The organism is Streptomyces sp. SP18BB07 (genome assembly GCF_036322545.1).
GTDB lineage: Bacteria > Actinomycetota > Actinomycetes > Streptomycetales > Streptomycetaceae > Streptomyces > Streptomyces deccanensis.
In genome coordinates, this window is sequence record NZ_JAQYWT010000319.1 from 226128 (window position 1) to 337414 (window position 111287).

Below are 111287 nucleotides of genomic sequence, written 5' to 3' on the forward strand. Positions count from 1 at the left end.
AGCTTGGCGACGACCTCGGGTCCGTTCGTCCCGTCGACGTCCGCCACGACGACCGTGGCGCCCTGCCGGGCGAACTCGACCGCCGTCCGCTTCCCGATCCCCGACGCGGCACCGGTGACCACGACGACTTTGTCCTCGAACAAGACTCGGTCCCTCCTCACACACTCTTCAACTGGCCGCCGTCGGCCGAGATCTGCTGGCCGGTGATGTAGGACGCCTCGTCGGAGGCCAGGAATCCGATGAGGGCGGCGACCTCGTCGGCCTGCCCCGGCCGGTTCATGGGGACCGCCCGTACGAGACGGTCCTCGACCTCGGGCTCGGGGACACCGCCGTCCCGGCTCAGGTGCCGGACGGCCTGGTCGTAGCGCGGGGTCCGGATGGTGCCGGGGTGCACGCAGTTCACCGTGACGTTGTGCGCGGCGTACTGGTTCGCCAGATATTTCGCGGCGTTCGCCATGGCCGCGTTGACCAGACCGGAGAGGAACATGCCCGGCAGGGGTTCCCTTCCGATGTTTCCGACGACGTTGATGATCCTGCCGAATTCGTTTCTCGTCATCACGGGCGCGACGGATCCGATGAGATCCAGATACGGCACGAGTTTCTGGTGCATCGCGACACATACGTCATCGTTCACCCGCACCCCGTCGAACGGGCCGGGCGCCGGCCCGGGCCCGTTGTTGACCAGGACATCGATCCGGCCGAATCGTTGTTCCACCGTCTCCACGAGTTCGGCACGGAATTCCGGCGAGGTGATGTCACCCGGAACGACATAGGTGTTCGGTTCGACGCCGGATTCCCGCGCCACCTTCTCCAGCGCGTCCCGGCCGCGGGCGGTGAGGACCGTCGCACAGCCCCCGGACAACAGCCGCAGCGCGGTCGCCCGTCCGATACCGCTGCCGGCCCCCAGCACGATCGCTACGCGCGCCACCGATCTCCTCTGCCGTCCGTCTACTTGGGGACCCGGTGGTACCGGGGCGGAATGAAGATGTTCAGGGAGCGCGCCACACTCTCGTGCGGATTCGCGGCACCATGCCCCTCCTGGCTCTCGCAGAAGTAGGTGGCACCGAAGACGAGTTCGTGGGTCGTCTCCTCCACCGTCATGTCGTAGCGGCCTTCCAGGCAGATCCCGATCTGTTCATGGGAGTGCTTGTGGTACGGCATCTCGCCGCCGCCCGGAATGTCGGCGATCATCAACTCGATCCAGTCCTCCAGAAAGAACGTGACGTCCATTCCGACGAACTTGCGTGACTCGATCGGACCGAGGAAGTACTCGCTCGGCGCGGTGTACTTCTCACCCGGTTTGTAGCGTTTGATGTCGAGCGCGACGGTCTCCTCCGACGTCGGGTTCACCGCGGAGTGCTCGACATGGGAAGGAGCGATGTACACGTCCTTCTCGGCCCGCATCAGCCGGGTCACCCCGCCGACCGTCATGGAGAGTTCACCCCGGACGACCATCCCGACCTGCGCCTCCCTGTGGGAGTGCGGTGCCACGACGGCACCGGGCGGGAGGTACGACACCAGGACCTCCGTGTCGCCGCGCCGGTAGGACTCCATCCGGATCCCGTTGTCGTGGAACACCACGGCGGAGTCGGGGAAATAGGGGCGCTCATACACGTGCGTGGTCATCGCGGTCCTTCCTTTTCGATTCTTTTCGAGAAGACGGTCCACGTCATGGGGATCGGTGAGAACCGGTAGACGAACTTGAGATTGTGCTGTCTCGCCGCCTGTTCATTGGTGATGGCGATGTTGTAGAGGCCGTCGGCCACCTGGCCGGCCGCCTGGCTCGTGGAGGTCGTCGTGACCAGCTTCACGGGCCGGTCGAAGTAGTACTCCAGCAGCGGAATGGGGGCCGGATGGGTCACCACGGTGTCGGTGAAGAGCAGTTCCTCGCGAAAGGCGAAGTCGGACCGCGCGGCCAATCCGTATTCCGGTGTACTCCCTCGGAATACGATCGACGGCTCCAGCAGCGGATTCATATAGAAGGCGTTGATACCGGCGTAGGCGTGCGGCACCAGCGCGAGATCTATATGCCCCTCGGTGAGCGCGTCCATACAGTGCTCGAAGGTCTCTTCAAGAACTATTCCGAAGCGTCCTCGGTCACCGAGTAATCGTGTCATCAGCCGGGCCACGTACTCACTGCTGGTCCCCTCGGGACCCAAGGTGCCGAGCTTCAAGGAACGTTGCGATCCGTCCCCCATGAGCGCGATCAGCGCACGTTTCTCGTCACCGGATATACGGAGCGTCTCCATACCTCACCTTCACCAAGAGACAGCACAGGAGAGCACACGCAAGCCTCATGGAAAATTGTTTCCATGAGATTCCGTGCACGCAACAACGAGTCAATCCATCGATTACGCCATCGATCACGCCATCGATTTTCGGCCTGCTCCCACACGCCGCGAGCGAAGTAATTCCGCCACGAATAGACGGTGCCGAAACGGGCGGGACCCCCCAGCTCTCACCGCGGTCCCGCCTGACCTCGGCGGAATCGGACCACGCGAAAGCCGGCGAACGGTCGCAACGGTGGGATCAAGCCAGCGGAGGCTTTCCGTCCCCGTACAGCCAGTCGTCCCAGACCGGCGTCAGATCCGCGCCCGGCGCCGCCTCCTCCGCGAACTCCTCCGCATACGCCGTGAAGTCGGCCGTGTCCGCGTTGCCGTGGCGGTGCGCGGCCGCCCAGCCCCGGATCAGCTCGAAGAAGGCGTCGTCGCCGACGGCCTCGCGGACCTTGTGCAGGACCATGGCGCCGCGTTCGTACACCGGGCTGTCGGAGATCCGGGCGGCGCTCGGCGGGCGCGCGGGCGGGAAGTCCCAGACTGCCTCGTTCGAGGCGGCGTCCGCGAAGTGGTCGCCCTCGTACAGCGCGTCGAAGACCTCCTGGGCGCTGTCGCCCCCGTGGTTCTCCTCCCACAGCCACTCGGCGTACGTCGCGAACCCCTCGTTGAGCCACATGTCCCGCCAGCTCTTCGGGGTGACGGAGTCGCCGTACCACTGGTGGGCCAGTTCATGGACCAGGAGGGAGAGGTCGGGGGCACCGGGGAAGACGGGCCGGTTCTGGGTCTCCAGCGCGTACGCCGAGTCCCCCGGCCTGTCGACGATCGCCCCGGTCGAGGAGAAGGGATACGGACCGAAGTACCTCTCCGCCCATGCGACGACCTCGGGAATCCGTCCGAGCACGGCACGGCCCTCCTCGGCCTGGGAGGGATCGACGGCGACGTACACGGGAAGCCGCCCCGAGCCCTCTCCTTCTCCCCCGCCGGCCGTCGAGCGCCGGATCTCGTAGGTGCCGATCGCCAGCGTGGCCACATAGCTCGCCATCGGTTCGGCGGTGCGCCAGGAGAAGGTCGTACGGCCGTCCTCCGTGGACTCGCGCCGCAACTCCCCGTTGGAGATGGCGTGCAGGCCCTCGGGGACGGTGACCGTGAGGTCGTAGGCGGCCTTGTCGGAGGGGTGGTGGTTGCCGGGGAACCAGGTCATCGAGCCCGCCGGTTCGCCGAGCGCGAGGGCGCCGTCGGCGGTGGGCAGCCAGCCCTCGCGGGAGCCGTCGGGATCGGTGAGCGTCTCCGGGGTGCCGGAGTAGCGCACGGTCGTACGGAACGTCTCCCCCTCGTCGGGTCCGGCGTCCGCGGGGGTGACGGTCAGCTCCTGCCCGGCCCGCTTCCACCGCGCCGTCACACCGTCGACGGCGACGGCCTCGACGTCCAGCCCCTTGAGGTCGAGGTTGAAGGAGGCGAGGTCCCGTGTGGCCCGCGCGGTGATGACGGCGGTGCCGCGCAGCGGGGCGTCCGCCTCGGGGTCGTAGTCGAGGGTGAGGGCGTAGTGGGTGGCGTCGTAGCCGCCGTTGCCGAGCCGGGGGAAGTAGGGGTCCCGGAGACCGGCGGAGCCCCGGGCCGCCCCGGCCTCGCCGCCGCCCCCGGTGCACGAGGTGAGGGTCAGGGCCAGCGCGACGGTGAGCAGGGCGGCGGCCAGGGCAACCGGTGCGGATCGGGACACGTCGGCGATCCTATGAGGACATGACACCATCGCCTACGTGCTCGACATCGGCTACGCCCTCTCCAACCGCTTCCCCGATCCGCCGCAGACGGACTACCGCCGCGCGGACGTGTACGCACTGCGGCACGACCTGTTCTGCGGTGACGTGTACCTCGCCGACACCAAGGCGGACCGGGAACTGTCCACAGCCTGGGGATGGGTGCCGGTGCTGGACTTCGCGTGGGCGCTGTGCGACATCGTGGAACAGCTCGACCAGGACCCGGCCGGGTCCCGAGCCTCCCGGCCCCAGTACGCGGAGCTCGATTTCACCGAGTCCACCGACCGCATGCTCTTCGAGCGCCGCTTCGGATGGGTGGACGTCGAGTCGGACTGGATGCCGGCCGAGGAACCACCGCTGACGTTCTCCCACGCCGAGCTCCGCCGCGAGGCCCGCGACTTCCTCCACGACGTCATCGCCGACCTCTGCGACCTCCACGACCCCCTAGCCGAAAACCCAGCGATCTGGACCCTCCAGTCCCGCTTCCCTCGGGTTCCGTAGGGGCCGCCGTGTTCGTCTGCGGGTGAGTGGGGGCTTCTCGCGCAGTTCCCACCGGACGGACGCCTGGGGGTCAAAGGGGCGCAGCCCCTTGAGGATGGGACGGGTAGGGGCGGCGGGGGCGAAAAAACCCACCCCACCCCCACCTCACCCCTCCACCCGAATCCCCATCTCCCCCGCCAACACCGGCGCCAGATCCATCAACTGCGCCGCACTGATCACCGCCCCCGACAACCGATCCACCCCCCGAGCGATCTCCACGGATGCGGCCTCCCGCAGATCCACATCCACCAACCTCACCCCACTCAGATCCGCCCCCTTCACCGCACACCCCACGAACGCGACCCTCTCCAGCCGCGCACCCCCGAAGTCCGGCTCGACCAGCACACAGTCCTCGAACACGACATCCCTCAGCCGCGCCTCACGCAGATTGAGGAAGTCGATCTTCCCCCCGCGCACGAGCACCCGCTCCAGCACGGCCCCGTGCAACTGCACCCCACCCAGCCGAGCCTCCACCAGCTCGACATCCCGCAACGTCGCCTCGGCGAGATCCGTCCCGACACCCCGCACCCCCGTGAGGACGGAGTCGAGCACCCGGGCCCGGTGCAGCCGTGTCTCGTCCAGCGCGCACCCCGTCAGCGCGCAGTCCATGAACCGGGCACCCCCACCGTCCTGCCCGGCGAAGTCCTCCTCCCGGAACTCCAGCCCGTCGTAGTCCCCGTCGGGCTCCAGCCCCCCGCCCGCGTACGCCTCCAGCACCGGCAACCGCACCTCAGGCCGCCGCGCCGCCTTCACCACCGATCTCGCCCTCACCATCCCCCCATCGTGCACCCCACCACTGACAACGCACCTGAACCGCACAAAGACCCCGCCCGAGCACCGCCCACAGCCCCATGTCACATCCCGGCACCCCCGATCCGTCGTACCCGCGAACAGCCGCGCAACCGCGCAACCGACCGCCGGACACCGACCCGAGGGAGCCCAGTCATGCACGCGACCCGACGACCCCCCACCCACCTCACCGTCATCGGCGGCGGCTTCGCCGGACTCACCGCGGCGATCACCGCAGCCGAGGCGGGCGCGAGGGTCACCGTCCACGAGGCGCACCACACACTCGGCGGCCGGGCCCGCACCGCGGAGGGGCCGTACCGCACGAACGAGGGACCGCACGCGCTCTACAACGGCGGCCCGCACTGGACCTGGCTGGCGCAACGGAACCTGATCGGACCGCTCGCGCCCCTCCCTCCCCTGGAGACCACCCGACTGCGCCTGCACCACAGGGGCGCCCTGCGGCGGACCCCGCCGTTCGCGATGCTCAAGCTCCTCCGCCCGCGCCACACGGGCCGCCCCGCGCCCGTCGACGTCGACTTCCTCACCTGGGCGACCGAGCAGGCCGGCGAGGAGGCCGCACGCGCCGCGGCCAACTACGCGGCGGTGGCGCTGTTCCACCACGACCCGGGCTCCCTGTCCGCCGCGTTCGTCCAGGAACGGCTACGCCGCGCCACGAAGTTGCCCCCGGAGGCGCACTACCCGCGCGGCGGCTGGGCGAGCGTCATCGACCGTATGGCGGCCCGCGCCTGGAACCTCGGCGTCCGTATGGAGACCCTCAGCCGAGTCGACAGCCTCGACGCCCTCACCGGCACCGGCCCCGGACCCCGTACGGGCCCCGGCCCGGTCATCGTCGCCACCTCCCTGGACGCCGCCCGCCGCCTGCTCAAGGACGACTCGCTGACCTGGCCGAGCGGCCGCACCGCCCTCCTCGACCTCGCCGTACGCACCCGCCGCGGCGACGCCTTCGCGGTCTCTGACCTGGACGCGCCCGGCTGGATCGAGCGGTTCACGGCCCAGGACCGCACGCTGGCCCCGGCGGGCGAGCAGTTGATCCAGGGTCAGTTCCCGATCGGCCCGCACGAGTCACGGGCGGATGGCATCGCCCGCGCCGAACACCTGCTCGACCTTGGCTTCCCCGGCTGGCGGGACCGCGTCACCTGGCGGCGCGAGGCGACCGCCAACGGCCGTACGGGCGCCGTCGATCCGGTCGGCACCAGCTGGCGCGACCGCCCGGCCGTGGACCGGGGCGACGGCGTGTACCTCGCGGGCGACCAGGTCGCGGCGCCGGGCGTGCTCTCGGAGGTGTCGTTCAACAGCGCCCTGGCGGCCGTCTCGCTGGCGCTCGGCAGGAGGTCGAAGAACACCCTTGACCTCAAGCATGCTTGAGGTCGGAGGCTGGGGTCCGCCAAGCGAAACCAGGCGCACACGCACCACGCGTGAACGACATCGATCCAGGGGGCCTCCATGCACGCCATCCGTCTGCACGCCTTCGGTCCGGCCGAGAACCTGACGTACGAGAAGGTCGCGGACCCCGAGCCCGGTCCGGGCCAGGTACGTATCGCCGTCGCCTCGGCGGGCGTACACCTGCTCGACGCGGCCCTCCGCGAGGGCGTTCCGGGGCCGGGACCGACTCCGGACCTGCCCACGATCCCCGGCCGCGAGGTCGCCGGGGTCGTCGAGGCGCTCGGGGAGGGCGTCCCGGAGACCTGGCTCGGCCGACGCGTCACGGCCCACCTCGGCTTCGTGCCCGGCGGCTACGCCGAACTGGCCGTCACCGAGGTCGAACGGTTGCACGAAATCCCGGAGAACCTCGACTTCGCGCAGGCGGTCGCGATGATCGGGACGGGCCGTACGGCGATGGGGATCCTCCTCTTCGCCGACCTCGGCCCGGACGACGTGGTCGTGATCCCGGCCGCGGCCGGCGGCATCGGCACGCTCCTCGTGCAGTACTCCAAGAACGCGGGCGCCACGGTGATCGGCCTCGCCGGCGGCCCCGCGAAGACGGCCCGGGTGGCGGCGAACGGCGCCGACCTCGCCGTCGACTACACCGACCCGGCCTGGCCGGAGCAGGTCGCGGCGTACCGGGGGAAGGCCACGATCGTCTTCGACGGGGTCGGCGGCACGGCGGCACGCGAGTCCGTCGCCCTGCTCGCCCCCGGCGGCAGGCACCTGGTCTTCGGCTGGTCGGCGGACGGCATCAAGGACGGCGGCCCCTTTGTCGTGGAGGGCCTCTCGGAGACGGTCCTCGGCGAGGAGATGCGCCGCCGGGCCGGCGGCCCCGACCCCATCCGCACCCTCGAACTCCGCGCCCTCGCCGAAGCCGCCGCGGGCCGCCTCACCCCGGCCGTCCACCGCTTCCCCCTCGCCGAGGCGTCCGCCGCCCACCGCGCCCTGGAAGACCGCGGCACGACCGGCAAGGTGGTGCTGGAGCCGTGACCACCCCCACCACCCGCCCCGGCCGCGACACACCACCGACCACCATTTCCGCGCCGGACACCCCCGGCGCTCCCGACCCCCGCCGCTGGTGGGCCCTCGTCGTCATCGCGCTCGCCCAGCTGATGGTGATCCTCGACGCGACGATCGTGAACATCGCGCTGCCCTCGGCGCAGCGGGACCTGGGGATGTCCGACGGCAGCCGGCAGTGGGTGATCACCTCGTACACCCTCGCCCTCGGCGGACTGCTGCTGCTCGGCGGCCGTGTCTCGGACCTGGTGGGGCGCAAGCGGGCCTTCGTCGTCGGACTGGTCGGCTTCGCCGCGGCCTCGGCGCTCGGCGGCGCGGCCGGCACCTCCGGGACGCTGTTCGCGGCCCGCGCCCTCCAGGGCGCCTTCGCCGCCGTCCTCGCCCCCTCCGCGCTCAGCCTCCTCACCACCACCTTCGCGGACCCGGCGGAACGCGGAAAGGCGTTCGGCATCTACGGGGCCATCGCGGGCGGCGGTTCGGCGATCGGCCTGATCTCCGGCGGGCTGCTCACCGAATACCTGGACTGGCGCTGGTGCCTGTACGTCAACGTGCCCATCGCCGTCGTCGCCCTCGTCGGCGCGACCGTCCTGCTCCGCGACCGCCCGGACCGCACCGGCGCCCGCCTCGACGTACCCGGTGCCCTCCTCGGCTCCGCCGGCCTCGTCGCCCTCGTCCACGGCTTCGGCGAGGCCGAACCGCGCGGCTGGACGGACACCCGCGTCCTGGCCCTCATCGCGGCGGGCGTCGCCCTGCTCACCGGCTTCGTCCTGCGACAGCGGACGGCCCGCCACCCCCTGCTCCCGCTGCACATCGTCCGCGACCGCGACCGGGCGGGCTGCTTCCTCGCGATCTCCCTGGCGACCGTAGGCATGTTCGGGATGTTCCTGTTCATGACCTACTACCTCCAGGTCGTCCTCGCCTACTCCCCCGTGCGCACGGGGCTGGCCTTCCTCCCCCTCACCGCCGCGATCATCACCGGCTCGACCCAGATCTCGGCCCGGCTGATGCAGCGGGTCCCGCCCCGGCGGCTGATGGTCCCGGGCACACTGCTGGCGGCGACCGGCATGCTGATCCTGACCCGGCTCACGGTCGACTCGTCGTACGTCACCGGGATCCTCCCGGCCCTGATCCTGATGGGCCTGGGCATGGGCATGACCTTCATGCCGGTCTTCTCCACCGCCACCGCCGGGGTCGCCCCGCAGGACGCGGGCGTCACCTCCGCGACGGTCAACACCGCCCAGCAGGTGGGCGGTTCGCTCGGCACGGCCCTGCTGAACACCATCGCCACCAGCACCGGCGCGGCCTATCTCACGACCCACGGCCACACCGCGGCCGCCGTCCGCGAAAGCGTCGTCCACGGCTACACCGTCGCACTCTGGTGGGCCGCCGGCATCCTCCTCCTCGCGTCAACCGTCGCCGCCACCATGATCACCGCAAAGGCCCCGAACCACACCGCCGCCTGAGCCCACGACCGATACGACCGATACGACCGACGACAGGTGGCCCCCGCCCATCCCGGCAGGGGCCACCACGGTGTCACCGTCGTCAGTGCCGCCCGGCGACCCGATCGGCGAGCCGCGCCAACCGCGACGACTCCCCCTTGTTCGAGGCCGCCTCGCGCCGGTCCGCGGTGCGGTACGTCGCGTACATCCCCTGCACACCCACCCAACGCAGCGGCTCCGGCTCCCACTTGCGCACCCGGTGGTTCACCCACGGCAGCGAGGTCAGCTCGGTCGCCCCGCCCTGCCCGGAGTCGCGCAGGACGAGGTCGCGCAGGGTGCGGGCGGCGAGGTTGGTCGTGGCCACCCCGGACCCGACGTAACCGCCCGCCCAGCCCAGCCCCGTGGCCCGGTCCAGCGTCACCGTCGCGCACCAGTCGCGCGGCACCCCCAACACCCCCGACCAGGCATGATCGACCCGCACCCCGGTCAGCGAGGGGAAGAACCGCACGAGGATCTCGTACAGCGCCTCGATCGTCGCCGGCTGCGTACGCCCGTCGTTGTCGGTCCGCGACCCGAAGCGGTACGGCACCCCGCGACCGCCGAGCGCGATCCGGTCGTCGGCGGTGCGCTGGGCGTACATATAGGCGTGCGCCATGTCACCGAGCGTCTCGCGGCCCTCCCAGCCGATCGTCGCCCACTGCCCGGCCGTCAGCGGCTCGGTGGCGATCATCGAGGAGTTCATCGGCAGCCAGGTCCGCCGCTGCCCCTTGAGGTTCGCCGTGAACCCCTCGGTGCAGCGCAGCACATAGGGCGCCCGGACAGTCCCGTACGGCGTGACCGCCCGCCCCGCCCCGATCTCGGTGACCGGCGTCAACTCGTGCACGGTCACCCCCAGCCCCTCCACGACCGCCGCCAGCCCGGTCACCAGCTTCACCGGGTTCAGCCGCGCCCCGTGCGGCGTCCACGTCGACCCCACGGCGTCCGCGACCCTGATCCGCTCGGCCGTCTCCCGGGCCCCGTACAGCTCACGGTCGACCTCCCCGTAGGCCGCCTCATGCTCATGAAAGGCCCTGAGCCGCCCCAACTGCGCCGGTGTGTAGGCCACTTCGAGCACGCCGCCCCGGTGGATGTCCGCCTCGACACCCTCCTCCCCCGCCACCCGCACGACCTCGTCGACGGTCTCGTTCATGGCCCGCTGCAACCGCACGGCGGCGTCCCGGCCGTGCAGGCGCGCGTAACGGTCCCGCCCCGCGATCCCGTTGTAGAGCCAGCCGCCGTTGCGCCCCGAGGCCCCATACCCGCAGAACTTCTGCTCCAGGACGGTGATCCGGAGCGAAGGGTCGGCCTTCTTCAGGTAGTAGGCGGTCCACAACCCCGTGTACCCACCGCCCACGATCACCACGTCCACCGACGCGTCCCCGGCCAACGGCTCCCTCGGAACGGGAAGACCGGCCTGCGCGTACCAGAAGGAGACCCCGCCGTTGACGGCACCCGCGATCGCGTCCGAGCTGCTCATGCCCGGACGCTAACCGTTCCCGGGCGCCCTGTCTCCTACGGATTCCGTGGCGAACGGCCCCCGAAGCCCGGAAATCCAAAGGACTCCGGGCGGGCGCGCGCGTAGGGTCGCCCGCATGATCGATGTTCCGGAGGAACTGGCCGAGACTCAGGAAAAGATCAACGGAGAAGCGGGCCGCAGATTCATCGCGGACCTCCCACGCCTGACCGCCGACTTCCTGGACCGCTGGGACCTGCGCCTCGACGGCCGCCCCATGCACGGCATGTGCGCCCTGGTCGTCCCGGTGGTGGGTACGGCCGACGACACCCCGGCGGTCCTCAAGCTCCAGATCCCCGACGCCGAGAGCGAGGGCGAACCGGTGGCCCTGCGCCACTGGAACGGCGACGGGGCGGTACGGCTCCTGGACCACGACCCCACCACGGGCACCATGCTCCTCGAACGCCTCGACCCGGCCCGCATGCTCAGTCACGAGCCGGACACCCACAAGGCCATCCTGGTCATCGCCCGTCTCCTGGCCCACCTCACCGCCACCCCGGCCCCACCGACCGTGCGCCGCCTGTCCGACATCGCGACGGACATGCTGGAGCGCACCCCTGCCGTGCTGGCCCGCATCCCCGACCCGTCCGACCGCCGCCTGCTGACGGACTGCGCGGCGGCACTCCGCGAGGTCGTCACCGACCCCGGCGACCGCCTCCTCCACTGGGACCTGCACTTCGACAACGTCCTGGGCGCCGACCGGTCCCCCTGGCTCGCCATCGACCCCAAACCCCTGGCCGGCGACCCCGCCTTCGACCTCTGGCCGGCCCTCAACAACCGCTTCGACCCGTCCGACATCCACTGGCGCTTCGACGCCATGACCGACGTCCTGGGCCTGAACCGCGAACGGGCGAGGGCCTGGACCCTCGCCCGCCTCCTCCAGAACGCCCTCTGGGAGATCGAGGAACACCGCACCCTGGACCCGGAAGACCTGGAACTCGGCCGCCGACTGCGCTGACCGAGCCCGACCGGGAAAAGATCACCAGGTGTGGGCGACGTCCACCACGACACGGTCCGGCAGCTGGATCACCCGGAACGGCAGCCGGGCGCGGACACCGAGGCCGACCTGGCTCTGCCCCTCGAAGGTGCCGCCGAACTTGGCGTCCCGGAAGGTGCTGTACCCGCCGAGGTTCACCCCGGGCAGGGCCTTACCGTACTCACCGGGATACGTCGGCTCCCCGGCCTCCAGGTCATAACTCCAGGCACCGATCCGGATGTCGAGGACCGCCCCACCGGCCACCGGTATGTACTCGCCCGAGGGGTCCGCCTGGAACCGGTCCACGTACTGCGCGTGATACCCGACCGAGCTGCCCCCACCAGGCACGTCGAACACCATGCGGTCATAGCACTCGTGCCGCCCGGCCCTGATGTCCACCAGGTGGTCGGCCCCCTGCGCGGCACCCCCCTTGGCCCCGCTCCCCCACCCGGTCGGACAGGCCGCCGCCACACGCGAGCGCTCCACCGCACCCGCGGCCCCCGCGGCCGCCCCCAAGCCGGCCCCCGCCAGCACAAGCACCGCCGCCACCACGCCGATTCGCCGCATCACGTCCCCCTACGTCTCTCCACCCCAACACCACTGATGCCGAAGGAGACACCCCACCGCACCGGAAGGTTGCACGACAGAAAGGGACAAACCAGAGAATCCCACCCTCCACTTGAAGAGTCAGTGCGGCCCGGCCGCCGACACGCACAACAGGCCGTCACCCAATACCGCGCAGTCCCGGAGTACACCACACCCCCAGCGCAGGACGGGCTCAACCTCGGGACCGCCAGCAACGAGGAAGTGCGCGCCTACTGCCTCCAGCGCTGGCGCGCGTTCCTGGCCAGAGCAGAGACCACGGAGGCCGCGATAAGCAGTGACCGTCAACTCGAGATCGCTGCCCAGTACGCGATCATCGCGCAAGCCTTCCGCCCGGCCCCTCAGCCGGAGTGATGTCAGCCGCGCGCGGAGGGCCTGCGCAGGCATCCGGGATGACGAACGCCGCTGACCGCCGGAGGAGACCGCCATCGTCATCCGCGACACGCTCGGCCGATGACCCGGTCACTGCCTCCGCTCTCATCGCGGGACCAGTCGCCGCGGCCTTCTCCAACCGGCGCGGCGTCACTCGAGAGATCACCATGCGGTCGTGTGCCGGAGAGCACGAAAAATCCCAGGTCAGAGCGCACCTGACCTGGGATCGAAGCAGAGCCCCCTGTCGGAATCGAACCGACGACCTCGAGATTACAAGTCACGCGCTCTGGCCAACTGAGCTAAGGGGGCATCGCACAGACAACGTCACGCGCGAAAGCGGCTCCACTCTACACAGAGGCCGTTTCCCGAAGCCATGATGTTTTGCCCGCACCTTGATCGTCCACAACCGTGCGTGTCCGACCGTTCACTCGTTCGTTGATCGACCTGACGTGCTGTTCCGAAGATCGGATCGTCGGGGAGAGAGGGGCGACATGAGGCAGCATGCTGAGACGACGAAGCTGAAAGCGGTGAAGGGCGCGGAAGCCGAACGCGTCAAGCGCGACGCCCTCGGTATCGCCGGCCGCCGCAAGCACCACACCCGCAAGGCGACACCGCTCAGGAGCCACACCAAAGAGGCCGACACACACCATCGCGTCTACCGGTTCCGCTTCTATCCGACCATCGAGCAAGCCGAGCAGTTGGGAAGGACCTTCGGCGCCTGCCGCTGGGTCTACAACGAAGGCCTGGCCTTGCGGTCAGAGGCCTGGGAGCAGCATCGAGTGAAGGTCGGGTTCGCAGAATCCTGCCGAGCACTGACCGGCTGGAAGCGGGGCGAGGACACTGCGTGGCTCAAGGAGGTGTCATCGACCGTGCTCCAACAGGCCCTGCGCCACGTCGACCAGGCCTTCACCCGGTTCCTGAACGGCCAGACCAGGTGTCCCGAGCGGAAGAAGAAGGGAAGGTCGCGGGAGTCTGCGATCTACGTACGCACGGGCTTCAAGTGGGTCGAGAACCCGGCTCTGCCCGGAACCGGTCTGATCACGCTTGCCAAACAGTCCGAGCCACTGCGCATCCGCTGGTCACGGGCACTGCCTGTCGGCGTGGTCCCGGTCCGCTTGTCGGTCACACGTGACAAAGCCGGACGGTACTTCGTAGCAGCGCTCGTCGAGGAGCGCATCACACCGCTGGCCGCCGCCTTCCTGCCGGACACCCAGGAGCCGAAGGCCGTGGGGCTGGATCTGGGGCTGGCGTCACTCGTCACTCTCGACGACGGAGCGAAACTGGATCACCCTCGGCTGTTGAAACGGTACGCGGAGAAGCTGGCACGGCTCCAGCGCGAACTGCACAACAAGGTGAGGGGATCGAACAACCGGAACAAGGTCCGACAGAGGATCGCCCGCCTCTACACACTCATCTCTGATGTGCGCAAAGACATGCTGGACCAGTTCACGACCCGCCTCGTGCGCGAGAACCAAGTGCTCGTCGTGGAGGACCTGTCCATCGTGACCCTGCTGCGTCCGGCCCACGGCAAGGGCCGACGGCGAAAAGCGAGGCTGAACGAGGCCATCCTCGACGCCGGGTGGGGTGAGCTGCTGCGGCAACTGCACTACAAGTGCGCGTGGTACGGCCGAACCCTGGTGATCGTCGATCGATTTTTCCCTTCGACTCGACTGTGCTCGGCGTGCCGTACGAAGGGGCCGAAGATGGACCTTTCAGTACGGGAGTGGACCTGCTCCCCTTGCGGGGCGGTCCACGGCCGAGACGTGAATGCCGCCGCGAATCTCCGGGTTGAAGGGATGCGCTTGTACGGGCGGGTGACCGCCGGCTTGCCACCGGGCACGGCGGCGCCGACTGTGATCCGGGCTTCGGGACTGAAAGGTCCTCTACCGACCGCGTGCTAGCGGCCGGCTGCGTTACGGACCGACGGGCCGTCGGCCGGAATGCCTGTGGAGCGCGCGTAGGACCGCCCGGACTCGCCCCGCCTGGGGTGATGCACGCGTGGCAGTGCGCGAAGAAGCAGGAAGCGTCGGAGCAAGGTCAAAAGTGCGGTGCTCTGCCTCCGCCGACAAGAATCACCACGACAGCCTCTCCCCCGTCGAAAATTTCCGCGAAGTTCACAGGCGTCCAGGTACTGACAGACCCGGTGAACGGGAGGTACCGTCCTGACCCAATCCACTCCCGTGGACTACACCACCGCGGCACGGCCGAGGTGGATCACCACCTTTACAACGGATCGTCCGGCACGTTCCTGCCGGTGAAGGGGGCCTACGACCCATGGCCACAGTTACGTTCGACAAGGCGACCCGGATCTACCCGGGTTCCACGAAGCCCGCCGTGGACGGTCTCGAGATCGAGATCGAGGACGGCGAGTTCCTCGTTCTGGTCGGCCCGTCCGGTTGCGGCAAGTCCACCTCGCTCCGCATGCTCGCGGGGCTCGAGGACGTCAACGGCGGCGCCATCCGCATCGGTGACCGCGACGTCACGCACCTGCCGCCGAAGGACCGGGACATCGCCATGGTGTTCCAGAACTACGCGCTCTACCCGCACATGACCGTCGCCGACAACATGGGCTTCGCCCTGAAGATCGCCGGCGTCAACAAGGCGGAGATCCGGCAGAAGGTCGAGGAGGCCGCGAAGATCCTCGACCTCACCGAGTACCTGGACCGCAAGCCGAAGGCCCTCTCCGGTGGTCAGCGCCAGCGTGTCGCCATGGGTCGCGCCATCGTGCGTGAGCCCCAGGTCTTCCTCATGGACGAGCCGCTGTCGAACCTCGACGCCAAGCTCCGCGTCTCCACCCGTACGCAGATCGCGTCCCTGCAGCGCCGCCTCGGCATCACCACCGTCTACGTCACCCACGACCAGGTCGAGGCCATGACGATGGGCGACCGCGTGGCGGTCCTCAAGGACGGTCTGCTCCAGCAGGTCGACACCCCGCGCAACATGTACGACCGCCCGGCCAACCTCTTCGTCGCCGGCTTCATCGGCTCCCCGGCCATGAACCTGGTCGAGGTCCCGATCACCGACGGCGGCGTGAAGTTCGGCAACAGCGTCGTCCCGGTCAACCGCGACGCCCTGAAGGCCGCCTCCGACAAGGGTGACACCACGGTCACCGTCGGTGTCCGTCCCGAGCACTTCGACATCATCGAGCACGACGGTTCCGTCGCCTCCTCCCTGTCGAAGGACACCGACGACGCCCCGGCCGGCCTCGCCGTCTCCGTCAACGTCGTCGAGGAGCTCGGCGCCGACGGTTACGTCTACGGCACCGCCGAGGTCGGCGGCGAGACCAAGGACCTCGTGGTCCGCGTCAACGGCCGCCAGGTCCCGGAGAAGGGCGCGACGCTGCACGTCGTCCCGCGTCCGGGCGAGACCCACGTGTTCTCGACCTCGACGGGTGAGCGCCTCACCGACTGATCCCTCGCGCGGTGGGCGCGACCGTTCGCGAAACCACCGGCCCGGGATAAATCACCCAGGTTGACGAAGAAGGCCCCGCAAACCTCTGCGGGGCCTTTTTCCTTGCCGCCAACTACCCCGGCAAATCGGCTCATTTCGACCAGTGTGCGTCAACCCGCCACCTTCACAACGGCGCTCGGGCATCCCCCATACCGGTGACCCAATGTCGCCCTATCGCTACCCCGCGCTACCCTCACTCGCGTGAAGCACACCCACACCTACACCCAACGGACGCGGCGCGGCCGCGGTCCCGCCCGCCGGATCGGCCGTTCCCTGGCCCTGGTCCTGCCCGTCGTCCTGGTCCTCTCCGGCACCCTCGCGGTCACCAAGGTCCAATGGACCACCACGGACCCCGACCAATCGGTCCTCGCCGCCTCGGACGTGGCCGAGCTGGACTCCACCGAGCGCACCAAGCCCCGCGCCCCGCACGAGGTGCTCCAGGACAAGCTCCTGCTGGAGCTCCAGGACGAGGACCCCGGAGTCGCCCTCACCCACCTCCAGGAAGCGGTGAACGAGCGCCCGTCGTTGGCCAAGCACTGCACCTCCATCGCCCGCGCCCTCGGCCGCGCCGCCGTCCGCGCCTACGGCCCCACCCGGGCCCAGGGCTTCGCCCGCCCCGTCTGCGACACCTCGTACGCGACCGGAGTGGCCGCCCAGTTCGCCTGACCACCCCGGCGACCCACCGGGGCACCCCACCCCGGTGACCCCCTCCCGCGCCGATCACAGGGCCGTGCTCCCGCGAACGGGGCGCCACGTACAGTTCGGGTCATGACCGATCCGAACGCCGCGTCGCGCCCCGTTCAAGCCGTGGTCCTCGCCGGTGGCCAGGGCTCCCGGCTGCGTCCGTACACCGACGACCGGCCCAAGCCCATGGTCGAGATCCCCGGTACGGGCACGCCGATCATCGGCCATCAGCTCGCCTGGCTCGCCGAGGAGGGCGTGACCGACGTCGTCGTCTCCTGCGGCCATCTCGCCGACGTCCTGCAGAAGTGGCTGGACTCCGCCGACCTCCCGGTCCGCGTCACCACGGTCGTCGAGACGGAGCCCCTGGGCCGAGGCGGAGGCCTCAAGTACGCCGCCGCCCACCTGCCGCACCCCGACCGGCCCTGGTACGCCACCAACGGCGACATCTGGACCCGTTTCTCGCTCCGCGACATGGCGGACTTCCACACCGAGCGCGACGCCGTCGCCACCCTCGCCCTGGCCCGTCCGCGCATCCCCTGGGGCGCCGTGAAGACGGACGGCTTCGGCCGCGTCACGGACTTCATCGAGGCCCCGCCCACCACATACGAGATCAACGCGGGCGTCTACGTGTTCTCCCCGGAGTTCACCGACCTCCTCCCGGCCCGCGGCGACCACGAACGCACCACGTTCCCCCGCCTCGCCCGAGAACGCCGCCTGGCGGGCTTCCCCCTCCCCCAGGGCGCCTACTGGCGCGCCATCGACACAGCGAAGGACCTGACAGAGGCAGCAAAGGAACTGGCGGCCCAGAACCGCTAGGGCGCCTTCCGAAGCCACGGCTCTCCCAGGGGCGCGGGGAACTGCGCGAGAAGCCCCACGCACCCGCAGCCGGCGACGAAACACGCTCCCCCGAGCTCTCAGGCGCCTCTCACACACCGATGGGCCCCGCGCAAAACCTCACGCGGGGCCCATCACCACATCCGTACGACCTACCCGAGCAACCCCCCGACCAGCCCGGGCTGCCCACCGGAAGAGCTCCCTCCGGTGGACCCCCCGGAGGACGTCGCCCCACCGGTCGCCCCACTGGAGGCACCCCCACTGGAACTCGGCCCCGCGGTGGTGCTCGGCGCCTGCTCCACCGGCGCCGACTGCGGCGGCGGCGGCGCCTGCCCGGTCGTCCCCTGCGTCTGGCTCGGCTGCCCCCCGGTGACCGCCCCGGTGGACCGCGTGGCCCCCGGCGTGGTGGCCGCCTCCGAAGGCGAAGCCGACGTCGCGCCCGCGGTCGGCGTGTCGGACGCGGACGGGCTGTTCTCGCGCCGCGCGCTCGGCTCACCCGGCAGCGGCGACCCCGGCAGCTCGTTGCGCGGCGCCTCCCCGGGACCGGGAACGACGATCCGGTCGGCGTCCCGCACGGCACCGCCGAGCAGGGACCCGACCAGCAGCGTCAGCCCGACGACGATCGCGGTGACGAGCGCGCCCCGGCGCAGTACGTACCGGCGCAGCTCCCAGATGTCGGCGCGCGGCCCGAGCGTGCGCCAGGCGCCGCCCGCGAGCCGTCCGTCGACGGAGTACACCGGCGCGCCCGCGATGATCAGCGGGGACCAGGCGGCGAGGTAGATGATGTCGGGCGTCTCGTAGACGGGGACGGTCTTCCAGCTGACGGTGACGAGCAGCGCGGCCGACAGCAGCGCCCCGACGCCGGCGGCGACCCGCTGCCACAGTCCGAAGACGGTCAGCACACCGACGATGACCTGGGCGAACGCGATGACGAGCCCTGAACCCACCGGGTGTTCGAGGGCGAACTGCCGCAGCGGCTCGGCGACTTCCCACGGGTGCAGCGTGTTCAGCCACTTCACCATGGAGCCGCGCTTGCCGCCGTCGAAGTAGTGCGGGTCGCAGAGCTTGCCCATGCCGGCGTAGATGGAGATGAAGCCGAGGAAGACCCTGAGCGGCAGCAGCACCACGCCGAGGTTCATGCGGCGGCCGGGGTAATAGGCGTGCCGGACGGGCTCGTTGCCGGTCCGGCGTCCGCCGCGCCCGTCCTCGCCGTCGACCCGGTCGTGGTCGTACCGGTCGTCGTCGTACCGGTCGTCGTCGCACCGGTCGTCGTACCGGTCCGTGAAGTCGTCGTCCCCGTAGGCGCCTTGACCGGGGCCGTGGCTCGCCGGGTCGTAGCGGGGTTCGTCGTAGGCGCTGTCGACCGTGCGCATGGTGGGGAGCAGCCGGGTGCCTTCGCCGGCGTGGTCGCCGTGCGTGCGCTGGCTGCCGACGATGGGCGTCTCCACCGTCTCGACGGTCAAGTCGGCGCCGTAGCGCCCGCTTTCGGAGCGGTAGCGCCCGCCGTCGGTGTCGTAGCCGCCGCCCGTGCCGTCGACGCGGGGGATGACCTGGGTCGAGCCCGTGTCGCCGAGCGGGTCGGGGAGGCCGACGCCCGCGCCGCGCACCGCCTGGAGGAGCCGGTGGGCCCCGGTGTCGTCGGGTGCGGACTTCCCGCTCCAGACGACCGGCGCGCGCCGGCGGCCGGCTGCGGGCGCGCCGGAGCGCCCCGCCGTGCCCACGACGGGGATGCGCGTGGTGTCCTCGGTGGCGCTCAGGTGCCGTGCGATGCGCGGGGACGCCCGCGTGGAGGCGCCCAACTGCACGCGAAAGCTCGCGTGGTTGACGATGACCTGCGCCGGATCGCTCGGCACCTTCACCATGCTCAGCGCGGGAGCGTCGTCGAATCCCGAGTCGAATCCCGACGAACGGTCCCCCGTGGGTGTGCGGGGTGTTCTGGTGTCCACACTCATCTAACCGAGTGACGTGTCGTTAGGACACTGCTTTGACCGCCCCGATCTGTCCGGACCCCGTCAAGGTGATCCAGAACGACCAGAACCCCCGGTCACAGCCCTTCTCAGGCCCTGCGGCGCGCCGCCTCGTACAGCACAACTCCCGCCGCCACACCGGCGTTCAACGACTCCGCGCCACCCGGCATCGGGATCCGCACCCGGAAGTCACAGGTCTCGCCGACGAGGCGGGACAGACCCTTGCCCTCGCTGCCGACCACGATCACGACGGGACCCTCCAGGGCCGCCAACTCGCCCACCTCGGCCTCGCCGTCGGCGGCGAGGCCGACCACGACGACACCGGCCTTCTTGTAGGCCTCCAACGCGCGCGTGAGGTTAGTGGCGCGCGCGACGGGCGTACGGGCGGCCGTGCCGGCGGACGTCTTCCACGCACCGGCGGTCATGCCGGCCGCGCGCCGCTCGGGCACGACGACACCGTGACCGCCGAACGCGGAGACGGACCGGACGACGGCGCCGAGGTTGCGCGGGTCGGTCACCCCGTCGAGGGCGACGATCAGCGGGTCCTCGCCCTCGTCGTACGCGGCGGCCACCAGGTCCTCGGGGTGCGCGTACTCGTACGGCGGGACCTGGAGGACGAGCCCCTGGTGGTTGAGGCCGTTGGTCATGCGGTCCAGCTCGGGGCGGGGCGCCTCCATGAGGTTGATGCCACCGCGCTCGGCCGCGAGCTGCAGCGCCTCGCGCACCCGCTCGTCGTTGTCGATGAACTGCTGGACGTAGAGCGTCGAGGCGGGCACGCCCTCGCGCAGCGCCTCGACGACCGGGTTGCGTCCGACGACCATCTCGGACGTGCCCTTGCCGCCCCGGCCGCGCGGCGCGGGCCGGCGTGCGGCCTGCTTCGCCTTGGCGTTGGCGATGCGGTTCGCCTTGTGCTTCTTGCGCATCTCGGCGGGCGGGGTCGGGCCCTTGCCCTCGAGACCCTTGCGCCGCTGGCCGCCACTGCCGACCTGCGCGCCCTTCTTGCCGGACATGCGGCGGTTGTTAGCGGCCATGACCTACCCGTCTCCTGAGAAGCGTGTGTGCGTACGCGTCGGGCGTACGTCGTCGTGTGTACGTAATGCAGTGTGCCGCCCGGAGGCCCGGGCGGCACAATCGATCAAGCGACCGGACGTCCGGCTCAGCGCGGGCCGAGCGTCCAGCGGGGGCCGTCCGGGCTGTCCTCGATGACCAGACCGGACTGGTTGAGCTGGTCGCGGATGGCGTCGGCGGTGGCCCAGTCCTTGCGGGCGCGCGCTGCCTCCCGCTGCTGGAGGACCAGCCCGACGAGGCTGTCGACGACCCCGTGGAGGTCCTCGCCCCGGTCGGCGCCGTCACCGGCCCAGTGCGCGTCCAGCGGGTCGAGGCCCAGGACCCCGAGCATGGCCCGCACCTCGGCGAGCCGCGCGACGGCCTCTTCCTTGTCGTCGGCGGCCAGCGCGCTGTTGCCCTGCCGGACCGTGGTGTGCACGACGGCGAGCGCCTGCGGCACCCCGAGGTCGTCGTCCATCGCCTCGGCGAACGCCGGCGGCACTTCGGCGGCGGGTTCGACGATTCCGCCGGCCTTCTCGACGACCCGCTGCACGAACCCCTCGATCCGGGCGAACGCCGACTCGGCCTCGCGCAGGGCGTCCTCGCTGTACTCGATCATCGACCGGTAGTGCGGGGTGCCCAGGTAGTACCGCAGGACGATGGGCCGCCAGTGCTTGACCATTTCGGAGACCAGGACGCTGTTCCCCAGCGACTTGGACATCTTCTCGCCGCTCATGGTGACCCAGGCGTTGTGCACCCAGTACGTGGCGAAGTCGTCGCCGAAGGCCTTGGCCTGCGCGATCTCGTTCTCGTGGTGCGGGAAGATCAGGTCGAGGCCGCCGCCGTGGATGTCGAAGGCGCTGCCCAGGTACTTGTGCGCCATGGCCGAGCACTCCAGGTGCCAGCCCGGCCGCCCGCGCCCCCAGGGCGTCTCCCAGGTGGGCTCCCCCGGCTTCGCCGTCTTCCACATGGCGAAGTCCCGCGGGTCGCGCTTGCCGGTCTCGCCCTCGCCGGAGGGCTGGAGCAGGTTGTCCAGCTCCTGGTTGGAGAGCTGTAGATACCCGGGGAAGGACCGCACGTCGAAGTAGACGTTCCCGTCGGCCTCGTACGCGTGTCCGCGCTCGATCAGCCCGCGCATCATCTCGACCATCTCGGTCACGTGCCCGGTGGCACGCGGCTCGTAGGTCGGCGGCAGGCAACCGAGCGCGCGGTAACCGTCGTTGAACGCGCGCTCGTTCTCGTAGCCGATCGACCACCACGGGCGGCCCTGGTCGGCCGACTTCGCGATGATCTTGTCGTCGATGTCCGTGACGTTCCGGACGAACGTCACGTCGTACCCGCGGTACTCGAACCACCGGCGCATGATGTCGAAGTTGAGCCCCGACCGGATGTGCCCGATGTGCGGGGCCGCCTGCACCGTGGCGCCACACAGGTAGATCGAGACACAACCCGGCGTGAGCGGGGCGAAGTCACGGATCTGCCGGGCGCTGGTGTCGTACAGGCGAATAGTCACGCCTCAAGAGTAGTAGCCCGTGGCCGGTGCCCCGCCCCGATCACCCCAAGGGCCACGCTTTCGTGACGTTCGGGAAAACCCACGCCCGGAACCCGCGCCCCGCAAGGGGCGCGGGGAACTGCGCGAGAAGCCCCCACCGCCCCGCACCCGACAACGCACCCAAGGGGGTCGAAGGGGCGCAGCCCCTGGAGGACGGGACGGGTAGGGGCGGCGGGGGCGAACTCCCGAGATCACCCCACCCGCACGACCAACGCGGTGGCGACGGCCATCAACCCCTCACCCCGCCCGGGAAATCCCAGCCCATCCGTCGTAGCCCCAGACACCGACACCGGCGCCCCCACGACCTCGGACAACACCTTCTGCGCCTCGTCCCGCCGCTTCCCGATCTTCGGCCGGTCCCCCACCACCTGCACCGCCACGTTCCCGATGACGAACCCCCCGGCCCGCACGATCCGCGCGGCCTCCGCCAGCAACGTCACCCCCGACGCCCCGGCCCACTCCGGCCGCCCCGTCCCGAAGTGCTGCCCGAGGTCCCCCATCCCGGCCGCGGAGAAGAGCGCGTTGCACGCGGCGTGCGCCACGACGTCCGCGTCGGAGTGCCCGGCGAGCCCCGGCCCCTCCCCCTCCCACTTCAGCCCGGCGCACCACAGCTCCCGCCCCTCCTCGAAGGCGTGGATGTCGGTACCGATCCCGACCTGCGGCAACACCACGGAACCCGGCAGCGAACCCGGCAGCGCCCCCGGCGCCGTCTCAGAACCCATCGTTCAGCCTCCTGCGCGCCAGAACCGCCTCCGCGAGCACCAGGTCCAGCGGCCTGGTCACCTTGAACGCCTCCTCGTGCCCCGGCACGACCACGACCCCGAGCCCGAGCCGCTCCACCATGCTCGCGTCGTCGGTCACCTCCCCGGTGACCGTCTCGTGCGCCCGCACCAACGTCTCCCGGTCGAACCCCTGCGGCGTCTGCACGGCCCGCAGCCGCGCCCGCTCCGGCGTGGCGACGACCGGCTCCGGCGCCCCGGGCGCGCCCGTCGGCTCGACCTCCTTGACCGTGTCGGCGAGCGGCAGCGCCGGCACCACGGCCGGCGCCCCGTCCCGTACGGCCTCGATGACGGCGTCCACCGTGTCGACGGGAACCAGGGGACGGGCCGCGTCGTGGACGAGGACGATGTCGAAGCCGGGCGGCAGCGCGTCGAGCCCGAGCTTCACCGACTCCTGGCGCGACTCACCCCCGGGTACGACGAGGAAGTCCGTGCGCTCGGGCAGCGCGTGCGCGTCGAGGAGGCTCTTGACCTCGGGGGCGCCGTCGGGCGGCGCCACCACGATCACCAGGGACACGGCACGGGACGCGGCCATGGCCCGCACCGCGTGGATCAGCATCGGAGTGCCGTTCAGCGCGCGTAGCGCCTTGGGGGCGCCCGGACCGAGGCGTACGCCCCGGCCGGCGGCCGGGATCACGGCCGCCGTACGGGTCGCCGTACCGGTTCCGGAGGGGGAAGGGCGCGATTCGTCAGACATCGGTTCCTGTCAGGTTTGTGTGCTCGGCCTACGTGGGTATGGCCACAGCGTGCCGGGCGCGACACCTTGACCGGACCCTTCCGTGACATCTGGTCGAGCCAGCTGCCCGGGCCCGGCACGCCAAGTACGAGTACCGCGTACTCATGAGCACCGGGGCACGCCAAGTATCGCCAAGTATCAGGGACCCATTCAGGCGTACGGCATCCGGGTACGAGCATGCCGCAGCGCCCGGCGACATCACCTATGTCATCGGGCACCGCGGCATTTCGATGTGCTGTGCTGCTGCACTGAACGGCTGAGCGGGCTGGCTGCCTGCCACAGGTCAGTTCGAGACGCAGTCAGTTCAGGACGCGAGGACCTCGTCGAGCAGAGCCTCGGCCTTGTCCTCGTTGGTGTTCTCCGCGAGGGCCAGCTCGCTCACCAGAATCTGGCGGGCCTTGGCGAGCATGCGCTTCTCACCGGCGGACAGTCCGCGCTCGCGCTCACGACGCCACAGGTCACGCACGACTTCCGCGACCTTGATGACATCGCCGGAGGCGAGCTTCTCCAGATTTGCCTTGTAGCGACGCGACCAGTTCGTGGGCTCCTCGGCATACGGTGCGCGCAGCACCTCGAAGACCCGGTCCAGGCCGTCCTGCCCGACCACATCACGTACGCCGACGAACTCCGCATTGTCCGCTGGCACACGCACCGTCAGGTCGCCCTGAGCGACCTTGAGCACCAAGTAGGTCTTGTCCACGCCTTTGATCTGGCGAGTTTCGATGGCCTCGATCAGCGCGGCCCCGTGATGGGGATAGACCACGGTGTCGCCAACCTTGAACGTCATGTGACAGGTACCCCTTCCGTGGCTATCCAGGGTAACACGGATTCGGCGGGTTCTGAATGGCGTTTTCGCAGGTCAGGGCATATCTCGGGGCTTGACAACTGCAACAGGAACGTGCTGCGGGGCCCGAACGGAAGAGGGTATTCGCAGGTGGGAGCGGCTCTCCGGGCGGAGTGAAACGCGTACGTTACACGCATCCGGAGGACGCCGGGAGCATCCTAACGTCCCGCTTTGTCCGACTCCAAGTGTGCGACTTCCGCTACTCCGTTCGATGCAAGGAGTCGGGTACGAGACGAATCCGGAATTGATCAAGGAGTTCTGTCCACGGGCCCTGTTCCGCCGTTACCGGATCGTGTTCTTACGCTGTTCCGGCGACGTTCTGGCAGTTGATCGATTTTTCGTGGCGGAGCGCATTCCCCGAAGGAAATCCAGAACCCGACGGCGACGAGATCGACGACGGTTTTGCGAATGCCGACCGGAGGCGGGCGTGACGTGTCCGTCAATTGCTTCCGGTGACATGTCGGGGACTTGGGGAGGGTCGGGTGCGGCGGCGACGGGACGGCTCGGTAACCTAAGGCCGCTACAGACCACGTACCGCCCACGTTCTAGGAGTTGCCGCCGCCGTGAGCAGCAGCCTTCGACGCGGCGCCCTCGCCGCCGCCGCCATCGCGTTCTCGATCGCCTCACTCGCCGCGTGCGCCGCCGGCAACAACGCCCAGACCCTGGAGATCAAGCCGGACAACGCGGCCACCAGCGTCGGCGACATCAAGATCCAGAACGCGATCGTGGTCACCCAGCCCGGCACCGAGACCAAGGGTCCCGCCGTGGTCTCCGCGACGCTGTTCAACGCCGCATCGACCGACCAGACCCTGGACTCCGTCACCGTCGAGGGCGCGGGCACCGTCGAGCTCACCCCCGCCAAGGGCAAGGGCAAGGGCGGCAAGGTCGTCGTCCCGGCCGGCGGCTCCGTCATCCTGGGCGGCGAGGGCAACGCCTCCGCGGTCATGGACGCCACCGACGGGGTCAAGGACGGCAACGCCCAGAAGGTCACTTTCGAGTTCAGCGAGACCGGCGAAGTCACCCTGCGCGCCTTCGTGGTCCCCGCCGAGCACTACTTCGAGAAGTGGGGCCCGACCGACATCCCCGAGGCCCCCGTCGGCAGCGCCTCCCCGTCCGAGGAGACCACCGGCTCCCCGTCTCCGGACGGCACGGGCTCGCCGTCCCCCGACGGGACGGCCGCCGAGGAGGAGGGCACCGCCGCCGGCTCCACGGCGTCGCCGTCCGTCTCGGCCTCCGAGGAGACCACGGGCCACTGAGGCCCGCATCCGTACGCCGAAGGGCGGCACCCCCGGGAGGGGTGCCGCCCTTCGGCGTACGGCGTGCGTGCGGCCGTAGGGCCTACGGCTCGAACTTGTACCCGAGGCCACGGACCGTGACCAGGTAGCGCGGCGCACCCGGGTCCGGCTCGATCTTGGCGCGGAGGCGCTTGACGTGGACGTCGAGGGTCTTGGTGTCACCGACGTAGTCGGCGCCCCAGACGCGGTCGATGAGCTGCATACGGGTCAGGACGCGGCCGGCGTTCCGCAACAGCATTTCGAGCAGGTCGAACTCCTTGAGGGGGAGGTCGACCTTGGAGCCCGAGACAGTGACCACGTGACGGTCGACGTCCATACGGACGGGACCGGCCTCCAGCGCGGCCGGGGTGACCTCCTCGGGCTCGCCGCGGCGGCGCAGTACGGCCCGGATACGGGCGACGAGCTCGCGGGAGGAGAAGGGCTTGGTGACATAGTCGTCGGCTCCTATTTCCAGGCCCACGACCTTGTCGATCTCGCTGTCCTTGGCGGTCACCATGATCACCGGGACATTGGAACGGCCGCGCAGCTGACGGCAGACCTCGGTGCCCGGCAGGCCGGGCAGCATCAGGTCGAGCAGGACGAGGTCGGCTCCGTTGCGCTCGAACTCGTCGAGGCCGTCGGGTCCGGTGGTCGCGATGGCGACCTCGAAGCCCTCTTTGCGGAGCATGTAGGACAGGGCGTCGGAGAAGGACTCCTCGTCCTCGACGACGAGCACTCGGGTCACGGAAGGACCTCCGGGGCGGGAAGCGGGTCGTACGGTCCGTACGGGGATGGGTCGGGGTGAGGCTGTCCGTCCTCGTCGTCGAGGTCCGGGTGCGGGTCCGCGCGGTCGCGGGTCGCGCCCGCCTCCGGCAGCCTGAGGGTGAATGTGGAGCCTTGTCCCTCCGAGCTCCACACCGTGACCTCCCCGCCGTGCGAGGCGGCCACGTGCTTGACGATCGCGAGACCGAGACCCGTACCGCCGGTCTGGCGGGAACGGGCCGGGTCCACGCGGTAGAAGCGCTCGAAGATGCGCTCCTTGTCCTTGTCCGAGATGCCGATGCCCTGGTCGGTCACGGCGATCTCGATATGGTCCCCGCCGGGCGCGGTCACCCGGCGTGCGGCTATGCCGACGCGGGTGCGGGCCGGGGAGTAGTTGACGGCGTTCTCCACGAGGTTGCCCAGGGCGGCGGCCAGCTGACCGCGATTGCCCCAGACACGCAGCTCGGCGGTGCCGCCGGCGGCCATGGTGATCTGTTTGGTCCCGGCCTGGTGGCGGCAGCGGTCGACGGCCTCGGCGACCAGCTCGTCCACCCGAACGGGCTCGGCGTCCTCCAACGGGTCGTCGTTCTGCACCCGGGAGAGGTCGATCAGCTCCTGCACGAGGTTGGTGAGCCGGGTGGCCTCGATCTGCATGCGCCCGGCGAACCGCTCCACCGCCTCGGGGTCGTCCGAGGCGCCCATGACGGCCTCGGAGAGCAGGGAGAGCGCGCCGACAGGCGTCTTCAGCTCATGGCTGACGTTCGCGACGAAGTCCCGCCGCACGGCCTCTATCCGGCGGGCCTCGGTGAGGTCCTCGACCAGGAGCAGCACGAGCCGGGAGCCCAGCGGCGCGACCCGCGCGGAGACCGCGAGCGCCTCGCCGCGTCCGGTGCCGCGCCGGGGCAGGTCCAGCTCGACCTGTCGTATCTCGCCGTCGCGACGGGTGTCGCGGGCCATCTTGAGCATCGGCTCGATGGACAGCTTGCCGCCCCGCACGAGCCCGAGGGCGTACGCGGCGGAGCTGGCCTTGACGACGGCGTCCGCCTCGTCGAGGACGACGGCGGACGAGCGGAGCACGGACAGCACGGTGTCGACGCCGGGCGGGAGCACCGGGTCGGTGTGCAGGGAGGTTCTGGTGGGACGCTTCTGCTCGCGCTCGCTGATACGGAACGCCAGCATGGCGATGACGCCGGTGAGTACTCCGGCGATCGCAGCCGCTGCGGCGACCGCCGCGTTCACGTCCATGCATCCAGGTTAGGCACGAGGTCGGACATCCCCACAGCGATCGGAGGGCGACCTCGAACACTCGTCGCCCAGAGTTCACCTTGGAGCCAGTATTGGTTCATTTGGGGTGGCGGAAACGGACGCGTAAGGGCCGGAACGTGGGAGCGTGGGAATCGTCCGGGGCCCACCGGTCACCGTTCGCCGTCGCCGTTCACGCGGTGGTCGGGGTACGGCCGTCCTGGCCCGGCCTGGCGGAACGGCTTCCGGAACGGCTTTCCTGGTTACCCACGAGCAGAACGTACGTAAGAGAGGGACACCCTGATGCGGGACGCGTACCACGAGGAACTTGACTCGATCGGTGAGGGCCTGGTCGAGATGGCCCGACTGGTGGGGTCGGCGATCGGTCGCGCCACCACGGCGATGCTCGACGCCGACCTGAAGCTGGCCGAGAGCGTGATCGAGGCCGACAAGAAGGTCGACGACCTCCAGCACGACCTGGAGGCCCGCGCGATAGCCCTGCTGGCCCGGCAGCAGCCGGTGGCGACGGACCTCCGTATCGTCGTGACGTCGCTGCGTATGTCGGCCGACCTGGAGCGTTCGGGTGACCTCGCCCAGCACGTGGCCAAGCTGACCCGGCTGCGCTTCCCCCAACACACGGTCCCGCGTGACCTGCACGCCACGATCCTGGAGATGGGCCAGCTCGCGCAGCGCCTGATGGCGAAGGCCGCCGAGGTGATCATCACCAAGGACGTCGACCTGGCACTCCAGCTGGAGAGCGACGACGACGCGATGGACCTGCTCCACCGCACGCTCTTCCAGCACCTGATGGACGACCGCTGGAAGCACGGCATCGAGACCGCCGTCGATGTCACCCTCCTCGGCCGGTACTACGAGCGTTTCGCGGACCACGCGGTGTCGGTCGCGAAGCGGGTGGTGTACCTGGTGACGGGCGAACACGCGGACGAACTCCAGGCGGACATCCAGCCCGTGCAGCCGGTCGCGGGGGTGGAGGGGGCGTAGGCCTCCCGGCGCTCGATGGTCGGACGGGGCGTGTGAACGCCTCCATGCGCCGTTGATGCGCCCGGCTGAACGGGCTTGGAATGGGGCAGTCAACGGGCGAGGGCACCACCTCGCTCTTTGGATTCCGATGCGCTGCCTTTGGATCCCGATGCGCCGCCTTTGGATTCCGATGCGCTGCCTTCCATCCCTTCGCCTTCCATCCCTTCGAGGAGGGACCATGGCCGAATCCCCCGCCAGCCCCAGCACGCCGGACCCGACACAGGTCCGGGACACCCATCAACCCGCCGACCTCAAGACCCTGCCTCTCTTCGGCGCCTGCGGCTGCGGCTCGGGATGCGGGTGCGGGTGCCAGTCCGGCAACCCGTGTCAGTGCGGCTGACACCGACCAGCCGACCTGCCGATCAGCCGCGCCGGCTCTGCTCGTACGCGGGTGAAGGGGCCCGTCACTCGTGACGGGCCCCTTCACTCATGTCCGCGCGGGCTGGCGACTGCGGCTGCGGAGTCGCCAGCCTGCGGAGTCGCCCGTACGGCGGTACGGGCGCAGCATGGGGAGGGGGCCGGTGGCTGAGGAGGTAGGGGACATGACCAAGTTCATGGACGTGCACCACAACATGAAGGGCATCACGGAGGACCAGCTGCGTGCCGCGCACCAGGCCGACCTCGATGTCGAGAAGGACGAGAACGTCCACTTCGAGCGGGCCTGGGCCGACCCCGCGTCCGGCACCGTCTACTGCCTCTCCGAGGCCCCCTCCGCGGACGCGGTCCAGCGCGTCCACGAACGCTCGGGCCACATGGCGGACGAGATACACCCGGTGCCGCTGACGATCTAGCGGTGCACTGCGCCGGCCCCGATCACGTGCGGCGCGGACGGGCCGGCGCGGACGGGCCGGCGCGGACGGGCCCGCGCGACGAGCGTGCGCGGGCTTTCGGTCGGTGCGCTCAGCCGCTTCACCACCTCCGCACGCCCTGTCCGGTGAGGCTAGCCGGATGGAAGCATCCCCTTGCCGCAACCGGCGGGAACAAGGGGGGTTCTGCACATGTCCGTAGTGATGTCGATGCACTGGCCTGAGGTGGCTCCGGAGCAGTACGACACCGTGCGAGACGCGGTCGACTGGGAAGGGGTACCGGCGGCCGGGGCCAGATCCACGTGGCCTGGTTCGACGACCAGGGGCTCCACGTCACGGACGTCTGGGAGTCCCAGCAGGCATTCGAGACGTTCTTCGCGGAGCGCCTGGCCCCCGTGATCGAAAAAGCGGCCCTCCCAGGCACCCCTACCGCGAAGCCGCGGCTAGGGGGCCTACTCCGGCTTCGGACGGCCCAGGGACAGCCCAGGGACGGCCCGGGCTCTCGCTCATCGGCCCTCCTCGGAGGCAGTGTCGCCGGCTGCTGTGGCTCGCCGGCGCGCCCGCATCGCCGATCGCAGAGCTTCGAGTTCGGTTCGGGGGAATGGCCGGCCCCACTGGGCCTCATACGCTTCTTCGCCCTGCTCGTGATCAATTCGGTCGAAGGCCCGGAGGGCAGAGCGTGCGAGCGCCGTGACAGTGTGGCGTCCGCACCAGAGAACAGCCCCTGAGCTGTCCGGAGCTTGGGCGTCGTCTGCCAGGACCAGACGGACATCGACCGTGGACCCGTCTCTGTGGAAGAACCACCGGTACACCTGTGGTTCTCCCTCCAACTCGGCGCGTGCTTCGTCGTCACCGAGGACGAGTCGGGCAACGGCGTGGAGAAACTCCTCGGGCGCGTCTGTGAGGTAAGAAGCGATGGCCTCTGCCTCGCCGTGCTCATCAGCCACCTTGACGACTGCCCAGCCATGACTGCCCAGCGTCCATGTGATCGCTAGAGAGGTCATCTCCCCTCCTCCCACATGACTCTATGGATTCAAGGCCGCCCGACCGAGCCCTCAGCGCGGGAAGGTGCGGCTGTCTGGGGCGGGTTCGGGCGCTGTGTAGGTCGCTAGCATCTTCGCTGTTGCAGGGGGAGTCGTGGCCTCGGTCCGCGAGGGATCACGTCGGATCGTTGTCGACGACACGGCCTACCGCTGGCTGCTGTGAGGCCGGCCGACATACTTCCAGGGCCTGGCCGGGTCGCCGTGCACGTTCGCGGTCGAGCATGCCGAAGGCGCGTTCTGGCATTCGTCCCACTCGCACGCCTGTTCTTGATGACTTGCGAGGGGCTCTGGGAGCCAAGACCGGCTTTCTGATGTACGCCGACGGCGGCGTACCGGGGCTGCTGGGTGAAGCGCCGTCCTCGACGCCACCAAAACGGTGCGACGTGACCGCTGAGGGCTCGTACGCTCCGAACCGGAAAGGGGCGGGGAGAACCATGGCGGACGAGTACTTCTTGCTGGTGTGCGACGACGTTCCCCATGACGTGGTGCTCACCGACCCCGGCGTCCGCGTGATGGACGTCGCCCAGGTCGTGCGTCGGCTGACGGGGCTGAGCCTCTGGCGCAGCAAGATGCTGGCGACGCAGGTTCCGGCCGTCGTTCTCACCTGTGTGCCGGAGGAGGACGCGGCGGCAGCCGTCTCAGCCCTCGACGATGCGGGAGCCCAGGCGGAGGCGAGAGAGCGGCCGGAGCCGTACTTCCCGAAGCGCTGAGCACGGCCCGATCGACCGGCTCACGCCTCGCCAGAGACAGCCCAGCCCCCACCAAAAAGCCCCCGTTCTGCAAGGAACCCGCAGGTCGGGGGCTTTCAGGCGTCTGCTTACTTCTTCTTGCCCTGGTTCTTGACCGCCTCGATGGCGGCTGCGGCCGCGTCGGGGTCGAGGTAGGTGCCGCCGGGGGTGACCGGCTTGAAGTTGGCGTCCAGTTCGTAGGCGAGGGGGATGCCGGTGGGGATGTTGAGGCCGGCGATGTCGGCGTCCGAGATGTCGTCGAGGTGCTTGACGAGGGCGCGGAGAGAGTTGCCGTGGGCGGCGACGAGGACCGTGCGGCCGGCCAGGAGGTCGGGGACGATGCCGTCGTACCAGTACGGCAGCATGCGGTTGACGACGTCCTTGAGGCACTCCGTGCGGGGGCGCAGCTCCGGCGGGATCGTCGCGTAGCGCGCGTCCGCCGCCTGGGAGAACTCCGAGTCGTCCGCGAGCGGGGGCGGCGGGGTGTCGTACGAGCGGCGCCACAGCATGAACTGCTCCTCGCCGAACTCGGCGAGGGTCTGGGCCTTGTCCTTGCCCTGGAGGGCGCCGTAGTGGCGCTCGTTCAGGCGCCAGCTGCGGTGGACCGGGATCCAGTGGCGGTCGGCGGACTCGAGGGCCAGCTGCGCGGTGCGGATGGCGCGTCGCTGGAGGGAGGTGTGCAGCACGTCCGGGAGCAGGCCGGCGTCCTTCAGCAGCTCACCGCCGCGCGTCGCCTCCTTCTCGCCCTTCGGAGTCAGGTTGACGTCCACCCAGCCGGTGAACAGGTTCTTCTCGTTCCACTCGCTCTCGCCGTGGCGGAGGAGGATCAGCTTGTACGGTGCGTCGGCCATGGCCCCGAGCGTAATCGACGGCCGAGAAGCGTCATACGTCCGGCCGACAGGCGGACACCCCCCTGCTCCCTGCCCATGACAGTTGACTGGGGTTGTTAATTGGGTGGCTCGGGTCTCTCCCCCGTTCGTAAGTTGTGTTCGCCGCTTTAGCCGCTTACGCCCGTGGGGGAGCTCCATGCCACTCGTCGCCGCCAGACGTGCCGTCCGCGAAACGGTCTCGGGGCTGCCCCGCGAGTTCTGGTGGCTGTGGACCAGCACGCTGGTGAACCGGCTGGGCGCCTTCGTCGCCACCTTCATGGCGCTGTACCTGACGCTGGACCGCGGGTACTCCGCCTCGTACGCCGGACTCGTCGCCTCGCTGCACGGGCTCGGCGGCGTCGTCTCCTCGCTCGCCGGCGGGGTCATGGCCGACCGGCTCGGGCGGCGGCCCACCCTGCTCGTCGCACAGGTCTCGACAGCGTTGTCGGTCGCGCTGCTCGGCTTCGTACGGGATCCCGTCGCGATCGCCGCCGTCGCCTTCCTCGTCGGCGCCGCCAGCAACGCGTCGCGCCCGGCCGTGCAGGCGATGATGGCGGACATCGTCCGGCCCGAGGACCGCGTCCGCGCGTTCTCCCTCAACTACTGGGCCATCAACCTCGGTTTCGCCATCTCCTCCATGGCCGCCGGGTTCATCGCCGAGGTCAGTTATCGCGCCGGCTTCCTCCTCGAGGCCGGGATGACGCTGACCTGCGCGATCCTCGTCTTCCTGAAGCTGCCGGAGTCACGGCCGGAGAGCGGGACGGCGGTGGGGAAGACCGGCGGCGCCTCGGACGCGGTCGGGCTCGGGACCGTGGTCCGCGACGGGCGGTTCATGGGCGTCGTCGGGCTGTCCTTCCTCGTCGCGCTGATCTTCCAGCAGGGGTCCGTCGGGCTGCCGGTCGCGATGGGCGAGGCCGGCTTCACGCCGGCGGACTACGGTCTCGCCATCGCCGTCAACGGGGTGCTGATCGTCGCCCTCCAGATCCCGGTCACCCGGTTCATCGAGCACCGGGATCCGGGGCGGCTCCTGGTGGTCTCGTCCGTGCTCGCCGGGTACGGCTTCGGCCTCACCGCCTTCGCCGGATCGATCGGGGTCTTCGCCCTCACGGTCTGCGTCTGGACCCTCGCCGAGATCGTCAACGCGCCGACGCAGACCGGCGTCGTCGTCCGCCTCTCCCCCGCCCAGGGGCGCGGCCGTTACCAGGGCATGTACACGATGTCGTGGTCCGTCGCCGCGCTGGTCGCTCCGCTCATGTCCGGCGTCGTCATCGACCGGTGGGGCGCGGAGTGGCTGTGGGGGTGGTGCGCGGTGATCGGGACCGTGGCGGGGGCCGGGTACTGGGCGCTGATGCGCCGGATGCCGGGGGTGGGGGAGGGGCCTGACGGCACGGGGATTGACGGCACGTTGCCTGACGGCGTGGGGGCTGCCGTCGAGAGGGCTGCCGTCGAGGGGGCGGGCAGTGAGGGGGCGCCAACAGCAGTTGGGGAGACGACCGCCGTCGGGGAGCAGGTCCCCGGAGAGCCGGTCCTCGAAAGGCCGGTCCCCGGGAAGCAGGTCAGCGGGGAGGCCGTCGTCGAGCGGCCGGTCGGCGGGCGAGCCGCTGTGGGGGAGGCCGCCGGTTCGGTCTGAGCACGGCGGCAGTGGCCACGGCGGTCTCACGGATGCATCCGTGCCCCCTTCACCACCTTGTCCACCCCGTTGCGCGGGCCGTAGACCGCCAACCCCACCAGGTCCAGCTCGCCCGTCGCGACGGACCGTACGGCTGCCCGGTTGTCGCGGTCGTTGCCGGTGGCGAACAGGTCGGACGTGAAGAGCGCGCGGGGGAGGGCGCGGGACAGCGCCCGCGCGTGCGCCGTCTTCAGGACCTCCTTCGTGGCCTCGAAGACGAGGACCGGCTGCCGGAACATCGGGAGGTAGGCCGTCCCGTCGGCGTCCTCGTACGGCTCGCCGATCACCTCGGGGACCGCCGGGCCGATGCCGCTGACCAGGAAGGACGTGACGTTGAGGCGTTGCCAGGTCGCCAGGTCGTCGCGGAGGAGGACGGCGATCTTGGTGTCGAAGCGGACGGGCGGCGGCACATCCACAGGGGGCTCGCTACGGGTCGCACTACGGGTCTCGCCAGGGGGCATGCCAGAGGTCTCGCCAGGGGTCTCGCTGTTCATGGGACGAGACTGCCGAACGGCGTACGACCCCGTCTTGTACGTTCTTTGCATGCGCCCCCAGCGTGAAGTCTCCGCCTGGCGACCCCGTGTGCCCGGCATCGTCGAGGTGTTCCACGCGCACTACACCGAGTACGCGTACCCGATGCATGTGCACGACGTCTGGACGCTGCTGATCGTCGACGACGGGGCCGTGCGCTACGAGTTGGACCGGCACGAGCACGGCACGCCGGGCGACACGGTCTCGTTGTTGCCGCCGTTCGTGCCGCACAACGGGGAGCCGGTCACGGACGCGGGGTTCCGTAAGCGGGTGCTGTACCTGGACCCGGCTTCGAGCGCGTCGGTGTTGGACGAGAGCCTCATCGGGGCGGCGGTGGACGGGCCCGACCTGCGGGATCCGCTGCTGCGGCGGCGCGTGGCGGAGTTGCACACGGCGCTCGCGCGGCCGGGGGACGAGTTGGAGGCGGAGAGCAGGCTGGCGCTCGTCGGGGAGCGGCTGCGGGGGCATCTGGGGAGGGGTCCGGGGAGGAATCCGCGCAGGCCGGCCGCGGATTCGAGGCTCCGGGGATCTGGTGGTCGTACCGTCGCCCATCGGCTCCGTGAACTCCTCGACGAGCGGGTCGCGGACGGGATCACGTTGGAGGAGGCCGCGGGGACGGTCCAAGCCCACCCCGCGCATCTCGTACGGGCGTTCGGCGCGGCCTTCGGGATCGCGCCGCACCAGTACCTGATGTCCCGTCGGGTGGAGCGGGCCAGGCGGCTGCTGTTGGAGGGCATGCGGCCGAGCGAGGCGGCGGCGGTGGCCGGGTTCTACGACCAGGCGCACCTGACGCGGCACTTCAGGCGGTGGGTGGGGGTCACCCCCGGTCGCTATCGGGGCGGGTCTCCGACGTCACGTCACGCGTCAGGTGGCTGAACGCCTCCAGATTGCGGGTCGGTTCGCCTCGGGAGACGCGCCAGGCGTACTCCCTGCGGATCGCGGAGGCGAAGCCCAGTTCCAGGAGGGTGTTGAAGGCGCCGTCGGCCGCTTCCAGGACCTGGCCGAGGAGGCCGTCGATGCCCTCGGGCGTGACGGCGGAGAGCGGCAGCCGGGCGGTGACGTAGATGTCGCCGAGCGGGTCGACGGCGTAACTCACGCCGTACAGCTTGAGGTTGCGCTCCAGGAGCCAGCGGTGGACGCCCGCCTCGTTCTCGTCGGGGTGGCGGATCACGAAGGCGTTGAGGGAGAGGGAGTGGCGGCCGACGATCAGGGAGACGGTCGTCGAGAGTTTGCGGGTGCCGGGGAGTTTCACGACGTAGGAGCCGGGTCCGGGGCTCTCCCACTCCAGCTCGGCCTCGTTGAGGACCTGCTCGATGATCGACGCTTCGTCAGCCATGGGGCGAGCGTACCCGCCGGTACGAGCGGGTCGACGGGGGAGCCGCGCGGAGCCGTCGCCGAGGGGCCGGGCGAAGCCGTCGCCGAGGGGAAGGCGGGGTTCACCCGTGGTGGGCGCGCACCCGGTGGCGGCGGTGGTCCTGCAGGGCCGCCGTGTACACGTCCGCGGTGGCGGCCGCCGACGCGTCCCAGCCGAAGGACTCGGCGTGGCGGGCGGCGGCCGCGCCCATCCGGGTCTGCAGGTCGGGGGCGTCGGCGAAATCGCGCAGCACGCGCGCGTACGCGACGGGATCGTGGCCCTGGACCAGGAAGCCCGTCTCCGTGTCCCGCACGGCGACCGGCAGGCCGCCGACCGCGGCCGCCAGCACCGGCGTACCGGCGGCCTGCGCCTCGATGGCGACCAGCCCGAAGGACTCGCTGTACGACGGCATGACCAGCACGGACGCCGCCCGGAACCAGTCCGCGAGCTGCTCCTGCCCGACGGGCGGCCGGAACCGTACGACGTCGGCGATGCCGAGCCGCGCGGCCAGCTTCTGCAGGCCCTCCGGCTTGGCGAGCCCGCTGCCGCTCGGTCCGCCGACCACCGGCACGACGATCCTCGACCGCAGCTCGGGGCGCTCGGCGAGGAGGACGGCGACGGCGCGGAGGAGGACGTCGGGGGCCTTCAGGGGCTGGATACGGCCGGCGAAGAGGGGGATCAGGGCGTCCTGGGGAAGACCGAGGCGCGCCCTGGCCGCCGCGCGGCCGTCGGCGGGGCGGAAACGGTCGAGGTTGACGCCCGGGTGGACGACGGCGACCTTGGCCGGGTCGGCCTCGTAGTGGCGTACGAGTTCGTCGGCTTCCTCGGCCGTGTTGGCGATGAGGCGGTCGGCGGCGCGGACGATCTGGGTCTCGCCGATGACGCGGGCGGCGGGCTCGGGGGTGTCGTCGGCGGCGAGCGCGGCGTTCTTGACCTTGGCCATCGTGTGCATGGCGTGCACCAGGGGGACGCCCCAGCGTTCGGCGGCGAGCCAGCCGACCTGGCCGGAGAGCCAGTAGTGCGAGTGGACGAGGTCGTAGTGGCCGGGGCGGTGGCCCGCCCAGGCTTGCGTCACCCCGTGCGTGAAGGCGCAGAGCTGGGCCGGGAGTTCCTCCTTGGCCAGCCCTTCGTAGGGGCCCGCGTCGACGTGCCGGACCAGGACGCCGGGCGCCAGCTCGACCGTGGGGGGCAGGGCGCCGGTCGTGGCCCGGGTGAAGATCTCCACCTCGATGCCCTGTGCGGCCAGCCGCTGCGCCAGCTCCACGATGTAGACGTTCATCCCGCCGGCGTCGCCCGTGCCGGGCTGGTGCAGCGGTGACGTGTGCACCGAGAGCATCGCGACCCGGCGCGGCTTCCGGTGCAGCCGAAGCCGCCCCGCGCCGACCGGGGAGCGTCGCCCGAGCCTGCTGACGTAGTGGCTCACGTGGCGTTCCTCCTCGCTCCGGGCATGCCGTGGGGAGGGCATGGGGTCCCTCTCGGGAGGGGGAACGCCGGAGGAGGCTGTTCCATTTCCTCTTTGCGTAATTATTACTGAGCTTCGCTCAACCGTTCGATGGTTTGGGGAGTGGGCCGAGCTGGGTGGAGTGGGCTGAGCTGGGTTTGGGGGCCGGGCAGCCGTCGAGGGGGCATGCGCCGCGGCCGGGGGGCGGCGAGGGGGGCGGGGGTACGAGGCCGGAGGGCGGCGGTGGGGCCGGAGGTGCGCAACCGGAGGACGGCGGTGGGGGCCGTGCCGGGGCCGGCCGGGGTGAAGGCGGTGGGACGCGAGGCCGGGAGACGGAGGACGGCGGTCAGGCCCGGGGCCGGGAGCGGAGGACTGCGGTCAAGCCCGGGGCCAAGAGCGGAGGACGGCGGTCAGGCCCGGGGCCCGGAGGCAGGAGGACGGCGGTGAGGCCCGGGGCCGGGAGGCAGGAGGACGGCAGTGGGCCCCGGGGCACGGGGCCCAGGCGCGGACATACGCTCACCCCATGGCAAGACCTGTCGGCACCGTGACGCGCGGCACCACCAACCCCAACCGGCTGCGCCGCATGGACCGCTGGATCGCGGCGACGCACGGTGCCGCACTGCGCCGCGCCACCACCCCCCTCGCCGTCGACCTCGGCTACGGCGCCGCCCCCTGGACCGCCGTCGAACTTCTCCACCGCCTCCGTACGGCAGCACCCCGCACCGAGGTCGTCGGCGTCGAGATCGACCCGGCCAGGGTCACCGCGGCGCAGCCCTACGCATGCGAGGGCCTGACCTTCCGGCACGGCGGCTTCGAGGTGCCCGTACCGGGCCGCCCGACCCTCATCCGGGCGGCGAACGTACTCCGCCAGTACGACGAGGACGAGGTCGCCGCCGTCTGGGAACGCCTGTGCGCCCGCCTCGAACCGGCCGCGCCGCCCCCTCCCGGCACACCCCACCCCACCGCGAGCGCCCACTCCCCCACCGCGGGCGCCCACTCCCTTACTGCGGGCCCCCACTCCCCCACCGACCCGTACCCCTCCGGAGGTCTGCTCGTCGAGGGCACCTGCGACGAGATCGGCCGTCGGCACGTCTGGGTGGCCCTCGGCCCGGAGGGCCCCCGCACGGTCACCTTCGCCACCCGGCTCGGCTCGCTGGACCGCCCCTCCGACCTCGCCGAGCGCCTCCCGAAGGCACTCATCCACCGCAACGTCCCCGGCGAACCTGTCCACGCGTTCCTCCGCGATTTCGACCGGGCCTGGGCGGCCGCCGCGCCGTACGCCTCGTACGGCGCCCGGCAGCGGTGGATCCGCACGATCCGCATGCTGAGCGCGGACTGGCCGGTACGGGACGGGGTGTCGCGCTGGCGCCAGGGCGAAGTCACGGTGGCCTGGGAGGCGTTGGCGCCGCCGCAGCTCCGCTAGCCCAAGGCCGGACGACGGCCGGCTTCCCCTCCCCCGGCCCCCGCCCCCCGGCCCCCACTCCACCCGTCCACCACCCACCCACCCCCGCTACGATTACTCAGAGCAACATTTCCGTGACGCACGGGAACGATCCCCTCGGGTCGTTCGTCGGACAGGCGGGGACGATGTCACGCAGGTGGGAGCAGGGGAGGGAGGAAAAGGGGGCGGGGAGAAGTGAGTTCTTGCCCACCTCTGTCGCATTCCGCGACGCCGTGACACGATCACCCGGGCACCGGCAAGTTACTGACGGTTAATCAGTTCTGTTTCCATTGGGGTTGGGGGCAAGAGGTATGCGAGTCGGCAAGCGCAACCTGACCATGGCAGCCGTGGCCGTGGTCTGCGCGATGACCGTCCTGGGCGCACCGGTCACCGCGTACGCGAGCCAGACGAGTCCGACCGAGCCGACCCCGAGTCCGACGCCGACCCCCTCGGCATCAGCCTCGCCCGCCCCCGGCTCGACCCCGGTGACGAACGAGGACTTGGAACGCGTCCGCGCGAAGCTGGAAGGCCTCTACCACGACGCCGCGGTCGCGACGGACGCGTACAACGCGGCTGAGGAAAAGGCCGACAAGCAGTCCGAGGAGCTCGTCGACCTGGCCCACGAGGTCGTCAAGGGCCAGCAGAAGCTGGACAAGTTGCAGGACCTCATCGGCGCCGCGGCCCGCGCCCAGTACCGGGGCAGCGGCCTCCCGCCCGAGGTGCAGCTGTGGCTGACCGAGAACCCCCAGGACTTCCTGGAGGGGGCGGACCGCATCCGCCAGGGCCAGCTCGCCACCAAGGGGCTGCTCGCCGAAATGACCCGCACCCAGCAGGACTTGGAGCAGTACTCCAAGGACGCCTCCGCGCGCTGGGAGAAGCTGGAGACCAACCGCAAGGCCAAGGAGAAGGCCAAGAAGAAGATCAAGAAGCAGATCGCCGCCGCCGAGGAGCTGGAAGCGCAGTTGGAGGACGACGAGCGGGAGCGGCTGTCGCAGTTGGAGGAGGCGGCCGCGCAGAGGTCACAGGCGGCGTGGCTGGACTCCGGCATCCTCGCCGAGATCAACGGCAAGGCGTCGCCGCAGGGCAAGAAGGCCGTCGAGTTCGCCACGAAGCAAATAGGCAAGTGGTACGAATGGGGCGCCGAGGGGCCCGACACCTACGACTGCTCCGGCCTCACCAGCGAGGCGTGGGCCGCCGCCGGGTTGACCATCCCCCGCACCTCCCAGGAGCAGTGGCGGCAGCTCAAGCACATCGACATCCAGGACATGCGCCCCGGCGACCTCATCATCTACAACTCCGACGCCAGCCACGTCGCCATGTACCTGGGCGACGGCTCGATGGTCCACGCCCCCCGCCCGAACCGAAAGGTGACGATCGCGGGCGCGGGCACGATGCAGATCCTGGGCGTCGTACGCCCGGACGCGTGAGCCGGGGGGGGTGAGGCGGGAGCTTGACCCGGGGGCTTGAGGCAGCCGAACGGTGGCGCACCCCAACCCGGCCCGCCCCAGCCCGCCCCGCACCGCCCCCCTCCGTGAGCCACCCCTTCCGTGAGCCCCCGTGCCCCGCCCCCCCCATGCCCCCCGTGAGCCACCCCACGTGACTCGCGACACCTTCCCCTCCGGGCTCAACCTCCGGCGCGTGACATTCGTCATCCCAGGAGAAAGCCCTGCCATGTCCAAGTGCGGTACGTGATGCGGCATATGACGTCGGCCGTTTGCCACCCGGCGCCCCGCCGCCCATTCCGTTGCGGCGGCGCCTGGCGCTAAGGTCCCCGTCGGTGGGTCGAGGTCCCTCGCCCGCCGTGCCCTCGGGGGGAGGGAAGGAACCCAACACGATGCCCGTACCCGTACCGCGGCAGAGAGCGATCCCGGCCGTGGAGAGTGGTCAGGCGCACGCCGTGTCCGCGCCCAGCGGACCGTCCGGAGAGGGGGCTGCCATGAACGCTTCGGCCCTGGCCCCTGCAGACAACTCCACAAACCCGCCCGGCTCCCACGCCCCCGGCCCCGGTGCCACGGGCCCGGCCCCCCAGCCAGGCCCCACCAACCTCACGGTCCTCCTCATCGAGGACGACCCGGCGGGTTCCCTCAACGTGCCCGAACTGCTCGACTCGGCGGGCAAGCCGATCCGCGTCCGCACCGCCCGCAACCTCACCGAGGCCCAGCGGCTGCTGACCGACGACGTCAACTGCATCCTCCTGGACCTGGCACTCCCGGCCCCGGCCCGCCCGACCGACCCGGACACCGAGTCGGCCGACCGCCCCGACGACGAACTCGCCGTCCTCAAGTACGTCCTGGACCTGGCCCCCCGCCACGCGGTCCTGGCCCTCACCGACTCGGGCGACGCCGAGCGCGGCACGGAGGCGGTACGGGTGGGCGCACAGGACTACCTGTTCCGGGACGAAGTGGACAGCCGCCTCCTGAGCCGCGCGATCCGCTACGCGGTGGAGCGCAAGCGGTCCGACACGGCCGAGCGCCGGCTCACCGAGTCCAAACTGCGCGCCCAGGAGAACGCCCGCCTGGAACGGGGCCTGCTGCCGACCCCGCTCCTGGAGGGCTCTTCCCTGCGGTTCGCCGCCCGCTACCGGCCGGGCCGTTCCCGCGCCCTGCTCGGCGGCGACTTCTACGACACCGTCCGCACCCCGGACGGGACCGTGCACGTGATGATCGGCGACGTCTGCGGGCACGGCCCCGACGAGGCGGCGCTCGGCGTGGAGCTGCGCATCGCCTGGCGGGCGCTGACCTTCGCGGGGCTCTGCGGCGACGAACTGCTGTCCACGCTCCAGCGCGTCCTGGAGCACGAGCGCGAGAGCGACGAGATCTTCGCGACGCTCTGTACGGTCGACATCGCCCCCGACGGCCGCCGGGCGGGCCTCTGCCTGGCGGGCCACCCGTCCCCGCTGATCGCCCGCCACGGCCAGGGCGGCCGGCCGACCCCGCCGGCCGAGCTGCTGCCGTACGACAACGGCGGTCCCGCCCTCGGTCTGCTCCCGAACGCCCGCTGGCCGCGCACCCAGATCGAACTGGGCGCCGCGTGGAGTCTGATGCTCTACACCGACGGCCTGATCGAGGGCCGGATCGGCCAGGGCAAGGAGCGGCTGGGTCAGGACGGCATGGTGGAGATGGTCCGCCGCCAGCTCGCCGAGGGTCTGCGCGGCGAGGAGCTGCTGCGCGCCGCGGTGAACGAGGTCCGCGACCTCAACGGCGGCGAACTGACCGACGACGTGGCGGTCCTCCTGCTGGACCGGGAGGCCTGACCTCCGAGGAGGTCACCGACCGCCGTTGTACGGGCCGTACGGGCCGTCGCTGCTGGAGCCTCGGTTGCCGCCCCGGCCACCGCCGCCGGAGATCTGCCGCACCGCGGGACGTACGTCGACGATGTACACGATGCTGGCGATGAGGCCGATGATCGGCAGGAACGACAGGAGCGGGAACAGCAGGCTCACGACGAGCGCGATTCCGAGGATGATCAGCCAGAACACCTTGGTCTGCTTGTCCGTCGCACGGAACGCGTCCTCCCGCCGGAACGCGGCGTCGATCACCGCGAACGCGGCGAGTGCGATCACGACGAGCTGCAACAGCCCCATGAACCCCGCGAAGCCGCTCATCAGCATGGTGCCCACCACCGCCCGTTCCGTTCACGCATCCGAATGCCGACCGTTTCTCCCACGCGGCCACCGTACCCGTAGAACGGGCCGGCCACCCCAAAAGGTGCCCGGCCCGTCGTCGTACCGCGAGGTACTGAGAGGTACTGAGAGGTACCGAGAGGCACCACTCGCGTACCTCTCGCTCTGTCACCGACTCCGTCGTCGGCTATGTCGCCCACTGGGCGGCTCGCCGTGCCGCTTACTTGGCGGGCGGGGTGGTCTTCTTCGCGGCCGTCGTCTTCCGCGCCGGGGCCTTCTTCGGCGCGGGCTTCTTGGCGGCGGCGGGCGCGGGCGCGGCCTGGGCCGGGACCGGCTTCGCGGCCGCCGGCTCGTCCTTGACCTCGACCGGCTGGGACTTCGGCTCGACGGCGATCGCGAGCTCCTCGATCTCCTCCGCGGCCTCGCCACGCCAGGTCCGCACGGCCTGCTCACCGTGCTCGGCGACCCGCTCGTACGTCTCCCGGGCCTTCACCGCGTACTCGGCGGCGACGCCGACGCTGCGCAGCGCGAGGTCCTGAGCGGTCTCGCCGAGCTTCTTCAGGTCGGTGTCGAGGGTGCCGATGATCTCGGTGACCTTGGTCTGGAGGTTCTCCTGGGTCTCCTTGACGCGGGCGGTCGCCTTCTCCTGCACGGCCTTCGGGTCGGTCTGGCGTACGGCGTCGATCTTGGCCGGCGCCTCGGCGCGCAGCTGCTCGACGAGGCCGGGGACCTTCTTCGCCTGCTGGAGGGCGAGGTCGGCGGTGCCGGCGGCGAAGTAGAAGGGGGTCGGGTCGGTGACGGCCTTGCGGATGTCGTCGGTGATGGCCATGGTGAGGGTCCTCCGGTTGGCTTGCGACTGAGGGTTTTGTGTCGTTCTGGTCCGGTTCGACAGCTTCGTTGTGGTCGTTCGCGTGGTCAACTCGCCGTCCGCCGCGGACCGGCATCGCCACCGTCGGCCGTACGAGGGCCGGGGGCCGACGCTTCTTCGGCGCCCGCGGCATCCACTGCCGCACCGGTCCCCGCGCCGGCGACGTGGTCGGTCCCGACGTCGCCCCCGGTCGCCACCGGGACCTCGCTGTCGGCTTCGACCTCGATCTCAACCCCGACCCCGACCCCGATCTCGAATCCGTTCTCCTTGCGGAAGGACTCGTAGATCTGGAGCAGCACCTGCTTCTGCCGCTCGTTCAGCGTGGGATCGGCGAGGATGACGGCACGTGTCTCGACCTCGTCCCGGTCCCGCTCGGCGTCGAGGATGCCGGCCCGCACGTACAGCGTCTCGGCGGAGATCCGCAGCGCCTTGGCGACCTGCTGCAGCACCTCCGCGCTCGGCTTGCGCAGCCCGCGCTCGATCTGGCTCAGATACGGATTCGACACCCCGGCGGCGTCGGCGAGCTGCCTGAGCGACAGCTGCGCGTTTCGCCGCTGTTCACGCAGGTACTCACCGAGATTGCCGACGTTGAGCGATGCCATGCCCCCACCATGCCCCACCCCCGCTAACTATTGCAAGCACCCGCTTGCAAAAGTGCGCTAGACCACTGCGATGGGGTGACGGGTCGGGATTCCGCGGTGATCGAATCGTTGCCGCGTCGCGTACAACCGGGCCCGGTCCTCTGCTGTCCCATCTTCAGCCGCGGGGGTGAACCTCCGGCCGACGCGCCCACGCGCTCGGTCCAGGCTGCGAGGGAAAGGGCGGGCGGAGCATGGGGAAGACGATGTGGAGAGCGGTGGTGGCCGGTGGGGCGGCGATCGTGTTCACCGGGGCGGTGGCGGTGCCGGCCGGAGCGGCGGAGGGCGGGGTCTCCTTCAGCCGGGTCGCGGTGAACGGTGGGAAGCCGATCGTGATCGGGGTCAAGGGGGAGGTCGAGGTGCGTGCGGTCTTCCGGATGACGACCAAGCTGAAGTACGACTTCGGGCCGACCGTGTTCCCCTACCGGGGCAAGCTCGACAACGCGGACACAGTGCACAGCGCCGTCATCACCAGCGACTGCGAGGTCGTGGACAAGGCGAAGGGAATCTGCGACTTCGAGGAATGGCTGTACATCGACCCGCAGCACCCTGACTTCGGGAACGAGGACGTCGGCACCTGGAAGACCGCTGCTCGGGTCTCCCTTGCCGGCGACGCCCACGACACTGACGACGAGAACCTCCCGTTGCGGATCCAGCGGGCCACACGAGTCACCGTCAACGCCTCGCCGGAGCCGGTCACGCAGGGGAAGACCATCACCGTGACCGGGCGGATCACCCGGGCGAACTGGGACACCCACACGTATCAGGGCTACGCGGGCCGCACGGTGAGCCTGCAGTTCAAGGCGGCGGGCTCCTCCTCCTACGCGACCGTCACGAAAGCGAAATCGAGCAGTACGGGTGCGCTCAGGACCACGGTGAAGGCCACGGGGCCGGGTACGTGGCGGTGGACGTACTACGGGAACTCCACGTCCGGAGCGAAGTCGTCGGCCGGGGATCACGTCGCCGTGCGATGAGCGACGTGCGCGGACCCGACCCCGACCCCGACCCCGACCCCGCCCGCTCGCCGGGTTCCGTCGCCACCGCCTTCGCGGTGCGCAGCGGAGCCCTCCGCGGGGGTCAGCGGAGGGCTCGGCGGGGGGGGTCGGCGGGGGGGGGCTCGTCGGGGTCAGCGGAGGGACCCGCGAAGGGGCCGCGGGGTCAGTTGCGGACGCCCCGCTTGAAGGCGGACTTGGACCAGAGGTAGCCGGTGAGGCCGATGGCCGTGCACCAGGTCAGGGCGATCCAGCCGCTGTTGCCGATTTCCGTGCCCATCAGCAGGCCACGGAGGGTCTCGTTGATGGGGGTGAAGGGCTGGTGTTCGGCGAACCAGCGCAGACCGGTCGGCATGGAGTCGGTGGGGACGATGGCGCTGCCCAGGAAGGGGAGGAAGGTGATGGGCATGGGCATGTTGCTCGCGGACTCGACGGTCTTGGCGACCAGGCCCATCCCGGCCGCGAGCCAGGTCAGGGCGAGGGCCAGGACGGTCAGCAGGCCGACCACGGCGAGCCACTCCAGGGCGGTGGCGTTCGGCCGGAAGCCGATGGCCAGGGCCACGCCGGTGACCACGACGGTGCCGAGGACGGTCTGGACGAGGTTGCCCAGGACGTGGCCGGTGAGGAACGAGGCCCGGGAGATCGACATGGTGCGGAAGCGGTTCACGATGCCCTCGGTCATGTCCATGCACACGCTGAGGGCGGCCCCGATGCAGCCGGTGGCGACGGTCATCAGGATGATGCCGGGCGCCACGTAGTCGATGTAGTCGGCGTCGGACGCGCCGCCGCCCTGCGGCGCCTGCGGGACCTGGATGCCGGCGCCGAGTGCGCCGCCGAAGGCGTAGTTGAAGAGGAGCAGGAAGAGGACCGGCATCATCACGATGGTGATGACGACGGACGGGTAGCGGATCGCGCGCTTGATGTTGCGGCGGAACATGGTGACGGAGTCACGGGCCGCGTAGCTGACGCTGCTCATCGGGAGATCTCCTGCTGCTGCTTGTCGCCGGTCAGGGTGAGGAAGACGTCGTCGAGGTCAGGGGTGTGCTGGGAGAGCGCCTCGGGGGTGACGCCGGCGCCGTCGAGGATGTCCAGGACCGCGCGGAGGGTGGGGACGGTGCCGTCGGAGGGGATCTGGAGGGTGAGTTCCTCGTCGTCGCGAGCGGTCGCGGCGAAGTGGGACGCGGCCAGCTCCAGGGCCTCGGCATCGGCGAACCTGAGCGAGATGTGACCGCCGGGGATCAGGCGCTTGAGCTCCTCCGCCGTACCTTCGGCGACCAGCTTCCCGCCGTCGAGCACGGCGATACGGTCGGCCAGTTGGTCGGCCTCCTCCAGGTACTGGGTGGTGAGGAAGATCGTCACGCCGTCCTCGTCGACCAGGGAGCGGATGATCTCCCACATGGTGCGGCGGGAGCGCGGGTCCAGGCCGGTCGTGGGCTCGTCGAGGAAGATGATGCGCGGGTCGCCCACCAGCGTCATCGCCAGGTCGAGCTTGCGGCGCATCCCGCCCGAGTAGGTGGCGACGGGCTTGCGGGCGGCCTCGGTGAGGTCGAAGCGGGCGAGCAGCTCGGCGGCGCGGCGTCGGCCCTCGCGGCGGGACAGGTGGTGCAGGTCGGCCATGAGCAGCAGGTTCTCCTCGGCGTTGAGGAGGTTGTCGACGGCGGCGAACTGGCCGGTGACGCCGATGAGTTTGCGTACGGCGTCGGGCTCGCGGTCCAGGTCGTGACCGGCGAGGCGGGCGGTGCCGGAGTCTGCGGCGATCAGCGTCGACAGGATCTGGACGGTCGTGGTCTTGCCCGCGCCGTTGGGGCCGAGCAGGGCGAAGACGGTGCCGGCCGGGATGTCGAGGTCGATACCGCGCAGGACCTGTTTGTCGCCGTACGACTTGGTCAGGGCGGTGGCGGTTAGGCCGGCGGTGGGGATACCTGCCGTGGCGGGGCCGGCGGTGGTGGTGTCGCGGTCGGGGTGCGGTGTGTTCGTGGCGCCTGACGCGCTGGACGCACGATTTGATGCGGGCATGACAGATAGCTCCTTGGCGGAGTTCGGGAGGGGAGGGAGAGGGGCCTCTGCGGAGAGCGGCGGGGGGCCTGGGCGGGGGCTACGGGCCGCGCCGCCCGCCGGTTACGGGCCGGCGTCGCCCGTAGCCGTCAGGCCCGGCGGATGTGGACCGTCAGGCCCGGCGGATGTGGATGTCGCCGACCGAGGTGCGGGCGGTGACCTCCACCGTGTCGGCGGCGTCGCCGGGGCCGTCGGCGGAGCCGAGGGTGCTGCGCAGGACACCGACCTTGGTGTGGACGTCGAGCCACACGGCGGTCGTCTCGGGGATACCGACCTCCAGGTCACCGGTGGAACCGCGCAAGGTGACCTTGCCGCGGCTGACGCGGCCCAGCCGGATACCACCGTTGGCGGACTTGGCCTCCACGTCGGCGTGGGCGGCGCCGACGTCGATCCGGCCGTTGGCGGAGGAGATCTCCAACGTGCCGGTGATCTCGGCGAGTTCGGTGTCACCGTTGCCGTTCTTGACGACCAGGCCGCCCTCCACCGTGCCGACGGTGACACGGCCGGCCGCGATGATCTCGACCGAGGCGGTGGCGCGGTCCAGGTGGACCATGCCGAGTTCGCTCTTCAGCCGGGCGGTGGTGGTCTCCTCCACGTGGAGGTCACCGACCGAGGTCTTCAGCCGGGTCTCGCCGAGGCGTCCGGAGCAGTGGAAGTCACCGACCTGGGTGGTGCCCTCCAGGGTGGAGCCGGTCGGCAGGGCGATGGTGATGTCGATGCCACCGACCTTCCCGAAGGGCGAGTTCTTGCGCGGGCCCTTCACCGTGAGGACTCCGCCGGAGCAGGTCACCTTCGTCTGGCCGACGGCCTTGAGGTCCGCGTCGGAGGCGGGGTTGGCGGGCTGGACGTCGACGACGGTGTCCGTGCGGTCGGAGGCGATGATCCGGGTGTTGCCGATGGAGTACTCCACGATCGCGGTGATCGCCTCAGGGGTGTCGTAAGAAGGCATGACGGATCTCCCGTCCTCTCTGGAGGGGTGGGTGACGGTGGGGCGGGTGGCGAGGGTGGGGCGAAGGTACGGGTGCGGGTCCGGGGCGGGCCTGGGGCTCTGGGCCGCAGGCTCAGCGGACCCAACCGGTGAAGTTGCGGTCGCCGGGCGCGCGGTTCGGCGCGGGGGCGGGGGGCGGGCCCGTACGGGCGCCGGGTCCCGGGGTGAGGGCGGCGGAGGTGGCACGGACCAGCCAGGCGTTGACCGAGAGCCCCTCGCGGCCGGCCGCCTCCTCCAGACGGGCCTTGAGGTGGGCGGGGAGGCGGAAGTTGATACGGGCCGAGGCGCCGTCGTCGCTCTCCGGCACGGGGGGCGGGGCGGGTGACTCGACCCACGGTGCGGCTGCCTCCTGGACCGTGGTGGGCGGCAGGGTCACCACGAACTCCGGGTCTGCACCTCGGAGTCGCACGTCGACCGAGCCGGGAGCCAGCTCTCGGGTGACCTCGCCCATCGCCGCCGAGAGGGCGGTGAGGAGGGTGAGGCGGGCGGCGGAGTCCAGGGGCGCGACGAGGCGCTCGGCCAATGCCCGGGCCTCGTCACCGCCGGCCTCGGCGGCGACGACGAGCTCCTGGCGGAGGCGGTCGACGTAGGGGGTGAGGTCCATGACGCCATCATGGCACATCGATGGCGCCATGTGAAGCCGGAGTGGCACAGGCGGGGCGTCAGCGATCCGGCCGACCGAGCGAGGACGGAACGATTGTCGCAGGTGAGAGCCACTTTTGGGCACGGTGCACGGCGAGGCACATTGGGGCGCGATGGGGCTTCCGACGAGCCGCCGACGCCTCCAAACGGCACCGATGCAGCATCATGTGGCGCCACATTTGGCACTTCATGGCACCGCATGACATCACCTGGCATCGGGTGGCGCCATCGAGCATCACCAAGCGCCAGGGTGGCGCCACAGGGGCACCGGCGCGGCGCAACGCGACCAACGGGTGGCATCACCCACGACGAGCCGACGTTTTCCGGACAACGATCGCGAGCGCGCCCTCGCCCGCCGCCCCGCCCCCCGCGCCGCCGACGGTCCCGCCCCGCCCTGCCTCTCATGGGGGCGCCGCTCCCCCACCCTGGCGGAAAAGCGCGAGGCACCTCCGCGGCGCGGGAAATCATGAGGCATGCGCCCGGATGACTGGCACCTCACCGAAGACGTCCACGAGTACCTCGCCCGAGCCGGGGACTTCCTGCGCTCGCGCCCCGCCCTGCACACCATGCACCTGACGGCGACCGAGAAGCACCGAGCGAACGTCACACCGTCCTCGCACCACCCCGAAGCCCCCGTATTCGGCCGGCTGGAGCGCGACGGCGAGGTCCACGCCGGCTTCTACCAGCGCGCCTCGACAAGCCCCCTGAGCCTCACCTCCGTGACCCCCGAGCAGGCCGACGCGCTCGCCGCGCGGTTGGCCGACCTGGGGCACCCGGTTCGCGGAGTCAGCGCGGACCACGACGCGTCGACCGCCTTCGCCGAGGCCTGGCAGCGGCGTACGGGCGCGGAGCCGGTGGTCACCACGCGGCTGCACCTCTACCGCCTCGGCACGCTCACCCCACCCGACCCCTTCCCGGAAGGCCGGGGGCACATCGTGGGCGAGCGGGACCGCGAGCAACTCATCCGCTGGTGCCGTGAGTTCTGTGTCGATGTCGGGGAGCAGCACTCCATCGACCTGATCGACGCCGGCGCCTGGGACGACTCACGCTTCGGGGACAGGAACTTCACGTTCTGGCAGACCCCGGACGGCAGCCCCGTCTCCATGGCCGCCGCGACCTCGATCGTCGGCGGCATGGTCAGGGTGGACCCCGTCTACACCCCGGCCCACCTCCGGGGTCGCGGCTACGCGGGGGCCGTCACGGTCGAGGCGAGCCGTGCCGCGCTGGCCGCCGGCGCGAAGGAGGTCGTGCTGTTCACGGACCCCGGCAACCCCACCAGCAACGCCCTGTACCAGCGCCTCGGATACGTCCGCCTCACCGACTTCACGGTCTACGACTTCTCGTCGGCCATGCCCGAGCCCGAGGCCGCCTGAGAACCGCGCTACGGTCCCCCGACAAGCGGCTGGCGGGTGGGCGCGAGATAGGAACGACGCATCCCTGGCACGCCTGATGACACGGGCCTGCCGACATGAGCCTGCTGGTCGGCGGGCCGCCGGAGATCAGTCAGGAGTGGCCGGCGGAGCAGGAACCGAGAGGCGGGGCGCGGGGAGCGGATATGCGGTGGACAAAGATCCTGGGGACGGGAGACTGGGGGCATGAGCGCCGCCGACACTGACGCCAAGGCCGATCTCCACCGTTATCTGCAAGCCGCCCGCGATGCCCTGTTGTGGAAGCTCGACGGGCTGTCGGAGTACGACGCCCGCCGCCCGCTGACGCCGACCGGCACCAACCTCCTGGGGCTGCTGAAGCACACCGCCCGTGTCGAACTGGGCTATCTCGGCGACACGTTCGGACGGCCCTCGACGGAACCCCTGGCCCAGCTCGACTTCGACGCCGACCCCAACGCGGACATGTACGCCACCGCCGCCGAGTCCCGCGAGGACATCGTGGGCGTCTACCGCCGGGCCTGGGCCCACGCGGACGCGACCATCGACGCGCTGCCGCTGGACACCGTCGGCCGGGTGCCGTGGTGGCCCGACGGCCGGGACGAGGTGACGCTGCACCACGCCGTCGTCCGCGTGATCGCCGACACCCACCGCCACGCCGGCCACGCCGACATCCTCCGGGAACTCATCGACGGCACGGTGGGCATGAACGACGGCAACACCAACGTCCCGTCGAACGACCCGGCGTGGTGGGAGGACTATCGGGACCGTCTGGAACGCATGGCCAAGGAGGCCGACGGAAAAGCATGAAACGGGCTGCCAGCAGGCGTACGCAAAAGGACATTCCGCAGGCCTGCCCCTGAATACGTATTGCCCGGTCCTACCGCCATCCCTTATCGTGGGCGCATGACTGCCGGGTCGGCCTTGTGCCGTGAGCGGATGGGTTACCCGGCCTCCGAGTGAGGCCGGGGCGGGCCAGGAGCCCGCCCGTTGAAGTTCCGCGCGCCTCCATGACGTTCTCCAACACCGTTGCGTCCTCTCGGTGTTCTGTCGCGCGCGTCGAACTCCCCTTCACACCAACACCGCAACGCGCCATGCCTCTTGCCGCGCATTCCGCCGCCGCCCGCATTCCACCGCTTCCGTCGACCCTTCCTCTGTCGACGCGCATTCCGATGGAAACGTACTGACGGCAATGTGCTGACGGCAATGTGCTGACGCGCGCGCCGCGGTAATCACCCATGCCCGAATTCCGCGACGCAGCACGTCGCCGTCTCCGAAAGCAGAGAATGCCCAACCCCTTCAACCAGCAAGTCATCGACGAATTCCGCACCCGTCACGGCGAGGTCGGCGGCTATTTCGAAGGCGCCCGTCTGATCCTCCTCACCACCACCGGCGCCCGGACCGGCAACCCGCACACCACCCCCCTCGGCTACCTCCCCGACGGCGACGGCGCGATCCTGGTCATCGCGTCGGCCGGGGGATCGCCCCGCCACCCCGACTGGTACCGGAACATCACGGCCGACCCCCGGGTCACCGTGGAGAGCGGGGCCTTCACCTACGAGGCCGAGGCCGTCGTCCTGCACGGCGAGGAGCGGGACCGGGCCTTCGCGCGGGCCGTCGAAAGTGAGCCGGGGTGGGCCGAATACCAGGCGAAGACGGACCGTACGATCCCGGTCGTCGCCCTGCGCGAGGTGCCCGTGGCCGGACCGCCGAACGTCAACGCCGACTCCATGGGCGAGGCCCTCAAGGTCGTCCATGACGCCTTCCGGCGCGAACTCGCCCTGATCAAGAAGGAGTTGATCGACAGCGGCGGCAGGGCCGGACTCGGCGCCCAGCTCCGCGTCAACTGCCTCACCTTCTGCCAGGGGCTGCACAACCACCACACCGGCGAGGACATGGGCCTGTTCCCCTTCCTCGGCGAACGCCACCCCGAGCTGGCCCCCACCCTGACCCGCCTCCACGAGGAGCACGAGCGCATCGCCGCCCTCGTCGAGGATCTGCGCCGGGTGGTGACGGCCGAGAACGCCGACCCCGTCGCCGTACTCCCCGAGGTGGAGCGCCTCATCGACGAACTCGAAGCCCATCTCGCCTACGAGGAAGAGCAGTTGATCCCGGCCCTGGAGGCCGCGGTGCAGCCCGCCGAGTGGGCAGCTGAGCGCGAGGGCGAGAGCGCGGCCTCGTGAGAGAGGCACGGACGCGGGCCCGTCGGACCGTGTGAACCACCGGCGAGCGGCGGCCACGAGCCCCCTGGGGGGGGAGGGAGATCGAGCTCGCGCCGCCGCTCACCGGCACCCGCTCACCGTAGTCACGGCCCTGATCAGCGAGGTGCCGGTACGGTCATGACTCCGCCGCCTTCCGGTAACACGCCCCGCCACCCGCACACCCACCCCCATTCGCCGCCCCGGCCCGCGTCACCACGGCAGCGCACGCGCGTGCACCACGTCCAGTCGTGACACCGCCCGGGTGAGGACGACGTACAGGCGGTGCAGCCCCCGATCCTCGGCCGCCGCGATCGCCGCCGGTTCGACGACCACGACATGGTCGTACTCCAGGCCCTTCGCCACCCTCGCCCCCAACACCGTGACACGCGCCCGGAGTTCGTCCGGGCCGCCCGCCGTGATCCCGGCCTCGTCGAGCGCCTGCCGCAGCCGTACGACGTCGGGTCCGTCGGCCGCGATGACCCCGACGGACCCCTCACGCCCGAGCGCGTCCCGCACGGCGGCGACGGCCTCGGCGACGACGACCGTCCCGATCCCCGCCCCCTCCGTACCTCCTGGCCCCTCGATACCTCCTGGCCCCTCCGTACCTCCTGCCCCCTCCACCCTCCTGATCCGCAGCTCCCCGTCCCTCCGCAGGGACCGTGCGGCGGGCACGTCCACCCCCAGGCGCCCCAGCAGCCCGTTCGCCAGTCCCACGACGGCCTGCGGCACCCGGAACCCCGTGGTCAGCGGGACGACACGGGCGTCCGGCTTGCCCAGGTGGGCGAGGAGGCCGGGCCAGTCGCGGGCGGCCCACGGGGTCGTCCCCTGGGCGAGGTCGCCCAGGACGGTCACCGAGCCGTAGGCCGCCCGACGGGCGATCGCGCGGCACTCCATCGGGGAGAGGTCCTGCGCCTCGTCGACGACGACATGGCCGTAGCCGTCGGGGTGGGCGAGGAGCCCCGCGACCTCGTCGAGGAGGACGAGATCGGCGGCCGACCAGCGGGCCGACCGCCAGGTGCGCGGCGGCTTCGCCCAGCCGATGGCCGCCTGCTCGTCCGCGTCGAGCAGCCTCTCCGCCGCGTCGGCGAGCGCGTCCGGGTCCCCGAGCAGCCGGGCCACGACCTCCTCCGGCCGGACCTTCGGCCATACGGCGTCGACGTACGCGCCGACCGGCCGCGACCGCGAGATCCGGTGCAGCCAGGCGTTCGGGCGCGGCCCGGCCCGCCGCTCCGCCTGCTCCCGCAGCAACCGGACCACCCGCGCCCGGACCCGCTCCCGCCCGACGTCGTACGGCAGTTGCTCGGCGCGTACGTCCGCCACGATCCGTCGCAGTTCGTCCCCGGACACCCGCCAGCGATACGAGCCCTCCGCCAGGACGAGGGTGCCGAACACATCCCCTCGCTCCGCCCGCTCCCCGGATCCGCCCCCGCCCGCGCCCGCGCCCGCGACGCCGGCGTACAGCGCTCGTCGGAGCACCTCCGCCATCCGGGCGTCGTGCTTCACGACCGCCGCCCGCTCGGCGTCCTCCGCCCTCACCTCGTGCCGGGCGATCTCGTCCGTGACCGTCGACTGGCGTACGCCCGTCTCGCCCAGCGCGGGCAGCACCTCCGCGATGTACGAGAGGAACGTGCGGTTGGGGCCGAGGATCAGCAGTCCGCTGCGACGGATGCGCTGGGGGTGGGTGTAGAGGAGGTACGCGGCGCGGTGCAGCCCGACGGCCGTCTTGCCGGTGCCGGGGGCGCCCTGCACACAGACGGAGGTCGCGAGATCCGCCCGCACGAGATCGTCCTGCTCCGGCTGGATGGTGGCCGCGATGTCCCGCATCGGACCGAGCCGAGGCCGCTCGATCTCGGCGGCGAGGAGACTGCCCGGGGAGGATGTATCAACACCAGTAGCAGCACCAGCACCAGCCAGGTGCTCGTCCTCCAGCCCCGTGAGGTCGGCCGAGTCCCCCCGACTCCCCGGTGCCCACCCGAAACGACGCCGGACGGCGACCCCCTGGGGATCACGGGAACTCGCCTGGTAGAAGGCCCGCGAAACCGGCGCCCGCCAGTCCACGACGAGCGGTGGCACACCAGGGTCCTCGCTGATCCGCAGCCGCCCGAGGTGATAGCTCTGCCCGGCGTGGTCGCCGCGGCCGTGAGCGGCGAAGTCGAGCCGCCCGAAGAACAGCGGCCCCTCCGGCAACTCGCGCATCTCCTTGGCACGGCTGCGCAGCCGGTACCCGAGCACCTCCGCGTCGGCGCCCGAGGCGGAGACGTCCACGCCGACGACGACCTGCTCGTCCGCCCCCTCGACCATGGCGGCGAGAGCGGCGCGGCAGGTGTCGTGGTACGCGCGTTCCCGGGCCAGGACGTCCTGGAGGAGGGCGGAATCGGAGGCGGGGTCGGCGGGTTCGCGAGGCGTCATTCCGCCGAGCGTACCGAAAACGCAACCGGGTTACATTTATTACCGAGAATCAAGCACGCTCGGAGGCGCACCCTCCTCAACACACCCCGAGCGGCAGAGCCCCCTCCAACCGCCCGAACACCCGCTCGGCAGCGGCGACGGCATCCCGCTCGACCTCCTCCAGCGGATCCCCGCGCTCCACCCGCCGCCGGTTCTCCTCCGCGAGCACCCGCCGTACGGTCACAATCTGCCCGGCGGCGACCCGCGCGTCGAGCCCGCCCCCGAGCACCTCGGCGAGCGCCGCCTCGGCCCGCTCCAGATGGCCGTACGCGCGCGCGACCAGCGACGGCGTCCCGTAGAGCAGCCGGTGGAAGGCGAGCACCTGCGGATGGTCGCTCAACCCGGTCACCGGGTCCCGTCGGGCCAGCCCCGCCAGAAAATGCGCCCGCACGGCCCCGACCACCGACTCGCCCTCGGCCCGCCCCGCGACCACCCGCGCCGTCTCGTCCTCGTGATCGGCGATCCGGTACAGCACGAGGTCCTCCTTCGCCGGGAAGTACCGGAAGAGCGTCGGCTTCGAGATCTCGGCCGCCGCGGCCACCTCGGCCACGGACACCGCGTCGAACCCCTTCTCCAGAAACAGCCGGATCGCCACGTCCGACACCGTCTCGTACGTCCGCCGCTTCTTCCGCTCCCGCAGCCCGCTGCCGCCGTCGCCCCGGCTCCCGCTCCCGCTCTCACTCATGCCGTCGAGCCTAGGCATCACCGGCGCCGTCCCGGAGCCACCGGGTCAGCGCGGCCTCGATCGCGGACACGCCCGGGACCTCCTCGACGCCCAGGGGGTACGCGCCCTTGCTCAGTACGTCCCAGAGCGCCCAGCTCGCGCGGCGGAGCCGGGCCCGGTGTTCCGCGCGGTCCGCCGTGGGCGCGAGGCACAGCGCCTGCGAGGTGCGGATGACGTCGGTGAACACCGACTGCGCCTTCTTGTAGTCGAGGAGTTTCGGCAGGTCCTCCCGCCAGCCTCGGGAGCTTCCCGGGCGGACGTCCTCCACGAGCGTGCACCAGCGTTCCGTCATCCGACGTTCCTGGTCCAGCGGGTAGCGCATCAGGTAGAGGTGGGTGGCGAGGTCGTAGAGCGGATCGCCGAACATCGCGAGTTCCCAGTCGATGGCCCACAGGCGACGGTCGCGGTCGACGATGAGGTTCTCGCGGTGGAGATCGGCGTGCAGGAGGCAGAAGGGCCGCTCGCGCAGGCCTGACACGTGCTTCCTCAGCTGCTTGAAGGAGTCGGAGTCCAGCTTCAGCTCCGCGAACAGGTCCCCGTACTCCGGCAGGTTGTCCCTGTACACCCGGTCCTCGGTGAAGCAGATCAGCCGGTCCAGGAAGCCCGCGCTGTCGCCCTCCCGCGCGCGGTCCCGCCCCTCGCACCTGCGCTTCACGAGGAGGGCTTCGGGTCGGACCTCGACCAGCCGGCGAAAGAGGGCGAGGATCTGCTCGAACTCCTTGCCGGGGACCGTCGTGTCGGACGGATGAAGCGCCCCGAGCGTCTCTCCCTCGATGAACCGCTGCAGGACCGTTCCCTCGACCTCGATGAGGTCGGGAATGTTGTCGATACGCCCCTGGAGCTCGGTGAGCAGACGCTCCTCCGAGTCGAAGCAGCGCCGGTCGAACCACAGCAGGCTCTCGCGCGGCTCACGGCACTTCCAGCGTCCGCCCCCGCCGACGCCGGCCTCGCGGGGCAAGCGGAAGACATACGTCTCGTGGTGGTAGCCGCTGAGCGGTCCCTCCACCTCACCCGGGTCGGCGCTCATATCACCGGCGCGGCGCCGCCCCGTGGAATCCGATTCAGCTGGCATTGCCCGTTCTCTCGCCGTGGTCGCACCCGTGGTGAAATCCAGGAAGTGGAGGCACCGTACTCCTCCGTGGGCGAGCATCGTGCCAGAAGCGCGGCTTTCGCAGGTGGCGTCCACCGGTTGAACGCTCACGCGTCCGCCCCCGTACTGACACGCATCGCGCGACGCCCGAGCCGCTCCGGTCGCGGCGGCCGGCGCGGAAGAAGTGGAATGTGAGGGTTCAGGCCTGATCGGGCAGGTGCGTGCGGAGGACGTCCAGGACCGGTTTCAGGGAGTTCACCGTGTGGGAGAGAGGGACGCCCACTTCCAGGAGCGCCTTGAGCTTGGGTTCGTTACGCGCGTAGCCCAGGAACGGGACGCCGGCCTCACGGGCGGCCTCGAAATCGGTGGGGGCGTCGCCGAGCATCAGGGAGCGTGACGGTTCGGCGCCCATCGCGTTGAGGGCCTGGCGCAGGGTGTGGGGGTGCGGCTTCATACGGTCGAGGTCGCGCGTACGGCCGTAGATGTAGGGGAAGCAGTCGGTGAGACCGCGGGTCTCGATGTAACGGACGGCCGCGAGCGCGGAGTTGTTGGTCGTGATCGCGAATCTGGCCCGCCGCGACCAGGTCCGGATGAGCGGGTCGGCCCAGGTGGTGGGGTAGGCCTTGGGGGCCGCCGTCAGCTCCTGCTGGGTGAGCCACTTCTCCACGTCGATGATCAGGTCGCTGCGCGGATGGCGTCGGCCCAGACCCAGCAGGACCACCTGCGGGTCGGCCGTACCGCGCTCCTGCTCCGTCAGCAGACCGCCCAGCCCACGCCTGTCGATCAACGCCACCAGATCCCGGGCCACTTGGTGCGCGGGATGCCCGGAGAACAGTTGACAGATCGGCCCGTCCAGGTCCCAGAGCACGAAGCGGACGGGTGTGATCAGTTCTCGAAGTTCTCGAAGGGGCTCTGTCTCTGCCGTCACCGGTTCAGTCTGCGCTGTATCAGCCGTGTCAGGAGTCACTAGGAGAGTGTCAGGTCCGTCGTGATGGTTTCCCAGAGGGCGTTGAACCATTGCTGGGACTGATCGACGAAGGCGGCGTCGCGGGAGCCGGTCTCCTTCTCGAAGGAGAAGAGGAGGGACTGGGTGCCGAACGCGTCGTACATCTCCAGGGGTCCGTCCGCCATCTGCTCCTCGCGCTTCATGAGCATGTAGTAGGCGATCAGGGCCTCACGGCCGTTGAGGAGGTAGAGCTTGACGGGCGGCGTGAAGGGCAGGGCCCGGAAGGTCACCCGGACGTCGAGCTCGTGCGAGGTGCGCAGGGCCAGGAGGTTGTGGCGCAGGACGCGGATCTGGGCGTTGCGCTGGTCGAGCCAGCGCTTGTGGACGGGGTCCTCCTCGTCGTCCTCGCCGCGCCCCTCCACCGGCACCGGGAACGCCAGGTTGATCTTCCGGGAGGGCAGGAGGATACGGACGTCGATGGACTCCGGGCGGATCGTTCCCTCATGGATACGGCGGACCGGTTCACCGAGGGCCAGCATCAGGGTCTCGGCGGTGAGGCAGGCCGCGTCGACGCGCACGTGCGGCACGGAGAACGCCTCGGCCAGGCGGGGGCCGAGGCCCACCATCGTCGGCTGCGGCTCGTGGCTCGTCGCGTGCCCGACCTCGGCGACCCGGGGCGGGCTGCCCTTGCTCACGTTGCTCAGCAGCCCGTCGTCCTGGAGGGCGCGCAGGGCCTGGCGGACCGTACCCCGCTCCACGCCGAACTCCTCCGCCAGTTCGGCCTGGGTGGGCAGGCGCTCGCCGGGCCGGAGGTCGCCGCCGCGGATGCGCTCCCGCAGGGTGGCGGCGATCTCCTGGGACGAGAGCTTTCTGCTGTCGTTCACTGCAACGTTCTCCTGGGTCACGACCAAACGCTACAACTCTCACCCATCTTTGGGGAGTTCACGGGAAGGTGGTTATGAACATAGACCAAGTGGGAACCATTTAAAAGAAGTTGGTTGCCAACTTTGTCGAGTTGGTGGACGTTCCCCCTTCTTCATGGCTCCGCCCGCCCCAGCCCCTCGGAGGAGGTACCACCATGCCCGCTGCCATCGCCCTCGTCTCCGCCCTCGCCGTCGTCGCCCTCCAGCGCTTCGTGGAATGGCGTTACGGCACCATGGGAATCGTCGGCCTGTTGTTCCTCACGGTCGGGCTGAAGGCGAACAACCACACGTGCAGCTCGATCGGCGCGGTCATCCTCGCGCTGATGTTCGCCGGGCCGGCGATGTGAGACGACCTGCCCCGAGGCCGACGCCGGCGGCCGTCAGCCGGTGATCGGCGGCCCTCAGCTCGTGAGCAGCAGGTCCGAGCTGATGGTCTCCCAGAGCGCGTCGAACCAGAGGCGGGACTGCTCGACGAAGGTCGTGTCCCGAGGCGCCGCGACCGCGCTCCGCTCGAACGCGAACAGCGTGGACTGCGTGCCCTCGGCGTCGTACATCTCCAGCTGCTCACTGTCCACCTCGGCCTCCTTCCGCTGCACCGTGTAGTACGCGAACAGCGCCTCCTGACCGTTGAGGAGGTACAGCTTCACGGGCGGGGTGAACGGCAGGGCGCGGAAGGACACATGGACGTCCACGCCGTGCGTGGACCGTAACGCCAGCAGGTTGTGCTTGAGCACCTGCCCCTGAGCGTTGCGCTGGGCGAGCCAGCGGCGCTGGAGCCGGCCGTCGACCGACGCGTCGACCGGGGCCGGGAAGGCGAGCGGGATGTCCCGGCTGGGCAGCATCACCCGGACGTCGACCCTGGCCGGTTTTATGCGCCCCGCGTGAATCTCGCGCAACGACTCACCCACGGCGAGCGTGAGGGACACGGAGGTCAGACAGAGGGCGTCGATCTTCACGTGCGGGGCCGCGAAGGCGGCGGATATGCGAGGGGCGAGCTCCACCATCGTCGGCCGTGGGGCGGCTCCCGGACCGCCGACGGCCGCCGCGCCCAGACGTGGGGCGACAGTCGCCGGACTGCCCTTGGAAACGTTGGTGAGCAGGTCCTCCGACTGCAGGATGCGCAAGGCCTGCCGTACGGCCCCGCGTTCGACGCCGAACTCGTCGGCGAGCTTCGCCTGCGTGGGCATGCGCTGTCCCGGTCGCAGCTCGCCGGACCTGATCCGGCCGCGCAACACGTCGGCCACCTCGTGGTGTGACCTCTGGGGCCGCTGTGACGACTTCCGCCCATCGACGGCCGTGCGTTCCCGCTCCACGCACAAACACTACAACTTCTCGCCATCTTTGGGCAGTTCGTGGGAAGGTGGTTATGAGACGACTCCAAGCGGAGATAAGTAAGGTGAAGTTGGTCGCCAACTTTCGCAACATGGTCAAACTTTCGGATGGTTGGTGACTCTGGCAACTGCCGCCGACCGTCCCACAGACCGACCGATCGACCTCCCTTCCGGAGGGGAGCCGGGAGTTCGACCGGTCCGCACCGTCACAACTGAATGGTTCAGCCACAACTGAATGCGCAGCCACAACCACAACTGAACAGCTCAGCACCGAACAACTGAACAGCTACGGATGACCGCACACACCAGGAAAGGTCCCCAGAGGTCCCAGAGGCCTCAGAAGATGTCCGGGCACCACGGGCGCCTGGACGTCCGCAGCAGGGCGTCGGCCACGGAGGCGGCGCCCTTCCGCTGTTCCCGCACCCGGCCGAGCGCCGCGAGCCGTACGGCGGACTCGTCGCCCAGCCACAGCGTCGCCAGGTCCGCGACCTCCAGGACGAGGTCGCCGTCCTCGCTCGTCGGCACACAACTCGCCCCGTCCGGGCCCGCGTCCAGCCGGTACCGCCCGTCGGCGAAGCCGTCCCCGTCCACCACCTCCAGCACCAGCGTCCCGGTCCCCGCGTACGTACGCGCCTCCAGCGCCCGTACGACGTCCAGGATCCGCACCCACAGCCAGTCCGCGTGGGTGGTGAGGCTCACGGCGCGCGGGTCGGGGAAGAAGTGCGGCAGGAGGTCGTCGGGGGCCCGCCAGCCGCACTTGACCTTGGTGATCCAGTCGATCGAGCAGAGGTAGTGCCACAGGGCGCGCTCGGCGGCCGGGGTCGTCGCGATCAGCCAGTTGACGTCGGCCGTGTTCTGCGGCTGCTTCATCCGCCAGGTGTCGTCCGCCTCGTACGAGGCCATGCCCTCGACCTCGCCGGCCGCCGAGCGGTACACCGCGTAGAACGGTTCGGTCCAGGTGCCGTGGACCCGCAGATCACCGGTGTTGATCCGCCACCAGCGCTCGTCGCGGCTCACCGCGCCGGGCAGCGCTGCGCGCAGGCGGTCGTGGAGCGCGGGGCCGAGGGCGCGTACGGTCGCGCCGTCGACGAGGTCGACCCGGCCGCCGTCCGCCGGGCCGGACCAGCGGGGGTCCAGGCCGCTGCGGGGGACGTCGACGGTCCACTCGGTGGTCCAGGTGGCGGGGCCGAAGCCGTAGCGGCCGTAGATGGGGTACTCGGCGGCGATCAGGGTGGCGACGACGTCGCCGCGGTCCTTCGCGGCGGTCAGGTCCTGGGCCATCATCCGCGTGAGCAGGCCCCGGCGTCGGTGGGTGGGGCTGACCGTGACGTTCGAGATGGCGTCGGCGGGGACGGTGCGGCCGCCGACGGCGGTGAGCTCCTGGGGGAACGAGCGGAAGGTCGCCACGGGTTGGCGGGCGGGGGTGGTGGGGTCGAACGCGGCGAGCGTTCGGGACGGGTCTATGTGGGAGGAGCGGTCCTTGAGCTCCTGGGGGGTCAGGGTTTCCGGGGCTCGGAGGAAGCCGATGTTCAGAGCGTTCAGCCAGGCCGGGATCTCGTCCTCGGTGATGGGGCGTACGGCTGTGTCGTGGGAGGGGCTCATGGGGTCACGCTAGGGGGGTGTCGGCGGCGTGTCTCCGAGTTTTCCTCGCCCCCGCCGCCCCTACCCGTCCCAGCCTCAAAGGGCTGCGCCCCTTCGACCCCCAGGCGTCCGTCCGGTGGGAACTGCGCGAGAAGCCCCCACCGGACCCGCACCCGACAACGCGCAGGTACCGACAACCCACCCGCTTACGTCAGCAGGTCGTCCACCTGGGCCTCGCCCTCCCGGTAGCGGCGGGCGATCTCGGCGCTGCAGTCGTCCGCGGTGCGCTGAAGGTGCTGGCGGCGGCCGGAGATCTGCTGCTCGTGGTGGACGAGGCGGGCGAGGCCCGCGGTGAGTTCCTCGTCGGTGCGGGCCCCGAGGTCGGAGAGTTCGACCTCGTCCAGCATCTCGGCGGCCAGCCGGCGGTACTCCTCTCCGTACGGCGTGCCCACCGTGACATGGCGGGCCGAGGAACGGTGCCGGGCCGGGGCGTCCGTGAGGATCGCCGACAGCCGGTCCACGAGCGCCGAGGGCTCACCCGAGCCCGATGACGGTGCCGCTGGATCCGCCGCACCGCCCCGGCAGGCCAGTTCGGCGCGCAGGATGTCGATACGGCCCTGGAGCAGCCGCCGCAGATAACTGAGGTCGGCCTCGTCCCGCTGGGCGTCCCGGCGCAGCGTGCGCAGTTCGGGCAGCCGCAGTTGGGCCAGCTCGTGCTCGGCCGGATCCGGCGGCGGCAGTGGTCCGCTGTCCGTGCGCTGGACCGGTGGCCGACGGACACCGGGGCCGGGCCCCGGCGTCGTACGGGTAGACGTCGCAGTCCCCGGGGGCTGCCCAGTACTCGATGTGCTCATGCGCCTCAACCGTCCCCTCGACCGGTGTGTGTGAGCATCGTGCCACTCTCCGTGGCCGCTTTGTGACCGAGTCCACGCGATCCACCCCAGATGGTCGGTAATGGATCAATGAGAAAGACCGGGCAAAGCGCTCTTCAAACCCCCGTGATCACAAACCCCCCGGAAGAGGGACCCCCTGACGTACGGCCGATGGACGGCGGCGGCATCATGGTCGGCATGCGTGCGGTGGTGCAGAGGGTCGACGGCGCGAGCGTCGTCGTGGACGGCGAGACGGTCGGGTCGATCGAGGGCGAGGGGCTGTGCGTCCTCGTGGGGGTGACGCACGACGACACCAAGGAGAAGGCGGCGCAGCTGGCACGGAAACTGTGGTCCGTGCGGATGCTGCACGACGAGAAGTCGTGCAGCGACGTGGACGCGCCGCTGCTGGTCATCAGCCAGTTCACGCTGTACGGGGACGCGCGCAAGGGCCGGCGCCCTACCTGGAACGCGGCGGCACCCGGGGACGTCGCCGAGCCGTTGGTGGACGAGGTCGTCGCCCAGCTGCGTTCGCTGGGGGCGACGGTGGCCACGGGACGGTTCGGCGCGTCCATGCGGGTGTCCCTGACGAACGACGGCCCGTTCACGGTGCTGCTGGAGATGTAGGGCGCCCTGGAGGCGCGGGCCCACACCTCCAGGGCCCGCTCGCGCCCCCTACGGCTCGACCACGACCTCCTGCGCCGCCGCCGTCGTGTCCGCCAGCAGCCGCGCGTCGACCGGGATGTTGCGCTTGACCAGGGCCAGGGCGACCGGCCCCAGCTCGTGGTGGCGTACGGAGGTGGTGATGAACCCGAGCTTGCGGCCCTCCGCGCCCTCGTCCGCCAGCCGGATCTCCGCGCCGCGCGGCGGGAGGTGGACCTCGCTGCCGTCCAGGTGGAGGAAGACGAGGCGGCGCGGGGGCTTGCCCAGGTTCTGGACCCGGGCGACGGTCTCCTGGCCCCGGTAGCAGCCCTTCTGGAGGTGCACGGCCGTGCCGATCCAGCCCAGCTCGTGCGGGATGGTGCGGTGGTCGGTCTCGAAGCCGAGGCGGGGCCGGTGGTGCTCGACCCGCAGCGCCTCGTAGGCGAGCAGACCGGCGGCGGGGCCCGTCTTCTCCGCGTACGACTCCAGGTCCGCGCGCGGGAGGAACAGATCACGGCCGTACGGCGTCTCGCGGACGACCGTGCCCTCCGGGACCTCGGCGATCGAACCGGCCGGGAGGTGGACGACCGCGAAGTCGCCCGTCCGGTCGGCCACTTCGACGCGGTAGAAGAACTTCATCGACTCCAGGTACGCCAGCAGCGCCTCCTGGGTGCCGGGCTCGACGTGCGCCCAGACGGTCGCGCCGTCGTCGACCAGGTAGAGCGCGTGCTCGATGTGACCGTTGGCGGAGAGGATCAGCGCCTCGGTGGCCTCGCCGGTGGGCAGCTCGCTGACGTGCTGGGTGAGCAGCAGATGCAGCCAGCTGAGCCGGTCCTCCCCGGAGACGGTGATCACGCCCCGGTGGGAGAGGTCGACGAATCCGGTGCCGTCGGCGAGGGCGCGCTGTTCACGGAACAGGTCGCCGTAGTGGGCGGCGACGCCTTCGTCCACGCCCTCGGCGGGGACGGCGCCGGGCAGGGACAGCAGAGGGCTTTTCATATGCCTAAGCCTACGACTTGGTACTTGAAGCCTTGAGGGTGCAGTTCTCACACCGGCCGAAGATCGCGAAGTGCTTCATGTCGGTGTCGAACCCGAAGGTCTCGCGCAGCTTCGCCGTGAAGTCCTGCGCCACGGAGACATCGGCCTCGATGACGTTCTCGCAGTCCCGGCAGACCAGATGGATGTGGTGGTGCCGGTCGGCCAGGTGGTACGTCGGTGCCCCGTGCCCCAGATGGGCGTGGCTGACCAGCCCCAGCTCCTCCAGGAGCTCCAGGGTCCGGTAGACCGTGGAGATGTTGACCCCCGACGCCGTCTTCCGCACTTCCACGAGGATGGCGTCGGGGGTCGCGTGCTCCAGGGCGTCCACGGCTTCGAGCACGAGCTGCCGCTGCGGCGTCAGCCGGTAGCCGCGCTGCCGTAGGTCGCTCTTCCAGTCAGTGCCTTGGGTGCTCACCACACCACGAGTCTAGTAACTACTTGAAGAACGCGATGCCGTCGTCCGGCATGTCGTCGGGCAGGGCCTTGGCCCAGCGTTCGACGTCCTCGGGGGTGACGACCTTCTTCAGGTGCGCGGACATGTAGGGGCGCAGCTCGACGTCCGGGGTGGCCTTCTCGCCGACCCACATCAGGTCGCTGTGCACATAGCCGTAGAGCCGCTTGCCGCCGCTGTAGGGGCCGGAGGCCGCCGTGCGGGCGACCGCGTCCGTGACCAGGTCGATCTGCGGCTTCTGCTTGGCCAGCTCGCCGTACCAGACCTCGACGACGCCGTCGTCGCGGGTCATGACGATCTCGACCTTGCGGTCGGCGTCGACGCGCCAGAACCCGGACTCGGTCTCCAGCGGACGGACCTTGTTGCCGTCCTTGTCCAGCACCCAGGTGTGGGAGCGGTACTCCAGGAAGTCCCGGCCGTCGTGGCTGAAGGTGACCTCCTGGCCGAAGTTGCACTTCTCGGAGCCGGGGAAGTCATGGACGCCCGCGCCGGCCCAGTCGCCGAGCAGGAAGGCGAGGGGGACGAGGTCCTTGTGCAGGTCGGACGGGATCTCGATCATGAGTGGCGGTTCCTGGGAGTCCTGGAGGTCCTGGGCGTCGGTCGGGCGCGGGTCAGCGCTGGCCCTGGTACAGCTTCTTCACGGCCAGGCCGGTGAAGGCGAGAACGCCGACGGCGACCAGGACCAGCAGGGTCTCGAAGAAGATGATCACGAGGTGCTCCTCGATTGAGCGGGAGACGTGCGGTACGCACACAGGGCCGGGCCCCAGCTTACGCGGCCGGGGTCCGGCCCCGTCCGCGAGGTAGGCCTCCGGGGTCCGGACGGCGCGACCGCCGCGCTGGGACCGGGGGACCGCCCGCCGGGGCACTACGCTGCGGCCATGGCGAAGAAGCTCGTGATCAAGGTGACGGCGGGGGCCGATGCCCCTGAGCGGTGCTCGCAGGCGTTCACGGTGGCGGCGGTGGCCGTCGCCAGCGGCGTCGAGGTGTCCCTGTGGCTGACCGGCGAGTCCGCGTGGTTCGCGCTGCCCGGCCGCGCCGCCGAGTTCGAGCTGCCGCACGCCGCCCCGCTGCCCGATCTGATCGACTCGCTGCTCGCGGGCGGCCGGATCACCCTGTGCACCCAGTGCGCGGCCCGCCGGGACATCACCGAGAAGGACGTCATCGAGGGCGTACGGATCGCGGGCGCCCAGGTGTTCGTGCAGGAGGCCCTGGCGGACGACACCCAGGCGCTCGTGTACTGAGAGCTCGCTCGTCCGCCGAGAGCTACCGAAAGCCACCAAGAGCTACCGAGAGCTCCGGGAGCTACCGACGGGGTCTCTTGCCGTCCAGCTCGTCCCACCACTCGTCGGACTTCGGGTCGCCGGAGGGGTCGTCCCACCAGCGGTCGTCGGGGCCGCGCCGGTTGGCGACGACGGCGGCGAGCGGCGGGATGACCATCGCGACCACGCACATGCCGACCGCGACCGGGACCGACCAGAGGCGTACGACGCTCCAGGCCATGACGAAGAGGGCCAGGCACGTGCCCATCATGGCGAAGTACTGGTGGCGCCGGCGGGCGTACATACCTCCAGCGTAGGTCCGCGCACGGCTGAGGGCCGCACTCCGGGGAGTGCGGCCCTCAGGCCCTCAGCAGTTCGACGGTTCGACCGACTCGGCGAGCCCGTCTCAGACGGCGATCGCGACCTCCGCGAGGCCGCCCTTCTCGGCGACGACCGTCCGGTCGGCGGTGCCGCCGGGGACGAGCGCGCGGACGGTCCAGGTGCCCTCGGCCGCGTAGAAGCGGAACTGGCCCGTCGCGGAGGTGGGGACCTCCGCCGTGAACTCGCCGGTCGAGTCCAGCAGACGGACGTAGCCCGTCACCGGCTCGCCGTCGCGGGTCACCTGACCCTGGATCGTGGTCTCACCGGGCTTGATCGTCGAGGCGTCGGGGCCGCCGGCCTTCGCTCCACACATGTCTTTCTCCATAAGGGGTCTGACCGGAGGAAGGCCGGTCGGGACGAACGGGGGTGTGCGGGTACCGCTGGGGGTGCTTACTTGTTGGCGCCGAGCTCGATCGGGACGCCGACGAGGCTGCCGTACTCGGTCCAGGAGCCGTCGTAGTTCTTGACGTTCTCCACACCGAGCAGCTCGTGCAGGACGAACCAGGTCAGCGCGGAGCGCTCACCGATGCGGCAGTAGGCGATGGTGTCCTTCGCCAGGTCCACCTGCTCCTCGGCGTAGAGCTCCTTGAGCTCGTCGTCCGACTTGAAGGTGCCGTCGTCGTTGGCGTTCTTCGACCACGGGATGTTGCGGGCACTGGGCACGTGGCCCGGACGCTGCGACTGCTCCTGCGGCAGGTGGGCCGGGGCGAGCAGCTTGCCGGAGAACTCGTCGGGCGAGCGCACGTCGACCAGGTTCTGCGAGCCGATCGCGGCGACGACGTCGTCACGGAAGGCGCGGATCGCGGTGTTCTGCGGCTTGGCCTTGTACTCGGTCGTGGGGCGCACCGGCACCTCGTCGACCAGCTCGCGGGCGTCCAGCTCCCACTTCTTGCGGCCGCCGTCGAGCAGCTTGACGTTCTCGTGGCCGTACAGCTTGAAGTACCAGTAGGCGTAGGACGCGAACCAGTTGTTGTTGCCGCCGTAGAGGATCACCAGGGTGTCGTTGGCGATGCCCTTCGCGGACAGGAGCTTCTCGAAGCCCTCCTGGTCGACGAAGTCACGGCGGACCGGGTCCTGGAGGTCCTGCGTCCAGTCGATCCGGATCGCGTTCTTGATGTGGTTCTTCTCGTACGCGGTCGTGTCCTCGTCGACCTCGACGATGGCGATGTTCGGGTCGTCGAGGTTGGCCTCGACCCAGTCGGCGTCGACCAGGACGTCGCTGCGGCTCATGCTCTTACTCCTCCGGGGCAGTTACGGGGGGCGGGTTGCGGGTGCCTCCGGCGGTTCGGCCGGGGGCGCGCAGGGATGGGCCCTGGCTCGAACAGGGCAGGCATCGGGGGACGCGCGGCGGCGGTCTTCCGCCGTTCGCTCGCTCAGAAAGCGCGACAGAGCATGGCGGCGACGCGGCACAGGTCTACTGCCCGCCGCTTCGTGAGATCCGCCTGTCGCTTCATGGTTGTCGATCGTAGGGACGGACAGGCGGGCGTGTCACCGGCATGTCGTATTCTGAGACGCGATCGTCCGGAATGTGGGATGCATACGGGATGCAGTGGCCGTGGAGGCTGGGGTGACGGGGCGGACGGCCCCCCGTAGCCATCGTCACATCTACGGTGCGGACGGCGTCGTCTCGCCTTTCGGACACGGCGGAGGGGTACGGCCCTGGGGAGAGCCGACCGCCGTCGTCCTACCCCGCCAGCCTGACGTTCGAACCCTTGACCGTGATCTCCACACCGGTCGGCGCCGCCTCGACCTTGTCGAGCTTGATGCCGCCGGGGAGGTCGTCGATGGCCTGCTGGAAGTCCGTGATCGAACGGACGACGTTCTCGGCGAGGTCGGCGCCGCCCAGGCTGGGCAGGGAGTCGGCCTCCACCTCGACCTTGTCGCCCTTGACGCTGACGGTGCTGAGGACGGAGACGGTCTGCGGTTCGAGGGCCGGCGGGTCGATCTCGACGTTGACCTTGATCTTGCCCTTGCCGCCGTCGGAGAGACCGACGACGCGGGCGGTGAAGCCGAGGCCCATATCGGTGGGCTCCGACTTGGCGGCCTTCAGGAGTTCGTCGTACGAGATGGTCGCGGTGCCGGTGGCGCTGGTGGCCGTCGCGGAGCTGTAGTCGCTGGAGAAGGCGACGCCGCGCATGTTCGCCTTCAGGTCGGCGATGCGGATGCTCTCGTCGGGCTTGCCGGTGCTCGCCTCGAAGTTCTCGATGCCGACCTCGACGTCGTCCAGTTCACCGCCCGCGACCTGGGTGAGGAAGGGGAAGCCCTTGATGGACACGTCCGGGGTGCTCGTCAGGCCCTCGCTCGCCTTCAGCTGCTGGGCCGCCTCGTCCTCGGCGAATCCGACGGCCACGCGGTCCGCGACCACGAAGAGGCCGCCCAGGATCACGGCGACGATGACAAGTATTCGCAGTGCGCGCATCTCTCGGTGTTCCCCACGTAGTCCACTCGGCGGCCGAACGGTATCTACGCGAGGGTAATCGCGCGGGGGCGGGGCCGGGGAGACTGGGCCCGCCTTGTTGATCAGCTGTGACAGGGGGTGCGTTGGCGGGTGCGGCGCCGGTGGGGCTTCTCGCGCAGTTCCCCGCGCCCCTGAAAAGCAGGGGCTGCGCCCCGTGCTTTTCAGGCCCGCAGGGCCGTGGTCTTTCAGGCCCGCAGGGGCCTGATGCTTTTAGGGGCGCGGGGAACTGCGCGAGAAGCCCCCACGCACCCGCACCCGACGACGCGCTCTCGTCAGACCAACGCGCGGCCCAGCAGATACACCGCCGGGGCCGCCGCCGTCAGCGGCAGCGCCACCCCCGCGGTGAAGTGGACGAAGCGTGAGGGGTAGTCGTAGCTGGCGACACGGTGCCCGATGAGCGCGCAGAGACCCGCGCCCGCCCCGAGCAGCGCACCCGCACCGGACGTACCCAGATCGGTCGCCCCGCCGACGGCGATCCCCGCGCCGGTGGCCGCCAGCAGCGCGACGACCACCGAGGCCGGGGTGGGCAGCGGCAGCGCACGGGCGAGGACGGCCACCGCGACCGCGACACCGCCGACCGCGACCGCGTCCGCCACGGCCGCCAGATAGCCGGTCGCGATGATCGCCAGCGCCGACGAGGCCACCGTCGCCATCAGTCCGTACATCCGCTCGTCCGGGTCCGCGTGGCTGCGCAGCCCCAGCACGATGCCGAGCAGCACCCACACGCCGAGCGTCCCGAGGATCGCGGCGGGCGCGTTCTCCTGGCCGGCCGCGAACAGGGCGGCGTCCGCCGCGAGGGCGCCCGCGAAGGCCAGCACGATGCCCTGCCGGGCCGGCCACATGCCGTTCAGCCGGAACCAGCCCGCCGCCGTCACGGCCTGGAGGACCACCAGGGGTACGGCGAGGGCGTACTCCCCGAGCGCGGCGGCGCCGGCCAGCAGCAGGCCCAGTACGGCCGTGATCAGCGCCGGCTGCATCCCGGGCTCGATGATCGGCGACCGGCCCTCGGCCCGCGCCCGCTGGGCGTCGGTGACGCGGCTGTTGCCGGTGAGCGTGGGCGGACCGTAGCCGGCCGCGGAATCGGCGGCGGCGGCGTCCGGAGCGGCCTGGGGCTGAGCGTGGAACTGAGCGTGGGGCTGGGCCTGCGGCTGTGCCTGGAACTGGTGCTGCGGCTGGTGCGGATGCTGCGGCTGGTGCGCATGAGGGGGCTGGTGCTGGGCCTGAGGGGCGTACTGGTCGGCGTCCGTCTGCTGGGGCAGGTACGCCGTCTCCGTCAGGTTGGCGGCGGGCGAGGTCCGGGGCTGGAGCTGGGTCTCCCAGGTCTGGCCCTCCCACTGCTGGGTGTACTGCTGGGCGTGGGCGGCCTGGCTCTCGTCGTAACCCTGCCAGTGCGGCTGCGGCTGCTGGTGCTGGTACGCGTCGTAGCCCTGGTGGTCCTGCTGCCCCTGGTGGCCCTCGTACCCGTACGGCTGGTTGCTCATGATGTGGGGGTCACCCTCCTGCGAACGGCGGGAGCACCTCGACCGTGCCGCCCTCGGCCAGACGTACCGTCTCATGCGCACGGGTACCCACGGGGTTTCCGTCGACGAGGAACGAGCAGCGCTGCAGGACGCGGACGAGTTCGCCGGGGTGTCGGTCGCGGGCCGCGGTCAGGGCGTCCGCGAGGGTGGCCGCGTCGTAGGGCTCCTCGGCGACGCCGGCTGCGGACTTGGCTGCGGCCCAGTAGCGGACGGTGCCCTTTGGCATCTGCGTTCCTCTTGTATGAGTCGTGAACGGGGTCAGGCTACGCCCCTGACCGCGACCCCTTTCACCACCCACTCCCCGATCCTCTCCAGCAATTCCCCACTCGCCGCGTTCTCCGCGTGGCCCATGCCTCGCTCCAGCCAGAGGTCCCCGTGGTCGCCCGCCGCCGCGGCCAGCATCTCCGGGTGGTCGAGGGGGAAATAGCCGTCCCGGTCGCCGTGGACCACCAGCAGGGGGGTCGGGGCGATGAGGGGCACGGATTCCACCGGGGAGAGGGGGACGGGGTTCCAGTCGCGGTGGTGGATACGGGTGCGGAAGCCGTAGCGGCCGAGGAGGCGGCCCTCGGGGCGGGTGATGAGCCAGTGGACGCGGCGCATGGGGGCCGTGCCCCGGTAGTACCAGCGGGCGGGGGCGCTGACCGAGACGACGGCGTCGGTGCCCGCGTCCCGTTGGGCCGCGTGGCGCAGGACGACCGAGCCGCCCATGGAGAAGCCGACGGTGGCGACGCGCGCGTGGCCGAGTTCACGGGCCCAGCGGACCGCCGCCGCGAGGTCGAGCACCTCGCGGTCACCGACCGTGGACCGGCCACCGGATCGCCCGTGGCCCCGGAAGGAGAAGCTGACGACGGCCCCGTACCGGCTGAGCGCCCCCACCACCCTCCGAACATGCGGACGATCAACATCCCCCGTAAACCCGTGCGCGACGACTATGGCGAGGTGGTCGGCTGGGTGGGCCGTCGGGGGATCCGTCTGGCGGTCGGCCGGATGGCCCGTCTGGCGGTCCGCCGATAGGTCCGCCCGGCGGCCGGCCGGATGATCGGCGGGACGATCGGCCGGGTGGTCGGCGCGACGATCCGCAGAGCGGTCGGCCGGGTGGTCAGCCGGTAGGTCCACCGGAGGGTCGGCGGAGCGGGCGGCCCGGCGGTCAGCCGGTAGGCCTGCCGGTAGGTCCGCCGGACGGTCGGCGGATTGGGCGGCCCGGTGGTCAGCCGGTAGGTCTGCCGGACGATCGGCAGAGCGGTCGACCGGGTGGTCGGCCCGGCGATCGGCCGCATGGGCAGCCGGACGGTCGGCGGATTGGGCGGCCGGACGGTCGGCGGAGTGGGCGCCCGGATGGTCGGCGAAGGGGGCGGCATGGTGGCCGGAGGGTGACGTTCCGGTGTCCGCCGAGCCTTTGTATACAACGGCTTTCGGATCGTATACGACCTCGATATTCACCCCGTCGTCAGTCCGTAGAAACCCGCGCAAAGGGGTTCGCGGCGGCCCCGAAAGGGTGCGATGGGCCGTCTCAGAGTTCGGAATGTCGAAAGATCGCGTCACATGACCTGCCGGACCTGCACTCATGTGGGCTATTCTGCTGGACAGAGGACTCGGGCAATGTAGCCCCCGGGTCCTTTCGTGCTTTAGGGAAGCTTGTATACGAGCGGAAAAACGCCAGGTGACCGCAGCTGTACAAGCCCCCGCCACACGCGTCCTCGCAGGGACCGAGGAGGAACCAGACGTATGAGTTCTCTGCTGCTCCTGACCAACGCCCTCCAGCCGTCGACGGAGGTACTCCCGGCCCTCGGCCTGCTGCTGCACAACGTGCGCGTGGCTCCGGCGGAAGGCCCCGCTCTCGTCGACACCCCCGGTGCGGACGTCATCCTCATCGACGGGCGCCGTGACCTCCCGCAGGTCCGCAGCCTGTGTCAGCTGCTGCGCTCCACCGGGCCCGGCTGCCCCCTCATCCTCGTCGTGACCGAGGGTGGTCTCGCCGCCGTCACCGCGGACTGGGGCATCGACGACGTACTCCTCGACACGGCCGGCCCCGCGGAGGTCGAGGCGCGCCTGCGGCTGGCCATGGGCCGGCAGCAGATCGTCAACGACGACTCCCCCATGGAGATCCGCAACGGCGATCTCTCGGTGGACGAGGCGACCTACAGCGCCAAGCTCAAGGGGCGCGTCCTCGACCTCACCTTCAAGGAGTTCGAGCTCCTCAAGTACCTCGCCCAGCACCCGGGCCGCGTCTTCACCCGCGCCCAGCTGCTCCAGGAGGTCTGGGGCTACGACTACTTCGGCGGTACGCGGACGGTCGACGTGCACGTACGGCGGCTGCGCGCCAAGCTCGGCCCCGAGCACGAGTCGCTGATCGGGACCGTCCGGAACGTCGGTTATCGATTCGTTACGCCCGAGAAGGCGGAGCGCGCCGGCGACGACGTGAAGACCAAGACCGCCCCCTCAAAGGCGGCGGATGCGGACGAGACGGCGCCCCTGGACGCCGTGGAGATCGCGGCCGAGGCGTAGTGACCAAGGACCCGGGCGGCGTACGCACAGGTAACTCACAGGTGCGCCGTCGTACGCCCTGCCCAGGGCCGGTCCATCCGCGTAGACTCCGCGCGTGGCCAAGGTGACTCGGGATGACGTGGCAAGACTGGCGGGTACGTCGACCGCCGTCGTCAGCTACGTCATCAACAACGGACCCCGGCCGGTCGCACCGGCCACGCGCGAGCGTGTCCTCGCCGCGATCAAGGAGCTGGGGTACCGCCCGGACCGCGTCGCCCAGGCGATGGCGTCCCGGCGCACCGATCTCATAGGCATGATCGTGCCGGACGCGCGCCAGCCCTTCTTCGGCGAGATGACCCACGCCGTGGAGCAGGCCGCCGCCGAGCGCGGAAAGATGGTGCTCGTCGGCAACACCGACTATGTCGCCGAGCGCGAAGTCCACTATCTGCGGGCGTTCCTCGGGATGCGCGTCTCCGGGCTGATCCTCGTCAGCCACGCCCTCAACGACAACGCGGCCGCCGAGATAGACGCGTGGGACGCGCGGGTCGTGCTGCTGCACGAGCGGCCCGAGGCGATCGACGACGTGGCCGTGGTGACCGACGACATCGGCGGCGCGAAGCTCGCCGTCGACCATCTGCTCTCGCACGGCTACGCGTACGTCGCCTGTATGGGCGGCGTCGCCGAGACCCCGCTCATCGGCGACCCCGTCTCGGACCACGTCGAGGGCTGGCGGCGCGCGATGGACGAGGCCGGGATCTCCACGGAGGGACGGCTGTTCCAAGCGCCCTACAACCGGTACGACGCGTACCAGGTGGCGCTGAAGCTGCTGTCGGGACCCGACCGACCGCCGGCGATCTTCTGCTCCACCGACGACCAGGCGATCGGGGTGCTGCGGGCCGCGCGCGAGCTGCGGATCGAGGTCCCGACCGAGCTGGCCGTCGCCGGCTTCGACGACGTCAAGGAGGCCGCCCTCACGGACCCGCCGCTGACGACGATCGCGACGGACCGTACGGGGATGGCCCGGGCGGCGGTGGACCTGGTCCTCGACGACGGCATCCGGGTCGCCGGCTCACGCGGGGAACGCGTGAAGCTGTTCCCGTCGACACTGGTGACTCGACGGTCCTGCGGCTGCGCGTAGCTCCGCCGGGGCGCGGGGCGCCGTAGGGGCTTGGGGTGCGTCGTCGGCCGCGCGTACGTCGTGGCTTGTCGCGCAGTTCCCCGCGCCCCTGAAAAGCACGTGGTCGTCCCTCACTCCCAGCGCAAGGCGAGGCCCGCGCCCCCAAAGGTCGGCGCGGGCCTCGGCTTACGACAGGTGCCGTTAGAACAACGCGTTGTACTGGTTGAAGCCCGTGCCCAGGCTGACGCGGCTGCCGAACAGGGACGTCGAGGCCTTGTTGGTGCCGGGGTACAGCCAGAGGGTGCCGCCCGAGTCGCGGGCGAGGACGTCCGCGACTCCGTCGCCGGTGACGTCGCCGTTGGTCACGTACGCCGTGAACTTCCAGCCGGTGCGGGCCTTGATCTGGGGGGACCAGGGGGTCGAGGCCTTGCCGGTGCCCCGGTAGAGGGAGAGCGTGCCGTCGGAGAAGCGGACCAGGAGGTCGGCCTTGCCGTCGCCGGACAGGTCTCCGCGGCCGAGGAGCTTGGCGCCCTTCCAGGCCTTGCTGACCACCCGGATCTTGGCGTTGAACTGGCCGTTGCCCTTGCCGGGGTAGAGGTAGACCGAGCCGCCGGCGTCGAGGGCGACGAGGTCGGGGAGCGCGTCGCCGGTCAGGTCACCGGGGATCGCGTACGACTTGTAGCCGCCCCAGACCGAGCTGATCTGCGCCCAGGTCCACTCCCAGGTGGAGTGGTTCATGTAGCTGCGGTACAGCTTGCCGTCGTTCTTGTCCCGGATGATCAGGTCCTGGTAGAAGTCCCGGTCCAGGTCGGCCTGCATGCCCCAGCTCGCGTTCTGCCAGCCGTTGCCCTGGTAGGCGCGCGTGGTGAGCGACGTGCCCTTGCTGTTCTGCTGGAACAGGCCCCCGGAGGGGGTGCGGGCGAGAAGGTCGGCGCGGCCGTCGTACGTCAGGTCGGTGTCGTTGATCCGGGGCTGGGCGGCCCAGGCGTACGAGGAGACCTTGGTGAAGACCGGGTAGGCGCCCTTGGCGGTGCAGCCGGAGACGCCCCACGAGACGATGCCGACGACCTTGCCGCCGACGACCAGGGGGCCGCCGGAGTCACCGTTGCAGGTGCTCGTGGTGCCCGCGTCGCCGCCGGAGGCCGGGGTGCCCGCGCAGACCATGGAGCCCTCGGCGAAGTAGTCCGTGCCGAGCACCGACTTCATGGCGCTGTCGCAGGTCGCGTCCTTGACCAGCGGCAGCGTCGCCTTCTTCAGCTTCGCGGAGAGCTGGGCGTCCTCGCCGCCGGAGGTGAGGCCCCAGCCGTACACCGTGCCGTTCGTGCCGGCGGCGTAGAGCGCGCTGTCGTCGGACGCGGCCAGGCGCAGTGTCTTCTGCTCCAGTGGGCGGTCCAGGGTGAGGACGGCGACATCGTTCCTGATGGTGTCCTCGTCGTAACTGGGGTGCTGCCAGGCGCGCAGGACGCCCGCGACCGTGCCCGTCGTGTCGTCGTACAGGTCGGTCGTACCGGCGAGGACCGCCCCGTTGGCCGTCCAGTCGAGACCGTCGACGCAGTGGGCGGCTGTGAGGACCTTGTTGGGGGCGACCAGGGTGCCGCCGCAGAAGGAGCCCTCGTCGGTGGTCGCGTCGTAGTACGCGAGCTGGACCATCCAGGGAGCGGCGGAGATCGTCGTCTCGCTGCCGCCGATGATGAACGGGGACTGGGAGGAAGGCGAGGAGGGTGCCGAGGGCGTCGAGGAGGCGTCGCCGACTGTCCCGGGCTCGTCCGAGGACGGTGCCGCCTGGTCCTCCGCCGCCTTGATGACGCGTTGGCGGAGTTCCTTGGCGGAGGTGGTGGGTGCGGCGGGCTGGTCGAGGGTGACCGTGGGGTGCGCCGGCTCGTCGGCCGCCGTCGCGGGCTGTGCCGCGAGGACGCCGGCGCCGCTCAGCGCGAGCGCGAGCGTGGCGGCGGGCAGTGCCTTGAAGGCACGTATCACTCAGGGCTCCTGGGGTGCGTGGGTGTCGTGGGCGCCCGAGCAGGGCGTACGACGCCGACCGCCCCGTCACCGGTTGTCCCGGCCTCGGGTCGTATCGCGGAGCCCCCCTCCGGCTGGGTGATCGTAGGCCCCGGTGGCCCCACCGGACACGGCATCCACCGGGGTCAGACAAGTATTCGGATGCCGCGTTCCGTGGCATCACCGCCCGGCCACCCTCTGTTTCCCGTGCGGGCACGACAGCCCGCCTTTATATGGGGCGAACGAGGTTCTGGTGGGGTTCTCAGGGAGCACTCAGGAAGGTCTCATGGTCGGGCGGCAGGCTCTGAGTCATGACCGAGAGCTTCCGCCGCAGCGGCGAGTACGAGAACCCCTACCAGGGGCAGCAGCAGCACTCCGGGTACGCCGAGGGCGAGACCCAGCAGCAGCCCGCGTACCTCCAGCAGCAGCAGGCCTCCACTCCGGTGAACCCGGAGTGGCCGCCCCCGCCGGCGTACGACCCGGCGACGGCGGCCTCGGCGCAGGCCGCTCCCACCGCGCTCCTCACCGAGCCGGTCTCCTCCGCCGGTACCCCGGAGTCCGGGTCGGCGCCCGCCCCGAGAAGGCGTACCCGGGGGCCGATCGCGCTGCTCGCGGCCGTGGCGTTCGTCGCGGCGGCGATCGGCGGCGGTACGGCGTACGGCATCCAGGAGCTGACCGGCACGAACAACGTGACCTCCAGTTCCACCAGCACCAGCGTGGTGCCGACCAGCCAGAAGGGCACGGTCTCCGGGGTCGCCACGGCGGTCAGCCCGAGCATCGTGGAGATCAACGCCACCTCGAACGCGGGTGAGTCCACCGGTTCCGGTGTGATCATCACCAGCACCGGTGAGATCATCACCAACAATCACGTGATCTCCGGCGCCTCCCAGATCAAGGTGACGACCAGCGACGGCAAGTCCTACACGGCCGAGGTCGTCGGCACGGACAGCAAGAAGGATCTCGCCCTCATCAAGCTCCGGGACGCCTCCGGGCTGAAGGCCGCCACGCTCGGCGACTCCGCCGGCGTCAAGGTCGGCGACCAGGTCGTGGCGATCGGCTCCCCCGAGGGGCTGACCGGCACCGTGACCAGCGGCATCGTCTCCGCGCTCGACCGTGATGTCACGGTCTCCACGGACGAGAGCCAGGGGCAGCAGGGCGGTGGCGGCGGGCAGTGGCCGTTCGAGTTCGGCGGCCGGCAGTTCAACGGCGACACGGGTTCGTCGACGACGACGTACAAGGCGCTCCAGACGGACGCCTCCCTCAACCCCGGCAACTCCGGCGGCGCCCTCATCGACATGAACGGCAACATCATCGGCATCAACTCCGCGATGTACTCCGCCGCGGACGCCACCTCCTCCAGCGCCGGCAGCGTCGGCCTCGGCTTCGCCATCCCGATCAACACGGTCAAGGCCGACCTGAGCACGCTGCGGGCGGGCGGGTCGGACTGAGGTCCGACGCTCCGACCAGGTCTTTCCCTTCCGACCAGGTCTTTTCCCCTCCGTCCCGTCAGTCCCGCTGAGTCCAAGGAGTTCGACATGATCACACAGGTCTCCCACACCGTCGCCACCGCCGTCGACCCGGCCGGGCTGGGCCTCGCCCTCGCGGTGGCGGCCGAACTTCACCCGGCGGTGACGCGGGCCCCCGAGGTGGCGGCCACCCATGCCCCGGCCCGTCGCAACACGGCCGCGCGCCCGCGCCGACGTACGGTTCGCGGCTGATCCGGTACGGCCTACTGCGCGGCCAGGGGACGTGCAAGGCTAGGGCGAAACCGCGCGCGCCCCATCAGGGGCGCGGGGAACTGCGCGAGAAGCCCCACCGGACCCGCACCAGGCAACGCACGAGAACCCCCACGGCGCCCCGGCCCCTGCACTCCACCGCTTCCGAGGAACGAAGACCACATGAGCTCCGCCGAAGGCGCCCGCGCCCCCGACCCCCAGCGCATCCTCATCGTCGACGACGAGCCGGCGGTGCGCGACGCACTCAAGCGCAGCCTCGCCTTCGAGGGCTACGACACCGAGGTGGCCGTGGACGGCGCCGACGCGCTGGAGAAGGCGACCGCGTACCGGCCGGACCTGGTGATCCTCGACGTGCAGATGCCGCGCATGGACGGGCTGACCGCCGCCCGCCGGATCCGTGGGGCCGGCGACACCACCCCGATCCTGATGCTCACCGCCCGCGACACCGTCGGCGACCGCGTCACCGGCCTCGACGCCGGCGCGGACGACTACCTGGTGAAGCCGTTCGAGCTGGACGAACTCTTCGCCCGCGTCCGCGCGTTGATGCGCCGCAGCTCTTACGCGGCGGCGGTCGCCGCGACCACCGAGGTGGACGAGGCGCTCACCTTCGCGGACCTGCGGATGGATCTGGCGACGCGCGAGGTCACGCGGGGCGGGCGCCCGGTGGAGCTGACGCGCACGGAGTTCACGCTCCTGGAGATGTTCATGGCGCACCCGCGCCAGGTGCTCACGCGCGAGCAGATCCTGAAGGCCGTCTGGGGCTTCGACTTCGAGCCGTCCTCCAACTCCCTCGACGTGTACGTCATGTACCTGCGCCGCAAGACCGAGGCGGGCGGCGAGCCGCGGCTCGTCCACACCGTGCGGGGCGTCGGGTACGTCCTGCGACAGGGCGGCGCGGAGTGAAGAGACTCCTGAGCCGCTACCGGTCCCTGCCGATCCGGGCCCGCCTGTCGATGCTGGTCGCGGCGGCGGTGGCCTTCGCGGTGGCGGCGGTGTCGGTGACGTGCTGGTTCATCGTGCAGGGGAAGCTGTACGAGGAGGTCAACAACGACCTGAGGGCCATGGTCAGCCGAGCGCTGCCCAAGGAGATGGTGGAGGACGAAGTCCTCACCCCCTGCCCCGAGGCGCCGTCGCAGTCGTTCTGGGGGCCGAAGAACAAGGGCTACTCCCAGGTGGTGAGGACGGACGGCACGACGTGTGTCTTCCCCAACTCCACGGGCGTGGTGAACGTCGCCGACAGCGACAAGGAGATGGCCGCGAACCCCAAGATCAAGTCCGGCACGATCCGCAACGGCACCGACAGCGAGGGCAACTCGGTGCGCGTACTGGCCACGGCGCTCGTCGTCGAGGAAGGCGGCAGCCAGTACGTGGTGCAGAACGCCGCCTACGTCGTGGCCGTCCCCCTTAAGGGCACCCAGTCCACGCTCAACGAGTTGGCGCTGCTGCTGCTCCTCGTCTCCGGCATCGGAGTCGTCGGCGCCGGCGCGGCCGGGCTCGCCGTGGCCCGTGCGGGCCTGCGCCCCGTCGACAAGCTGACGGAAGCGGTCGAGCACGTGGCGCGCACCGAGGACCTCAGCATCCGCATCCCCGTGGAGGAGGAGAGCGAGGACGAGGTCGCCCGTCTCTCCCGCTCCTTCAACTCGATGACGAGCGCGCTGGCGAGCTCCCGCGACCTGCAGCAACAGCTGATCGCGGACGCGGGCCACGAACTCCGTACGCCCCTGACCTCCCTCCGCACCAACATCGAACTCCTCACCCGCAGCGAGGAGACGGGCCGCCCGATCCCGGCGGAGGACCGCAAGGCCCTGCTCGCCTCGGTGAAGGCCCAGATGACCGAACTGGCCTCGCTGATAGGCGACTTGCAGGAACTGTCGCGTTCGGACGCGGGCCACCAGGGCGACCGGCACCTCCAGGTCGTCGACTTCCAGGAGACGGTAGAGGCGGCCCTTCGCCGGGCCCGCCTGCGCGGCCCCGAGCTGACGATCACGGCGGATCTGGACCCCTGGTACGTCCGCTCCGAGCCGTCCGCGCTGGAGCGCGCCATCGTCAACATCCTCGACAACGCGGTGAAGTTCAGCCCCGAGGGCGGCACGATCGAGGTCTCCCTCGACGCGGGTGTCCTCACGGTCCGCGACCACGGCCCCGGTATCCCGGCCGACGAACTCCCCCACGTCTTCGACCGCTTCTGGCGCTCCCCGTCGGCCCGCTCACTCCCGGGCTCGGGCCTGGGCCTGTCGATCGTGGCCCGCACGGTGCAGCAGGCGGGCGGCGAGGTCACCCTGTCCCGAGCGGACGGCGGCGGCACCCTGGCGACGGTGCGGTTGCCGGGGGCGGCGGTTCCGCCTCCGGAGAGTGCGTGAGCGGGGGCCGGGGCGGCGCCCTGGGTCAGTGGAAGCCGAGCATGCCGGGGGAGTCGATGTCGATGGCGAGGACGCCCGGCGGGTAGTCGTCCTCGCGCCCTGTCAGGATGATGGACATGCCGCCCGTCTCCAGGTGCGGCGTGGCGACGTAGAGGGCGTGGCAGGTATCCACTCCGCCCCAGCCGTCACGCACCATGCCGCCCACCGTGACGGCGGCTGCCTGGCCGAGCGGGTCCACCTGGATGCCCGGCAGCGCGAGCAACGCCCGCCCGACGCCCTCGTCCTTCTCCTCTGCCCGCATGAGGCACAGGGAAGGGATGTGCAACCAGTCACCGGGGGTGTGCGCGACGTTGTCCGCGAGGTGGTGCAGGGCCTTGTGGCCGTGAGCGAGCGCGAGCGCCGCGTCGGTGTCGAGGACGATCACGCGGCGTGCCCCTGGCCGGAGCGCGTCGCCCCACGGCCGGAGTGCATCTTCTCCGCAGCCATCGCGTAGATGTTGGCGAGCACGTCCGGACCGTTGTCGAACTCCTCGTCCGTGAGCGTGCACCCCATGCGCTCACGCAGCACCTTGCGCGTGGCCGCGACCCGCCGCGCCACGGCGCGGGCGGCCCGATAGCGGGCCGCATTCACCCGAAGTTGCTCAGCCGACCGCGACGCCCTTGACGAACGCGGACCACGCCCCGGCGGAGAACAGGAGCGGGCGGCTGTCCGGGACCTTGCTGTCCCGGACGGGGACTATGCCGGGGAGGTCGTCGGTGACTTCGAGGCAGTCGTTGGCGCCCCCTTCGCTGTAGCTGGACTTGCGCCAGACAGCAGTGCCGAGATCAGGGGTGTGCGTCATGGTGGGTCTGCTCCTTCAGTACGGCCCTGATGAACGCAAGCGAGTCGGTCGGTGACAGTGCCATATCGCGGAGCCGATCGTAGGACAGTCGGCGCCGCAGAACCTCGTTCGGATCCTCGTCCAACTGGCTGCAACCGTTGCCTTCTTTGTAGGCGACGGCGCTTCCATCTTCCTGCCAGAGCAGCGTCAGCGACCCGGTCATATGGTGATGAACACCTGCGGAGATCGGCAGCACCTGGAGCACGATGTTGGGCCGCGTCGCGGCAGTCTCCAAGTGAACCAGTTGGTCGCGCCAGGTCTCGGGTGTGGCCGCGGTGCGCCGAAGTGCGATCTCGTCGATGACGATGCGGACGCTGGGCTCCGGCTTCCGCCTCAGCAGGTACTGGCGCCCCAGCCGGGCCGCGACCTGCTCCTCGACCCAGACGTCGCCGTCGGCCGTTGTCTGGGCCCCAGACAACACCTCACGGCAGAAATCCTCCGTTTGCAGAAGGCCCGGCACCGCCGGCGTGAACACCCGCATGATGCGGGCCGTCGCCTCCAGCTCCATGAACCGCTTGTACTGGTCCTTGAACGCGTCGAGCCGTGCCGCCCTCCAGTGGCTCACCAGCAGGTCACCGGCCTCGTAGTACGCGTCCAAGTCCTCCATGACCGTCACCTTCGACAGTCGTTCGCCCGACTCCAGACGGCTCAAGTAGCTCTTGTCGTACCCCGTCTCGTCGGCCAGTTGCCCCAGCGACTTACCCGCCTTCTCCCGCAGAAACCGAAGCGTCCGGCCAAGAACAGCACGCCCCGACTCGCCCTCCGCGTCAACCAGTTCGCCCATGTCACCCCTCGCCGTTGTCTGGGGCGCCAGACAACGGCAACCCCCTTCCCCAACGTACGGCGCACCCGTGACGATCAGGGCACGAACGGTAATCACCGCTCGTCAGGACGACCCTGAAAAAACCCTGAGACGAAAGTGGAGGCACCCGCATGCGTGCACTCGTCGTACGGCTCTGTGAGGCACTGCTCCGCTGGGCCGCGCCCGGCCCCGTGCCACCCGAGGCGGAGGAAGCGCAGGAACCCGCCCCTCCCCCACCCCCGCCCAGGACCCTCGACGACATCTGGCCCTTCGAGTCCTACGACAACCTCGTACGGCCCTACGTGCTCAGCCCCGAGGAGCTCTACGCCTGCGCCATGCCCGGTACGGAGGTCCCCGCATGATGGACGGTCTGCGTCTGCTGCCGTGGACCAACACGGACGGCAAGCCCTGCTATCTCGACCCGGACACCGCGCACCCCGGGGCTCTCTCCCTGCTGGCCGACAGCGTGGAGGCATCCCAACTCGGTTCGGCCGAGGAGGTGTTGGCCGGCAGCAAGGCCGTACTCGGGGACGCGGCGGCCGGGGAGCGTGCCGTGCGGTTCGCGCTGACGCGGGCCGTGGAGTCCCTGGAGGACGTGTTGCGCGTCGCCGTCAGCAGAGGGCAGCGCATCGGCGGCACCGCCGAAGTCGCCGAGGGACGGACCTAGTTGGCGACGAAGACGTACCGTTCCCCCACCAGCGGGCCCAGGATCGCGCCCGCGCCGTACCAGTCGAGGTCCAGGTCGCGCATGCGCATATGGCTGGGGTCGCGCTGGAGGTGGAGGTTGTGGCCGAAGACCAGGGTCGGCCCCCGGTCGGCCTCGATGGCGCGGATGTCGAGCAGGTTCTCGACCATCAGCGCGTCCCGCGTGGCGAGCATGCGAGAGATCCGGACGTGCTCCTCGGCGGGGCGCGCCAGTTGCCGGTGGTAGCGCAGGAGACCGATCGCCGCCATGAGGTGGGCCTTCGCCCGGTACCACGCGGCGCGTGAGGTCGCCGCGATCAACCGCGGCGCGCGGGCGTGGAACTCGGTGAGCATGTCGTCGGCGAGGCAGCGCAGCGCCTCGGCCTCCGGTGTGGCACCGACCGAGCAGGCCGCGTCCAGCACCGCCTCCGTACGGCTCCACCGTTCGTCGTGGCCGGCGAGGCTCGCGATGTCGACGGCGGGGTCGGCGGCGAGGGCGAGGGGCGAAGCCAAACCCTCGTCGCGGGCCAGGTAGGCGCGAGCGGCTTCGAGGTAGTGGCGCGGGCTCGGCGCGCTCAGGTTCTCCATCTCGGCGTCGAAGCCGTGGAAGGCGAGGCGTTCCTCCGGCGGGCGCGTCCGGTTGTACTCCCGCATCCAGGTGATCAGCTCCCTGTTGGGGGCCAGCTCACCACGGCCGAACGCGATGCCCTCCCGCATCGCCTTGTCGAAGTCGCCCGCGCCGTCCCGCACGTGGTCGTCCAGGGCGAGCGCGGGGATGCGGTCGGTCTCCAGCGCGATCGAACGGAAGCCCCGCTCCTCGACGAGCTGGATGAAGAGTTCGTTGCGGGCGTGCCCGAAGGCCGGTTCCAGATGGGTCGGCTCACCGAGGGCCAGAAGGTCGCACGACGGGGTCACGAGATCTCGAATGTCCTGACTCATGAGCCTCAATCGTATCCTTGAAAGTACGGTTGATACTTGGGACGCACCTGCGAGGCCTCCATCCTTCGGGAAGCCACAGATCGGTCGGATCGCATCCCGTAAAGTCTCAAAGCGGTGATCAGCATGCGACCTTCCGACCTCGCCCGTGAACACGGGCTGTCGACCCAGGCCGTCCGCAACTACGAGCGCGACGGGTTCCTCCCGGCCGCCGAGCGGACGCGCAGCGGCTACCGGGTCTACACCGAGACGCACGCGGCGGCCCTGCGCGCGTTCCTCGCCCTCGTCCCGGCGTACGGCCACTCCGCCGCCGGCCGAATCATGCGGGCCGTGCACGCGGACGCACTCGACGACGCCCTGTCGATCGTCGACCAGGGACACGCCCAGTTGCTCCGCGACCGGGAGACCCTGGACGCGGTACGCGACGCGGTGGACCACCTGACGGCGGCTTCGGAGGGCGCGGAGCCCATGCCCATGACGGGCACCGAACTCCGCAGCCACCCCACCCCCCTCACCGTCGGCGAACTCGCCCACCGGCTCGACGTCACCCCGGCGACCCTGCGCAACTGGGAGGACGCGGGCATCCTCACCCCCGCGCGGGCCCCCCTCACCGGCTACCGCCTCTACCGCCCGGCCGACGTCCGCGACGCGGACCTCGCCCACCTCCTCCGCCGTGGGGACTATCCCCTGGACCACATCTCCACCGTGGTCCGGCAGATCCGCACGGCGGGCGGCACCGACGCCCTCTCCGCCGCGCTGGACGACTGGCGGCGCCGCCTGACCGTACGAGGCCTCGCCATGCTGGACGCGTCCGCCCACCTCAGCCGGTATCTGAGCACCTGGGCCAGGCACCGCGGGACATGAAAAAGCGGTTCCCCGCGCCCGGAGGGGGCACGGGGAACCGCTCGACCAGCCATGAACTGAACTGAACGGAACTGAACTGAACCACCCAGGCCGAACGACCGGCCCTCGGCGATCCGGTCGCCCGACTAGTTGTTGATGATCGTGATCCGGTTGGCCGTCGGCGGCGCGATCGGGTTCGTGGCCGAGGAGTTGGCGAGCAGGTACTGCTCCAGGGCCGCCAGGTCGTCCGCGCCGACCAGGTCGTTCGTGCCCTGGCCCAGGGTCGGGAAGCCGTCGCCGCCACCCGCGAGGAAGCTGTTGGTCGCGACGCGGTACGTGGCCGTCGGGTTGATGGCCGCACCGTTCAGCTTGACGGTGTCGGCGACCACACGGTCCGCGCCGGTCTTCGTCAGGTCGAGCGTGTACGTCAGACCGGACGACGGCAGCAGCACCTTCGGCACGGCGGTGTTCGTCCCGCTCACCTGCTCCTTGAGGATCTGGATGAGCTGGGCCCCGGTGAAGTCCTGGAGGTTGACCGTGTTGGAGAACGGCTGGACGGTGAAGCCCTCGGCGTAGGTGACGACGCCGTCGCCCTCGGTGCCCTTGGCCGCGTAGGTGAGCGGCGCGCGCACACCACCCGGGTTCATCAGCGCGAGATCGACCTCGGGGTCGAGCGCCTTGCCGTACCAGTACTGCGCGTCGGCGATCAGGTCACCCATCGGGGACTCGGTGCCGGCGTTGGGCACGTCGGCGGATATGTGGCCGATGGCACGGTTGCCGATGGGCGCGGCGAGGGTGTTCCACCTGCTGATGAGGGCCGTCATGTCGGCGGCCTTCTCGACGTCACGGGTGACGACGTGGTTCGCGGAGTCCACGGCCGTACGCGCGATGTCGCCCGTCCGGCGGTCGTACGTCAGCGTCGTGTCGGTGTAGAGGCGGCCGAAGGACGCGGCCGAGGTGACCATGCGCGGCTTGCCCGCCGGGTCGTTGATCGTGCAGGCGTACGCGGCGTGCGTGTGACCGGTGACGACGGCGTCGACCTTCGGCGTGATGTTCTTGGCGATGTCGACGATCGGGCCGGAGATGCCGTCACCGGCGCCGGGCGAGTCGCAGTCGTAGTTGTACGACTGGGAGGCGGGGAGACCACCCTCGTGGATCAGCGCGACGACCGACTTGACGCCCTGGCGCTCCAGCTCCTTGGCGTACTTGTTGATCGTCTTGACCTCGTCCTTGAACGTGAGGCCCTTGACGCCCTCGGCGGAGACGACGCCCGGGGTGTCCTCCAGAGTCACACCGATGAAGCCGACCTTGACGCCGTTCTTCTTCCACACCCAGTAGGGCTTCAGGAGCGGCTTCTTGGTCTTGTTGTCGATGACGTTCGCCGCGAGGTACGGGAAGTCGGCACCCTTGAACTTCTTGCCCTTGACGTAGCAGCCGTCGGTCGGGTGGCAGCCGCCCTTCTGCAGGCGGGCCAGTTCCTTGGCGCCCTCGTCGAACTCGTGGTTGCCGACGCTGGTCACGTCGAGGTCGAGCCCGTTCAGCGCCTCGATGGTGGGCTCGTCGTGGAACAGGCCCGAGATCAGCGGGGAGGCACCGACCATGTCACCGGCGGCGGCGGTGATCGTGTAGTCGTCGGCGCGGCGGGCCTCGCGCAGGTGCGTGGCGAGGTACTCGACACCACCGGCGTTGATCGTCTCGGTGTGGCCGTCCTCGTGGACGTGCGTGACCCGGCCCGAGGAACCGGCCGGCGGCTCCAGGTTGCCGTGCAGGTCGTTGAACGACAGCAGCTGCACGTCCTGGTACCGGCCCGGCTTGTCCTTGCCGGGCTCCGACTTCGACTCACCGGCGCTCGCCGGGAGCGCGGCGGCCAGCGCCCCGACGGTCGCCAGCCCGGCAGCGGCGGCGAGGATCCGGTTGCGACGGCTTCTACCGCGCTGCGCTTGGGGTGTGGCTGACATGTGCCCCCCTGGGTTCGTGAGAGGTAAGAGAAGTAAGGGAAACGTGAGAACGGCCCCGTCGGCCCGAAGCGTAGAGTCAACGCGCGTAGCGCGACAGGGGGTTCATGGTTACGACCTGGTTGCCATCGAGGAGGACTCCTAGCGAAAGGGGACGAACAGCGCCCCAAAGGGGCGCGGGGAACTGCGCGACCAGCCACAGACAACCCGCGGCCGCAAGACCGCAGAACCGGCCGAGCTCTTCCGCGCTCTCTGCGGAGCAGGCCGGTTAACCTCGAACCCATGACCAGCGACGACACCGCCCGGGCCAGCGCAGCCACCCGCAGTATCGAAACCCGCCTGGAACTCACCCCCGACCAGAAGGCCGCCGTCCTCGCCCTCCTCGACGAGGCCGCCACGGTCGACGGCCAGCAGGCGGTGTCCGAGCAGGGCCGCCTCCAACTCCGCGGCGGCCCCCGCGAAGGCGTGGCCCACCTCCTCCTCACCGTCGGCGACACCCTGGTCGGCTACGCCCAACTGGAGGACAACGACCCCGTCGAGGCCCCGGCCGCCGAGCTGGTCGTCCACCCCTCCCACCGGGGCCACGGCCACGGCCGCGCCCTGGGCTCCGCCCTGCTCGCCGAGTCCGGCAAGCGGCTGCGGGTCTGGGCGCACGGCGGCCACTCCGCCGCCCGCCACCTCGCCCAGGTCCTCGGCCTCACCCTCTTCCGCGAACTCCGCCAGATGCGCCGCTCCCTGGCCGATTTCGACCCACCGGAGCCGGTGCTCCCCGAGGGCGTCACCGTCCGCGCCTTCGTCCCCGGCGCCGACGACGCGGCCTGGCTCGCCGCGAACGCGGAGGCATTCGCCCACCACCCCGAACAGGGCTCCCTCACCCAGCGCGACCTCGACGACCGCAAGGCCGAGCCCTGGTTCGACCCGACGGGCTTCTTCCTGGCCTTCAGAGGAGAGGAACTGATCGGCTTCCACTGGACGAAGGCGCACGCCGCCGAACAGCTCGGCGAGGTCTACGTCGTCGGCGTACGCCCCGGCGCACAGGGCGGCGGCCTCGGCAAGGCCCTCACCACGATCGGCCTGCGCCACCTCGCCGCCCAGGGCCTGCCCACGGCGATGCTCTACGTCGACGCGGACAACAAGGCGGCGGTGACCGTGTACGAACGGCTCGGCTTCGTGACGTACGAGACGGACCTGATGTACCGCAGCGAGACCTGACACGGCCGCGCGGACGCGGAGTTCTCCACAGGCAGGGGGCGGTGTTGTTGACACCGCCCCCTCTCTTGCACCACCCTTTCACTACTCAATTAGTGAAAGGGTGGTTGTTCGAGTGGTCGAGTACCGCATCGACCGGCGCAGCGGTGTCGCCACCTACGTCCAGATCGTCCAGCAGACCAAACAGGCCCTGCGGATGGGGCTGCTGGAACCCGGCGACAGGCTCCCCACGGCCCGCGAGGTCGTGGAAGCCACCGCGATCAACCCGAACACGGTGCTGAAGGCCTACCGCGAGCTGGAGCGCGAAGGCCTGGTCGAGGCCCGACGCGGCCTCGGCACGTTCGTACGGAAGTCACTGGGCACCACGCCCGTCGACTCCGCGCTGCGGGCCGAGTTGGACGGCTGGGCCGTACGGGCCCGGGAGACCGGGCTCGAACGGGACGACGTGGAGGCCCTCTTCACGGCCGTACTGGACGAGCACTTCACGACGGACAAGCGAGATCAGGGGGACGAGGCATGACGCAGACCGCGATGGAGGCGGCCGCGCTCGGCAGGAAGTTCGGTTGGCGGGCCGGGGGCTGGGCGTTGCGGGAGTGCACGCTGCGGCTGCCGGCGGGGCGGGTGTGCGCGCTCGTCGGACCGAACGGCGCGGGCAAGTCGACGCTGCTGGCCCTGGCGGCCGGTCTGCTCACCCCCACCGAGGGCACGATCAGCGTGCTGGGCACGACCCCGGCGGCGGCCCGTGAGCGCCTCGCCTACGTCGCCCAGGACAAGCCCCTGTATCCCCAGCTGACCGTGGCCGAGACCCTGCGGCTGGGCCGCGAGCTCAACACCGGGCGCTGGGACCAGGCCTTCGCGGAGCGGGTGGTGGACGAGGGCGACCTGAACCGGAACGCGAAGATCCGTTCCCTTTCCGGCGGCCAGCGCACCCGGGTCGCGCTCGCCCTCGCCCTCGGCAAGCGGCCCGAACTGCTGCTCCTGGACGAGCCGATGGCCGACCTCGACCCGCTCGCCCGGCACCAGCTGATGGGCACCCTGCTGGCGGACTCCGCCGAGCACGGCACCACGATTGTCATGTCCTCGCACGTGGTGGCCGAACTGGAGGGCTCCTGCGACCACTTGTTCCTGCTGGGCGCCGGGCGCGTCCGGCTCGCGGGCCCACTGGAGGAGATCCTCGCCGCGCACACCCTGGTCACCGGCCCGGTGGGTGACCTCGCCCCGCACACGGTGGTCGAGTCCCGCACGACGGGACGTCAGCTCACCGCACTGATCCGCCCGCGGGGCCCCGTCGGCGCCGACCGGCAGACCGCCGAGCCGACGCTGGAGGAGCTGGTCCTCGCCCATCTGCGGGCGCCGGAGGCCCCGGCGCTCACGATCGACGTCGAAGCGGACGCGAACGACACCGACGGGACGGACGACACCAACGGGGCCGAGACCCGGGGGGCGGCCGTATGAGCACCACGATCACGGAGACCATCGGGACCGCCCGCTCCGGGGACCCCGCACCCGCCCCGGCCATGACCCCGGCCCGGGGGCTGATCCGGGCGACGTTCCGCGTGCACCAGTCGGCCCTGTGGTTCTGGGGGCTGCTGGTGGGCCTCCTCTCCGCAGGACTGCTGTGGGCCGCCGGACCGGGGCTCGACGCGGCCTGGACCGACTACGTCAGGAGCGGCTGCAAGCCGATCGACTACTGCGATACAGGCTCCGCGTACTCCCGCTACGGACTGGTCGTCAACCTGGGCTCCGCGATCCTCACCATCGCCCCGGCCCTGATCGGCGCCTGGGCGGGCGGCTCCCTGATCGGCCGCGAGCTGGAGAGCGGTACCGCGAAGCTGGCCTGGACCCAGTCCGTCACCCCGGCCCGCTGGCTCGCCACCACACTCGCGGTCCCGGCCGCCGTGATCGTCTCCGGGACGGTCCTGCTGACCCTGCTGAACCGCCTGGTGTGGTGGCGCGAGGAGCGGCTGCGGGACGCGCTGGGGACCCGGGACTGGTTCGCGTACAGCACCTTCCTGGGCCACGGCACCGTCGCCACCGCCCACGCCCTGCTCGCCCTGGCGCTCGGCGCCGTCGCGGGCCTGCTGCTACGCCGTTCGCTGCCCGCGCTCGCCGCCGGGGTCGCGGGCGTCGCGGTCGTCATGGGCACGCTGCGGACTGTGCGCCACCACCTGTGGCCGGTGGAGACCCTCGTCTCCCCGTCCGCCGATCGCGACTGGACGGGCGAGCTGGTCGACCGCGGACTCGTCACCACCTCGGGCGAGCGCGTCCCGGACGTGGGCTGCGAGGAGATCACCTGCGGGCGCACGGACATCGCCGCCCACTACGCCGACTTCCACCCCTCCTCCCACTTCTGGCCCCTCCAGCTCGTCGAGACGGCCATCGTCCTGACCGCCGCCACCCTGCTGATCCGGGCCGCGTTCCTGCTGCTGCGCCGCCGTACGGGAGGGACCGTATGAGCACCGAGACCCTCACCACCACGCCCCCGGTCGGCACCACCACCCGCGGCGGCCTGACCTGGACCGTGTGGCGCGTGCACCGCCCGGCACTGCTGGTGTGGAGCGCGTACGTGCTGCTCATGGTCGGGTGGATGCTCTGGCTCCAGTACGTCACGGGCGCGGAGATACGCGCGGAGCGGGCCGCCTGCCGGAAGCTGGAGAACGGGTGCATCGACCTCGGATCCGCCTTCGACTACGCCTCGGCCATGAGCTCGATCGGCACCTTGATCGCCTACTCCTCCTACGCCGTGGCCGCCTGGGCAGGGGCCTCACTGACCGGCCGTGAGCTGGAACGGGGCACGGCCCAACTGGCCTGGACCCAGTCCGTCACCCCGCTCCGGTGGCTCACCGTCAAGCTCGCGGTGCCCGCCGCCGCACTGACCGTCGGCATGGCCGTCCTGGTGCCGGTCTACCGCTGGGCCTGGTCCACGAACCGGGACCTGCGCGGCGACGAGTGGTACTACACCGACCCCTTCCTGAACCGCGGCCCGGCGGTCCTGGCGTACGCCCTGTGCGCGTTGGCCGTCGGCGCCCTGGCGGGCATCGTCCTCAGGCGCGCGCTGCCCGCGCTCACCGTGGCCCTCGGCTTCCTGGTCGCGTTCCACCTCTGGCTCGGCGAACGGTTCGACGAGCTGTGGCCCTCCACGACGCTCCGCGGCACCGCCGCCAGCAGGCTGCCGATGACGGCGGACCAGCTGGAGCTGGGCGCCGTCACCAGCTCCGGCGCCCGCGTCAACGACCTGAGCTGCTTCGACGCCGATGCCGACATCGACTACACCACGTGCATGAGCGGAAAGGGCTTCACCGATCTCTACGCCGAGGTGCACCCGGCGTCCCACTTCTGGCCCCTGCACCTCGTGACGACCGGCATCGTCCTCGCCGTCGGGGTCCTGGCCACCGCCGCCGCCTTCTGGCTCCTGCGCCGCCGCACCCGCTGACGGACGGCCCTCTGCGGGCACGCCCCTCCTACGGGGGGAGGGGCGTGCCGACGGCGTACGGCAGGTGAACGGCACGTGATCACGAGCAGGCGTACGCCGGGGCCCCGCGCATGCCTCCGCGGAACCGGCGGTCCTCCCCCCGCTATCCCGCACGTAAGGTCTCCGTAACCGGCGATTCAGACGACCTTGCGACGCTTCCGCAATGAACCCCGTCGTGCCCGAGCCCTCGCCTCCCCCACGCAGCGGCCCAAGCAACGGGAACAGCACGGGGGACGACCCCGGCACGCCCGCGCCCGTCGCCCCGCCCCCCACCCCCGATGTCGTCGACGTCGTGGCACGCATCGACGCGGACATCGCCGAGAACACCGCGGCGAACGCCTCCTCGCGCGTCCCCGCCCTCCCACCGGCCCTGTCCGACGCGCCTGTGATGCTCGCGGCGCGGAACAATGGTTCCATGAGCCAGTCCAACGCCCAGGCAGCCCAGGTCCAGCACGCGCAGCCGTCCATCGGCTCCATAACCGGCCACCGCCCCCACACGGTGTCCGCCGTGGTGTCCGACCTCGAACCCGACATCGACGCCGACCTCGACGCGTACGACGAGGACGAGCAGGGCGGCGAAAGGCTGCCCCAGGGCCGCTTCCTCGACCGGGAGCGCAGCTGGCTCGCCTTCAACGAGCGCGTCCTGGAACTGGCCGAGGACCCGAACACCCCCCTGCTCGAACGAGCGAACTTCCTGGCGATCTTCGCCAGCAACCTCGACGAGTTCTTCATGGTCCGCGTGGCCGGCCTGAAGCGCCGCATCGCCACCGGCGTCGCCACCAAGTCCGCCTCCGGCCTGCAGCCCCGCGAGGTGCTGGAGATGATCTGGGCCCGCTCCCGCGAGCTGATGGCCCGGCACGCCGCCTGCTTCCACGAGGACGTCGCCCCGGCGCTGGCCGAGGAGGGCGTGCACCTGGTCCGCTGGAGCGAACTGGAGGAGAAGGAGCAGGCCCGCCTCTTCACGCTCTTCCGCCACCAGATCTTCCCGGTCCTCACGCCGCTGGCCGTCGACCCGGCGCACCCCTTCCCGTACATCTCGGGCCTCTCCCTGAACCTGGCCGTCCGCGTCCAGAACCCGGTGACCGGCACCTCGCACTTCGCCCGCGTCAAGGTCCCGCCGCTGCTCTCCCGCTTCCTGGAGGCCTCCCCGGGCCGGTTCGTCCCCCTGGAGGACGTGATCGGTGCCCATCTGGAGGAGCTGTTCCCGGGCATGGAGGTGCTGGAGCACCACGCCTTCCGGGTCACCCGCAACGAGGACCTGGAGGTCGAGGAGGACGACGCCGAGAACCTCCTCCAGGCCCTGGAGAAGGAGCTCATGCGGCGCCGCTTCGGGCCGCCGGTGCGCCTGGAGGTCGAGGAGAACATCAACCAGGAGGTCCTGGACCTGCTGGTGCGCGAACTGAAGATCAAGGAGTCCGAGGTCTACCCGCTGACCGGGCCCCTGGACCTCACCGGCCTCTTCCGCATCGCCTCCCTGGACCGGCCCGAGCTGAAGTACCGCAAGTTCGTCGCCGGCGTCCACCGCGACCTCGCCGAGGTCGAGTCGGCGTCCGCGCCGGACATCTTCGCCGCCCTGCGCAGCCGGGACGTGCTGCTGCACCACCCCTACGACTCGTTCTCGACGTCGGTGCAGGCGTTCCTGGAGCAGGCGGCCGAGGACCCGGACGTCCTCGCGATCAAGCAGACCCTGTACCGGACGTCCGGCGACTCCCCCATAGTCAACGCGCTCATCGACGCCGCCGAGGCCGGCAAGCAGGTCCTCGTCCTGGTGGAGATCAAGGCGCGCTTCGACGAACACGCCAACATCAAGTGGGCACGCAAGCTGGAGGAGGCCGGCTGCCACGTCGTCTACGGTCTGGTGGGTCTGAAGACCCACTGCAAGCTGTCCCTGGTGGTCCGTCAGGAGGGCGACACACTCCGGCGCTACAGCCACGTCGGCACGGGCAACTACCACCCGAAGACGGCCCGGCTCTACGAGGACCTCGGCGTGCTCACGTCGGACCCGCAGGTCGGCGCGGACCTCTCCGACCTCTTCAACCGACTCTCCGGCTACTCGCGCCGCGAGACCTACCGCCGCCTCCTCGTCGCGCCCAAGTCCCTGCGCGACGGGCTGATCGCCCGCGTCAACAAGGAGGTCCAGCACCACCGTGCCGGACGTCCCGCGCACGTCCGCATCAAGGTCAACTCCATCGTGGACGAGGCGCTCATCGACTCCCTGTACCGGGCCTCGCAGGCCGGTGTGCCGGTCGACGTGTGGGTGCGCGGCATCTGCGCCATACGGCCCGGCGTCCCGGGCCTGTCGGAGAACATCCGGGTCCGCTCGGTCCTCGGCCGCTTCCTCGAACACTCCCGGATCTTCGGCTTCGGCAACGGCGGCGAGCCGGAGGTGTGGATCGGCAGCGCCGACATGATGCACCGCAACCTCGACCGCCGGATCGAGGCCCTGCTCCGGGTCACCGACCCGGCCCACCGGGCGGCACTCAACCGCCTGCTGGAGACCGGTATGTCCGACACGACCTCCTCCTGGCACCTCGGTCCCGACGGCGAGTGGATCCGGCACTCCACCGACGCCGACGGCCAACCCCTGCGCAACGTCCAGGAGATGCTCATTGACGCCCGGAGGCGCCGGCGTGGCACAGCGACACCTTGACCCCACGAACCCCACGACCGCACCCGCGGATGCCGTCGCAGGCTATCTGCGGGAGCGGGCCACGGAGTTCCTCCGCGCGCTGCGCACCCACCGGGAAACCGGTGGGGGCACGACGAACGGAAACGAGGAGTCCACCGACGCGGCGCTCGCCCTGCGCCGCTCGGCCCGCCGCATCAGCGGCACGCTGCACACCTTCCGGCCCCTGCTGGACGCCGACTGGTCGGAGTCCCTCCGCCCCGAACTGGCGTGGCTCTCGGGCACGTTGGGCCGCGAACACGCCTACGCGGCCCGCCTGGACCGCCTGGTCGGCGCCCTGAACCGGCTGTCGGGGGCGACGAACCTCCCGACGCAGACAGCGGTGACGGCCCGCTCCGACGCCGGTGCCGCTCCGATCGGCGCGGCTGCGGGCAGTCGCGCGGCCGGCGCGGCACGAGCGGGCGCGGCGGCACCCGGCGCCACCGGCCCGGGTTCCCGTCCCCCGGCCGGCCCGGACCGGGGCAACCTCACGGTCGGCGCCGCGAAAGCCGGCGCCCTGCTGGACCGCCAGCTCACCCTCGCCCGCACCCGGGCCCACTCGGCGGCCCTCCAGGCCCTCGGATCGAGCCGCTTCCACGCCGTCGCCGACAGCGTCGCCGTCCTCGCCAGCGAGGTCCCCCTCACCCCCACCGCCACCGCCATGGACCTGGGCCCCCTCGCCGCCGCCGCCCACGACCGCCTCCACGACGCGGTCACCGGCCTCCCCCTGCACACCGCGGGCCACCCCTACAACGCCGAGGCCCTCATCCACGGCCTCTCCCCGGACACCGCGCCCCACCCCCAGGACGCCCCTTGGCACCAGGTACGGCTCCTGCTCCGCCTCCACCGCTACGCCCTGGAGGTCCTGCACCCCGAGGCCGTCCCCGTCGACGTACGCCTCCTCACGGCGGGCGAGGCCCTCAACCGTCACCGCGACGCCAGCGAGGCGGCCTCCGCGGCAGCGGCCGCCGCGCGCACCCCGCGCATCGCCCCGGCCACGGCCTACGCCCTCGGTGTCCTCCACGCCGACCAGCGCCACGAGGTGGAGGCATCCCGGTTCGCGTTCCAGCAGTGCTGGCAGAAGGAGGCGGTCAGGACACCGTGACCGAGAACACCGACGGCGTCGTCCGAGCGGCCGGCTGCGTCTCGTGGCGTCACTCCCCCGAGGGCGGGGAACTGGAGATCTGCCTGGTCCACCGGCCCAAGTACGACGAGTCGTGGCACCGCCCATCAAGGTGAAAGAACCCGCAGGTCAGAGGCATGACGAGATCGAGGTAGTGATGGACATCACGCCACTGGTACGTGCCGCAGGCTGCGCCCTGTGGCGCCGGTCGTCCTCCGGCGGGGGCATCGAGCTGGCCTTGGTCTACCGGCCGAAGTGGTCAGACTGGTCTCTGCCGAAGGGCAAGCTCAAGCGCGACGAAGAAGCTCACGACGGCGCCCTCCGCGAAGTACTCGAGGAAACCGGCATGCGATGCGCCCTCGGCCCGGAACTCCCGACCGTCCACTACACCGACCACCAGGGGCGCCCCAAGCAAGTGCGCTACTGGGCGGCCGAAGCGACGCGCGGCACATTCACCCCGAACAGCGAAGTCTCCGACCTCCTATGGCTGCCTCCTGAGGCCGCGACACAGCGGCTCACGCACGAGAGGGACCGAACCGTGGTGTCCTCGCTCCTCGAAGCGCTGCACAAGACAGGGTTGGACCGCTAGAGAGCGGGCTCGCATGTGAAGGTGCGCTCCGGCGAGTCCTTCCCGCGTTGCGCGAGGGACGCCCCGGCCAGGGCCGGGGCGGACGGCCGGGTGAGCCGTCCACGCTCAAAGCCGAGGGGCGCCCCCCGGAGAGGACGCCCCTCGCTCATTTCGCAGGCCTCCTCAAGGAGACGAGGCCGTGGTGTCGCTCAGTCCTCGCACTTCGCCTGGGACTTGGCCTTGGACTTGGCCTTCCACGGCCAGTCCTTCCCGTGCTCCTCCCAGGGGGGAGGACCCTCGTGCTTGGAGCAGTGGTGCTTGTGACCGCCGTGGTCCCCGTGGCCGTCGTGGCCACCGCCCGGTCCCTCAGGACCCTGCGGCCCCTCAGGACCCTGCGGCCCCTCAGGACCCTGCGGCCCCTCAGGACCCTGCGGCCCCTCAGGACCCTGCGGCCCTTCAGGACCTTGAGGCCCGGTGTCTCCCTTGGGGCCCTCAGGTCCGACAGGCCCGGTGGGCCCGACAGGACCGGTCGGTCCGGCAGGTCCCGTGGGTCCGACCGATCCGGCAGGACCGCTGGGGCCGGCAGGCCCGGTCGGTCCGACTGATCCGGGAGGCCCGGTGGGACCGGTGTCTCCCGGGGGGCCCTCAGGCCCGGTGGGACCGGGAGGCCCGGTGGGACCGGCAGGTCCGCTGGGACCGGCAGGTCCGCTGGGGCCGGCAGGTCCCGTGGGTCCAGGAGGACCACTGGGGCCGGCGGGCCCGGTCACGCAGAACGGCCTCGTGATGTCGTTGTTGTCCAGCGTCACCGCGGCGTTCTGCGCAAGTGCTCGGCCCTGGACGTCGGCGCCCGTATTCAGCGTGATGGATGCCAGGGCCATGATGGTGCCCACGAAGTCTGAATTTGTCCCGAGAGTGGCGGAACTGCCCACCTTCCAGAACACGTTGCAGGCCTGCGCACCGTTGATGAGTCTGACGCTGCTGTTCGAAGCGGTGATCAGCGTCTCTGTGGTCTGGAAGATGAAGACGGCGTTGGGGTCACCCTGGGCATTGAGCGTGAGTTCTCCGGTGATGCCCAACGTCGGGTTCGAGTAGACGCCGGGCCCCAGTACCCGTCCGCCGAGTTCGACCGCAACGGAGGTCCCGCTTCGGCCGGCCGCGTTGTTGTAGGCCGTGGTCAGATCCAGCTTCGCCTGATCAGCCGCGCCGTTGGCGATGTTCAGGGCGCCGAAGATCTCTCCGGGCGGGAACCCCGTCACGGAGGTGCCCGGACTGAGTCCCACGTCGCCGATGATGTCGGAGTCGCCGGTGTTGGTGATCGTCGAACCGGCCAGGATCGCGTAGCTCTCGGCGGTCCCCAGCGGAACGGGGGGTTCCGCTGCCTGCGCGGTGGTGTTCCAGGCCAGAGTGGCCATGGCCAGCAGCACCACTCCGGGCACCACTGCGAGACGCGCCTTGAGGCGGCGGTGTATACGGGGTCTGCCTCGCGGCGGAGGTGGTGTGTCCACGACTGTCATGAGACTGGCCTTTCTTGTCGTCATTGAGCTCAGCCGCACCGGCACAAGGGCATCCCCGCCCTCATGGTGAGTTCCGGTCGGGGCGGGATCCTGCCGATGATGATGAGCCGTCATCAACCATTCAAAAGCTAGCAATAGCCCAATAAAGTACATATGCGTAGGAGACCGAACGAGGTGCAAGATGTGTGTTATTCACTCTGCCGGTCGTGTCGGTGCTTGATTCCGGCCCTCGGCCCGCTCTCGGGAAGGGCGGGGTCACCAGCCGGATCACGGGGTGCCGCCCGGCTCGAACCGGCCGTTCCGGGCTCGGTTCCACCGCTGGTAGAACGGGCGGTCGATCGCCTGACTCTCCGGCCGCCGTCGGCTCACCGTCCGGCACGAGCGAAAGGGCTCCCGCTTCCTTGCCCTGCCCGGCCTCGCGGGCGCGCTGCGCGAGGTCGAGGAGGAGACCGGCCACCGGTGCGCGCCGGGGCCACAGCTGTCCAAGGCCCGCTACTTCGTCAACGGCTGCGCCAAGACGGTGAGTTACTGGGCGGCCGAGACGACCGACGGCCAGTTCGCACCCAGCGCCGCGGTGGACCGGATCATCTGGCTGGACCCGGCCGCCGCCCGTGACCGGCTCACCCAGCCCCGCGACCGGGACCTGGTCGACGAGTTCCTGGCGACTCTCCGCCACGCGTAGGGCTCCCGCCCCGAGCACCACCGCACACCCCGCTACACCCCGCTCAGCGCGTGCCCCTCCGCGTCCGTCCGGGCCAGACTCCGCGCCCGCCGGGCCGGCCCGCGCCAGCCGCAGGTACAGCGAGCCACACAGAAGCGGCCCTGATCGACGGTGGTCGTACGGTGCTGCTGCTGCGGTTCCGGCTCGTCCTGATGCACCACACCGACAACGTTACCCAAGGCAAGCAGGCCCACGCCCCACAGGCTTTTTCAAGGGCCCGCAGAACCAGGCGCCTTGACCGGGCGAAGCCCGTCAAGGGGCGCGGGGAACTGCGCGAGCAACCCCGACGCACCCGCACTCGCCGACGAACCGGACACCCCCACCCCCTCAGGCGCCCCTCCCCCACCCCTCACGCGCCCGGCGTGACGACCTCCCCCAACCGTCGTTATCCGAAACGACCACAGGAACCCGGCAAACCCGGCAGGGGATCGGCAGGCGATGGTGACGGCGCGGCACAGCAGGACGGGCGCGGCTCTCGTCGCGGCGGGACTCATCGCCGGCGCGACCGGCGTCACCGGCTGCGCCCTCCGCGGCCTCACCGACGACGCCCTCCCCTCCGACCCGGTCGACCTCATGCACCGCGCCGCCCCCACCCTGGTCCGCGCGGGCAGCTCCAAAGCCCGTACGGAGATGGAGATGGCCACCGGCGGCACCCGGGTGACCATCCACGGCGAGGGCGTCTACGACTACGGCAGACAGCTCGGCCGGCTCAAGGTGCTGCTGCCGCACGACCCCGCCGGCCGCAGCGAGCACCGCCCGATCACCGAACTCCTCGCCCCCGGCGCCCTGTTCATGAAGAACCGGGGCGCGGGTGTCCCCGCCGACAAATGGGTCCGCGTCGACACGGGCGCCCTCTCCGACGGCAATCTGGTCACCGGCGGCGCCACCGACCCGTTCGCGGCGGCCGAGGTGCTGCGCGGGGCGCGCACGGCGCAGTTCGTCGGGGAGACCGAGGTGGACGGCGTCCGGGTCCGCCACTACCGCGGCACCGCCGACCTCGATACCGCCTCCCGCGCCGCCTCCGAGGGCAACAGGGCCCCGCTGCGCGCCGCAGCCCGGGGCTTCGCCACGGCCCGCGTCCCCTTCGACGCCTACCTCGACGACGAGGGCCGCATCCGCAAGGTCCGCCACCGCTTCAGCTTCGTCAACGGCGGTGACCAGGGCACCGTCGCGGTCGCCTCGACGACCCTGCTGTTCGACTTCGGCGTCCCCGTCGCCGTACGACTGCCGCGGCCCGAGGACATCTACGCCGGGAAGATCGCGGAGGAGTAGCCCCGGGCGTGGCCGACGGCGCGGGGCCGGAAATGGTCCGTTGGTGCCATGCGCGGGCTGTGGGCCGCTGCCTACCCTAGGAGTCGGTGACGGCAGAGAAGAGGTGATGCGCGTGGCTCCGGCAGGCGGTACGGCGGTTCAGGACCACGTGGCCCTCGCCGAGATCGAGCTCTGCGGCGACCTCATCATCGCGGCCTCCACCACCGACGGCGACCGCCTCAGCCCCGACCGCATCGACGAGGTCCTGCGCGTCCGGGAAGAACACACCCACGGGAGCGAACCGCCCCGCCAACCGCCCCGTTAGCGGGCACCCGCGGCGGGAGCCCGCACGGGGAGCCCGTACCCGGTGGCCGAAAAGCGACCCCCGTCGACGGGCCCCCGGCCGCCCTCGGTCCCTCAGGTGCGCAGCAGCCGGCCGATCGCCTTCGTGGCCTCCTCCACCTTCGCGTCGATCTCGGCGCCGCCCTTCAGCGCGGCGTCGGCGACGCAGTGCCGCAGATGTTCCTCCAGCAACTGCAGCGCGAAGGACTGCAGTGCCTTGGTCGACGCGGAGACCTGGGTGAGTATGTCGATGCAGTAGACATCCTCGTCGACCATCCGCTGGAGCCCGCGAATCTGCCCCTCGATGCGCCTCAGGCGCTTCAGGTGTTCGTCCTTCTCCTTGTGATACCCGTGGATTCCACGGTCGTGGTCGGTCACCACCACCGGCTCCGCACCCGGCTCCACACCGTCCACCGCGGAGGGCACTTCGGCTCCGGCCCCTGTGGTCGTCATCGCAGCCTCCAGACATATACCCCTACCGGGTATATCGTATCGAACTTTGGCGGGTATACGCCCTGCGGGCAGCCCCCATGCCGACCGGTCTTCCTGATGGGCGACACTGGGGGACGGCCCATTAGCCGTGGCCGGATGATGCGCCTAGCATCAGCCTGACCGAAACCCATGCATACCGAGGACCCCACGTGCGCTTTCGTCTGACCCCCAGGGAGACGAGCTTCTACGACATGTTCGCCGCCTCCGCGGACAACATCGTCACGGGCTCGAAGCTCCTGATGGAACTGCTCGGGGCGGACGCTTCCGCCCGGGCCGAGATCGCGGAGCGGATGCGGGCAGCGGAACACGCCGGTGACGACGCCACACACGCGATCTTCCACCAGCTGAACTCCTCGTTCATCACGCCCTTCGACCGCGAGGACATCTACAACCTCGCGTCCTCCCTCGACGACATCATGGACTTCATGGAGGAGGCCGTCGACCTGGTCGTCCTCTACAACGTCGAGGAACTCCCCAAGGGCGTCGAGCAGCAGATCGAGGTCCTGGCGCGCGCGGCCGAACTGACGGCCGAGGCGATGCCCAACCTCCGCACCATGGACAACCTCACCGAGTACTGGATCGAGGTCAACCGCCTGGAGAACCAGGCCGACCAGATCCACCGCAAGCTGCTGGCCATGCTCTTCAACGGCAAGTACGAGGCCATCGAGGTCCTCAAGCTCAAGCAGATCGTGGATGTGCTGGAGGAGGCGGCGGACGCCTTCGAGCACGTGGCCAACACGGTGGAGACGATCGCCGTCAAGGAGTCCTGAACCCTTCATGGACACCTTCGCTCTGGTCGTGACCATCGGCGTCGCGCTCTTCTTCACGTACACCAACGGCTTCCACGACTCCGCGAACGCCATCGCGACCTCGGTGTCGACGCGTGCGCTGACGCCGCGCGCGGCCCTCGCGATGGCCGCGGTGATGAACCTCGTCGGCGCGTTCCTCGGCAGCGGCGTCGCCAAGACGGTCAGCGAGGGCCTGATCTCCACGCCCGAGGGCTCCAAGGGGATGGGCATTCTCTTCGCGGCCCTGGTCGGCGCGATCACCTGGAACCTGATCACCTGGTACTTCGGCCTTCCGTCGTCCTCCTCGCACGCCCTCTTCGGCGGTATGGTCGGCGCGGCCCTCGCCGGCGGTACGACGGTCTACTGGTCCGGCGTGCTGGAGAAGGTCGTCATCCCGATGTTCATCTCCCCGGTGGTCGGCCTGGTCGTCGGCTACCTGGTGATGACGGGCATCATGTGGATCTTCCGCCGCGCCAACCCGCACAAGGCGAAGCGCGGTTTCCGCATAGCGCAGACCGTCTCGGCGGCCGGCATGGCCCTCGGCCACGGTCTCCAGGACGCCCAGAAGACGATGGGCATCGTCGTGATGGCCCTGGTCATCGCGGATGTCGAGGACTACGGCGACCCGATCCCGGTCTGGGTGAAGATCGCCTGCGCGGTCATGCTCTCCCTCGGCACCTACGCGGGCGGCTGGCGCATCATGCGCACCCTGGGCCGGAAGATCATCGAACTCGACCCGCCGCAGGGCTTCGCCGCCGAGACCACCGGCGCGTCGATCATGTTCATCACGGCCTTCATCTTCAAGGCCCCCATCTCCACGACCCACATCATCACCTCGGCGATCATGGGCGTCGGCGCCACCAAGCGCATCAACGCCGTCCGCTGGGGCGTCGCCAAGAACATCATCCTCGGCTGGTTCATCACGATGCCGGCCGCGGCCCTGGTCGCCGCGACGAGCTTCTGGATCGTGAACCTGGCGGTTCTCTGACCGCACGGCGTCCGCCCCGCCCCGGCCTCACGGGGTGTCGGCGGAGGCCCGCGGCCCGCCCTCCCGCTGCCGGGGCACCCGCGCCGGACCCGTACGCGACGGGGCGTACGACCAGGTACGCACGGCGAAGGCGAGCAGTCCGGCCGCCGAGGCGGTCACCGCCCAGACGAGCCCGAGCAGCAGATGCGCGACCGGGTACGTGGCGGTGACCCCGGCCGCCGTCGCCGCCTGCACCGGCCCGTAGCTCGGCAACGCCCACAGCCCCGACTGGTCGGCGGCGGGGTTGGTGATCGGGTTCTGCAGCCCCATGTCGACCAGACTCGCCATGACCACGGTGAACATGCCCTCCAGCTCGCCCCGCACCAGCGCCCCGAGCAGGATGCCGAGGCCGCCGTAGACGAGTCCGGCGACGAACAGCGCCAGGGTCATGCCCCAGAACCGCTCCACCGGCCAGGCCAGCCACTGCACCAGCGCCGCGTACAGCGCGAGCAGGGCCGACACCGTGCACAGGCCGACGAACCTGGCCGCGACGAGCGAGGTGCGCGGGAACCCGGCCAGCACCAGCCGCCGGTCGAACGCGCCCGTCTTGAACGACGCCATGAACATCGTCAGCCCGACGATCATGGTGACGGCGTGCAGGGCCCCGGAGAGCTGGTTCACATGGTCGGCGACGGCGACCACGTCACGGGAGAGAGCGCCCAGCCGGAAGCGGATCTCGCCGGGGCGGGCGACCGCGTGGAACATCCGGTTCTGGAACGGCAGGAACCCCACCGCCAGCGTGATCGCCAACCGGTTCCGGCCGTGCCCGACGACCTCGAACCAGAGCGCCGTACGGAATGCCTCCCCGCGTCGGCTCACCCCGCCGACCTCTCCTCGACGACCCCCTCGTGGAGATGGCCGATCGTGTCGAAGCGGTCCCTGTCGTGGGCGATGTGCGAGACGACGAGGACGGACCGGCCCGCCTCGCGCAGCTCCGCCGTCAGCTCCCAGAACCGCTGGTAGGTCTCCCAGTCGAAGCCCTGGTAGGGCTCGTCGAGGACCAGGATCGGCGGGTCGTGCATCAGCGCGAGCGTGAGGTTGAGCTTCTGTCGGGTGCCCCCGCTCAGGGTGCCCACCCGCCGGCCCCGGCACCGCTCGAAGGACAGGACCTCCAGCAGCCGGTGCGCCGTCCGCAGGTCGTCGAGCCGGTAGGCGACCTGGAAGAACCGCAGATGCTGCTCGACGGTGAGCCGGTCGTTGACCACCGCGTGCTGGGGGCAGTACCCGAGCGGCCCGGCCCGCTCCACCGTCCCCGCGTCCGCCGTCAACTCCCCGACGAGCACCCGCAACAGGGTGCTCTTGCCCGCCCCGTTCTCCCCCACGACCCCCACCACGGCCCCCGCCGGCACCTCCAGCGACACCCCGCGCAACACCTTCGTCCGCCCGTACGCCTTGTGGATGCCGTCGGCCCGCAGACACACCGCCCGTCCCAACGGACTCCCCTCCCGTCGCCGACCCCCGAAAGCGCCAACGACCCCGCCCGACCGAGGTCACGCGCCCGAGACCGACGGGCCTGCGCGATCGCCGACGGACCGGCCCCGAAAGCCGACGGGCCCGCCCCCGGGAGCCGGGGGCGGGCCCTTTATCTACCTCGCGGCGGCACCGCCATGCAGCACCGCGAGGGGTCTTGGGAGGTCGGCCGGAACGACGCCGGCGGGGACTCAGCCGAAACGGCCGGAGATGTAGTCCTCCGTGGCCTGGACGGACGGGTTGGAGAAGATCCGCTCCGTGTCGTCTATCTCGATCAGCTTGCCCGGCTGCCCGACGGCGGCGAGGTTGAAGAACGCCGTACGGTCGGAGACACGCGCCGCCTGCTGCATGTTGTGCGTCACGATGACGATCGTGAAGCGCTCCTTCAGCTCACCGATGAGGTCCTCGATGGCCAGCGTCGAGATCGGGTCCAGCGCGGAGCACGGCTCGTCCATGAGCAGCACCTTCGGCTCGACCGCGATGGCGCGGGCGATGCACAGCCGCTGCTGCTGACCACCGGAGAGACCGGAGCCCGGCTTGTTCAGACGGTCCTTGACCTCGTTCCAGAGGTTCGCGCCCTTGAGGGACTTCTCGACGACGTCGTCCATCTCGGACTTCTTCTTGCCGCCGACCAGCTTCAGGCCCGCCGCCACGTTGTCGTAGATCGACATCGTGGGGAACGGGTTCGGACGCTGGAAGACCATGCCGACCTCACGCCGCACGGAGACCGGGTCGACCCCGGCGCCGTACAGGTTCTCGTCGTCGAGCATGACCTTGCCCTCGACACGGCCGCCGGGCGTGACCTCGTGCATCCGGTTCAGCGTGCGCAGGAACGTGGACTTGCCGCAGCCGGAGGGGCCGATGAAGGCCGTCACGGTCCGGGGCTCGATGGCCATCGAGATGTCCTCGATGGCGCGGAAGGAGCTGTAGTAGGCGTTGAGGCCGCTGACGTCGATTCGCTTGGCCATGGGAATCACTGCTTCTTTCGCGAGGAATTCGCGCGGAATTCGGGGATCTGGTCGCTGGGTGGCCGCGTCAGCGACCGGGCGCGCGGCGTCGCAGCCGCGGGATTGTCATCGTGGGGACTTCCAGCGGGCGATGCCGCGGGCCGCCAGGTTCAGGATCATGATGAAGGCGATCAGCGTCAGCGACGCCGCCCACGCACGGTCGTACGCCGCTCCGGAACCGCCGCTCTGCTGGAACTGCAGATAGATGTACATCGGCAGCGAGGCCTGCGGGTCGGAGAAGGGGTTCGCGTTGATGTAGTTCGAACCCCACACCAGGAGCAGGACCGGAGCGGTCTCACCGGCGATACGGGCGATGGCGAGCATCACACCTGTCGTGATACCACCGATCGCGGTCGGCAGCACGATTTTGAGGATGGTGCGCCACTTGGGCACGCCCAGCGCCAGCGAGGCCTCGCGCAGCTCGTTCGGGACGAGCTTGAGCATCTCCTCGGTGGAGCGGACGACGACCGGCAGCATCAGGATGGTCAGCGCCATCGCGCCGGCGAAGCCGGAGGGGCCCATGCCCAGGATCAGGATCCAGGTACTGAGGACGAACAGACCCGCGACGATCGACGGGATGCCCGTCATGACGTCGACGAAGAAGGTGACGGCCTTGGCGAGCCGGCCCCGGCCGTACTCGACCAGGTAGATCGCGGTCAGCACACCGATCGGCACGGAGATGACGGCGGCGATGCCGACCTGCTCCAGGGTGCCGAGAATGGCGTGGTAGATACCGCCGCCGGGCTGGGAGACGGCGACCACACCCATCGAGTGGGTGAGGAAGTAGCCGTCGAGGACCTTCACACCGCGGCTGACGGTCTCCCAGATGAGGGACGCCAGCGGGAGCACCGCGAGCAGGAACGCGACCCAGACCAGGCTGGTGGCCACCCGGTCCTTGGCCTGACGCTTGCCCTCGACGCGCGCGGCGATGACGTACGAGCCGAGGACGAAGAGGATGCCGGCGATCAGGGCCCACTGGATGGAGCTGTCGAGGCCGGCCGCGGCGCTGATGCCGAGGCCCAGCAGGACCGAGCCGGCGGCGACCGCCCACGGGAACCACTTGGGCAGGGACGCGGCACGCAGCGTGCTCGGGCCCTTCGGGGTGAGAGTTGCGTTGCTCATGCGTTGGCCCCCGAGAACTCCTTGCGGCGGGCGATGATCAGGCGGGCCGCGCCGTTGACCAGCAGGGTGATGACGAACAGGACCAGACCGGAGGCGATGAGGGCGTCGCGGCCCATCTCGGTGGCCTCGCTGAACTTGCTGGCGATGTTCTGGGCGAAGGTGCCGCCGCCCGGGTCGAGCAGGCTGAGGTTGATCTCGAAGCTGGACGACAGGACCATCGCCACGGCCATCGTCTCGCCGAGCGCGCGGCCGAGGCCGAGCATCGAGGCGGAGATGACACCGGAGCGCCCGAAGGGCAGCACCGCCATGCGGATGACCTCCCAGCGGGTGGCGCCGAGGGCCAGCGCGGCCTCCTCGTGCATCCGCGGGACCTGGCGGAAGACCTCACGGCTCACGTTGGTGATGATCGGCAGGATCATGATCGCGAGCAGGATGCCGACGGTGAGCATCGAGCGGGGAGCGCCACCCTGCCACTCGAGGATGCCGGTCCAGCCGAGGTAGTCGTTCAGCCAGCCGTAGAGCCCGTCGAGCTGCGGTACGAGGACCAGGATGCCCCAGAGGCCGTACACGATGGACGGCACGGCGGCGAGCAGGTCGATCACGTACGCGATGGGGCCGCCGAGCTTGCGCGGGGCGTAGTGCGTGATGAAGAGCGCGATGCCTACCGCGACCGGGACCGCGATGACCATCGCGATGACCGACGAGACGACGGTGCCGAAGGCCAGGACCGCGATGCCGAACACCGGCGGGGAGCCGGTCGGGTTCCACTCGAAGGTGGTGAAGAAGTTGGCCTCGTCCTTGCTGATGGCGAGCGCGGCACGGTAGCTGAGGAAGACGGCGATGGCCGCCATGATCACCAGCAGGAAGATGCCGGACCCGCGCGAAAGGCCGAGGAACACCCGGTCACCGGGGCGCGTCACGCCGCGGGCGGTTCGCTTGTCCTCGGCGCTCTCGGACGTCGGTGGGGTGTGGGGTGCGGGAGTGTCTTTGATCGATATGTCCATCAGGTTCTCCGGTCTGCGGAGCCGTCGCCGTGGGGGCGGCGGCTCGGGGCGGAGCCGCCCGCGGTGGCGGAAGACTCCTGGCGGCGGTGCACCGGACGGTGCGGCCCAGTCCCGGTGGGGGCTGGGCCGCACTCAGGTCAGCTCAGTTCCGAGATGGTCTTACGGACCTTGGTGATGATCTCCTCGGGCATCGGGGCGTACCCGGCCTCGGAGAGCAGCGCCTGGCCGTCCTCGGACGCGATGTAGGTGAGGAAGGACTTGGTGGCGGGCAGGGTGTCCGCCTTGTTGCCCTTGTCACAGACGATCTCGTAGGTGACGAGGGTGATCGGGTAGGCGCCCTCGGCGGTGGGCTTGTAGTTCAGCTTCAGCGCGAGGTCCTTGCCCGTGCCGACGACCTGGGCCTCGGAGATGGCCTTGGTGGCGTTCTCGACGGTCGCCTTGACCGGCTCGGCGGCCTCGGTCTTCACGTCGACCGTGGTGATGCCGTCCTTGGCGTAGGAGAGCTCCATGTAGGAGATGGCGCCCTTGGTCTCCTTCACGCCCTGCGCGACACCGGAGGAGCCCTGCGCGGACTGGCCGCCCTTGGCCTGCCAGGCCTTGCCGCCCTCGTACTTCCAGTCGTCGGGGGCCGCGGCGATCAGGTACTTGGTGAAGTTGTCCGTGGTGCCGGACTCGTCCGAGCGGTGGAAGGCCTGGATCTTGAGGTCGGGCAGCTTGGCGTCGGGGTTCAGCTTCGCGATCGCCTCGTCGTTCCAGTTGGTGATCTTGCTGTCGAAGATCAGGGCGAGGGTCTTGGCGTCCAGGACCAGGTTGTCGACACCCGGGACGTTGTAACCGACGGCGATCGGACCGCCGACCATCGGCAGGTCGATGCCCTGGCCGCCGGAGCAGACCTCCTTGGAGGCCGTGACCTCTTCGGGCTTGAGCGCCGAGTCGGAGCCCGCGAAGGCGACCTGGCCCTGGGTGAACGCGGTGATACCCGCGCCCGAACCGCTGCCCTTGTAGTTGATCACGACGTCCTTGCAGGCGCCCTGGTACTGGGCCACCCAGGCGTCGATCGCGTTCTTCTGCGCGGAGGAGCCATCGGCCAGCAGCTGGCCCTTGGCGTCGCCGCAGTCGATGTTGCCGGCGGCGGCCGTGCTCTCGCCCGTGCCGCTCGCGCCACCACTGGTGTCGTCGGACCCGCACGCGGTGAGGGTCAGGGCGCCGGTGAGGGCGACAGCACCGAGAGAAAGGGCGCGCAGCCGGTTCTTGCGCTGAAGCTTCACTTTCGGGGGTTCCTTCCAGGAGCCGCCGTCCACATGGCGGCGTGCGAAGTCGTCGTATCAGCCTCGGGACCCGTTCCAACGAGCCTTCGGTCCCTCAGACTGCTGTCGTCACGGGCTGCGAGGCCGCATTTCGGTCCACATCCCGCACCGGGTAAGGCCGAAATTAGGCAGATCAGGTGAAGCCGCCAATGGACGGAAGTGAACGGCGAGTGAACCCCTGCCGACAGTGCGGTGAGGTCACGGAACGCTTACGGGTAGAACACGTGAGGATCCCGATGCCGCACCACCCCTCTCCACGCCGTAACACTCCGCACCCATCCAGCTACAGAGAGAAACCATCCCCCAAAGCCCCTCACTCCACGCCCGCACCCCCCGAAAACCCCCCACCCCACTCCCGCGAGCCCCCGACCGAGAGCACAGACCCGCAGCGCCCCGCCAGGGGCGCGAGAAACCGCGCGCCCAGCCACAACACACCCGCAGCCGCACACGCACCCCAACCCCCTCAGGGGCGCGAGGAACTGCGCGACCAGCCACGACGCACCCGCAGCCGCACGCACAGCCCCGGCCATGAGGCGCCGGGGCGCAGCCCCAGGAGGGAGGCGGCGGGGCGAGGGGCGCAGCCCGGGAGGGGGTTGAAGGGGCTCAGCCCCTGGGGGATGGGACGGGTAGGGGCGGCGGGGGCGGATCCTGGGAACCCGCACCCCACCAACCCCGTCTCGTTCCACGAACCCACGTACGGCGCACCGGGAGACCCACATGGAACGGCGCACATTCCTCGGCGGCGCAGCCGCCCTCACCACCCTCACCACCTCCGCCTGCACCACCCCCACTCCCACCCCCGGCACCAGCGCCACAGACACCTCCCTCCGCACCAGGGCCACCACGACCACCACCGGCACCCACACAGGCACCGGCACCCACACCACCCCCACCAACTGGTCCGCCCTAGCCCGAGACCTGGACGGCCCCCTCATCCGCCCCGGCGACAAGTCCTGGCCCACAGCCCGCCAGCTCTACAACACCCGCTTCGACACCCTGAAGCCCACCGCCGTCGCCTACGTCGCCCACCCCGACGACATCCGCACGACCCTCGCCTACGCCAGGGCCCACGCCCTCAAGGTCTCGATCCGCAACGGCGGCCACTCCTACGCCGGCTGGTCCTCCGGCAACGGCCGCCTCGTCATAGACGTCTCGAAGCTGAACAAGGTCCGCGCCTCCGCGAACGAGGCCGTCGTGGGCGCCGGCTCCAAACTCATCGACGTCTACCGCGCCCTCGCCGCGAAGGGCGTCACCATCCCCGCCGGCTCCTGCCCGACCGTGGGCGTCTCCGGCCTCACCCTCGGCGGCGGCCACGGCGTCACCTCCCGCGCCTACGGCCTGACCTGCGACAGCCTCACCCAGGCCACCCTGATCACGGCGGACGGCAAGCAACTGATCGCGAACGCCACCACCAACAAGGACCTCTTCTGGGCCCTACGAGGCGCGGGCAACGGCAACTTCGGCGTGGTCACCGAACTCCGCTTCAGGACCCACCCGGCCCGCCAGGGCGTCACCGCGTACCTCACCTGGCCCTGGTCCAAGGCCGCCGCCGTACTGAAGGCCTGGCAGGAGTGGGGCCCGACCCAGCCCGACGAGATCTGGTCTTCCTGCCACCTGGAGAACGGCGGCAGCCCGACCGTCGCCGTCGCCGCCTTCTCCCTCGGCACCTACGGCGACCTGGAGAACGCCCTCGACCGCCTCGCCGACCGCGTCGGCACCCCCGCCCGCAGCGTCTCCCTGAAGCGCCGCTCGTACGAGGACGCCATGGAGGGCTACGCCGGCTGTGGCTCCTTCTCGGCCGACGCCAAGTGCCACCTCCCCGGCTCGACCCCGGGCCGCTCCCCGCAGGGCGCGCTGCGCAGGGAGACGTACGCGGCCCGCTCGGACTTCTTCGACCGCTCGATCTCCTCGGCGGGCGTCCAGACCCTGCTGACCCAGATCACGGGCGTGAAGGGCGGGGCCGGCAGCATCGCCCTGACCGCCCTCGGCGGCCAGGTCAACCGCGTCTCCCCCACGGCCACGGCCTTCGTCCACCGCCGCTCCCGGATGCTGGCCCAGTACCTCGCCTCCTGGAAGTCCGGCACGGCCGGCACGGCGGCCCAGTCCTGGCTCACCACGGCCCACAAGTCCATGTCCCGCCACGCCTCCGGCGCCGCCTACCAGAACTACACCGACGCCACCCTCACCAACTGGAAAAAGGCGTACTACGGCGAAGCGGCCCCCCGCCTGACCACGATCAAGAAGCAGTACGACCCCACCCGCTTCTTCACGTTCCCGCAGGCCCTGTAAGGCCGCAGGCCTTTGGGGGCGCGGGGAAGTGCGCGACAAGCCCCCACCGGACCCGCACCCGAAAACCAAGGCAGCGGGGGTCAAAGGGGCACAGCCCCTTGAGGACGGGAAGGGTAGGGGCGGCGGGGGCGAAAGACATCCCGGGCGAGCCTCAGGCCGCCAGATCCCGCTCCTCCGCGGACGCCGACTCGACCCGCGCCCCCGGAATCACCGCACGCCCCCCGTCACGCCCCCGAGCCCGCACGATCCACCCCACCCGAGGCGAACGCTCCACCGCCTTCATCAACGGCGTGAGCAGAGCCATGGCAAGCGGCGACAGCAGCAACGCGACCGCGGTCCCGAGCGCGAACCCCCCGATCACATCGGTCGGATAGTGCACACCCATGTAGACCCGGATGAACCCACCCAGCAGCCCGATGACCAGCCCGACCAGCCCGAACTTCCGGTTGGCGACGAACAGCCCCACCGCCATCGCCATGATCAGCGTCGCGTGATCGCTCACGAACGAGTAGTCGGTCTTGCCGGAGACCAGCACCTCCAGCCCCTCATGATCGAGAAAGGGCCGGGGCCGCTCCACGAAGCCGCGTATCGGCACGTTCACCAGCACGGCGATCCCGGCGGCGAGCGGCGCCCACATCAACGCGGCCACGGACGAGGCGGCATCCTCCCCGCCCCGCTTCCGCACGCCCCACCAGCACCCCAGGATCAGCAGCACCATCGCGAAGAGGAGTCCGTACTCCCCCACGAACTCCATCACCCGGTCGAGCCAGGTCGGCGCATCCTTGGCCAGACCATTGATGTCGTACAGCAGCTCGACGTCGGGATTCGATCCGGATTCAGCGGCCAGTGAGGTAGCGGCATGCGCGGCGAGTCCAGCCATCGTGCTGCGGCCCTTTCGTCATCGTTCTCGCGACCGCACCCGTACGTGCGCCGCGCTTTGCCACCCCCGTGGTGTACGTAGTGCTTCCGCGTGAGCGTCGACGCGCTACGTCAAATAGGAACGCACACTCCTTCTCAATGCGTTCCACCCTCCACTGAATGATCACTCAGACGTTATCGAAGAGAGACACGTCTGCGCAGCTCAGGGCAGTGGTTCACGGAGAATTACGGCGTTGTCAGACCGCCGTAGGCAGCGCTTTCGCGCCATCCTCGGTCACCCGGGTCGCACCAAAATAGTCGGGGGTGTCAATCGGGTCGAATCGGATGACCGCGCCCGTCCGCGGCGCGTCGATCATGTATCCACCTCCGACATAGATCCCGACGTGCCGAATGGCCCGCGAGTTGGTGAGGTCGTCGGAGAAGAACACCAGATCCCCGGGCAGCAGCTCGTCCCGCGACGGGTGCGGCCCCGCGTTGTACTGATCGTTCGCGACCCGCGGCAGCGTGATCCCCACGCTCTTGTACGCCGCCTGCGTCAGCCCGGAGCAGTCGAAGCGTCCGCCCTGCTCAGCGGTACCGGTACCGCCCCACAGATACAGCGTCCCGAGCTTCTTCTGCGCGTACGCGATGGCCCCGGCCGCCTGCTCGCTCGGATCGACCCGGCTCGTCGGAGCGGCGAAACTCTCCGACAGCGTGGTGATCGTCTTCACGTAGTTCTGGGTCTCCTTGTACGGCGGAACACCCCCGTACTTGATGACGGCGTACGCCCCCGCGTTGTAGGAAGCGAGCATGTTCGCCGTCGGATCGCCGGGTACGTCCTTCACGTACTTCGCGAGCGAGCAGTCGTACGAAGCGGCCGATGGAATCGCGTCATTCGGGTCCCAGACGTCACGGTCGCCGTCCCCGTCACCGTCCAACCCGTGCGTGGCCCAGGTCCCCGGAATGAATTGCGCGATCCCCTGCGCGGCGGCGTGACTCTGCGCCTTCGGATTGAACCCGCTCTCCTGGTACAGCTGCGCGGCGAGCAGTGCCGGATTGATGGCGTCGCAGAGATTGCCCCATTTCTGCACGAGCGCCTGATAAGCGGCGGGAACGGCCCCCTTGGCCAGTCCGACCGACTTACCGCCGATCCCGGCGGCGAGATTCCCGGCGACCAGATAGACGCCCACGACCAGCACCATCACGAAGGCGAGCCCGGCGCTGCCGGCAGCGATCACCACGATCCACGCCTTACGCACCGTCAACCGCCCCTCACCGCACGCCAGTCCACCGCCAGCAAGTGTAGAGCGGCACCAGCCCCGGGGGAATGATCACTCAACGGCACCACAGCCG

114 protein-coding genes and 1 tRNA gene (1 of these 115 only partly in view) are annotated in these 111287 nt (G+C 70.5%); 49 read left to right on the forward strand and 66 right to left on the reverse strand.

Annotation, left to right across the window (positions count from 1 at the left end; translation table 11 throughout):
- The 5 genes from PUR53_RS23130 to PUR53_RS23150 form a co-directional block, all read right to left on the reverse strand.
- On the reverse strand, positions 1–143 hold the 5' end (the start) of the coding sequence (locus PUR53_RS23130) for an SDR family NAD(P)-dependent oxidoreductase (protein ID WP_329899992.1). It extends 607 nt beyond the left edge of the window; only the first 143 of its 750 coding nucleotides appear in the window; it begins with the start codon at positions 141–143; its stop codon lies beyond the left edge, outside the window.
- A gap of 14 nt (positions 144–157) precedes the next feature.
- Entirely contained in the window at positions 158–928 is a 771-nt protein-coding gene (locus tag PUR53_RS23135; protein WP_329909530.1) for an SDR family oxidoreductase, read from the reverse strand.
- 20 nt (positions 929–948) lie between these two features.
- Positions 949–1626, reverse strand: a complete 678-nt coding sequence (locus PUR53_RS23140) for a cupin domain-containing protein (RefSeq protein ID WP_329899994.1) — start codon at positions 1624–1626, stop codon at positions 949–951.
- Positions 1623–2249, reverse strand: coding sequence for a prephenate dehydratase domain-containing protein (locus PUR53_RS23145; RefSeq protein ID WP_329899995.1), 627 nt, complete (start codon positions 2247–2249; stop codon positions 1623–1625). The genes PUR53_RS23140 and PUR53_RS23145 overlap by 4 nt, the downstream gene beginning before the upstream one ends.
- Before the next feature lie 280 nt (positions 2250–2529).
- The gene (locus tag PUR53_RS23150) at positions 2530–4023 is read right to left on the reverse strand and encodes a M1 family metallopeptidase (RefSeq protein WP_329909532.1); all 1494 of its coding nucleotides are present in this window, start codon (positions 4021–4023) and stop codon (positions 2530–2532) included.
- A gap of 7 nt (positions 4024–4030) precedes the next feature.
- Between PUR53_RS23150 and PUR53_RS23155 the strand changes: the two genes are divergently transcribed.
- Positions 4031–4531: a hypothetical protein gene (locus tag PUR53_RS23155; RefSeq protein ID WP_329899997.1), complete on the forward strand. Its 501-nt coding sequence runs from the start codon at positions 4031–4033 to the stop codon at positions 4529–4531.
- 144 nt (positions 4532–4675) lie between these two features.
- On the opposite strand, the gene PUR53_RS23160 is transcribed toward PUR53_RS23155, so the two are convergent.
- A complete protein-coding gene (locus PUR53_RS23160; protein ID WP_329899998.1) occupies positions 4676–5344 on the reverse strand; it encodes a pentapeptide repeat-containing protein in 669 nt (222 codons plus the stop codon).
- Between the two features lie 171 nt (positions 5345–5515).
- Here PUR53_RS23160 and PUR53_RS23165 point away from each other — a divergent pair, with 171 nt between their 5' ends.
- The 3 genes from PUR53_RS23165 to PUR53_RS23175 all read left to right on the forward strand — a co-directional run bounded on the left by PUR53_RS23165 (position 5516) and on the right by PUR53_RS23175 (position 9285).
- Positions 5516–6745 carry an FAD-dependent oxidoreductase gene (locus PUR53_RS23165; RefSeq protein ID WP_329899999.1) on the forward strand — a complete coding sequence of 410 codons (1230 nt, stop codon included), beginning with the start codon at positions 5516–5518 and terminating at the stop codon, positions 6743–6745.
- A 78-nt stretch (positions 6746–6823) separates the two neighbouring features.
- Entirely contained in the window at positions 6824–7795 is a 972-nt protein-coding gene (locus PUR53_RS23170) for a zinc-binding dehydrogenase (protein ID WP_329909533.1), read from the forward strand.
- Between the two features lie 44 nt (positions 7796–7839).
- A complete protein-coding gene (locus PUR53_RS23175; RefSeq protein ID WP_329909591.1) occupies positions 7840–9285 on the forward strand; it encodes an MFS transporter in 1446 nt (481 codons plus the stop codon).
- An 82-nt stretch (positions 9286–9367) separates the two neighbouring features.
- Here PUR53_RS23175 and PUR53_RS23180 read toward each other — a convergent pair whose 3' ends face one another.
- Positions 9368–10780, reverse strand: a complete 1413-nt coding sequence (locus tag PUR53_RS23180; RefSeq protein ID WP_329909534.1) for an NAD(P)/FAD-dependent oxidoreductase — start codon at positions 10778–10780, stop codon at positions 9368–9370.
- A 115-nt stretch (positions 10781–10895) separates the two neighbouring features.
- On the opposite strand from PUR53_RS23180, the gene PUR53_RS23185 reads away from it, so the two are divergent.
- Positions 10896–11774, forward strand: a complete 879-nt coding sequence (locus tag PUR53_RS23185) for an aminoglycoside phosphotransferase family protein (protein WP_329909535.1) — start codon at positions 10896–10898, stop codon at positions 11772–11774.
- Between the two features lie 21 nt (positions 11775–11795).
- Here the strand turns inward: PUR53_RS23185 and PUR53_RS23190 are convergent, their stop codons facing one another.
- Positions 11796–12359, reverse strand: a complete 564-nt coding sequence (locus PUR53_RS23190) for an AMIN-like domain-containing (lipo)protein (protein WP_329900003.1) — start codon at positions 12357–12359, stop codon at positions 11796–11798.
- A 643-nt stretch (positions 12360–13002) separates the two neighbouring features.
- Positions 13003–13076 (reverse strand) — tRNA-Thr (locus tag PUR53_RS23195).
- Positions 13077–13258: 182 nt separating this feature from the next.
- Here PUR53_RS23195 and PUR53_RS23200 point away from each other — a divergent pair.
- The 4 genes from PUR53_RS23200 (at position 13259) to PUR53_RS23215 (ending at position 17717) form a co-directional block, all read left to right on the forward strand.
- The gene (locus PUR53_RS23200; RefSeq protein WP_329909537.1) at positions 13259–14668 is read left to right on the forward strand and encodes an RNA-guided endonuclease InsQ/TnpB family protein; all 1410 of its coding nucleotides are present in this window, start codon (positions 13259–13261) and stop codon (positions 14666–14668) included.
- A gap of 373 nt (positions 14669–15041) precedes the next feature.
- Positions 15042–16178 (forward strand): ABC transporter ATP-binding protein, encoded by a 1137-nt coding sequence (locus PUR53_RS23205; protein WP_329900005.1) that lies wholly within the window; start codon positions 15042–15044, stop codon positions 16176–16178.
- 240 nt (positions 16179–16418) lie between these two features.
- A complete protein-coding gene (locus PUR53_RS23210; RefSeq protein WP_329900006.1) occupies positions 16419–16883 on the forward strand; it encodes a hypothetical protein in 465 nt (154 codons plus the stop codon).
- Positions 16884–16985: 102 nt separating this feature from the next.
- Positions 16986–17717: a nucleotidyltransferase family protein gene (locus PUR53_RS23215; protein ID WP_239755510.1), complete on the forward strand. Its 732-nt coding sequence runs from the start codon at positions 16986–16988 to the stop codon at positions 17715–17717.
- Between the two features lie 170 nt (positions 17718–17887).
- Here the strand turns inward: PUR53_RS23215 and PUR53_RS23220 are convergent, their stop codons facing one another.
- From PUR53_RS23220 to PUR53_RS23245, 6 genes are all read right to left on the reverse strand, one after another.
- Positions 17888–19681, reverse strand: a complete 1794-nt coding sequence (locus PUR53_RS23220; RefSeq protein WP_329900106.1) for a DoxX family protein — start codon at positions 19679–19681, stop codon at positions 17888–17890.
- Positions 19682–19791: 110 nt separating this feature from the next.
- Positions 19792–20733, reverse strand: coding sequence for a 23S rRNA (guanosine(2251)-2'-O)-methyltransferase RlmB (gene rlmB / locus PUR53_RS23225; protein WP_329900007.1), 942 nt, complete (start codon positions 20731–20733; stop codon positions 19792–19794).
- Between the two features lie 125 nt (positions 20734–20858).
- The gene (cysS, locus tag PUR53_RS23230) at positions 20859–22262 is read right to left on the reverse strand and encodes a cysteine--tRNA ligase (protein WP_329900008.1); all 1404 of its coding nucleotides are present in this window, start codon (positions 22260–22262) and stop codon (positions 20859–20861) included.
- A 230-nt stretch (positions 22263–22492) separates the two neighbouring features.
- Positions 22493–23023 (reverse strand): 2-C-methyl-D-erythritol 2,4-cyclodiphosphate synthase, encoded by a 531-nt coding sequence (gene ispF / locus PUR53_RS23235; RefSeq protein WP_329900009.1) that lies wholly within the window; start codon positions 23021–23023, stop codon positions 22493–22495.
- Complete coding sequence (gene ispD / locus PUR53_RS23240) at positions 23013–23777, reverse strand: 2-C-methyl-D-erythritol 4-phosphate cytidylyltransferase (RefSeq protein ID WP_329900010.1); 765 nt, start codon at positions 23775–23777, stop codon at positions 23013–23015. The genes ispF and ispD overlap by 11 nt, the downstream gene beginning before the upstream one ends.
- Positions 23778–24120: 343 nt before the next feature.
- Positions 24121–24603: a CarD family transcriptional regulator gene (locus PUR53_RS23245; protein WP_003953493.1), complete on the reverse strand. Its 483-nt coding sequence runs from the start codon at positions 24601–24603 to the stop codon at positions 24121–24123.
- A gap of 620 nt (positions 24604–25223) precedes the next feature.
- Between PUR53_RS23245 and PUR53_RS23250 the strand changes: the two genes are divergently transcribed.
- The gene (locus PUR53_RS23250; protein WP_329900011.1) at positions 25224–25916 is read left to right on the forward strand and encodes a copper chaperone PCu(A)C; all 693 of its coding nucleotides are present in this window, start codon (positions 25224–25226) and stop codon (positions 25914–25916) included.
- Between the two features lie 82 nt (positions 25917–25998).
- Here PUR53_RS23250 and PUR53_RS23255 read toward each other — a convergent pair whose 3' ends face one another.
- Together PUR53_RS23255 and PUR53_RS23260 are read right to left on the reverse strand one after the other, a co-directional pair.
- Complete coding sequence (locus tag PUR53_RS23255) at positions 25999–26679, reverse strand: response regulator transcription factor (protein WP_009340348.1); 681 nt, start codon at positions 26677–26679, stop codon at positions 25999–26001.
- Positions 26676–27941 carry a sensor histidine kinase gene (locus tag PUR53_RS23260; RefSeq protein ID WP_329900012.1) on the reverse strand — a complete coding sequence of 422 codons (1266 nt, stop codon included), beginning with the start codon at positions 27939–27941 and terminating at the stop codon, positions 26676–26678. The genes PUR53_RS23255 and PUR53_RS23260 overlap by 4 nt, the downstream gene beginning before the upstream one ends.
- Positions 27942–28241: 300 nt before the next feature.
- On the opposite strand from PUR53_RS23260, the gene phoU reads away from it, so the two are divergent.
- Entirely contained in the window at positions 28242–28940 is a 699-nt protein-coding gene (phoU, locus tag PUR53_RS23265; RefSeq protein ID WP_329900013.1) for a phosphate signaling complex protein PhoU, read from the forward strand.
- 581 nt (positions 28941–29521) lie between these two features.
- Positions 29522–29770, forward strand: coding sequence for an SCO4226 family nickel-binding protein (locus PUR53_RS23270; protein ID WP_239755519.1), 249 nt, complete (start codon positions 29522–29524; stop codon positions 29768–29770).
- 521 nt (positions 29771–30291) lie between these two features.
- Here PUR53_RS23270 and PUR53_RS23275 read toward each other — a convergent pair.
- Entirely contained in the window at positions 30292–30789 is a 498-nt protein-coding gene (locus PUR53_RS23275; RefSeq protein WP_329909538.1) for a hypothetical protein, read from the reverse strand.
- 473 nt (positions 30790–31262) lie between these two features.
- Between PUR53_RS23275 and PUR53_RS23280 the strand changes: the two genes are divergently transcribed.
- Entirely contained in the window at positions 31263–31538 is a 276-nt protein-coding gene (locus PUR53_RS23280) for a ribosomal protein L7/L12 (protein ID WP_329900015.1), read from the forward strand.
- A 107-nt stretch (positions 31539–31645) separates the two neighbouring features.
- Here the strand turns inward: PUR53_RS23280 and PUR53_RS23285 are convergent, their stop codons facing one another.
- Positions 31646–32407, reverse strand: coding sequence for a phosphoglyceromutase (locus PUR53_RS23285; protein ID WP_329900016.1), 762 nt, complete (start codon positions 32405–32407; stop codon positions 31646–31648).
- A gap of 175 nt (positions 32408–32582) precedes the next feature.
- On the opposite strand from PUR53_RS23285, the gene PUR53_RS23290 reads away from it, so the two are divergent.
- Positions 32583–34055, forward strand: coding sequence for an MDR family MFS transporter (locus tag PUR53_RS23290; RefSeq protein ID WP_329909540.1), 1473 nt, complete (start codon positions 32583–32585; stop codon positions 34053–34055).
- Positions 34056–34081: 26 nt separating this feature from the next.
- On the opposite strand, the gene PUR53_RS23295 is transcribed toward PUR53_RS23290, so the two are convergent.
- Positions 34082–34555 carry a DUF2000 family protein gene (locus tag PUR53_RS23295; protein ID WP_443078248.1) on the reverse strand — a complete coding sequence of 158 codons (474 nt, stop codon included), beginning with the start codon at positions 34553–34555 and terminating at the stop codon, positions 34082–34084.
- An 82-nt stretch (positions 34556–34637) separates the two neighbouring features.
- On the opposite strand from PUR53_RS23295, the gene PUR53_RS23300 reads away from it, so the two are divergent.
- The gene (locus tag PUR53_RS23300; RefSeq protein WP_329900019.1) at positions 34638–35501 is read left to right on the forward strand and encodes an AraC family transcriptional regulator; all 864 of its coding nucleotides are present in this window, start codon (positions 34638–34640) and stop codon (positions 35499–35501) included.
- Here PUR53_RS23300 and PUR53_RS23305 read toward each other — a convergent pair.
- Positions 35443–35961, reverse strand: coding sequence for a YbjN domain-containing protein (locus PUR53_RS23305; RefSeq protein ID WP_329900020.1), 519 nt, complete (start codon positions 35959–35961; stop codon positions 35443–35445). The genes PUR53_RS23300 and PUR53_RS23305 overlap by 59 nt on opposite strands.
- Before the next feature lie 100 nt (positions 35962–36061).
- The gene (gene mshA / locus PUR53_RS23310; RefSeq protein WP_329900021.1) at positions 36062–37402 is read right to left on the reverse strand and encodes a D-inositol-3-phosphate glycosyltransferase; all 1341 of its coding nucleotides are present in this window, start codon (positions 37400–37402) and stop codon (positions 36062–36064) included.
- 541 nt (positions 37403–37943) lie between these two features.
- Here mshA and PUR53_RS23315 point away from each other — a divergent pair.
- The 3 genes from PUR53_RS23315 (at position 37944) to PUR53_RS23325 (ending at position 42114) form a co-directional block, all read left to right on the forward strand.
- The gene (locus PUR53_RS23315; protein WP_329900022.1) at positions 37944–38843 is read left to right on the forward strand and encodes a class I SAM-dependent methyltransferase; all 900 of its coding nucleotides are present in this window, start codon (positions 37944–37946) and stop codon (positions 38841–38843) included.
- 329 nt (positions 38844–39172) lie between these two features.
- The gene (locus PUR53_RS23320) at positions 39173–40288 is read left to right on the forward strand and encodes a C40 family peptidase (protein ID WP_329900023.1); all 1116 of its coding nucleotides are present in this window, start codon (positions 39173–39175) and stop codon (positions 40286–40288) included.
- 407 nt (positions 40289–40695) lie between these two features.
- Positions 40696–42114 carry a PP2C family protein-serine/threonine phosphatase gene (locus tag PUR53_RS23325; RefSeq protein ID WP_329900024.1) on the forward strand — a complete coding sequence of 473 codons (1419 nt, stop codon included), beginning with the start codon at positions 40696–40698 and terminating at the stop codon, positions 42112–42114.
- Between the two features lie 12 nt (positions 42115–42126).
- Here PUR53_RS23325 and PUR53_RS23330 read toward each other — a convergent pair whose 3' ends face one another.
- The 3 genes from PUR53_RS23330 to PUR53_RS23340 form a co-directional block, all read right to left on the reverse strand.
- Positions 42127–42471: a DUF2516 family protein gene (locus PUR53_RS23330; protein ID WP_239760402.1), complete on the reverse strand. Its 345-nt coding sequence runs from the start codon at positions 42469–42471 to the stop codon at positions 42127–42129.
- A 232-nt stretch (positions 42472–42703) separates the two neighbouring features.
- On the reverse strand, positions 42704–43312 hold the full coding sequence (locus PUR53_RS23335) for a hypothetical protein (RefSeq protein ID WP_239755540.1): 609 nt from the start codon (positions 43310–43312) through the stop codon (positions 42704–42706).
- 86 nt (positions 43313–43398) lie between these two features.
- Positions 43399–43953: a helix-turn-helix domain-containing protein gene (locus PUR53_RS23340; protein WP_329909542.1), complete on the reverse strand. Its 555-nt coding sequence runs from the start codon at positions 43951–43953 to the stop codon at positions 43399–43401.
- 230 nt (positions 43954–44183) lie between these two features.
- Between PUR53_RS23340 and PUR53_RS23345 the strand changes: the two genes are divergently transcribed.
- A complete protein-coding gene (locus tag PUR53_RS23345; protein WP_329909543.1) occupies positions 44184–44963 on the forward strand; it encodes a hypothetical protein in 780 nt (259 codons plus the stop codon).
- 184 nt (positions 44964–45147) lie between these two features.
- Here the strand turns inward: PUR53_RS23345 and PUR53_RS23350 are convergent, their stop codons facing one another.
- The 4 genes from PUR53_RS23350 to PUR53_RS23365 form a co-directional block, all read right to left on the reverse strand.
- Complete coding sequence (locus PUR53_RS23350; RefSeq protein WP_329900027.1) at positions 45148–45957, reverse strand: ABC transporter permease; 810 nt, start codon at positions 45955–45957, stop codon at positions 45148–45150.
- Positions 45954–46997 carry an ATP-binding cassette domain-containing protein gene (locus PUR53_RS23355; protein WP_329900028.1) on the reverse strand — a complete coding sequence of 348 codons (1044 nt, stop codon included), beginning with the start codon at positions 46995–46997 and terminating at the stop codon, positions 45954–45956. The genes PUR53_RS23350 and PUR53_RS23355 overlap by 4 nt, the downstream gene beginning before the upstream one ends.
- Before the next feature lie 151 nt (positions 46998–47148).
- The gene (locus PUR53_RS23360) at positions 47149–47985 is read right to left on the reverse strand and encodes a DUF4097 family beta strand repeat-containing protein (protein ID WP_329900029.1); all 837 of its coding nucleotides are present in this window, start codon (positions 47983–47985) and stop codon (positions 47149–47151) included.
- Between the two features lie 112 nt (positions 47986–48097).
- Positions 48098–48628 carry a toxin-antitoxin system HicB family antitoxin gene (locus tag PUR53_RS23365; RefSeq protein WP_329900030.1) on the reverse strand — a complete coding sequence of 177 codons (531 nt, stop codon included), beginning with the start codon at positions 48626–48628 and terminating at the stop codon, positions 48098–48100.
- A gap of 511 nt (positions 48629–49139) precedes the next feature.
- Here PUR53_RS23365 and PUR53_RS23370 point away from each other — a divergent pair.
- The 3 genes from PUR53_RS23370 (at position 49140) to PUR53_RS23380 (ending at position 52234) form a co-directional block, all read left to right on the forward strand.
- Entirely contained in the window at positions 49140–50039 is a 900-nt protein-coding gene (locus tag PUR53_RS23370; protein WP_329900031.1) for a GNAT family N-acetyltransferase, read from the forward strand.
- Positions 50040–50261: 222 nt separating this feature from the next.
- Positions 50262–50861, forward strand: a complete 600-nt coding sequence (locus PUR53_RS23375; RefSeq protein ID WP_329909544.1) for a DinB family protein — start codon at positions 50262–50264, stop codon at positions 50859–50861.
- 476 nt (positions 50862–51337) lie between these two features.
- Positions 51338–52234 (forward strand): nitroreductase/quinone reductase family protein, encoded by an 897-nt coding sequence (locus PUR53_RS23380; protein WP_329909545.1) that lies wholly within the window; start codon positions 51338–51340, stop codon positions 52232–52234.
- Between the two features lie 228 nt (positions 52235–52462).
- Here the strand turns inward: PUR53_RS23380 and PUR53_RS23385 are convergent, their stop codons facing one another.
- From PUR53_RS23385 to PUR53_RS23405, 5 genes are all read right to left on the reverse strand, one after another.
- The gene (locus PUR53_RS23385; protein WP_329909547.1) at positions 52463–54661 is read right to left on the reverse strand and encodes a HelD family protein; all 2199 of its coding nucleotides are present in this window, start codon (positions 54659–54661) and stop codon (positions 52463–52465) included.
- 76 nt (positions 54662–54737) lie between these two features.
- A complete protein-coding gene (locus PUR53_RS23390; RefSeq protein WP_329909548.1) occupies positions 54738–55385 on the reverse strand; it encodes a TetR family transcriptional regulator in 648 nt (215 codons plus the stop codon).
- Between the two features lie 10 nt (positions 55386–55395).
- Positions 55396–56496: an aminoglycoside phosphotransferase family protein gene (locus PUR53_RS23395; RefSeq protein WP_329900034.1), complete on the reverse strand. Its 1101-nt coding sequence runs from the start codon at positions 56494–56496 to the stop codon at positions 55396–55398.
- 217 nt (positions 56497–56713) lie between these two features.
- A complete protein-coding gene (locus PUR53_RS23400; protein ID WP_329900035.1) occupies positions 56714–57442 on the reverse strand; it encodes an HAD family hydrolase in 729 nt (242 codons plus the stop codon).
- A 38-nt stretch (positions 57443–57480) separates the two neighbouring features.
- On the reverse strand, positions 57481–58344 hold the full coding sequence (locus PUR53_RS23405; RefSeq protein WP_329900036.1) for a GntR family transcriptional regulator: 864 nt from the start codon (positions 58342–58344) through the stop codon (positions 57481–57483).
- 194 nt (positions 58345–58538) lie between these two features.
- On the opposite strand from PUR53_RS23405, the gene PUR53_RS23410 reads away from it, so the two are divergent.
- Positions 58539–58730, forward strand: a complete 192-nt coding sequence (locus tag PUR53_RS23410) for a hypothetical protein (protein ID WP_033526007.1) — start codon at positions 58539–58541, stop codon at positions 58728–58730.
- 54 nt (positions 58731–58784) lie between these two features.
- Here the strand turns inward: PUR53_RS23410 and PUR53_RS23415 are convergent, their stop codons facing one another.
- From PUR53_RS23415 to PUR53_RS23425, 3 genes are all read right to left on the reverse strand, one after another.
- Positions 58785–59627 carry a winged helix-turn-helix domain-containing protein gene (locus PUR53_RS23415; RefSeq protein WP_329900037.1) on the reverse strand — a complete coding sequence of 281 codons (843 nt, stop codon included), beginning with the start codon at positions 59625–59627 and terminating at the stop codon, positions 58785–58787.
- A gap of 423 nt (positions 59628–60050) precedes the next feature.
- On the reverse strand, positions 60051–61316 hold the full coding sequence (locus tag PUR53_RS23420) for a GNAT family N-acetyltransferase (RefSeq protein WP_329909549.1): 1266 nt from the start codon (positions 61314–61316) through the stop codon (positions 60051–60053).
- Positions 61317–61501: 185 nt separating this feature from the next.
- Complete coding sequence (locus PUR53_RS23425) at positions 61502–62149, reverse strand: RsiG family protein (RefSeq protein ID WP_329900039.1); 648 nt, start codon at positions 62147–62149, stop codon at positions 61502–61504.
- A 216-nt stretch (positions 62150–62365) separates the two neighbouring features.
- Here PUR53_RS23425 and dtd point away from each other — a divergent pair, with 216 nt between their 5' ends.
- Positions 62366–62791, forward strand: a complete 426-nt coding sequence (gene dtd / locus PUR53_RS23430; RefSeq protein ID WP_329900107.1) for a D-aminoacyl-tRNA deacylase — start codon at positions 62366–62368, stop codon at positions 62789–62791.
- Positions 62792–62839: 48 nt separating this feature from the next.
- Here the strand turns inward: dtd and ygfZ are convergent, their stop codons facing one another.
- The 3 genes from ygfZ to PUR53_RS23445 are packed head-to-tail and all read right to left on the reverse strand — an operon-like array spanning position 62840 to position 64854.
- Positions 62840–63805 (reverse strand): CAF17-like 4Fe-4S cluster assembly/insertion protein YgfZ, encoded by a 966-nt coding sequence (gene ygfZ, locus PUR53_RS23435; RefSeq protein WP_329900040.1) that lies wholly within the window; start codon positions 63803–63805, stop codon positions 62840–62842.
- Positions 63806–63815: 10 nt separating this feature from the next.
- On the reverse strand, positions 63816–64262 hold the full coding sequence (locus tag PUR53_RS23440) for a Fur family transcriptional regulator (protein WP_329900041.1): 447 nt from the start codon (positions 64260–64262) through the stop codon (positions 63816–63818).
- Positions 64263–64278: 16 nt separating this feature from the next.
- Entirely contained in the window at positions 64279–64854 is a 576-nt protein-coding gene (locus PUR53_RS23445) for an FABP family protein (RefSeq protein WP_329900042.1), read from the reverse strand.
- 319 nt (positions 64855–65173) lie between these two features.
- Here PUR53_RS23445 and PUR53_RS23450 point away from each other — a divergent pair, with 319 nt between their 5' ends.
- Positions 65174–65536, forward strand: coding sequence for a DsrE family protein (locus PUR53_RS23450; protein ID WP_329900043.1), 363 nt, complete (start codon positions 65174–65176; stop codon positions 65534–65536).
- 61 nt (positions 65537–65597) lie between these two features.
- Here the strand turns inward: PUR53_RS23450 and PUR53_RS23455 are convergent, their stop codons facing one another.
- The 8 genes from PUR53_RS23455 to PUR53_RS23490 all read right to left on the reverse strand — a co-directional run bounded on the left by PUR53_RS23455 (position 65598) and on the right by PUR53_RS23490 (position 71271).
- Entirely contained in the window at positions 65598–65858 is a 261-nt protein-coding gene (locus PUR53_RS23455; RefSeq protein ID WP_329900044.1) for a DUF3099 domain-containing protein, read from the reverse strand.
- Positions 65859–65960: 102 nt separating this feature from the next.
- The gene (locus tag PUR53_RS23460; RefSeq protein ID WP_019755963.1) at positions 65961–66248 is read right to left on the reverse strand and encodes a DUF1416 domain-containing protein; all 288 of its coding nucleotides are present in this window, start codon (positions 66246–66248) and stop codon (positions 65961–65963) included.
- Between the two features lie 77 nt (positions 66249–66325).
- Positions 66326–67165: a sulfurtransferase gene (locus tag PUR53_RS23465; protein WP_329900045.1), complete on the reverse strand. Its 840-nt coding sequence runs from the start codon at positions 67163–67165 to the stop codon at positions 66326–66328.
- A 454-nt stretch (positions 67166–67619) separates the two neighbouring features.
- Entirely contained in the window at positions 67620–68354 is a 735-nt protein-coding gene (locus tag PUR53_RS23470; RefSeq protein WP_329900046.1) for an LmeA family phospholipid-binding protein, read from the reverse strand.
- Between the two features lie 311 nt (positions 68355–68665).
- Positions 68666–69874 carry a hypothetical protein gene (locus PUR53_RS23475; RefSeq protein WP_329909550.1) on the reverse strand — a complete coding sequence of 403 codons (1209 nt, stop codon included), beginning with the start codon at positions 69872–69874 and terminating at the stop codon, positions 68666–68668.
- A 10-nt stretch (positions 69875–69884) separates the two neighbouring features.
- Positions 69885–70139 carry a MoaD/ThiS family protein gene (locus PUR53_RS23480; RefSeq protein WP_329900048.1) on the reverse strand — a complete coding sequence of 85 codons (255 nt, stop codon included), beginning with the start codon at positions 70137–70139 and terminating at the stop codon, positions 69885–69887.
- A gap of 32 nt (positions 70140–70171) precedes the next feature.
- Positions 70172–70846 carry an alpha/beta hydrolase gene (locus tag PUR53_RS23485; protein WP_329900108.1) on the reverse strand — a complete coding sequence of 225 codons (675 nt, stop codon included), beginning with the start codon at positions 70844–70846 and terminating at the stop codon, positions 70172–70174.
- Positions 70843–71271 (reverse strand): hypothetical protein, encoded by a 429-nt coding sequence (locus tag PUR53_RS23490; RefSeq protein ID WP_329900112.1) that lies wholly within the window; start codon positions 71269–71271, stop codon positions 70843–70845. Before PUR53_RS23490 ends, PUR53_RS23485 begins: the two co-directional genes overlap by 4 nt.
- A gap of 367 nt (positions 71272–71638) precedes the next feature.
- Between PUR53_RS23490 and PUR53_RS23495 the strand changes: the two genes are divergently transcribed.
- Both PUR53_RS23495 and PUR53_RS23500 read left to right on the forward strand, forming a co-directional pair.
- On the forward strand, positions 71639–72418 hold the full coding sequence (locus tag PUR53_RS23495) for a winged helix-turn-helix transcriptional regulator (RefSeq protein ID WP_329900049.1): 780 nt from the start codon (positions 71639–71641) through the stop codon (positions 72416–72418).
- Positions 72419–72512: 94 nt separating this feature from the next.
- Positions 72513–73535 (forward strand): LacI family DNA-binding transcriptional regulator, encoded by a 1023-nt coding sequence (locus tag PUR53_RS23500; RefSeq protein ID WP_329900050.1) that lies wholly within the window; start codon positions 72513–72515, stop codon positions 73533–73535.
- A gap of 180 nt (positions 73536–73715) precedes the next feature.
- On the opposite strand, the gene PUR53_RS23505 is transcribed toward PUR53_RS23500, so the two are convergent.
- Positions 73716–75491 (reverse strand): trypsin-like serine protease, encoded by a 1776-nt coding sequence (locus PUR53_RS23505; RefSeq protein ID WP_329909551.1) that lies wholly within the window; start codon positions 75489–75491, stop codon positions 73716–73718.
- A 329-nt stretch (positions 75492–75820) separates the two neighbouring features.
- On the opposite strand from PUR53_RS23505, the gene PUR53_RS23510 reads away from it, so the two are divergent.
- The 4 genes from PUR53_RS23510 to PUR53_RS23525 all read left to right on the forward strand — a co-directional run bounded on the left by PUR53_RS23510 (position 75821) and on the right by PUR53_RS23525 (position 79605).
- Positions 75821–76957, forward strand: a complete 1137-nt coding sequence (locus PUR53_RS23510; RefSeq protein WP_329909552.1) for a S1C family serine protease — start codon at positions 75821–75823, stop codon at positions 76955–76957.
- Between the two features lie 87 nt (positions 76958–77044).
- Positions 77045–77227, forward strand: coding sequence for a hypothetical protein (locus PUR53_RS23515; protein ID WP_045555929.1), 183 nt, complete (start codon positions 77045–77047; stop codon positions 77225–77227).
- A 180-nt stretch (positions 77228–77407) separates the two neighbouring features.
- Positions 77408–78148 (forward strand): response regulator transcription factor, encoded by a 741-nt coding sequence (locus PUR53_RS23520; protein ID WP_329900053.1) that lies wholly within the window; start codon positions 77408–77410, stop codon positions 78146–78148.
- Between the two features lie 50 nt (positions 78149–78198).
- Positions 78199–79605 carry a sensor histidine kinase gene (locus tag PUR53_RS23525; protein ID WP_443078249.1) on the forward strand — a complete coding sequence of 469 codons (1407 nt, stop codon included), beginning with the start codon at positions 78199–78201 and terminating at the stop codon, positions 79603–79605.
- Positions 79606–79630: 25 nt separating this feature from the next.
- On the opposite strand, the gene PUR53_RS23530 is transcribed toward PUR53_RS23525, so the two are convergent.
- Genes PUR53_RS23530 through PUR53_RS23545 form a run of 4 tightly spaced genes read right to left on the reverse strand, consistent with a single transcriptional unit; the run spans position 79631 to position 81269 of the window.
- Complete coding sequence (locus PUR53_RS23530) at positions 79631–80029, reverse strand: hypothetical protein (RefSeq protein ID WP_329909553.1); 399 nt, start codon at positions 80027–80029, stop codon at positions 79631–79633.
- Positions 80026–80235, reverse strand: a complete 210-nt coding sequence (locus PUR53_RS23535) for a hypothetical protein (protein ID WP_329900056.1) — start codon at positions 80233–80235, stop codon at positions 80026–80028. Before PUR53_RS23535 ends, PUR53_RS23530 begins: the two co-directional genes overlap by 4 nt.
- Positions 80236–80245: 10 nt before the next feature.
- Positions 80246–80446 (reverse strand): DUF397 domain-containing protein, encoded by a 201-nt coding sequence (locus tag PUR53_RS23540; RefSeq protein WP_329909554.1) that lies wholly within the window; start codon positions 80444–80446, stop codon positions 80246–80248.
- Positions 80430–81269 carry a helix-turn-helix domain-containing protein gene (locus PUR53_RS23545; RefSeq protein WP_239755606.1) on the reverse strand — a complete coding sequence of 280 codons (840 nt, stop codon included), beginning with the start codon at positions 81267–81269 and terminating at the stop codon, positions 80430–80432. Before PUR53_RS23545 ends, PUR53_RS23540 begins: the two co-directional genes overlap by 17 nt.
- A gap of 149 nt (positions 81270–81418) precedes the next feature.
- Here PUR53_RS23545 and PUR53_RS23550 point away from each other — a divergent pair, with 149 nt between their 5' ends.
- Positions 81419–81649: a hypothetical protein gene (locus PUR53_RS23550; RefSeq protein ID WP_329900059.1), complete on the forward strand. Its 231-nt coding sequence runs from the start codon at positions 81419–81421 to the stop codon at positions 81647–81649.
- Entirely contained in the window at positions 81646–81954 is a 309-nt protein-coding gene (locus tag PUR53_RS23555) for a hypothetical protein (RefSeq protein WP_329909556.1), read from the forward strand. The genes PUR53_RS23550 and PUR53_RS23555 overlap by 4 nt, the downstream gene beginning before the upstream one ends.
- Here the strand turns inward: PUR53_RS23555 and PUR53_RS23560 are convergent.
- Positions 81951–82910, reverse strand: coding sequence for an erythromycin esterase family protein (locus PUR53_RS23560; protein WP_329909557.1), 960 nt, complete (start codon positions 82908–82910; stop codon positions 81951–81953). The genes PUR53_RS23555 and PUR53_RS23560 overlap by 4 nt on opposite strands.
- 123 nt (positions 82911–83033) lie before the next feature.
- Here PUR53_RS23560 and PUR53_RS23565 point away from each other — a divergent pair, with 123 nt between their 5' ends.
- Positions 83034–83771 carry a TioE family transcriptional regulator gene (locus PUR53_RS23565; protein ID WP_329909558.1) on the forward strand — a complete coding sequence of 246 codons (738 nt, stop codon included), beginning with the start codon at positions 83034–83036 and terminating at the stop codon, positions 83769–83771.
- 125 nt (positions 83772–83896) lie between these two features.
- On the opposite strand, the gene PUR53_RS23570 is transcribed toward PUR53_RS23565, so the two are convergent.
- The gene (locus PUR53_RS23570; RefSeq protein WP_329909559.1) at positions 83897–85708 is read right to left on the reverse strand and encodes a bifunctional metallophosphatase/5'-nucleotidase; all 1812 of its coding nucleotides are present in this window, start codon (positions 85706–85708) and stop codon (positions 83897–83899) included.
- A gap of 279 nt (positions 85709–85987) precedes the next feature.
- Here PUR53_RS23570 and mshD point away from each other — a divergent pair, with 279 nt between their 5' ends.
- The 9 genes from mshD (at position 85988) to PUR53_RS23615 (ending at position 94763) form a co-directional block, all read left to right on the forward strand.
- Positions 85988–86917 carry a mycothiol synthase gene (mshD, locus tag PUR53_RS23575; protein WP_329900064.1) on the forward strand — a complete coding sequence of 310 codons (930 nt, stop codon included), beginning with the start codon at positions 85988–85990 and terminating at the stop codon, positions 86915–86917.
- Between the two features lie 112 nt (positions 86918–87029).
- Positions 87030–87434 (forward strand): GntR family transcriptional regulator, encoded by a 405-nt coding sequence (locus tag PUR53_RS23580; RefSeq protein WP_329900065.1) that lies wholly within the window; start codon positions 87030–87032, stop codon positions 87432–87434.
- On the forward strand, positions 87431–88369 hold the full coding sequence (locus tag PUR53_RS23585; RefSeq protein WP_329909560.1) for an ABC transporter ATP-binding protein: 939 nt from the start codon (positions 87431–87433) through the stop codon (positions 88367–88369). The genes PUR53_RS23580 and PUR53_RS23585 overlap by 4 nt, the downstream gene beginning before the upstream one ends.
- Entirely contained in the window at positions 88366–89370 is a 1005-nt protein-coding gene (locus PUR53_RS23590; RefSeq protein WP_329909561.1) for an ABC transporter permease, read from the forward strand. The genes PUR53_RS23585 and PUR53_RS23590 overlap by 4 nt, the downstream gene beginning before the upstream one ends.
- Entirely contained in the window at positions 89367–90347 is a 981-nt protein-coding gene (locus PUR53_RS23595) for an ABC transporter permease (RefSeq protein ID WP_329909562.1), read from the forward strand. The genes PUR53_RS23590 and PUR53_RS23595 overlap by 4 nt, the downstream gene beginning before the upstream one ends.
- A 454-nt stretch (positions 90348–90801) precedes the next feature.
- Positions 90802–93036 carry an RNA degradosome polyphosphate kinase gene (locus PUR53_RS23600; protein ID WP_329900109.1) on the forward strand — a complete coding sequence of 745 codons (2235 nt, stop codon included), beginning with the start codon at positions 90802–90804 and terminating at the stop codon, positions 93034–93036.
- Positions 93017–94156, forward strand: a complete 1140-nt coding sequence (locus PUR53_RS23605; protein WP_329909563.1) for a CHAD domain-containing protein — start codon at positions 93017–93019, stop codon at positions 94154–94156. Before PUR53_RS23600 ends, PUR53_RS23605 begins: the two co-directional genes overlap by 20 nt.
- Complete coding sequence (locus tag PUR53_RS23610) at positions 94153–94290, forward strand: hypothetical protein (protein WP_329909565.1); 138 nt, start codon at positions 94153–94155, stop codon at positions 94288–94290. Before PUR53_RS23605 ends, PUR53_RS23610 begins: the two co-directional genes overlap by 4 nt.
- A 41-nt stretch (positions 94291–94331) precedes the next feature.
- Positions 94332–94763 carry an NUDIX hydrolase gene (locus PUR53_RS23615; protein ID WP_329909592.1) on the forward strand — a complete coding sequence of 144 codons (432 nt, stop codon included), beginning with the start codon at positions 94332–94334 and terminating at the stop codon, positions 94761–94763.
- 188 nt (positions 94764–94951) lie between these two features.
- Here the strand turns inward: PUR53_RS23615 and PUR53_RS23620 are convergent, their stop codons facing one another.
- A complete protein-coding gene (locus PUR53_RS23620) occupies positions 94952–96409 on the reverse strand; it encodes an ice-binding family protein (RefSeq protein WP_329909593.1) in 1458 nt (485 codons plus the stop codon).
- A 325-nt stretch (positions 96410–96734) separates the two neighbouring features.
- Here PUR53_RS23620 and PUR53_RS23625 point away from each other — a divergent pair, with 325 nt between their 5' ends.
- A complete protein-coding gene (locus PUR53_RS23625) occupies positions 96735–96938 on the forward strand; it encodes a hypothetical protein (protein WP_443080351.1) in 204 nt (67 codons plus the stop codon).
- A 32-nt stretch (positions 96939–96970) separates the two neighbouring features.
- On the opposite strand, the gene PUR53_RS23630 is transcribed toward PUR53_RS23625, so the two are convergent.
- Positions 96971–97138, reverse strand: coding sequence for a hypothetical protein (locus PUR53_RS23630; protein WP_329900113.1), 168 nt, complete (start codon positions 97136–97138; stop codon positions 96971–96973).
- Between the two features lie 277 nt (positions 97139–97415).
- Here PUR53_RS23630 and PUR53_RS23635 point away from each other — a divergent pair, with 277 nt between their 5' ends.
- Positions 97416–98249: a hypothetical protein gene (locus PUR53_RS23635; RefSeq protein ID WP_329900071.1), complete on the forward strand. Its 834-nt coding sequence runs from the start codon at positions 97416–97418 to the stop codon at positions 98247–98249.
- Positions 98250–98355: 106 nt separating this feature from the next.
- On the forward strand, positions 98356–98553 hold the full coding sequence (locus PUR53_RS23640; RefSeq protein WP_329900072.1) for a hypothetical protein: 198 nt from the start codon (positions 98356–98358) through the stop codon (positions 98551–98553).
- Positions 98554–98645: 92 nt separating this feature from the next.
- Here the strand turns inward: PUR53_RS23640 and PUR53_RS23645 are convergent, their stop codons facing one another.
- Positions 98646–99023 carry a metal-sensitive transcriptional regulator gene (locus PUR53_RS23645; protein WP_329900073.1) on the reverse strand — a complete coding sequence of 126 codons (378 nt, stop codon included), beginning with the start codon at positions 99021–99023 and terminating at the stop codon, positions 98646–98648.
- Positions 99024–99211: 188 nt separating this feature from the next.
- Here PUR53_RS23645 and PUR53_RS23650 point away from each other — a divergent pair, with 188 nt between their 5' ends.
- On the forward strand, positions 99212–99832 hold the full coding sequence (locus PUR53_RS23650; RefSeq protein WP_045555910.1) for a DUF47 domain-containing protein: 621 nt from the start codon (positions 99212–99214) through the stop codon (positions 99830–99832).
- Between the two features lie 7 nt (positions 99833–99839).
- A complete protein-coding gene (locus PUR53_RS23655; protein WP_329900074.1) occupies positions 99840–100838 on the forward strand; it encodes an inorganic phosphate transporter in 999 nt (332 codons plus the stop codon).
- A gap of 27 nt (positions 100839–100865) precedes the next feature.
- Here the strand turns inward: PUR53_RS23655 and PUR53_RS23660 are convergent, their stop codons facing one another.
- The 6 genes from PUR53_RS23660 to pstS all read right to left on the reverse strand — a co-directional run bounded on the left by PUR53_RS23660 (position 100866) and on the right by pstS (position 106748).
- Complete coding sequence (locus PUR53_RS23660; protein ID WP_329900075.1) at positions 100866–101696, reverse strand: ABC transporter permease; 831 nt, start codon at positions 101694–101696, stop codon at positions 100866–100868.
- A complete protein-coding gene (locus PUR53_RS23665) occupies positions 101693–102310 on the reverse strand; it encodes an ABC transporter ATP-binding protein (protein WP_329900076.1) in 618 nt (205 codons plus the stop codon). The genes PUR53_RS23660 and PUR53_RS23665 overlap by 4 nt, the downstream gene beginning before the upstream one ends.
- A 228-nt stretch (positions 102311–102538) precedes the next feature.
- Positions 102539–103315, reverse strand: coding sequence for a phosphate ABC transporter ATP-binding protein PstB (gene pstB / locus PUR53_RS23670; protein ID WP_239755628.1), 777 nt, complete (start codon positions 103313–103315; stop codon positions 102539–102541).
- 105 nt (positions 103316–103420) lie between these two features.
- On the reverse strand, positions 103421–104476 hold the full coding sequence (gene pstA / locus PUR53_RS23675) for a phosphate ABC transporter permease PstA (protein ID WP_329909566.1): 1056 nt from the start codon (positions 104474–104476) through the stop codon (positions 103421–103423).
- Entirely contained in the window at positions 104473–105480 is a 1008-nt protein-coding gene (gene pstC / locus PUR53_RS23680; RefSeq protein ID WP_329909567.1) for a phosphate ABC transporter permease subunit PstC, read from the reverse strand. Before pstC ends, pstA begins: the two co-directional genes overlap by 4 nt.
- 137 nt (positions 105481–105617) lie before the next feature.
- Positions 105618–106748 carry a phosphate ABC transporter substrate-binding protein PstS gene (pstS, locus tag PUR53_RS23685; RefSeq protein WP_329909569.1) on the reverse strand — a complete coding sequence of 377 codons (1131 nt, stop codon included), beginning with the start codon at positions 106746–106748 and terminating at the stop codon, positions 105618–105620.
- A gap of 756 nt (positions 106749–107504) precedes the next feature.
- Between pstS and PUR53_RS23690 the strand changes: the two genes are divergently transcribed.
- Positions 107505–109076: an FAD-binding oxidoreductase gene (locus PUR53_RS23690; RefSeq protein WP_329909571.1), complete on the forward strand. Its 1572-nt coding sequence runs from the start codon at positions 107505–107507 to the stop codon at positions 109074–109076.
- A 151-nt stretch (positions 109077–109227) separates the two neighbouring features.
- Here the strand turns inward: PUR53_RS23690 and PUR53_RS23695 are convergent, their stop codons facing one another.
- Together PUR53_RS23695 and PUR53_RS23700 are read right to left on the reverse strand one after the other, a co-directional pair.
- Entirely contained in the window at positions 109228–109956 is a 729-nt protein-coding gene (locus PUR53_RS23695; protein WP_329909572.1) for a phosphatase PAP2 family protein, read from the reverse strand.
- Between the two features lie 235 nt (positions 109957–110191).
- On the reverse strand, positions 110192–111199 hold the full coding sequence (locus PUR53_RS23700; protein WP_329900082.1) for a C40 family peptidase: 1008 nt from the start codon (positions 111197–111199) through the stop codon (positions 110192–110194).
- Positions 111200–111287 lie beyond the last annotated feature (88 nt).

Coding starts and splice junctions, on each gene's coding strand:
- PUR53_RS23150 (WP_329909532.1), bottom strand. CDS start 4,023: ATGGTGTCATGTCCTCATAGGATCGCCGACGTGTCCCGATCCGCACCG.
- PUR53_RS23360 (WP_329900029.1), bottom strand. CDS start 47,985: ATGCCTTCTTACGACACCCCTGAGGCGATCACCGCGATCGTGGAGTAC.
- PUR53_RS23635 (WP_329900071.1), top strand. CDS start 97,416: ATGGTGACGGCGCGGCACAGCAGGACGGGCGCGGCTCTCGTCGCGGCG.
- rlmB (WP_329900007.1), bottom strand. CDS start 20,733: ATGGCCGCTAACAACCGCCGCATGTCCGGCAAGAAGGGCGCGCAGGTC.
- PUR53_RS23385 (WP_329909547.1), bottom strand. CDS start 54,661: ATGACGCCTCGCGAACCCGCCGACCCCGCCTCCGATTCCGCCCTCCTC.
- PUR53_RS23545 (WP_239755606.1), bottom strand. CDS start 81,269: ATGGGCGAACTGGTTGACGCGGAGGGCGAGTCGGGGCGTGCTGTTCTT.
- PUR53_RS23560 (WP_329909557.1), bottom strand. CDS start 82,910: ATGAGTCAGGACATTCGAGATCTCGTGACCCCGTCGTGCGACCTTCTG.
- PUR53_RS23490 (WP_329900112.1), bottom strand. CDS start 71,271: ATGCCGCCCCCTTCGCCGACCATCCGGGCGCCCACTCCGCCGACCGTC.
- pstB (WP_239755628.1), bottom strand. CDS start 103,315: ATGGCCAAGCGAATCGACGTCAGCGGCCTCAACGCCTACTACAGCTCC.
- PUR53_RS23510 (WP_329909552.1), top strand. CDS start 75,821: ATGACCGAGAGCTTCCGCCGCAGCGGCGAGTACGAGAACCCCTACCAG.
- PUR53_RS23355 (WP_329900028.1), bottom strand. CDS start 46,997: ATGCCCGCATCAAATCGTGCGTCCAGCGCGTCAGGCGCCACGAACACA.
- PUR53_RS23655 (WP_329900074.1), top strand. CDS start 99,840: ATGGACACCTTCGCTCTGGTCGTGACCATCGGCGTCGCGCTCTTCTTC.
- PUR53_RS23290 (WP_329909540.1), top strand. CDS start 32,583: ATGCCACTCGTCGCCGCCAGACGTGCCGTCCGCGAAACGGTCTCGGGG.
- PUR53_RS23275 (WP_329909538.1), bottom strand. CDS start 30,789: ATGACCTCTCTAGCGATCACATGGACGCTGGGCAGTCATGGCTGGGCA.
- PUR53_RS23245 (WP_003953493.1), bottom strand. CDS start 24,603: ATGACGTTCAAGGTTGGCGACACCGTGGTCTATCCCCATCACGGGGCC.
- PUR53_RS23190 (WP_329900003.1), bottom strand. CDS start 12,359: ATGCGGCGAATCGGCGTGGTGGCGGCGGTGCTTGTGCTGGCGGGGGCC.
- PUR53_RS23640 (WP_329900072.1), top strand. CDS start 98,356: ATGCGCGTGGCTCCGGCAGGCGGTACGGCGGTTCAGGACCACGTGGCC.
- PUR53_RS23595 (WP_329909562.1), top strand. CDS start 89,367: ATGAGCACCGAGACCCTCACCACCACGCCCCCGGTCGGCACCACCACC.
- PUR53_RS23480 (WP_329900048.1), bottom strand. CDS start 70,139: ATGCCAAAGGGCACCGTCCGCTACTGGGCCGCAGCCAAGTCCGCAGCC.
- ygfZ (WP_329900040.1), bottom strand. CDS start 63,805: ATGAAAAGCCCTCTGCTGTCCCTGCCCGGCGCCGTCCCCGCCGAGGGC.
- PUR53_RS23390 (WP_329909548.1), bottom strand. CDS start 55,385: ATGAGTGAGAGCGGGAGCGGGAGCCGGGGCGACGGCGGCAGCGGGCTG.
- PUR53_RS23615 (WP_329909592.1), top strand. CDS start 94,332: ATGGACATCACGCCACTGGTACGTGCCGCAGGCTGCGCCCTGTGGCGC.
- PUR53_RS23165 (WP_329899999.1), top strand. CDS start 5,516: ATGCACGCGACCCGACGACCCCCCACCCACCTCACCGTCATCGGCGGC.
- PUR53_RS23145 (WP_329899995.1), bottom strand. CDS start 2,249: ATGGAGACGCTCCGTATATCCGGTGACGAGAAACGTGCGCTGATCGCG.
- PUR53_RS23520 (WP_329900053.1), top strand. CDS start 77,408: ATGAGCTCCGCCGAAGGCGCCCGCGCCCCCGACCCCCAGCGCATCCTC.
- PUR53_RS23260 (WP_329900012.1), bottom strand. CDS start 27,941: ATGGACGTGAACGCGGCGGTCGCCGCAGCGGCTGCGATCGCCGGAGTA.
- PUR53_RS23215 (WP_239755510.1), top strand. CDS start 16,986: ATGACCGATCCGAACGCCGCGTCGCGCCCCGTTCAAGCCGTGGTCCTC.
- PUR53_RS23370 (WP_329900031.1), top strand. CDS start 49,140: ATGCGCCCGGATGACTGGCACCTCACCGAAGACGTCCACGAGTACCTC.
- PUR53_RS23540 (WP_329909554.1), bottom strand. CDS start 80,446: ATGACGCACACCCCTGATCTCGGCACTGCTGTCTGGCGCAAGTCCAGC.
- PUR53_RS23345 (WP_329909543.1), top strand. CDS start 44,184: ATGGGGAAGACGATGTGGAGAGCGGTGGTGGCCGGTGGGGCGGCGATC.
- PUR53_RS23185 (WP_329909535.1), top strand. CDS start 10,896: ATGATCGATGTTCCGGAGGAACTGGCCGAGACTCAGGAAAAGATCAAC.
- PUR53_RS23465 (WP_329900045.1), bottom strand. CDS start 67,165: ATGAGCCGCAGCGACGTCCTGGTCGACGCCGACTGGGTCGAGGCCAAC.
- PUR53_RS23315 (WP_329900022.1), top strand. CDS start 37,944: ATGGCAAGACCTGTCGGCACCGTGACGCGCGGCACCACCAACCCCAAC.
- pstC (WP_329909567.1), bottom strand. CDS start 105,480: ATGGACATATCGATCAAAGACACTCCCGCACCCCACACCCCACCGACG.
- PUR53_RS23420 (WP_329909549.1), bottom strand. CDS start 61,316: ATGAGCCCCTCCCACGACACAGCCGTACGCCCCATCACCGAGGACGAG.
- mshD (WP_329900064.1), top strand. CDS start 85,988: ATGACCAGCGACGACACCGCCCGGGCCAGCGCAGCCACCCGCAGTATC.
- PUR53_RS23565 (WP_329909558.1), top strand. CDS start 83,034: ATGCGACCTTCCGACCTCGCCCGTGAACACGGGCTGTCGACCCAGGCC.
- PUR53_RS23320 (WP_329900023.1), top strand. CDS start 39,173: ATGCGAGTCGGCAAGCGCAACCTGACCATGGCAGCCGTGGCCGTGGTC.
- PUR53_RS23470 (WP_329900046.1), bottom strand. CDS start 68,354: ATGCGCGCACTGCGAATACTTGTCATCGTCGCCGTGATCCTGGGCGGC.
- PUR53_RS23590 (WP_329909561.1), top strand. CDS start 88,366: ATGAGCACCACGATCACGGAGACCATCGGGACCGCCCGCTCCGGGGAC.
- PUR53_RS23350 (WP_329900027.1), bottom strand. CDS start 45,957: ATGAGCAGCGTCAGCTACGCGGCCCGTGACTCCGTCACCATGTTCCGC.
- PUR53_RS23450 (WP_329900043.1), top strand. CDS start 65,174: ATGGCGAAGAAGCTCGTGATCAAGGTGACGGCGGGGGCCGATGCCCCT.
- phoU (WP_329900013.1), top strand. CDS start 28,242: ATGCGGGACGCGTACCACGAGGAACTTGACTCGATCGGTGAGGGCCTG.
- PUR53_RS23375 (WP_329909544.1), top strand. CDS start 50,262: ATGAGCGCCGCCGACACTGACGCCAAGGCCGATCTCCACCGTTATCTG.
- PUR53_RS23620 (WP_329909593.1), bottom strand. CDS start 96,409: ATGTACTTTATTGGGCTATTGCTAGCTTTTGAATGGTTGATGACGGCT.
- PUR53_RS23525 (WP_443078249.1), top strand. CDS start 78,199: ATGCTGGTCGCGGCGGCGGTGGCCTTCGCGGTGGCGGCGGTGTCGGTG.
- pstA (WP_329909566.1), bottom strand. CDS start 104,476: ATGAGCAACGCAACTCTCACCCCGAAGGGCCCGAGCACGCTGCGTGCC.
- PUR53_RS23295 (WP_443078248.1), bottom strand. CDS start 34,555: ATGCCCCCTGGCGAGACCCGTAGTGCGACCCGTAGCGAGCCCCCTGTG.
- PUR53_RS23455 (WP_329900044.1), bottom strand. CDS start 65,858: ATGTACGCCCGCCGGCGCCACCAGTACTTCGCCATGATGGGCACGTGC.
- PUR53_RS23515 (WP_045555929.1), top strand. CDS start 77,045: ATGATCACACAGGTCTCCCACACCGTCGCCACCGCCGTCGACCCGGCC.
- PUR53_RS23180 (WP_329909534.1), bottom strand. CDS start 10,780: ATGAGCAGCTCGGACGCGATCGCGGGTGCCGTCAACGGCGGGGTCTCC.
- PUR53_RS23160 (WP_329899998.1), bottom strand. CDS start 5,344: ATGGTGAGGGCGAGATCGGTGGTGAAGGCGGCGCGGCGGCCTGAGGTG.
- dtd (WP_329900107.1), top strand. CDS start 62,366: ATGCGTGCGGTGGTGCAGAGGGTCGACGGCGCGAGCGTCGTCGTGGAC.
- PUR53_RS23300 (WP_329900019.1), top strand. CDS start 34,638: ATGCGCCCCCAGCGTGAAGTCTCCGCCTGGCGACCCCGTGTGCCCGGC.
- PUR53_RS23280 (WP_329900015.1), top strand. CDS start 31,263: ATGGCGGACGAGTACTTCTTGCTGGTGTGCGACGACGTTCCCCATGAC.
- PUR53_RS23475 (WP_329909550.1), bottom strand. CDS start 69,874: ATGAGCAACCAGCCGTACGGGTACGAGGGCCACCAGGGGCAGCAGGAC.
- PUR53_RS23600 (WP_329900109.1), top strand. CDS start 90,802: ATGAGCCAGTCCAACGCCCAGGCAGCCCAGGTCCAGCACGCGCAGCCG.
- PUR53_RS23200 (WP_329909537.1), top strand. CDS start 13,259: ATGAGGCAGCATGCTGAGACGACGAAGCTGAAAGCGGTGAAGGGCGCG.
- PUR53_RS23395 (WP_329900034.1), bottom strand. CDS start 56,496: ATGCCAGCTGAATCGGATTCCACGGGGCGGCGCCGCGCCGGTGATATG.
- PUR53_RS23690 (WP_329909571.1), top strand. CDS start 107,505: ATGGAACGGCGCACATTCCTCGGCGGCGCAGCCGCCCTCACCACCCTC.
- PUR53_RS23445 (WP_329900042.1), bottom strand. CDS start 64,854: ATGATCGAGATCCCGTCCGACCTGCACAAGGACCTCGTCCCCCTCGCC.
- PUR53_RS23205 (WP_329900005.1), top strand. CDS start 15,042: ATGGCCACAGTTACGTTCGACAAGGCGACCCGGATCTACCCGGGTTCC.
- PUR53_RS23495 (WP_329900049.1), top strand. CDS start 71,639: ATGAGTTCTCTGCTGCTCCTGACCAACGCCCTCCAGCCGTCGACGGAG.
- PUR53_RS23325 (WP_329900024.1), top strand. CDS start 40,696: ATGCCCGTACCCGTACCGCGGCAGAGAGCGATCCCGGCCGTGGAGAGT.
- PUR53_RS23550 (WP_329900059.1), top strand. CDS start 81,419: ATGCGTGCACTCGTCGTACGGCTCTGTGAGGCACTGCTCCGCTGGGCC.
- PUR53_RS23340 (WP_329909542.1), bottom strand. CDS start 43,953: ATGGCATCGCTCAACGTCGGCAATCTCGGTGAGTACCTGCGTGAACAG.
- PUR53_RS23330 (WP_239760402.1), bottom strand. CDS start 42,471: ATGCTGATGAGCGGCTTCGCGGGGTTCATGGGGCTGTTGCAGCTCGTC.
- PUR53_RS23335 (WP_239755540.1), bottom strand. CDS start 43,312: ATGGCCATCACCGACGACATCCGCAAGGCCGTCACCGACCCGACCCCC.
- PUR53_RS23170 (WP_329909533.1), top strand. CDS start 6,824: ATGCACGCCATCCGTCTGCACGCCTTCGGTCCGGCCGAGAACCTGACG.
- PUR53_RS23585 (WP_329909560.1), top strand. CDS start 87,431: ATGACGCAGACCGCGATGGAGGCGGCCGCGCTCGGCAGGAAGTTCGGT.
- PUR53_RS23380 (WP_329909545.1), top strand. CDS start 51,338: ATGCCCAACCCCTTCAACCAGCAAGTCATCGACGAATTCCGCACCCGT.
- PUR53_RS23285 (WP_329900016.1), bottom strand. CDS start 32,407: ATGGCCGACGCACCGTACAAGCTGATCCTCCTCCGCCACGGCGAGAGC.
- PUR53_RS23460 (WP_019755963.1), bottom strand. CDS start 66,248: ATGTGTGGAGCGAAGGCCGGCGGCCCCGACGCCTCGACGATCAAGCCC.
- PUR53_RS23695 (WP_329909572.1), bottom strand. CDS start 109,956: ATGGCTGGACTCGCCGCGCATGCCGCTACCTCACTGGCCGCTGAATCC.
- ispF (WP_329900009.1), bottom strand. CDS start 23,023: ATGGGTTCTGAGACGGCGCCGGGGGCGCTGCCGGGTTCGCTGCCGGGT.
- PUR53_RS23410 (WP_033526007.1), top strand. CDS start 58,539: ATGCCCGCTGCCATCGCCCTCGTCTCCGCCCTCGCCGTCGTCGCCCTC.
- ispD (WP_329900010.1), bottom strand. CDS start 23,777: ATGTCTGACGAATCGCGCCCTTCCCCCTCCGGAACCGGTACGGCGACC.
- PUR53_RS23305 (WP_329900020.1), bottom strand. CDS start 35,961: ATGGCTGACGAAGCGTCGATCATCGAGCAGGTCCTCAACGAGGCCGAG.
- PUR53_RS23270 (WP_239755519.1), top strand. CDS start 29,522: ATGACCAAGTTCATGGACGTGCACCACAACATGAAGGGCATCACGGAG.
- PUR53_RS23140 (WP_329899994.1), bottom strand. CDS start 1,626: ATGACCACGCACGTGTATGAGCGCCCCTATTTCCCCGACTCCGCCGTG.
- PUR53_RS23570 (WP_329909559.1), bottom strand. CDS start 85,708: ATGTCAGCCACACCCCAAGCGCAGCGCGGTAGAAGCCGTCGCAACCGG.
- PUR53_RS23555 (WP_329909556.1), top strand. CDS start 81,646: ATGATGGACGGTCTGCGTCTGCTGCCGTGGACCAACACGGACGGCAAG.
- PUR53_RS23645 (WP_329900073.1), bottom strand. CDS start 99,023: ATGACGACCACAGGGGCCGGAGCCGAAGTGCCCTCCGCGGTGGACGGT.
- PUR53_RS23425 (WP_329900039.1), bottom strand. CDS start 62,149: ATGAGCACATCGAGTACTGGGCAGCCCCCGGGGACTGCGACGTCTACC.
- PUR53_RS23365 (WP_329900030.1), bottom strand. CDS start 48,628: ATGGACCTCACCCCCTACGTCGACCGCCTCCGCCAGGAGCTCGTCGTC.